The following is a 111,696-nucleotide window of genomic DNA, read 5'->3' on the forward strand; positions in this document are numbered from 1 at the left end:
ATTTTTGCGGGCTTCGGTGTTCGGCTATTGCTCTCCCAGAAGTAGGTTAGCTCGGCCGCTTCTGAAGAAGCTGCGAACGGCAGTATTCTGACCGGTCATGCTCTCCTGATTTGAATGCGAATGGCCGCTTAGTCCGCTTAGCCGACTTTGGACTTCGGGAAATTCTGCGCGAAGCTCGAGCGACCGCTTCGGTGAAGTTGCGCCGCGGCGTTGTCACTCAGTCCCAAGGTCGGCTTCGGGCCGGCCTCGACCGGCCGGCCCTTCAGCTCCAGATCTCCACTGCCTCGGCGATCGCCAGAGCATCCTCGAGCTCGACGCCAAGGTAGCGCACCGTGCTGTCCATCTTCGTGTGGCCGAGCAGGAGCTGCACCGCCCTCAGGTTGCCTGTCTTGCGGTATATCTGCGCCACCTTGGTTCGGCGCATGGAATGGGTGTCGTAGGCGCTTGGCTCGAGGCCGATCGAGGTCACCCAATCGCGGACAAGCCGAGCATATTGCCGAGTTGAGATGTGCAGCCGCTCGTGGAACCTCCCCGGCCAAAGGTGCTCCGATCCGGCCATCACCGGAGCGTCCAGCCAAGTCGCGATTGCTCATCGCGTGCCCTCGGTGATCTCGAAGGATACGGGCGTCTGTGTCTTGCTCTGGAGATCGCGGCGCGGTGTTTCACCTGTCCCGCGGCATAAACATCGGCCACCTTGAGGCGGACCAGGTCGCACCCTCGCAATTTGCTGTCGATGGCAAGGTTGAAGAGCGCCAATTCGCGAGTTCGCTGAGCGATCTCGAGCCGTACCCGGATGGCCCAGACGTGCTTCGGTTGGAGAGGTCGTTTCTGGCCGACGATGCGCCCCTTGTTCCAAGCGGGACGGCAGGCGCGGATGGCTGGCAGGTTTGTATTAGACATGACGGATCCTCCAATCCACCGTGCCCACCACGTCCTCGGCTTCCAGCCGACGGCTCATCGTAGCACGAAACAGCGAAGAAGGTCGGCTTCGAGCCCGAAGCCGACCTTGGGACTGCGTGACAACGCCGCGGCGCAGCTTCACCGAAGCGGTCGCTCGAGCTTCGCGCAGCATTTCCGGAAGTCCAATGTCGGCTAAGCGGACGGAGCAGACATTCGACACCCGTTCGAGAAGGTCTGCTTGTTTCGAGAGGCCATAGGCGAGTGGAACAGTCCGGATACACATCCGCGATGCCGTCCGGTACGGAATATCTACCTTGGGGGGTAGAGAGTGAGGAGAATAGGCGTGAAATACCTGACCGGCGAACGACTGGCGAAGCGCATTCGAAAGGTAATGGCTGGAGGCGAACCCTGGATGTGCGTCGCTTTCCTTGGACCGACGTGGGCGGAGGAACTGTTCGAAGCTGGCGTCCCGCCCGAGGATCTACGCGTCGTGTGCGACCTGCGCATGGGCGGAACCGTGCGCGGAGCGCTTAGCGTCGGCGGAGCGCCGGGCAACGACCGCCTCCGCCATCTCCCCGAGCGGGAGATGCACGCGAAGGTTTATGCGTCAGACAAGGGTGCGGTAGTCTGCTCGGCCAACGCCTCTCGCGCCGCCCTGTCATCCGGTGAGAGGATCGAAGACGGGGTTTGGCTTCCCCCCAAAAGCAAATCGTACCGAAACGCCGTATCGACCTTTGAGAAGCGATACCGCCGGGCGGTGCCCGTAGACGCCTTTGCTCTCACGGGAGCGCCAGAGCATTTGTCGGACCTCGGTGCCGCTACGGTAGGCCAAGGTTCGGCGCTCACATCCGAGGATCTTCCAGCGCTGCTGCAGCTGCTCCACCATGATCCGGAAGCGTTCCGAGGTGTCCGCTTCGTCTTCTCGGACCACGACGTCTCCGAGCCAGTGAGGAACAATGCAAAAGCGGCGATGGCCGCCGAAGAGCAAGCGGAAAGAGGAAACGGGATAGAGATAGGCGCCCGTCGATCGGGATACGATTACTTCGCCAACTGGGAAATGGGCGAAAACGAGTGGCCTGTACTGTTTATCTCCGTCTACCGCATGTCGGATGGCAACATCACTTTAGGAATGCGCCGCTTTCTGCGATTCCTCCCGGGCATTTCCAATGGAGAGGGCGGGACGGAGGACGTGTTCGTTGCAGCCAATGTTCGGTAGAACACTGGCGGAGCAGTATTCGGCGACCTGCGGACGCTTGCCACAGTTGATCAATGTGCAGCCGAGATGACAGAATGGTTCCAGAACGAATGCTCATTCGGCGATGTCGCTGGGGAAGTTCTCGACGCCAGGTGCGCCCGCAAGGCTTTGGGACTTTAAAAGTTATCCTAGAAAAGACTGAAGAAAGGCTTGATTGTTTCATTTGCCTTTTTGCGAGCTTAAAAAACACGCAGGAGGCCACGTGTAGATCCCTTCGAAACAGAATGTAGGAGCTGCGGCGTAGATCACCGAAGCCGACATTCATGAACCGCGCAGCATTGGAACTTGTGGCTCATAGCTGAAGTTCGCCGCGCCGCGCCGCGCCGCATCAGCATCCGTCGTCCGCCCCGCCCAGCCACGGCGCGGCCAGCCTCTCGATCTGCCGTTCGATGGACAGCAGCTGCGCCGTCATCTCAAGGCGGTCGAGGGCATCCGGCATTGCGTCCAGGTTCCGCGACAGATCGCCCAGCAGCCGCGACACCTCGGTGAGGCGGTCGACGCCGGTTTCCCAGTCGCTCCGGACGAGGATCTGGCTCTTCGACGCCAGCGCAATCACGTAGGCGCCGATGGTCAACTTCGCCCGGTGCGCGGCCTCGGTGATGAATGCCCGCTCCGCCGCAGTGACGTGAATTTCCCACCGCTTGCGCTTCTCGTCGTGCGCATCGGCCTCTCGGGTGCCTGTCTCGTCCATTTCGTCCCGCTCCTGTCACGCGTGACCTGGATACCCCGGGGTCCTGCGACTGCTTGAAGGAGGGAGTGTCGGGCAGGTCTGCGAAAATCCAAAACCGGCGACCTAGGAAGGATCATCCGGGCCCTCCGCTACAGCGAAGCGCCGATCACGTAGCTGTCATGTGAGGCCGGGCTCGATGCATCCGCAGATTTTCGGAGGGTCCGGCTAATCTCATGGCAGGCCATCACATTCAAGGAGATGAACCATGCAGATGCCTTCCAGGAACGACCTCATGCAGGCGGCGCTTGACCGGCAGAAAAAAAGCGCAGAGACGTCCGCAAAGTCCCGCGAGCGCGACAAGGAGCGCGGATACGTCCACGTCTCGCTGAAGGTGCCGGAGTGCCGCAGGGACCTGCTGATCGGGTTCTTCAAGGAAATGTCGTCGATTTTCGACGACGAGCGCAACGGAGGCCGGGATTCCAGGCAGGTCGTCGCGGGCGTCGTCGACCTCGTCCGCGATCTGCGTGTCCTGCTCGAGCAGCAGGTGGCAGCGCAGTCGGAGGACGTGGCGACCGGGAAGCAGGCGACCAGCACGCCGGCCCGTGTGACCGCCTCCGACGAAGCCGGCAGCGAAGTGTCGGAGTGAACTTCAATGCCGGCATTGCGTGCGGCGGACAGTCGTCCGTCGCGCGATCGCCGGGCTGAAAGCCGATCGCGATGCTGTTCGACCGGCTAGTCTCCATGCTCCGTGGCGAGCGGAAACGGGAGCAACTCGATCGCCCGCTGCAGCTCCCGGAGCGTCGCCTCGGTCCCGTAGACCCCGTCATGCACGTCGGTGGCCTCATGGCCGAGGATGTCCCGCCGGGCCTTGGGTGAGACGGACGGATGGCCGTCAAGCTGCTGCTTCACGTAGTGGCGGAAGGCGTGGAAGCAGAGCCTGCGGGGATTGCCGTCCAAGACCGTCTCAAGGGCCTTCCTGAAGTTGTAGTCGAGCTTCTCCCCGAACCTGTCGCCGGGCTTGCTCGGGCGGAGCTCGGGGAAGACATCGGTCAGCCCCCGCTTTCGCATCGACCTGACATGGTCGAGGAAGCCATGCTCGATCAGGGCGCTGTGGATCGGAACCTTCCGCCGGGACGAGTGCGTCTTCACCCTCCGGTTCGCATTGTCGTTCACGTCGAAGACCCAGATGTCGCCCTCCTGCCGAACGTCGCTCGTCGTGTGGGCCGCAATCTCCTCGCGCCGTGCCCCGGTTAGGGCGGCGATCAGCGGGACCCAATAAAGCCCGTCGCGATCACCCGATCGCCGGGAGAGTTGCGCCTCGACCGTCCGGCGCAGCCCTACCAGATCGTATGGCCGAAGAGCCGGCGGACCTCCTCGTCGGTGAAGGTGGACCGGCGGTCCCGCGCCCGGCGCTTGTCGGTCGCCTTGAGCCCAGTGAACTGGAGCCGATGGGGGAGCTCGATCCCGTGCAGCGACGCGCGGGCGATGAGACGTTCAAGATTGCCCAGATGCCTGTTCATCGTCGCGGCCGACAGGCCGATCTCCGACTTCGGCAGCCGGTTCGCTCTCTCGAGGATGTCGTCGAGCCCGAGGGCGTCGTCACCCTTCCGCTTCCCGAAAACCTTCGGGATGGCCGCCATGAGGTCCACGAATCTCGACAAGTGCAGCTGCCGGATGTCCCGGATATCGGTGACGCCGGTCAGCTGCCTGAAGAGCCGGACGGTGGCGGCGTATTGCTTCAGCGTCGCCGGCTCTAAGCCCTTGCGCCGGCCGACGCTGGTCAGACGTTCCAGCAGGTCCGCCAGGGTGGTTCCGTAGTGCGGCTCCTTGAAGCTGGTCTCCGGCTCGAGAGCGTTCTTGACCGGGAACAGAGCCGCAGGCTCCGCAGGTTCCGGCGTTTTCCAAGTCTCGTCGGGAGCACCGTCTCTCGACTCCGCGGAATCGGCCTTCCCGCACGGCGGAGGCATTTCAGCGGACCCGGAAACGGCAGCGGGATCCAGCATATCGGCGACCGCGGCATCGACCTCGCGGGCCTCCTGCGTCGCGCGCGCATCGGGCAGCATCAGGGCTGCCTGCTATGCGATCGCCCGAGCGCGGTGGACGGCCTCGAAGACCATCATCTCCGCGAGCGGCGTGCCCACGTGTTCGCCGGTTGTCCGGGTGAAGAGGGCGGTGTGCTTGTTCCGCCAGCCATAGTCGACCTCTTCGGCGGCAAAGAGGGCCAGCATCTGTTCGACAATCGCGACGAAGTCCTCGTCATGCCCGTTGCCGCCGAGGGCGGACACGTTGTCCGCTGTCGCGCGGGCGCCGCGACCGTCCCGGGCGATGAGCCGCGCGGCGATCATCGTGGCCTGTTCGCCCCGACGGTGCTCGTCCATGTCCTCGCCGAACCCCCGGGAGACGACCCGCTTGGTTTCGATCATCGCCAGCAGATCGTCCCGCTTCTTCCGCACGAAGGCCGCAGGGCGTCCGGCGAAGGGACGGAGGGGTAGGCGGTATCCAGCGTTCTGTCGAATTCCATGCTCCGTGTCCGGGCCATCTTACGGGCGAGACGGAGGTATGTCGTCCGCAAGGAGACTTGGACCGAGCAGGAACCTGTGGATTGTGGGGGCAGCCGTCGGCGCCAGGTCCAGACGGCGCCGCGCCGGAACATGTGGGTCTGGATCGTCATCTCGCGCCTCCATGAGACGCGGCCCGGACCGTGATCGACTTCGCGATGTGCGACACAGCCGAACCCACGAACGGGGTTTAGGTGTCAGATCAACGACTTAAGGGAGAAATTGGCTCCGGCGGTAGGGATCGAACCTACGACCAATTGATTAACAGTCAACTGCTCTACCGCTGAGCTACGCCGGAACACCGGCGGCGATATAGCAATGGTGGAGGAGGGTGTAAACGGCAAACCGGTCGAAAATTTCAGCGGCACTGGAAGCGGGCGTCGGATGCCAGGCGTGGCATGGTCGCGACGACTTCTTTCTCAACCAGATCAATGAGATGCGCGAAGACGTTCTGCGCGGCTGCCGCCCGGAGGGACCAGGCCATGTCGCCGTAGAGGCGGGTGGTGAGGTCGTCCACCGTCAGGGGGCCGTCCGACAGGGCGGAGAGGATCTGCGCCGCTCGCCGCTCGCGGTGGCGGATCAGCCAGCTGAGGCGCTCGGCGGGTTTCTCCACCGGCTCTCCGTGCCCTGGTAGCAGGCGGCGGGGGGAGAGGGCACAGAGGCGGCGGCAGGAGGCGAGGAACTGGCTGACGTCGCCGTCGGGCGGGGCGACGATGGAGGAGGCCCAGCCCATCGCCACGTCGCCGGTGAAGATGATGTCGTCCAGGCGGAAGCTGAGGTGGTTGCCCATGTGGCCCGGTGTCCAGAGCGTCTCCAGCGACCAGCCGGGGCCGGAGATGGCCTCACCGTCGGTGAGGCGTCGGTCCGGGCGGAATGCTTCGTCGACACCGCCCGCCGTGAGGCCCTCGGCCGCCAGCCGCGCCATCACCGGGGAGCGGCCGGCCGATGCGGGGCCATAGGCCAGGACGGGAGCGCCGGTGGCGGCTGCGAGGGAAGGGGAGAGAGCCGAGTGGTCTCGGTGCGCGTGGGTGACGAGGATGGCGTCGACCGGGCGACCGGCGATGGCCGCCAGCAGCGCCTCCAGGTGCGCGGGCAGATCGGGGCCCGGGTCGATGACCGCGAGGCGCGTGTCGCCGACGAGGTAGCTGTTGGTGCCCCGGAAGGTCATCGGCGAGGGGTTGGGCGCCAGCAGCCGCATCACGCCGGGGGCGACCGGCTCGGGGAGGGCCGGCGCGCTCATGCGCCTTCCGCTCCGCGGGGCGCGGCGCTAGCGTTCGGCATGGCGTTCACCTGGCTCAAGCCCTTTCTGCCGCGCGGCCTTTACGGGCGGGCGGCGCTCATCCTGATCCTGCCGGTCGTCCTTCTGCAACTCTTCGTCTCCGTCAGCTTTGTCCAGCGCCATTACGAGGGCGTGACGGAGCAGATGACCCGCTCCATCCTCTACGACCTGCGGCTGGCGGTGCGCGAGGTGGCGGCGGCGCCGAGCCAGACGGAGGCGCAGATCCGCGCGGCGGAGCTGGGCTACGCGCTGCAGCTCGCCGTCTCCCTGCCGGTGACGGACCGGCCGGGGGAGGATGTGCGGCGGCCGTGGGACCTCTCGGGCCGGATCGTCGCGCGGATGCTGCGCGAGGCGCTGCCGGGGCTGGAGGCGGTGAGCTTCGGGGACAAGCGGCGCGTGCGGGCCTGGGTGCGGACGGAGTGGGGGGACATGCGCCTCACCTTCCGCCGCACCCGTGTCTCCGCCTCCAACCCGCACCAGCTGCTGATCTGGACGATCTTCTTCGGCGCTGTCTTCGCGCTCATCGCCTTTGCCTTCCTGCGCAACCAGCTGCGCCCCATCAAGCGTCTGGCGGCGGCGGCGGCGGCCTACGGGAAAGGGCGGGTGCTGCCCTACCGGCCGGGCGGCGCGGTGGAGGTGCGGCAGGCGGGGCAGGCCTTCCTCGACATGCGCGAGCGGATCGAGGTGCAGAAGGACGCGCGGGTGCTCATGCTCTCCGGCATCAGCCACGATCTGCGCACGCCGCTGACGCGCCTGACGCTGGGGCTGGAGCTCCTGCCGGAGGAGGAGGCAGAGCCGCTCCGCCGCGACGTCCGCGACATGGAGCGGATGGTCGCCGCCTTCCTCGACTTCGCGCGCGGCGACAGCGCCGACGAGGAGGAGGAGGCCGACCCGGCGGAGCTGCTGCGCCGCGCGGCGGCGGATGCGGAGCGGGGCGGCGGGGACGTGAACCTGCGCTCCGTGGCGGAGACGGGGCCGGCGCGGCTGAGGGCGATGGCGGTGCGGCGGGCGCTCGACAACCTGATCGGCAACGCGCTGCGCTACGGCAGCCGGGTGGAGGTGGCGCTGGAGGCGGGGGAGGGCTGGCTGGCCTTCGTGGTGGAGGATGACGGCCCCGGTATCCCCGAGAGCCAGCGCGCCGCCGCCATGCGCCCCTTCGCCCGCCTCGACCCGGCGCGGGGGCAGGGCGGCGGCGGCGCGGGCGTGGGCCTCGGCCTCGCCATCGTGGACGATATCGCGCAGAGCCACGGCGGACGGCTGGTTCTCGGTGAGTCAATGCGTCTCGGCGGGCTCCGGGCGGAGATGCGGATCGCGCGGTGAGGAGGGAGGGCGGCCGGGCACCGTAGGGTGGGGTTCAGCCCACGGCCCGGCCCACCACCGGGCGCTCCGTCCGCAGGCGCAGGGCGAGCGCCGGCACGTGGGGTGGCGCACCGACGTTTCCGCGGGAGTGCTTTATGCCGGCCAAGGCCCTCCCTAGCTTGAGCGGAGTACCCAGCCCAGACAGAGCGCCAGCCCGCGGGACGGGCCGGCGCTCGCCCTGCGCCTTTGGCGCGTACCGGGCGGGGGAGGAAGTGGCGGCGGTGGGTTGGAAACCCACCCTACGAAGGCGCCAGAACCGGGGCAGGAAAAGAGCGGAGCCTGCGCGAAAGGTGGGTTGGAAACCCACCCTACGACTGGGCGCAACGGGCGCCGCCGTCAGCCCGCAAACCCCACCGCCCGGATCCGGACGTCTACCCTCAGGCGAACAGCTCCAGCACCGGCGCGATCTCCTTCTGCACGGAGGCGCGCTCCATCAGCCGCAGGTGCCAGGCTTCCAGCGCCGGGTGGCCGGCGAGGAGGATGCCGGCGGGGGCGAGGGTGGCGATGGTGCAGGCGAGGGAGAGGTCGGCGAGGGAGAGCTCTCCGGCGACGTAGTCCTTCCCCGTCAGGCCCTCTTCCAGCACGTCGAGGAGGTGCTCGGTATCGGCAACCTGCTTCTCGATCTTGCTCTCGTCCGGCTCGCCCATCCCGAATTTCGGCTTCAGCCGCCGCTCGAAGAACACCGCCTGCGCCGTCGGTGCGAAGTGCACGGCATGCCAGTATTGCCACTGGTCCACCTCCGCCCGGGCGCGCGGGTCGGCGGGGTAGAGGGGGCTGCCCTCAACGGCGGCCAGGTAGGCCATGATGGCGCGGCTTTCCCAGATGGTGGAGCCGTCGTCGAGCTCCAGCACCGGCACCTTGCCGTTGGGGTTCAGGGCGAGGAAGCCCGGCTCCTTCATCTCGCCGGAGCGCATGTCCTTGTCGACGATCTCGACATCGAGGCCGAGTTCGTCGATCAGCGCGCGCACGCGGATGGCGTTGGGAGACATGGGGGCGTTGTAGAGTTTCATCGGGCGGCTCCTTGGCTGTTGCCTCTCGAGGTGTGCCCGACCGCTCCAGCTTCAAGGGGCGGCGGCGCCTTACTCCGCTGCCACCTTGATCACCGGCTCCATCGAGGCGAGCTGCGCGTCGTCCAGCCAGCACAGGGACCGGTGGCCGTCGCCGAGGTCCCGGTAGGGGGGCAGCTCCGTCTCGCACTTGTTGCCGGGGACCTGGCTTTTCCAGCGGCAGCGCGTCTGGAAGGGGCAGCCGGGCGGCGGGTTCATGGCCGAGGGAATCTCGCCCTCCAGCACGATCTCCTTCTTCTGCACCCGCGTGTCCGCGATGGGCACGGCGGAGAGGAGCGCCTCGGTATAGGGGTGGTAGGGCGGGGCGAAGATCTGCTCCGTCGTACCCGTCTCGACGATATGGCCGAGGTACATGACGACGATGCGGTCGGAGAGATAGCGCACGATGGACAGATCGTGGCTGATGAAGAGCAGCGTCGTCTTCTGTTCGCGCTGGATGTCCATCAGCAGGTCCGTCACCGCGGCCTGCACCGAGACGTCCAGCGCCGAGACCGGCTCGTCCGCCACCACGATGCGGGCATCCCCGGCGAAGGCGCGGGCAATGCCGACACGCTGCTTTTGCCCGCCGGAAAGCTGGCGGGGCATCCGCTCGGCGAAGGCGCGGGGGAGCTTGACGAGATCGAGCAGCGTCAGCATCCGCTCGCGCCGCTCGCCATCGTTCTTGCCGTAGCCGAAGATCTCCAGCGCGCGGATGATCTGCCGCCCCACGCTCATCGATGGGTTGAGCGTGTCGAAAGGGTTCTGGAAGACCATCTGCACGTCGGCGATCGTGCGGGTGTCGCGCTTCTCGATCGGCGTGTCACCGATCTCGCGGTTGTCGAGGATGATGTGGCCGTCTGTCGCCACCTCCAGCCCCATCAGGACCTTGGCGAAGGTGGACTTGCCGCAGCCGCTCTCGCCGACGATGGCGAGCGTCTCGCTCTCGTGCGCCTCGAAGGAGATGTTCTCGTTGGCCTTGACCACCTTCGTCTCGCCGCCGCGCCCGAAGAGCGAGGAGGCGGCGACCTCGTAGTACTTCTTGAGGTTCTCCATGCGGAGCACCACGTCGCCGATCTGCCCCTTCTCCTTCTTCACGACGGCCTCTGGCGGCGCCGCCCAGTCGATTTCCTCGTAGCGGATGCAGCGGGTCTCGTGGCGCTCGTGCTCATCCACCTGGTACATCGGGATGTCCTGCGCGTCGCAGCGCCCCTCGACGAAGTAATCGCAGCGCGGGCCGAAGTTGCAGCCCGGCGGGCGCTCGTGGGGCAGGGGGAAGTTGCCGGGGATGGCGATGAGGGGCCGGGCGTTCTTGTCGGCCCCCGGCAGCGGGATCGAGCGGAAGAGCGCCTGCGTGTAGGGATGCTGCATCTTGTCGAAGACGTCGCCGATGTCGCCCCGCTCCACTGCCTCGCCGGAATACATCACGCAGATGCGGTCGCAGGTCTCCAGCACCAGCCCGAGGTTGTGGGAGATGAAGAGCATCGAGGTGCCGTATTTCTTGCCAAGATCCTTCACCAGCTTGACGACCGCCGCCTCGACGGTGACGTCGAGCGCCGTCGTCGGCTCGTCGAGGATCAGCAGCTTGGGCTTGCTCATCAGCGCCATGGCGATGACGATCCGCTGCTGCTGCCCGCCGGAGAGCTGGTGGGGGTAGCTCTTGAGGATGCGCTCCGGGTCCGGCAGGCGCACGTCGGTCACCACCTCCAGCGCGCGGGCATAGGCCTCCTTCTCGGAGATGCCCTCGTGGATCATCGGCACTTCCATGAGCTGCTGGGAGACGCGCATGGCCGGGTTCAGCGAGGCCATCGGCTCCTGGTAGATCATGGCGATCTCGCGGCCCCGGATGCGACGCAGCTCGTCCAGCGAGGCGGTGCAGAGATCCTCGCCGCAGAACTTGATGGAGCCGCCGACGATCCGCCCGTTGACGCCCAGATCCTGCATGACGCCGAGCGCCACGGTGGATTTGCCGCAGCCGGACTCTCCGACCAGCCCCAGTGCCTCGCCCGGCATGACCTTGGCAGAGAAGTCCATCACCGCGGGGATCTCGCGCAGGCGCGTGAAGAACGAGATGGAGAGGCGCTCGATTTCGAGCAGCGGCTCTTGCTGCGCCGCGGGCGTCTCGGGGGCGAAGGCGGTGTCCGTCATGGCGTCACTCCTTATCGTCGTCGTCGTTCTTGTTCTTGTCGCCCTGCTCCATCGCGATGGCGAAGGCCACGCCTAGCCCCGCGCCCATGGCGATGCCGCCCGCGATGTTGTCCATCGCCACCCCGCTGGCGATCCCGATCGCGATGCCGACAACGAAACCGGCGGGGTTGAACTGGTCCATCGTCAGTCCTTCAGGCTCTCTTCGCGCAGGCCGTCAGCCAGCAGGTTGAGGCCGAGCACGAGGGAGAGCAGCGCCACCGCCGGCACGATGGCCGGGTGGGGGTAGATGGAGAGGAGGCGCCGGCCGAGGTTGATCGTCGATCCCCAGTCGGGGCTTTCAGGCGGCAGGCCGAGGCCGAAGAAACCGAGCGTGCCGAGCAGGATCGTCGTGTAGCCCACGCGCAGGCAGAAATCGACGATGAGCGGCCCGCGGGCGTTCGGCAGGATCTCCCAGAGCATGATGTACCACGGGCCCTCGCCGCGGGTCTGGGCGGCGGCCACGTAGTCCCGCGTCTTGATGTCCATCGCGAGGCCGCGGACGATGCGGAAGACCGTCGGCGAGTTCACGAAGACCACGGAGACGAACACCACGAGGATGCCGCCCGGGATATTGAAGAGATCCAGCCAGCCGGGGAGGAAGTTCAGCGGCGTGCCGCGCTGCGAGATGGCGGAGAGGTAGACGATCCCCAGCACCGCCAGCACCACGATCAGGATCGGCGTGCGCACCTTCGGCTGCGTGTGCCAGCGCGAGTTGATGAAGACCGCCGCGAAGATCAGCGGGAAGATGAAGAGCGCCATGGCCATGTAGCTCGGCAGCCCGGTCTGCACCATCTCCGGCGTCACCAGCAGGTAGAACAGCAGGATCACCGGGAAGGCGAGGATCAGGTTGGCGAGGAAGCTCAGGAACATGTCCAGCCGCCCGCCGTAATAGCCCGCCGGCAGGCCGAGCGTGATGCCGACCATGAAGGCGAAGATCGTCGCGAAGGGCGCGATGACGATGACGATGACCGAGCCGTAGACCATGCGGCTGAAGACGTCCCGGGCGAGGTTGTCGCCGCCGAAGAGGTAGTGCGCGCCGGGCCCCACGACCTCCGCCTGCGGCATGGGCACGCCGGGGACCTCGTTCTTCAGGCCCGAGACGGCGGTCAGCGGCTGGTGGGTGGCCACCCAGTCGAAGAGGCCGGCGAAGGCGGCGGTGAAGACCCAGAACATCACGAGCCCGAAGCCGATCATGCCGATGGTCGAGTCGAAGAGCTTGCCGTAGAGGCCCAACCTCCGCTTGAAGGCGAGCGAGAGGCCGAAAGTCAGCGCCAGAGCGATCCAGACGGGCAGGAAGCGCTTGATGACGGCGCCGATGATGCCCGCCTGCCCGTAGGGCAGCACGATGCCGGCGATCAGCCAGACGACGACGTAGCCGAGCAGCGCCAGCCCCGTCCAGCGCACCGCCGCCTCGGAGAGGCCGAAGGCGCCGGAGGGGCGGGCGGCGAGATCGCGCCCGGTGCGCACCGCTTCCGGCGCCGCGACGACGGAGAGGACGAGCATGGCCACCACCGCGACGGCGAAGGCGATGACGAGGATCAGCCCGATGGGGCCGAGGAACGTGCCGGTCGGACCGGCCCAGGTGAGCGCTTCCATGGGGGCCTCCTCAGCTGATCCGGATGCGGGGGTTCAGGTAGACATATCCGATGTCGGATATGAGCTGGGTGACGAGCACCACGAAGACAGAGACGACGGAGACGCCGAGCAGAAGCTCGATGTCGTTGTTGCCCGCCGCCTGCACCAGCGTCCAGCCGAAGCCCTTGTAGTTGAACAGGGTCTCCACGATCACCACGCCGTTCAGCAGCCATGGGAACTGCAGCATGATCACCGTGAAGGGGGCGATCAGCGCGTTGCGCAGGGCGTGGCGGAGGACGATGTTGCGGAACTTCACGCCCTTGAGGCGGGCGGTGCGGATGTACTGCGCCGTCATCACCTCGGTCATCGAGGCGCGGGTCATCCGGGCGATGTAGCCCATCCCGTAGAGCGCGATGGTGACGACCGGCAGCGTGAAGTTGACGAAGTTGGCATCCTCCATCGCGCTGGTGGCCGAGCCGTTGAACCAGCGCAGCCCGACGGCGGAGGAGGCGAAGATGGTGATCAGCAGCACACCGGAGACGTATTCCGGCGTCGCCGTGGTGAGGATCGACACGGCGGAGAGGGAGCGGTCGGTCCGCGAGCCCTCGCGCATCCCGGCGAGCACGCCGAGGAGCAGCGCGCCGGGGACCATGACGACCATCACCCAGAACATCAGCTTGCCGGTCAGCGCCAGCGAGCGGGAGATGATCTCGCTCACCGGTTGCTTGAAGACGGTGCTCTCGCCCCAGTAGCCCTGCAACACGCCGCAGAAGTCGGGCGCGATTTCCGGGTCCGATCCGATGGGGATGCAGCGGCCTCGGACGGAGCCGTCGGCCTGCTCGATCTGCCAGCCGGGCAGCACGCCCAGCCATTCGCCGTAGCGCACCAGCGTCGGCTGGCCGTACCCGTTCCGCTCCAGCCAGCTCACCACCTCCTCGTCGGAGATACGTGACCCGGCCTCAGACTTGGCGACCTTCTCGAGGTTGGGCTCGAGGTTGGTCAGGGCGAAGACGATGAGTGTCAGGCAGAGCGCGGTGAACAGCATCGTCACCACGCGGGCTAGGAGAAATCGCAGCATGTGGCCCCCCGGCTCCCCTTGTTCTTATTGCCGCGTCTTCAAGCGCGGTGTGGGGTGTGAAACGGGGGCCGGATCTCTCCGGCCCCCGGGCAGGGCGATCAGCTTTCGATGGCCCACTTGTAGTGATGATGCTCGAACGTCGGGTGCATCTCGGCCCCCATGACGCCCGGGCGGTAGTGTCGGTAGAGCGACCGCCAGAAGGGCTGAATGGTGACGCCCTCCTCCTGCATGATCGTCTCGAGCTTGGCCATCACCTCCGAGCGGGCCTCGGCATCGGCGATGCCGTTGGCCTCGTCGAGCAGGCTGTCGAACTCCTCGTTGGAGAAGGCGGTCTCGTTCCACGAGGCGCCCGTCCGGTAGGCGAGGTTGAGGATCTGCACGCCGAGGGGGCGCATGTTCCACTCCGTCGCGGAGAAGGGGTACTTCAGCCAGTCGTTCCAGAAGGTCGAGCCCGGCAGCACGGTCCGCGCCACGTTGATGCCGGCGTCGCGCAGCTGCGCGGCGGTGGCATCGCAGGAGGCGGCCTGCCAGTCATCGTCGATCGAGATCAGCTCGAACTCGTAGTCGGCATAGCCGGCGCCCTCGAGCAGCTCCATCGCCTGCGCAGGATCGACCGGGACCGGGCCGATATCGGCGTACTCGGGGTGGATCGGGCAGACGTGGTGATCTTCCGCGACCGTGCCGAGGTTGTTGTAGCCGAGCTCGAGGATCACCGCGTTGTCCACGGCCATCATGAGGGCGCGGCGCACGTCGCGGTTGTCGTAGGGCTCGCTGTCCTGGTTGAAGCGGATCGTCACCGTCGAGGCGGTGATGGCCTCCGACTTCTCCCAGCCGAGGCTGTCGAAGATGTCGATGAAATCGCCGGAGCTCTGGTAGGTCGCGTCGATCTCTTCGGATTCCACGGCCGCCACGATGGCCGAGGGGTCGGTGCCGTAGTCGATGTACTCGATCCGGTCGAGGTAGGGGCCGCCATAGACATCGGTGCCCCACCAGGAGTGCTCCTCGTTCTTCACGAGGGTCTGGCGCACACCGACCTGGTTCTCTTCCGGCAGGTAGGCGCCGGTGCCGATCGGGTTGTCGGAGGGATCGCCGCCGTCGTAGCTCGGGTGCACGATCGAGGCCGGGTAGTCGGCCATCGAGACGATGATCGCGATGTCGGGGGCGGAGAGGTTGAGAACGACGGTGTGATCGTCGACCTTCTCGATGGCGCCCTCGCGCAGCTGCGACGTCTCCGGATCCACCAGCGTCGACATCCGGGTGGCCATCGAGTTGCCCTCGACGGTGCCGTCGCACCAGCGAGTGATGTTGAAGATCACGTCATCGGCGGTGAAGGGGTCGCCGTTGTTCCAGGTGACGCCCTGGCGGACGTTCAGCGTGAACTGGCTGGCGTCCTCGTTGGCTTCCCAGCTGTCCAGCAGCATGCCGCGCAGCGTACCGTCGATCTCGTACTCGACGAGGTATTCCAGCCAGCCGCGGGCGAAGTTGCCCATCTCCGACCAGTCGAAGAGGCGCGGGTCCTTCAGGGCCAGCGTTTCCATCTGCATGCGCAGCGTGCCGCCCATGGGCTTGTCCTGCGCCCAGGCGGGGGTCGGCGCCGTCAGGCCGAGGAGGCCGTAGGCGGCAGGCGCCGTCAGGCCGAGGGCGGTGGCGCGGGTGAGAAACTCCCGGCGGCTGAGCTTTCCGGACTTTTCTTCCTCGGCATACATCCGCGCCGCGGCGTGAATGTCTGCCTTGAGGGTCGAGTGGTGGGTCATTCGTAGCTCCCTGTAACGCTCATTTTCTTATTTGCGCGCCGCCGGAGTGCAGGGCAGCGCATACGTTCCTGAAGGACGCCCGCCCGGGCAGGGCAGGTCAAGCCGCTTGCCGCATTCGGCCCGTGTTCGGACGTGGCGGCATGCAGACTTACGTCATTCGGCGCTCTGTTTGCGACCTTTGCATGGTCACTGAGCGACATCAACTGAACTTCCCCGCCCGGCGGCTCACGTCTTGGGCAACCGAAGAACCCGCGCGCGGCGATTGGCCAGCAGTGTCGGAGGACTGACGGCGGAAGGCGGAGGGGCTGAGGCCGACGCCTCCCTGGAAGGCGCGCGAAAAATAGGCGGCGGAGGAATAGCCCAGAGACGCGGCGATCTCGCGGATCGGCGTGCGCGTCTCGGCCAGCCGGCGCCGCGCCTCGAAGAGGATGCGGTCGGTCAGGAGGTCATGCGCCGACTTCCCGCAGGTGCGCCGGCAGGAGCGGGTGAGATGCGTCGGCGTCACGCCGAGCGCCCGGGCGAAATGGGCGATGCCGAGGCCCTTGGCGTAGTCACGCTCCACCAGCCCGGTATAGGCGGCGACGAGCCGGGCGGCGGCCGTCTCGGCCCGGGCATCGGGGCTCTCGGCCTCGTGCCGCTCCAGCGCCCGCTCGAAATGCACGGCGAGCAGGCCGAGGTGGTAATGCGCGGCGCGGGCATGGCCGGCGCGGTCGCTCTTCAGCTCGCGCTCGAGGTTGTCGAAGACCTGTGTGATCTCCTTTTGCGCCAGCACGTCGCGCAGCCGCAGGTGCACCGGCACGTCCGGCCATTCGCCGGCCATGGCGGCGGGAATGGCGAGGAGGTGGCCGAAGGCGGTGGGGCCGACCTCGAAGCCGTACATGGTGCCGGAGGGCAGGAAGATGAGGTTGTTGGCGGTATAGCCGGAGGTCAGGCCGGCGATGGTGATCCGCCCCTGTCCCTTGGTGAAAAAGATCAGCCGAGGGGAGGAGTGGGCGCGCATCGCCTCCGTCCGCCAGCGGTTCGGCTGCGCGGTCTGGCCGATGGAGGCGAGGCTCAGCACCTGTCGTTCGTCGCCCATCATCCCCCCGCATCGACCCCAGCACAGACAGCGTGGCCCAGGGTGGCCCGCGCTGGCAACAGGGCAGCGCGGAGGATGTTCAGAAAGCTGGTGACAAATGGCGAGATGGTGCCTCAGAGGGCAGGGGGGGCGTGCGACGTTCTTTGAGGCGCCCCTCCCGGGCGCCCTGGCGAGCAGCCCGAGCTTGTCCCCCGCCCGGTACGCGCCAAAGGCGCAGGGCGAGCGCCGGCCCGTCCCGCGGGCTGGCGCTCCGGTGACGGGAGCGCGGGGATCGGGGCGGGGAGGTGGTTGCACCATAAATCAAGGAGCGGAGACGTGAGAGCGCCACCCCACGTGCCGGCGCTCGCCCTGCGCCTGTGGGCCGGTGGAAGAAGCTTCATGACGGCAGAAGGTCAGCGAGGGCGCTACCCTTCCGCCCCCTCGACCGGCAGCCACCGCCAGCCCCCCATGCGTGCCCGGAACCAGCTCCTCTGCCGTTTCGCGTATTGCCGGGAGAGCGTCAGCACCGCCTCGCGCAGCTCCTCCAGCGTCAGCCGGCCCTCCAGATGGGCGATAAGCTCCACTGCGCCGATGGCCTTGCTCGCCGGGTGGGCGGGGGAGAAGCCGGGGCGCATCGCCTCGCCTTCCTCCAGCAGCCCCTCCGCCAGCATCGCCTCGAAGCGGCGGGCGAGGCGCGGGGCCAGCCAATCGGGCGGGGATTCCATCACGTAGGCTGCCGCCTCCTCCAGTGGCAGGAGCGGCGGCGGCGTGCGGGCCTGCCAGGCGGAGATGCCCTCGCCGGTGCTGCGCAGCACCTCCCACGCCCGCTGCACCCTTGCCCGGTTTGCGAGGTCGAGCCCGGCGCGGCTCGCCTCGTCCAGCCCTTCGACAAGGGCAGGGAGGGTCATCCCGTCCGCCTCTGCCCGCACCTCGGCCGGCGTCGGCGGGATCTCCGCCAGACCCTCCGTCAGTGCGGTGAAGTAGAGGCCGGTCCCGCCCACCACGATCAGCCGCTCTCCGCTCCCCAGCAGGGGGCCCATGTCCCTCAGCCAGTGGCCCACGGAATAGGCCTCCTCCGGCGGCACGTGGCCGTAGAGCCGGTGTTCCGCCCGGGTCAGATCCTCTGCGCCGGGGCGGGCCGTCAGGATGCGCCAGCCGCTGAAGACCTGCAGCGCATCGGCATTCACCACCGTGCCGCCCAACTCCTCCGCAAGGGTCAGGGCGAGCGCGGATTTTCCGCTTCCCGTCGGCCCGGCGATCAAAATATGGCGCCCGGCCGGTGGCGGCTCCGCCAATATCTCTCCCGCCCGTGCCATCGCCCCTCCTGCCATTGAACCTTCCCCCTATTTCCGTATGTTCGCGGCGTTTGGCAAATCCGCATGGGGGACGGCGATGACCGAGGCGAGAACCACCTACAAGCGGGTCCTGCTCAAGATATCCGGCGAGGCGCTGATGGGCGACCAGGCCTACGGCCTGCATCCGCCGACCGTGCAGCGAATCGCCCGCGAGGTGCAGTCCGTCCACGAGCTGGGCGTGGAGATCTGCATGGTCATCGGCGGCGGCAACATCTTCCGCGGCCTCTCCGGCTCCGCCCAGGGGATGGAGCGGTCGACGGCCGACTACATGGGGATGCTTGCGACGGTGATGAACGCGCTGGCCATGCAGAGCGCGCTGGAAGGCCTCGGCATCCACACGCGGGTGCAGAGCGCCATCCCGATGGACACGGTGAGCGAGCCCTACATCCGCCGCCGCGCCGTCCGCCACCTCGAGAAGAAGCGCGTGGTGATCTTCGCCGCCGGCACGGGGAACCCCTACTTCACCACCGACACCGCCGCGACGCTGCGCGCCAGCGAGATGCATTGCGAGGCGATCTTCAAGGGCACCAAGGTCGACGGCGTCTACGACAAGGACCCGAAGAAGTTTCCCGACGCCAAGCGCTACGACAAGATCACCTATGACGACGTGCTGCAGCAGCACCTCGCCGTGATGGATGCCTCCGCCATCGCGCTGGCACGGGACAATTCGCTGCCCATCGTCGTCTTCTCGCTCGACGAGCCCGGCGGCTTCCGCGGCATCCTCGCGGGGCAGGGGACCTACACGATCGTCCGGGGCTGAGCGCCTCCTGGGCCGACGGGCGTGGCGCCGGGCGGCGCCGCCTCAGTCCGTCCGCAGCTCCTCGATGACCCGGTTGCGGATCTCCTTGCGCTCGCGCCGGCTCGAGATCTGCGTCGTCTGCGGGTAGACGGGGATGACGTTCCACGGCTCCTCGCTGCGGTCGATGCGGAAGTCGCGCTTCGCCGCGATCTCCAGATCGTCGCCGCCGAAGGCGCTGACCACCATGATCTCGAACCCCTCGATCTGCTCCGACAGCTCGTCGAGCGCACAGGCGCCGTCATCCGACTGCTCGACCGTGATGTCGAGGAGCCGCCTGTAGGGGCCGAGGCTCATGAACTCGGCGCGCCCCAGCGGGCCATGGCTCGTCACGCCCGGCGCGTCCGTCCCGTCGGCGGCCCGCGCCAGCATCTCGCGGTCGGTGATCGTGGCCGAGCACGTGGAGCCGTCCTTGCCGCGGATCGTGCAATAGATGCTCTGCAGGTAGATCGGCTCCTGGCTCATGTTGGAGACGAGGCAGAGCGCGTCGATGCTTGAGCCGCCGCCCCGCGAGATGATGATGCGGGGCCGCCGGCCGCGCAGGTAGTTCATCAGGAAGATCTGCAGGTAGGCCACCCAGATCAGGAACATGCCCACGTTTACTGCGAGGTTGAGCAGGGAGCTGTGGTCGGTGATCCAGGTCATGGGCGGGGCTCCTTGCTGTCCGACATCGGTGCGACCTTGGGGCAACCACGCCGCGGCCGGATCGTTCCTCCCTGCGCGGCAGGGAAGCGCCACCTGCACGATTCCTGCGCGCGCGGCGCTGGCCAGACGGGGCCCGCCCGGCTATACGAGGCGCCGGGACAGGGCAGTGAGACAAAGAAGGGCCCGAAGATGGCTGACGAATTCGAACTCGATACCGATGACCTTCAGCGCCGCATGGACGGCGCCATCCAGTCGCTGCGCACGGAGTTCGCCTCGCTGCGCACCGGCCGGGCCTCCGGCTCGATGCTGGAGCCGGTGATGGTGGATGCCTACGGCCAGCCGACGCCGATCAACCAGGTCGGCACGATCAACGTGCCCGAGCCGCGGATGGTCACCGTCAACGTCTGGGACAAGGGCCTCGTGCAGAAGGTCGAGAAGGCGATCCGCGAAAGCGGCCTCGGCATCAACCCGCAACTGAACGGCACGATCATCATGCTGCCGATCCCCGAGCTCAACGAGGAGCGCCGCCGCGAGCTCACCAAGGTCGCCGGCGATTACGCCGAGCGCGCCCGCGTCGCCATCCGCAACCTGCGCCGCGACGGGATGGACCAGATCAAGAAAGCCAAGGACGGCATGGCCGAGGATGACCAGAAAATCTGGGAATCCGAGGTGCAGGAGCTAACTGACAAGTACATCGCCCAGGTCGACAAGGCTTTGGAGACAAAGCAGGCGGAAATCATGCAGGTCTGAACCCTGCCGAGCATGGAGGCTATCTTGGCCCGCGACGACAAGAGCGAAGAGGCACGCCCCGGCCCCCGGCATGTGGCGATCATCATGGACGGCAACGGGCGCTGGGCGCAGCAGCGCGGGCGCCCGAGGCTCTATGGCCACCACGCCGGCGCCAAGCGGGTCCGCGACATCGTCGAGGCCTGTCCCGATCTGGGGGTGGAATACCTCACCATCTTCGCCTTCTCGACCGAGAACTGGAAACGCACCCAGACGGAAGTCGCCGGCCTCATGGGCCTCTTCCGCCGCTACATCGAGCGCGAAGCGCGCGCCCTCGTGCGCGATGGCGTCTGCGTTCGCTTCATCGGTGACCGGGTGAAGCTGGAGCCCAAGCTTGTCGACATGATGGACAATCTTGAGATGCTCACCGCCGGCAATACCAAGATGAACCTGACGGTCGCCATCAATTACGGCGGCCGCGACGAAGTCACCCGCGCCGCCCGCCGCCTCGCCTACGAGGTGCAGCAGGGCCGCATCACGCACGAGGAGGTGGATGCCGAGACGCTCGCCCGCTTCCTCGACACCCGCGTCCTGCCCGACCCGGATCTTGTGATCCGCACCTCCGGCGAGGCGCGCATCTCCAACTTCCTGCTCTGGCAGTCGGCCTATGCGGAGTACGAGTTCATCGACACGCTCTGGCCCGATTTCACGCCGACCGAATTCGCCTCCGTCCTGAAAAGCTACACCCTGCGCGACCGCCGCTTCGGGGCGGTCCGGGCCTGAGGGTGGCTGGCAGGACAAGCCGTCTGGAGGGTCGCTGGGGCGACCTGAAGGTTCGCGTGACCTCCGCCGTCGTGCTCGCCGTCGCCGCGATCGCGGCGCTGGTGGCGGGCGTGGAATGGTGGACGGCCTTCTCCGCCATTGCAGCCGGCCTCATGGTCTGGGAGCTCTGCGTGATGAGCGCGCCCAACCGGGTGCGCCCCCGGCAGGTTCTGCCCGTGGCGGCGGCCGCGGCGCTGGCGCTGCCCTGGCCCGTCTTCCTCGTCATCGGTGCCGGCGTCGGCTTCAATGCCGAGCGGCACAAGGTGGCCATGGGCGTCTATGCCGCCGCCATCCTCGTCGGCGCTGCGGCGCTGGTGGAGCTGAGGTTCGAGGGCGTCGGCTGGCTCCTCTGGATCATCCTCGTCGTCATCGCCACCGACGTCGCCGGCTACTTCGCCGGCCGCTTCTTCGGCGGGCCGAAGTTCTGGCCCTCCATCTCGCCGTCGAAGACATGGTCGGGCACCGTCGCCGGCTGGGTCGCGGCGGCGGTCGTCGGAGTGATCTTCGCGCTGATCCTCGAAGTGGGCATGGGGCTGATCCTCGTCTCCATCCTCGCCAGCCTCGCCGGGCAGATGGGGGACATCGCCGAAAGCTGGCTGAAGCGGCGCTTCGGTCTGAAGGATTCCTCCAACCTGATCCCCGGCCATGGCGGCGTGCTCGACAGGTTCGACGCGCTGACCTTCGCGGCGCTGACCGTCGCCATCCTCTCCTGGGCGGGCTGGATGCCGGGGCCCTTCTGATGCGATCGGTGACGATCCTCGGGGCCACCGGGTCCATCGGCCAGTCCACCATAGACCTCATCGCCCGCGACCCCGATGCCTACCGGGTCGAGGCGCTGACCGGCGGGCGCAACCTCGCGCAGCTCGCCGCCGATGCCCGCCGCCTCAACGCCCGCCTCGCCGTCACCGCGCATGAGGACTGCCGCGCCGAGCTGGCCGAGCGCCTCTCCGGCACCGGCATCGAGGTGGCGGCCGGCGCAGAGGCGATCTGCGAGGCCGCGTCCCGGCCCGTGGACTGGGTGATGAGCGCCATCGTCGGCTTCGCCGGCCTCGCCCCGGGGCTGGAGGTGCTGCGCCGGGGCGGCACGCTGGCGCTGGCCAACAAGGAAACGCTCGTCGCCGCCGGCCCACTCGTGATGGAGACGGCGCGCCGCCATGGTGGCACCGTCCTGCCGGTGGACAGCGAGCATTCGGCCATCTTCCAGGCGCTGCGCGGCGAAGAGATGTCCAGCGTCGAGCGGGTCATCATCACCGCCTCGGGCGGCGCCTTCCGCGACTGGCCGCTGGAGCGGCTTGCCTCCGCCACGCCGGAGGAGGCGGCGACCCATCCCAACTGGGCGATGGGCCAGCGGATCACCATCGACAGCGCCTCGATGTTCAACAAGGCGCTGGAGATGATCGAGGCGAAGGAATTCTTCGCCCTCGCGCCATCGCAGATCGAGGTGCTGATCCACCGAGAGAGCCTCGTCCACGCCCTCGTCGGACACAACGACGGCGGCCTCATCGCCCATATTGGCCCGCCCGACATGCGTCATGCCATCGGCCACGCCCTCTCCTGGCCCGCCAGGGCACCGCTGCCGGTGGAGCGGCTGGACCTTGCCGCCATCGGCCAGCTCTCCTTCGCCGCGCCCGAGGCGGCGCGCTACCCCGCGCTCGATCTCGCCTACCGGGTGATGGAAGCAGGGGGCGGCGCCGGCGCGATCTTCAATGCCGCGAAGGAGGCGGCGCTGGATTCCTTCCTCTCCCGACAGATCCGCTTCACGGACATGTCAGGGGTCGTGGGCGCCGTGCTGGACAGATTTCTGTCGACCGAGCGGCGACAAACCGCCATGGCGGACCTAGATACGATCATCGATCATGACAGGCGTGCCCGCCTGTGGACGAAGGAGGCGGCCGACCAGCTGGCCGCCCGGACCGGAGGATAAGTTGGACCTCACGCAACTGCTGCCGCAGACCGGCTCCGTCATCTTCACGCTGTTCTTCTTCCTCGTTGCCATCGTCGTCATCGTCACGATCCACGAGCTTGGCCATTACCTCGTCGGCCGCTGGTGCGGGATCAAGGCGGATGTCTTCTCCGTCGGCTTCGGGCCGAAGCTCTTCAGCCGGCGGGACAAGCGGGGCACCGTCTGGCAGCTCGCCGCCGTGCCGCTGGGCGGCTACGTCAAGTTCGCGGGCGATGCCGACGCCACCTCCATGGGCCATGCCGACGGGGCGCAGCGCGGGCGCCACACGATGCTGGGCGCCCCCCTCTGGGCGCGGGCGCTGACCATTGCCGGCGGGCCGTTCTTCAACTTCTTCCTCGCCATCGCCATCTTCGCCGCGATCTTCCACAGCGAGGGGCTGCCCGTCAGCCCGCTGACGGTGGACAGGGTGGCCCCGCTGCCGGAGAGCTTCCAGTCCGAGCTGGAGCCGGGGGACGAGGTGCTCGCCATCGGCGGCGTGCCCGTGCCGCAGACGCCGGCCGACTACTTCCAGGACCTGCCCGATGGCGACACGCTGGAGTATCGCGTCCTGAGGGGCGGCCAGCAGATGACTGTCACCGGCCCCTCCCTGTCGCCGCCCATCGTCGGCGCCGTGAACCCCAACTCCGCCGCCTTCGCCGCCGGGCTGGAGGAGGGCGACGTCATCGTCGGCGTCAACGGGGTGGAGGTGCGCCGCTTCGCCGATCTGGTTGAGACGGTCGGCGCGGGCGAGGGCGCGCCCGTGCAGCTGGAGGTCTGGCGCGAGGGGGAGGGGGTGCAGAGCCTCGAACTCACCCCGCGCCGCACCGACGTGCCGAGCGCCGGCGGCGGCTTCGAGACGCGCTGGCTGATCGGCATCATCGCCGGCGAGTACTTCCAGCCGATGACGGAGAGCCCCGGCCCCTTCCAGGCGCTCGGTCAGGCCGTCTCGCAGCTGATCTTCGTGCTGCAGACCTCGCTCTCGGGGCTCTGGAACGTCGTGACCGGCGCCATCTCCTCCTGCAACCTCTCCGGTCCGGTGACCATCGCCGAGACCTCGGGTCAGGTGGCCAGTCAGGGGGCGATGAACTTCATCTGGTTCCTCGCCATCATCTCCGCCGGGATCGGGATGCTGAACCTGCTGCCCGTGCCGGTGCTCGACGGGGGCCATCTCGTCTTCATCGGCTACGAGGCGCTGGCGGGGCGGCAACCCTCCGAAGGGGCGCTGCGCGTCTTCACCGCCATCGGGCTGACGCTGGTGATGGGGCTGATGATCTTCGCGCTCGCCAACGACATCTTCCTGTGCCCCTGACGCACCGCCGGGGCGGTCACGGCCCGGCAGCGACGCGGAAAATCCTTAAAGCGGTCACATTCCGCCCCTAGCGTCGATGGTGGACAATTGCGTGCCACGGAGAGCCCGATGCAATCGCTAGTTGCAGGAACCAAAGGCCTGACCCTGCTGGTCGAGGCCAACCGGGACCGGCTTTTCTACGCCCTCGCGATCATCGCGCTGCTCAGCGCCTCCGCCTGGATTTCCTCCTTGACGATGGTCCTGCGCACCACGGTCGGCCAGCCCGTCTGAGCCGTTTGCGCGCCCGTCGGGCAGCATCGGGGCGGCATAAGCGAGACTTCTCCGGCCCCCGCTCGCGAGGGCCCCTCGTTCTTTGACAAGAGGGGGTATCCGGGCTACTCCGAACGAAACGCGCTTATTCAACGGGCTTAATAATGACAAGAGCGGGGGGGCGCGCGGCCGGTAATCTGGTTGCGTCGATGTTCGGGCTGGTGTGCTTGGGTCTGTCGGCGGTTCCCGCCAGCGGCCAGAGCTACGCCTTCAACAACGTCCAGATCGAGGGCAATCAGCGCATCGAGCCGGGCACGATCCTGACCTATGCCGGCATCGCCCGGGGGGAGACGGTCACGGCAGGCGAGCTCAACGCCGCGGCGCAGAATCTGCGCTCGACCGGCCTCTTCGAGAGCGTGGATATCGTCCCCTCCGGCGGCACGCTGATCATCCGCGTCGCCGAGTACCCGACGATCAACCAGATCAACTTCGAGGGGAATGCCCGCATCGGCGACGAGGAGCTGGGCGCGCTCGTCCGCTCGACCTCCCGCCAGGTCTTCAACCCCAACGTCGCCGAGGCGGATGTCACCGCCATCACCGAGGCCTATGCCTCCGCGGGGCGCATCAACGCCTCCGTCACCGCCCGCCTCATCGAGCGGACGGAGAACCGCGTCGACCTCGTGTTCGAGATCGCCGAGGGCGGCGTCTCGGAGGTGGAGCGCATCTCCTTCGTCGGCAACCGCAGCTATTCCGAGCGGCGCCTGCGCAACGTGCTCGACACCAAGCAGGCCGGGCTCTTCGACTTCATCATCAGCCGCGACACCTTCATCGCCGAGCGCATCGCCGCCGACCGCGAGGCGCTGGCCGATTTCTACCGCTCGCGCGGCTATGTCGATTTCGCCGTGCAGAACGTCGACGTCACGCTGACGCGCGCCCGCGACGGCTACCTCGTCACCTTCAACGTCGAGGAGGGGCTGCAGTACCGGATCGGCAGCGTCTCCATCGCCAGCGAGATGCCCGAAGCCCCGGTGGAGGAGTTCTCCTCCGTGCCGCGCCTGCGCGAGGGCGGCGTCTACTCGCCCGTCAACATCGACGAGGATATCGCCCGGATCGAGCGCCGCGCCATCCAGCTCGGCATCCCCTTCGTCGCCGCCGAGCCGCGCATCACGCGCAACCCGCGCGACCAGACGCTCGACATCCAGTACGTGCTCTCCCGCGCGCCCCGCCAGTTCGTCGAGCGGATCGATATCGAGGGCAACAACACCACGCTCGACCGGGTGATCCGCAACCAGTTCACCAGCGTCGAGGGCGACCCCTTCAACGCCCGCGAGATCCGTGAGAGCGCCCGCCGCATCCGCGCCCTCGGCTACTTTGCCGCCGTGGACATCAACACGCGGGAGGGCTCGGCGCCCGACCAGATGATCGTCGATGTCGACGTGGCCGAGCAGCCCACGGGCCGGCTGACCTTCGGCGGCAACTACAACTCCGACAACGGCTTCGCCCTCGTCGCCTCCTACTCGGAGGACAACTTCCTCGGGCGCGGGCAGGGGATCGACTTCCAGATCTCCACCTCCACGCGCAACCGCATCTTCTCCTTCGACTTCACGGAGCCGAACTTCCTCGGCCGGGATCTGAGCTTCTCGCTCGGCACCTCCTACCGGCAGACGAACAACGATGCGGCGCTCTACGATACCGAGACGTTCCGCTTCAGCCCGTCGCTGGGTTTCCCCGTCTCCGAGAAGGGGCGGCTGAGCGTCTATGTCGCCGCCGAGTACACCGATATCTACAACGTCTCCGACGACGGCGAGGACGACCCCTCCATCGTCATCCAGAAGGAGGCGGAACAGGGCGGGCTCTGGGCCACGTCGCTGGGCTATACCTACACCTTCGACAGCCGCCGCGTCGGGCTCGACCCGAATGCCGGTGTGCTCCTGCGCTTCGGGCAGGAGTTCGGGGTGGGGGATACGCAGTTCATCCGCTCCACCGCGCTCGCCTCGGCGGAGACGAAGGTCTTCAACGAGGAGGTGACGCTGCGCGCCACCGCCGAGGGCGGCTACCTCGCCTATGGCGAAGGCAGCTCGCGCGTGACGGACCGCTACTTCCTCGGCTCACGCTACATCCGAGGCTTCGAGTACCACGGCATCGGCCCGCGCGACGCCGACACGCTGGATGCGCTCGGCGGCAACGCCTTCGCCGTCGCCCGGCTGGAGACGGAATTCCCGCTGCCGCTGCCCTCGGAGTTCGGATTTTCCGGCGGCGCCTTCATCGATTACGGCTCGGTCTGGGATCTCGGCGAGGATTACGGGGCGGAGGTGCTCTATGACGAGTTCACGCCCCGGGCGACCGTCGGCGTTTCGCTCTTCTGGGATACGCCGCTCGGACCGCTGCGCTTCAACTTCACCGAACCGCTGATGGCGGAAGAGGAAGACGAGACGCGCACCTTCGAGCTGACCATCGCCACGACCTTCTAGGCCATGCGCGCGGGCCTCTTCGCGGCCGCCTGCGCCGCCTGTCTCATGCTTCTGGCCCCGCTCGCCGGCCCCGCCGCCGCGCAGGGGCCGGAGACGGGGCAGGCGCCGGGCGCGGGGCAGGGCCTCGGCTTCAACACCGGGCAGGTGGTCAGCCCGCTTTTGACCATCGACCCCGACGTGCTCTTCTCCGGCACGCTCTACGGCCAGCGCATCCAGGAGGAGCTGCGCGACCAGACCGAGGCGCTGGCGGCAGAGAACCGCGAGATGGAGGCACAGCTGACGGAGGAGGAGCAGAGCCTCACCCGCCGCCGCCCCACGATGCAGGCCGATGCCTTCCGCGCCGAGGCGCGGGCCTTCGACGCCCGCGTGCAGCAGATCCGCAACGAGCAGGACGCCAAGGAGCGGGCGCTCCAACAGATCGTTGCGCAGGGGCGCGACGCCTTCGTCCGCGATGCCTCCCCCGTCCTCGGCCGCATGATGCTGGAGAGGGGGGCCGCCGTGATCCTCGACCGACGCAACGTCTTCCTCGCCGTCGGTGCGCTCGACATCACGCAGGAGGCCATCGCCCGCGTGGACGAGGCCCTCGGCGCGGGCGATCCGGGGGCGACGACGCTTCAGACGGGGCCCGAGGCGCCCGTCGACGTGCCACTCGAGGCTCCGGAGGAGGACAGCGGAGCAGAGGCAACGCCCCCGGCGGAGTGACGACCGCCGTCACCGCCCGTCCTTGCCGCCTCCCGGCCCTGTTGATAGGCAGATTTCGCCAGAAGGAGACGAGCACATGAGCGATCAGGCCAGCGATGCCGCCGGGGGAGAGACCCGTGCAGAGACGGCGACAGCCGACATCCAGCTGATCCAGAAGATCCTGCCGCACCGCTACCCCTTCCTCCTCGTCGACCGGGTGGTGGAGATCGAGGGCACAAAGCGGGCCGTTGGTCTGAAGAACGTCACCATGAACGAGCCCCACTTCCAGGGGCACTTCCCCGGCAACCCGATCATGCCCGGCGTCACCATCGTCGAGGCGATGGCGCAGACGGCGGCGGTGATGGTGGGCACGACGCTCGGGCTGACCGAGGGCAACTTGCTCGTCTATTTCATGGCCATCGACAGCTGCAAGTTCCGCCGCATGGTCGTCCCCGGTGACCAGCTGCGGATGGAGCTGGAGACGACGCGCGGCAAGGCCGGCGGCAAGGTCTGGCGCTTCAAGGGCCGGGCGACGGTCGACGGCGAGCTGGCGGCAGAGGCGGAGTTCACCGCGATGATGGATCTGGGCGCCGCGGGATGAGCGCCCGGGTGCATCCCACGGCCGTCATCGAGGCCGGCGCCGAGATCGGCGAGGGCTGCGCCATCGGCCCCTTCTGCCATGTCGGGCCGGAGGTGAAACTCGCCCCCGGCGTGGAGCTGAAGAGCCATGTCGTCGTCACCGGCGACACCGAGGTGGGCGAGGGGACGATCATCTTCCCCTTCGCCGTCATCGGCGAGGTCCCGCAGGATCTGAAGTTCTCCGGCGAGAAGACCCGCCTCGTCATCGGCGCCCGTAACCGCATCCGCGAGCATGTCACCATGCACACCGGCACCGCCGGCGGCGGCGGCGTGACGCGGGTGGGCGATGACGGGCTCTATATGGCCGGCGTGCACGTCGCGCACGACGCCGTGGTTGGCGACCGCGTTGTGCTCGCCAATTCCGTCGCCATCGCCGGGCACTGTGTGATCGGCGACGACGTGATCATCGGGGGCCTCTCCGGCGTGCACCAATGGGTGCGCGTCGGGCAGGGCGCGATCATCGGCGCCGTCACCATGGTCGCCAAGGACGTCGTGCCCTACGGCCTCGTTCAGGCGCCGCGCGGCACGCTGGAGGGGCTCAACCTCGTCGGCCTCAAGCGACGCGGCACGGAGCGGGAGGATATCACCGCCCTCCGCGCCGCATTCGAGGCGCTGAAGGAAGGGGAGGGCACCTTCCACGAGAGGGCCGAGCGGCTGCAGGCCGACGCCTCGCCCCTCGTGCAGGAGGTGGCGCGCTTCATCCTCGCCGAATCCGGCCGCTCCTTCCTGACCCCGCATTGATGCTGGCCCTGATCGCCGGCGAAGGGCGCCTGCCGCCGATCCTCCACGCACGCGCGGGCGGCCTCGTCTGCGCGCTGGAGGGGGTGGAGCCGGATTTGCCCGTGCAGCTGCGCTTCCGGCTCGAGCGGCTCGGCACCTTCATCGAGGAGCTGCGCGCCCGCGGCGTCACCACCCTCTGCATGGCCGGTGCCATCCGCCGCCCGGCGCTCGACCCTGCGGCGCTCGACGCGGCCACGCTGCCGCTCGTCCCCCGCCTGCAGGAGGCGCTGGCGCTCGGCGATGATGGCGCGCTGCGTCTGGTGATCGAACTATTCGAGGAGGCCGGCATCTCTGTCACCGGCGCCGCCGAGCTGGTGCCGGAGCTTCTGCCCCCCGCTGGCAGCCCCACCCGCCGCGCACCGCCCTCCGGCGCGGAGGCGGACGCGGCGGCCGGTGCGGCGGCACTGGAGGCGATGGGCAAGGCCGATCTCGGCCAGGCGGTGATCGTCCACGAGGGCCGTGTCATCGCGCAGGAGAGCGAGGCAGGCACGGCGGCGCTGATCCGCTCTGCCCCCGCCGGCGCCGTGCTCTACAAGGCGCCGAAGCCGGGGCAGGAGCTGCGCGCCGACATGCCCGCCATCGGCGCCGAGACGGCGGCCGAGGCGGCGGCGGCCGGCCTTTCCGGCCTCATCATCGCCGCCGGCGGCGTGATCCTGCTCGACGCGGAGGAGACGGTGGCCCGCCTCGACGCCGCCGGCCTCTGGCTCTGGGTGCGCCCTTGAAGATCTTCGTCATCGCCGGTGAGCCCTCGGGCGACGCGCTCGGCGCCTCCGTCATGGCCGGCCTCAGGCAGCTCGCGCCCGGCGTCACCTTCGCGGGCATCGGCGGGCCGGGGATGGAGGGGCAGGGGCTGCAGAGCCGCTTCCCCATGGACGAGCTCTCGCTCATGGGCCTCGCGGAGATCCTGCCCAACTACCTCTCCCTCCGCCGCCGCCTCTCCGAGGCGGTGGAGGCGGTGCTCGCCGACCCGCCCGACCTGCTCCTGACCATCGACGCGCCGGAGTTCTGCCTGCGCGTCGCCAAGGGCGTGAAAGCGCGGGCACCGCAGATCCGTACCTCGCATTACGTCGCTCCCTCCGTCTGGGCGTGGCGGCCGGGGCGGGCGCGGAAGATGGCGCAGTACATCGACCACGTGCTGGCGCTCCTGCCCTTCGAGCCGCCCTACATGCGCGAGGCCGGGATGGCTTGCGACTTCGTCGGCCACCCCGTCGTGACGATGCCCGTGGCGACGGAGCAGGAGGCGACGGCCTACCGCGAGCGGGCGGAGATCGGCGCTGCGCCGCTCATCCTCGCCCTGCCGGGCTCCCGGCGGACGGAGGTGACGCGCCTGATGGATCGCTTCGGCGAGACGCTGCACCGGGTGCGGGGCATAAGGCCGGAAGCGAAGGTCGTCGTCCCCATGGCGGCGCCGGTGGTGCCGCTGGTCCGCGAGGCGGCGGCGCGCTGGCCCTTCGAGCCGATCTTCATCGACCCGACCTTCGACAGGGGTGGGCGCGACAAGTCCGCCGCCTTCCGCGCCGCCGACATCGCGCTGGCCGCCTCCGGCACCGTCAGCCTTGAGCTGGCGGCGAATGCCACCCCCATGGTGATCGGCTACGACATGGCCTGGGCCAGCCGGCAGATCGTCTCCCGGCTGCTGGTGACGGACAGCGTCAACCTCGTGAACCTCGTCAGCGACAGCCGCGCCATCCCCGAATTCATCGGCGCCAACTGCCACCCGGACCTGATGGCAGACGCCCTGATGACGGCGCTGGAAGAGCCGGCCCGCCAGCGCGCCGCCATGGAGACCTGCATGGACCGGCTGGGGCGGGGCGGGCCGCCGCCCGGCCTCAGGGCGGCGGAGGCGCTGCTGGCGCGCCTCACTCCACCGGCGGGACAGCCTTGAGATAGGCGGCGATGGCGAGGCGGTCCTCGTCCGTCAGGCGGGAGGTCGACTGGATGACCTCCACCATCGCGCCGCCGGCCGTGTCGAACTCTGGCGTGAAGCCGGAGCTCAAGTACTCCGCGATCTGCGCCTCGCTCCAGCCCAGCGCCGCCGGCGTGATGTTGGGGAAGTTGCCCTCGCCCCCCGGCACCGGCCCGCCGGCCAGCCAGCGGGAGGTGTCGGGGGCGCCCAGCGCGTTGCGGGGCGTGTGGCATTCGCCGCAATGGGACATGGCCTCGACGAGGTAGCGCCCACGTTCAACCTGTGGATCAAGGTCGCCCTGCAACACCCAGTCATCGCTCAGGAAAAGCCGCTTCCACAGGCCAACGCCGCGGCGGTTGTTGAAGGGGAAGGTGAGCTCGTGCGCCAGGCTCGGCTCGGCCGACGGCGGCAGGGTGAGCAGGTAGGCGGCGATGTCATGCGCCCCCTGCACGTCGCCGCGGATGTAGGAGCCATAGGGGAAGGCGGGGTAGAGATGCGCGCCCTCGGGCGTCACGCCGCGCAGTATCGCCTGCGCGATCTCCCGTTCCGTCCAACCGCCGATGCCGGCCACCGGGTCGGGGGAGATGTTGGGGGCGTGGAAGGTGCCGAAGGGTGAGGCGAAGGCCTGCCCGCCGGAGAGGACGGGGGCGTCGCCCGGAACCGTATCCGGCGCCACATGGCAATTGGCGCAGCCAGCAGCGGTGAAGGCATAGGCCCCCGCCTCGGCATCGCCGGTTACCCCCTCCCGCTCCGCCGCCGGCAGGCGGTTGGGCAGCGTGAGGAGCCAGAAGGCGCCCGCCCCGACAAGGACGAGCGCCCAGAGGATCTGCGCCGTGCGCTGGACCGCCTTGCGAGCCACGTGAGCCCGTCAGTCCGACTGCCGGTAGCTGCGGTGGCAGCTGCCACAGGCCATGCCCACCGGCCCGAAGGCGCCCTGCAGCGCCGACAGCCCGTCACCGGCCACGGCGGAGAGGTCGCTGGCCGCGGTGTCCATCGCCTCCCACGCCTCGGCGAAGGCCTCCGGATCCTCCCAGATGGCGGGGAGGGCGCGGGTGCCCTCCATCTCCGCCGTCGAGGTGCCCTCGGGGAAGTAGAGGAACGGATCGACGGAGGAGACGGCGGCGAGATTGGCGGCGGCGGCGGCGGCCGTGTCGGCGTCGTACTCGGCGTTGCCCTGCACCATGGCGCCGATCTGCATCAGGAAGACCTGCTGCAGGAACATGTGGCTTTGCCGGGCGCGCACGGCGGCCTCCATCGGGTCCATTCCCTGCGCGAAGGCGGGGGCGGAGAGGCCGCTCGTGGCGATGAGAAAGGCAGCGATTGTCTTGCGGGCGGACATGGGAGCCTCCGTAAAAGGAATCGTGAATTGAAATGGATGCTACCCGGCTGGTTCTCTGTGACCACTGGCGATTTCTGCGGAACGTCTCTCATTCGATGCACAGGGGGAGGCGAGGCCGGGGCGTAGGTGAGCGGGGCACGGGCGATGAGCGGCGGCACAAGGCGGCAGGGCAACTGGGACGATCTGCGCTATGTCGTGGCCGTGGCCGAGACAGGCTCCGTCACAGCGGCGGCGAAGCGGCTGGACGTGAACCACGCCACCGTCCTGCGCCGGATCACCGCCTTCGAGGAGGCGCATGGCACGCTTGTCTTCCGCCGCGAGGCGACGGGTTACGTCGTCCTGCCCGAGCAGATCCACCTGATCGAGCGCGCGCGGGAGGCGGCCCGGGCGATGGAGGCGGTCTCGCTCGCCGCGCGGGGGGCCGGGGGCGGCCCGGCGCCGCTGCGGCTGACCTCGACGGACAGCCTCTGCCAGTCGGTGCTGCCCGAGATCCTGGCGGAACTGGGCGCCGAGGGCCTGCCCATCGACCTGCACGCCGCCAACCACCATGTCGATCTCGGCCGCCTGGCCGCCGACCTGACCATCCGCCCGGCGCGGGCGCTGCCCGACAGCTTGCGCGGCACGAAGGCGACGAGCCTCGGCTTCGCCGTCTACGCGGCGCCGGGCGGGGCGGAGAGCTGGCTGGCCCTCAGGGGGCTCCTCGGGAAGGCGGTGCCGCCGGAGTGGATGGGCGAGGTGGTGGGCGAGAGGCCGGTGCGCGGCGGGGCCGACAGCTTCCCCGTGCTGGCACGAATGGCGGCGACCGGCATGGGGCGGGCGATGCTGCCCTGCATCCTCGGCGATGCCGAGCCGGGCCTGCGGCGCCTGCCCTTCGATCTGTCGCACATCGCGCTGCCCATCTGGGTCGCGACCCATGCCGAGCTCGTGGAGGCGCCGCGGCTGGTGGCGGTGAAGGCTCGCCTCGTGCAGGGCTTGCGCGCCCGCTCCGAGGCGCTCCTCGGCTGGCCTCTCCTGCGGGCGACAGGGGCGGGGGAGAGCCTGCTCGGAGCGGGCCTCCCCAAACCCCGGGCGCAGGGGCCACAGCCCGTCAGACCCGGGCAATGATCCTGTCGTCGCAGAGCTGAAGGTCGAGCGAGAGCTCGTAGCACGCCATCACGCTCGGCAGCAGGACGAACTGCACCATCGCCGGCGTCTGCGCGTCGCGCGGCGGCTGGCCCTCCGGCAGCCCCTGCCAGAGGTCGGGATCGATGCGCATGTGGCGCCCCTCCGCCTGCAGCCGCCAGCGGCCGGTCTCGCAGCGGTCCACGCTGACCTCGCCGCCGAAGGGCATCGCCGTTTCCAGGCATTGCAGCAGCAGGAAGATCACCTTCGCCTCGCGCCGCCGCACCTCTCCCTCGGCAGCCCAGCTGTAACTCAGACGGCTGCCCTCGGAGACGGCGGCGAGAGTCGAGGTGATCTCTCCGGGGCCGATCATCGCATCCGCAGCCGCGTCGCCGAAGGCGATGCGGAAGAAGCGCAGCCGGGCATTCGCGGCGCCGACGCTCTCTCCGATCAGCTGCATCTCCGGCCCGTCGAGCCGGGAGGACATGGAGATCAGCTCCACCCCGTTGCTGATCGCGCCGAGGGGGGAGATAAGGTCATGGCAGAGGCGGGAGCCGACGAGCGCGGCGAGATCCACCGCCCCTGTCATGCCGCCACCCCGAGACTGAAGAGGGCCGCAGCGCCCGCAAGGAGATGCCCATGATCGGCGTGAACGACATCCTGTCCCCCGGCATGATCGTGGCCCATCCGGATCGGCCGGACTGGGGCGACGGGCAGGTGCAGTCGAGCATCGGCAGCCGAATCACGGTGAATTTCCGCGAGGCGGGCAAGCAGGTGATCGACGGGGATCGCGTCGCCCTGCAGCTGCTCTCGGCCGATTGAGGCCCTGCCTGCCGCCACTTGTCCGGGGGCGCGCGCCCCTCTCCAAAACCACATCACCATCGCGCTTCCTCGTAACACCGTCACCGTTATGCTGCGCGCTTCCCCGCGCATGCCGGCGACCTTCCTCGCCAGGTCTTTCCATTTGGTTAACCATACGGAAAGCAGCCGGTCCACTCCCCGGCGGCCGCGACGTTGCGGCCGGTCTTTCCCTGCCGCGGTGCGGCGACTAGAACGCCGCTGCCACCCGGGACGCGCCGGCCAGAAGGGGACCTGCCGCGAGATGGACACCGCCAAGCGCCTCGACCTGCGCCTCGCCACCTGCGAGAGCGACCGTCGCGCCGCGGCACGCCTGCGCTACGAGGTCTTCGTGGAGGAGCTGGGCGGCGACGGCCCGCTCGTCGATCACTGCGCCGGCGAGGAGCGGGACGCCTTCGATCCCCATTGCGACCACATGGTCGTCGTCGATCCCGCCCGCCCCGAGGGGCGCCACGTGATCGGTCTCTACCGTCTCCTCGGCGAGGAGGGCGCACGCGCCGCCGGCGGCTTCTATTCCGAGGGCGAGTTCGATCTCGCCCCCCTGCGCCGCTCCGGCCGGCGGCTGCTGGAGCTTGGCCGCTCCTGCCTGCACCGCGATTACCGCGGCGGCGCCGCCATGTTCCGCCTCTGGCAGGGGCTCGGCGCCTATGTGGCGGAGCGGAAGGTGGACCTGCTCTTCGGCACCGCCTCCTTCCATGGGACGGACCCGGACAGGATCGCGGGGCCGCTGACGCTGCTCCACAACGCCTATCTCGCCCCCGAGGAGATCCGCGTGCGCTCCCGCGCCTTCGTGGAGATGGACCGGCAGATGGAGGTGGATCGCCGCGCCGCGATGATCGCCATGCCGGCGCTCATCAAGGGCTACCTGCGGCTCGGCGGCCACGTGGGGGAGGGCGCCTTTATCGACAAGAAGTTCAACACCACCGACATCTGCCTCCTCCTCGACACCGGCCGCCTGAGCGAGCGGGCGCTGACGCTCTACGGTGGCGGCGGCGCGCGGCGATGACCTGGGTCCCCGACGCCCCGCCGCCACCGCCGACGATGCGCTGGTGGCACTGGCTGATCGCCCTGCCGCGCCTGGTGCTGCTCGCGGCGCTCATCCTCCTCGGTCTGGCGCTCTACCTCGCCGTCCGGCTGATCGAGCGCCCGCTGGCCGGCGGGCGGCGGCCGGTGACGGCACGAATCCAGCAAGAGGTCTGCCGGGCGACGCTGGCGGTGATCGGGCTGCGGGTGGAGCGGAAGGGGGCGCCGATGCACGAGGGCGGGGCGCTGGTGGCCAACCATGCCTCGTGGCTCGACATCTTCGTGCTGGTCGCCGGCCAGCGGCTCACCTTCGTCGCCAAGGCCGAGGTCGCCGGCTGGGCGGTGATCGGCTGGCTGGCGCGGGCGACGGGCACGCTCTTCATCCGGCGAGACCGCAAGGAGGCCGGCGCGCAGGTGGCGCAGATCGCCGAGCGGGTCGGGCGGGACGAGCTGCTGCTCTTCTTTCCAGAGGGCACCTCGACGGACGGCCGCCGAGTCCTGCCCTTCAAGGCGACGCTCTTTGCCGCCTTCCTCGGCCCCGGGCTGGCGGAGGACCTGCGCGTGCAGCCCATCGCCCTGCGCTACACCGCGCCGCCGGGGGAGGACCCGCGCGCCTATGGCTGGTTTGGCGCCATGGGCTTCGCGCCGCATTTCCTCTGGGTGCTGGGGCGCCCGCGGCAGGGGCGGGTGGAGGTGCGCTACGGCGCCCCCATCGCGGTGCGCGAGGTGCCGAGCCGCAAGGCCCTCGCCGCCGCGGCCGAGGCGGCCGTGCGCGGGATGTTCGAGGGCTAGCTGCGCGCCGCGGCGAGGCGCATCAGCGCCTCGGCCGCATCCTCCTCGCGCCAGATCTCCTCGCCGATAGCGAAGAAATCTACCTGCGGCGTCAGCGCCCGCACGAGATCCTCCGTCAGCGCGCCTTCGGCGACGACGGGCACCTCGATCATCTCCGACCACCAGGCGTAGACGTCCGGGTCCACCGTCTCGCCGCGGCCCAGCGCCGAGGCGCCGGTCGGCCCGAAGGAGACGTAATCGGCCCCGATCTCGCCGGCATTGAGCCCCTCGTGGCGCGAGGTCGAGCAGAAGGCGCCGACGATGCCGTCCTCGCCGAACTCCTTGCGCCAGAGCCGCACCTGCCGGGCGCCGTCCATCAGATGCACCCCGTCGAGTCCGTGAGCCTTGGCGATCAGCCCGTGCGTCTCGATGACGATCGGGATGTCGCGGGCATGGGCGACCTCGCGCAGCCCGTCCGCCGCCTTGCCGATCCGCCCCTCGTCGGCCCCGCCGAGCGCGAGACGCAGGCAGGCGACCTCCACCGCGTCGAGGCAAGCCTCCAGCCGGGGCAGGAAGGCCGAGAGCTCGAACTCGGCGGGCGTGACGAGATAGATCTGCGGCAGGTCTTCGGCCATCGGGAGCATCCTTGGTTGCGGGGCGCGTCTTAGCGGGGTTTGCCGGCGGTGGCGAGAGGGGAGAGGGCGGACGGGGCACTGCCCCCGCCTTCACGAGAGACGGCGGGCGGGCCATGGTGCCCCGCTGGAACGCGGGGCGCCCGGCACCCAGCCCTCACGCCTTCGGCGGCAGGGCGCGGATGCAGGCGAGGGAGAGAGCGAGGAGCCGGTCCAGCGTCGCATCGTCGCCCAGCGCCTCGGGCGAGGCCGCCACGAAGCCGCCCATGGTGCGGGCGCCCATCGTCATGGGGGTGACGCCGGGCAGGGCCAGCGCCTCCTCCATCCGGTCCCTGCCGGGGCGGAAGAGGGCGCTCTCGCCGAGCACGCCGGCGACCATGTGGCCCTCCACCATCAGGGCGAGGCCGCCGAACATGCGCTGCTCGCGGAACCGTTCCCCCTCCAGCCGCTCGCGGAGCAGCTCCGCCACGCCTTCGTCATGCGCCATGAGCCGCCTCCCGCTTGTCTGACCGCTGCGGCAAGCGTATCAGGCCCGCGCATGACAGACGACACTCCCACCTTCCTTCCCCCGGCCATCGTGCTCGTCCGCCCGCAGATGGGCGAGAACATCGGCGCGGCGGCACGCGGCATGCTCAATTTCGGGCTTGATCACCTGCGCCTCGTCGCCCCGCGCGACGGCTGGCCGAACCCGGCCGCGGGGGCCATGGCCTCCGGCGCCGGGAGGGTGCTGGATAGGGCGGGGGTCTTCGAGGATACCGCCGGGGCGCTGGCCGACTGCACCCGCGTCTACGCCACCACGGCGCGGGCGCGCGGGCTGACGAAGCGCGTCGTGACGCCCGAGCAGGCGATGCGGGAGGCCCATGCCGCCGCCCTCAAGGGGGAGCGCGCCGCGATCCTCTTCGGGCCGGAGCGGACGGGGCTGGAGAATGACGATATCGCCCGGGCGGAGGCCATCGTCTCCATCCCGGTGAACCCGGATTTCGCCTCGCTCAACCTCTCCCAGGCCGTGAACCTGCTCGCCTACGAGTGGCGCCGTGCCGCCGATGCGCCCGTCGCCGAACGGCTGGAGCTGGCCGGCGCCGAGCCGGCGAGCGGCATCGAGCTGGAAAAGCTGGCCGACCACTGGGAAGAGCGGCTGGAGACGGCGAACTTCTTCTTCCCGCCCGACAAGGCGGCGGGGATGAAACTGGTCCTGCGCAACTTCCTGTCGCGGGCCGGGATGACACGCAGCGACGTCCAGATGCTGCACGGGGTGATGCGCGCCATGGTGCGCTGGAAGGAGCGGGGCTGATGGCCGAGAAACGCCGCACGATCTTCGAAGAGGTTGGGACCAGCGAGAAGGCGGTCGCCGCGCCGGGAGGCATCGACCGGGGGCGCCGCGACAGCCGCGGCGCCATCCGCATCTGGCTGGTGATGCTCTTCGTCCTCGTCGCCGCCATGGTGCTCATCGGCGGGCTGACACGGCTGACCGATTCCGGCCTCTCCATCACCGAGTGGAACCCCGTCTCCGGCGCCATGCCGCCGACGACGCAGGCCGACTGGCAGGCGGAGTTCGATCTTTACCGCGCCAGCCCGCAATACGAGATCCTCAACCAGGGCATGGAGCTCGGCGAGTTCAAGAGCATCTACTGGTGGGAATGGGGGCACCGGCAGCTCGGCCGGCTCGTCGGCCTCGTCTGGGCCGTGGGCTTCTTCTTCTTCCTCTTCACCAAGCGCATCCCGGCCGGCTGGACGGGGCGCCTGCTTATCCTCGGCGTGCTCGGCGGGCTGCAGGGCGCCATCGGCTGGTGGATGGTGGCGAGCGGGCTGGAGGCGGGGATGCATTCCGTCGCCTCCTACCGGCTGGCCACGCATCTCGGCCTCGCCTTCGCGATCCTGGGGACGATCTACTGGTACTGGCTGCGCCTGCGCCGGCGGGAAACGGACCTGCTGCAGGCCCGCCGCCTCGGTGAGCGGCCGCTCTTCGGCATGATGACGGGCCTTTTGCACCTCACCTTCGTGCAGATCCTCATCGGCGCGCTGGTCGCCGGCATCGACGCCGGCCGCGCCTTCCCGCACTGGCCGACGATGGACGGGCGGAGCTTCTTCCCGCCGGATCCGTTCGGCATCACGCCTCTCTGGCGCAACTTCTTCGAGGATGCCGGGCTGGTGCAGTTCATCCACCGGATCGTCGCCTACCTGATCCTCGCCTTCGCCATCGGCATCTTCATGCGGGGCCGCAAGAGCGCCCATCCGCATACGCGGAGGGCCATCTACGCCGCGCTCGCCATGGTGCTGGTGCAGGCGGTGATCGGGATCGTCACGGCAATCTACTCCGCCCCCTTGCCGCTGGCCTCGCTGCACCAGATCGGCGCCGTGGCCGCCTTCTGCCTGATCCTGCGGGGGCGCTTCTACGCGCGCTACCCTGCTGTCACCTCCATCCGGGGAACCCGCGCATGAGTGCCTATGACGAGCTGATGACCTTCCAGCGCGAAACGGAGGCCCTCTCCCAGGTCGCTGGCCGCCTCGGCTGGGACATGGAGACGGTGATGCCCCCCGGCGCCATCCAGCAGCGGGCGGAGGAGCATGCGGCGATGGCCAGCCTTCTCCACGCCCGCCGCACGGCGCCGCAGATCGGCGAGTGGCTGGCGAAGGCGGAGCCGGCGGATGACGTGGCGCGGGCCAACCTCCGCCTGATCCGGCGCGATTTCGAGCGAACGATGAAGGTCCCCTCGCGCCTCGCCGCCGACCTCGCCCGCTCCACCTCGCGCGCCCACAAGATCTGGGCGAAGGCGCGGGAGGCGGAGGACGTCGCCGCCTTCCTGCCGGCCCTGAGCGAGGTGCTGGAGCTGCGCCGGGAGGAGGCCGCCTGCCTCGCGGGCAACGAGACCTCGCTCTACGACGCGCTGCTGGAGGAATACGAGCCGGGGGCGAAGGCCTCCGAGCTCTCCGCCATGTTCGACGCGCTGCGCCCCGGGCTCGTCAGCCTGCGAGAGGCGATCCGCGGGCAGGGACGGGCGCCGCAGGTCTCCGGCATCTTCGAGGAGGGGGCGCAGATGGCGCTCTCCACCGAGCTGGCCGCCGCCTTCGGCTACGATTTCGAGTGCGGGCGCATCGACAAGGCGGTGCACCCCTTCTCCTCCGGCTCGGGGCTGGATGTGCGCATCACCACGCGCACGGCGCCGACCGATCCGTTCAACTGCTTCTACTCGACGATTCACGAGGTCGGCCACGCCACCTATGAGCAGAATATCGACGATGCCTACCTGCTGACCCCGCTGGGGCAGGGCGTCTCGATGGGCGTGCACGAGAGCCAGAGCCGCATCTACGAGAACCAGCTGGGGCGCTCCCGCGCCTTCACGGGCTGGCTCTACGGGAAGATGCGCGACGCCTTCGGCGATTTCGGCATCGCGGGCGAGGAGGATTTCTTCGCCGCCGTGAACGCCGTCCACGACGGCTACATCCGCACGGAGGCCGACGAGGTGCAGTACAACCTGCACGTCATGCTGCGCTTCGACCTCGAGCGCGCGCTGATCGCCGGGGACCTGCAGGTGGGTGACCTCGAGGGCGCCTGGAACGAGCGCTTCGCGGCCGACTTCGGCTATTCCGTCGACCGGCCGTCGCACGGGCTGCTGCAGGACGTGCACTGGTCGGAGGGGCTCTTCGGCTACTTCCCCACCTATTCGCTCGGCAACGTCTATGCCGGCTGCCTGCACGAGGCGCTGCGGCGCGACGTGCCGGGCCTCGATGACGATCTGGCGAAGGGAGACACCTCGAAGGCGACGGCCTGGCTGCGCGAGAACGTGCAGCAACACGGCGGGCTCTATGAGGCGAAGGACCTGATCGCGCGGGCGATCGGCGGGGCGCCGTCGGAGCAACCGCTGCTGAGCTATCTCGAGCGCAAGTTCGGCGGGATCTACGGGCTTTGAGGCCGGGGAGGGGGGCTGTCTGCCCCCCGCTGGCTGCGCCAGCCCCCCCGAGGATTTTCGGGACCAAAGACCAGGGCGCGCGGGACCGGGCGGGCATGAAAAAAGGGGGCCGGTTCAGGGCCGGCCCCCAGGTCAGGAAGCACCGGGGATCAGGGCCTCCAGAACGGGATCTCGCTTTCGGTCCGCGCGGCATCGTCCGTCAGGCCGATATCCTTGAGCAGCGCCGGGTCGAGCCGGGCGAGCTTGCGCCGGGAGCTGTAGCGGTGGCGCCAGAGCGACAGCAGGCGGACCAGCTGGACGCGCCCGCGCTGCCCGGCGACGGTGAGCGTCTGCGGCGGGGAGGGAGCGAGGCGAGTCATGGTCAAAATCCTTTGTATGGGTACAATGTTGAAGTCTGGTTGGTACATAGGTACAATGATCACAGCTCACCTGTCCATGGATAAGTTGTAATGGATACAATCTGGTTTCCTGATCTATCGGGTGCCGGCGCGCGGCCGAAGCATCAGGCGCTCGGCCTGTCTGTCCGCGAGGCCATAGCGACCGGCCGGCTGGCGCCGGGGGATCGGCTGCCGCCGGTGCGCGAGGTGGCGTGGAAGGTGGGCGTGACGCCCGGCACCGTGGCGCGCGCCTACAAGGATCTCGTCGATCAGGGCGTGCTGCGCTCCGGCGTCGGCAAGGGCACCTTCGTGGCCGAGGGGCTGGCGGCGGCGCCGGGGCCCGAGCGGGCGGACGACGTGCCCTACATGATGGCGCAGGTGCCGCAGGGGCGCTTCAACCTGCGCAGCGCGCAGGTGGCGCAGGTCGGGCAGGGGGCCGCTTTGGCGGAGCTGATGCAGCGGCTGCCGGCGCCGGGGCCCGAGGATTACCGCTTCTATCCGCAGGCCGGCTCCGACCTCGCGCTGCGGCAGGCGATGGCCCGGCGCTCCGAGGGGCCCGACCACGGGGAGATCGCGGCGGAGGATGTCGTCCTCACCCTCGGCGCGCAGCATGCGCTGGTGACGGCGATGATGGCTCTCCTGCACGGGCCGCGGCCCGTCGTCCTGACGGAGGAGCTGGCCTATCCCGGCATCCGCCACGCCGCGGCGCTGCTGCGGGCGGAGGTGCAAGGGGTGCGCTTCGACGAGGAGGGCCCGCTGCCCGAAGCGCTGGACAGGGCCGCCGCCGAGACGGGGGCGCAGATCTTCGTCACCTCTGCCAATACGCACAATCCGACGACCACCTGCACCAGCCTCTCGCGCCGGCGGGAGCTGGCGGAGGTGGCGCGGGCGCGGGGGCTGCAGATCGTTGAGGATGATTGCTTCGGCTATGCCGAGGTGGACCTGCCCGGCTACCGCCTGCTGGCGCCGGAGCGGACGTGGCTTGTCACCTCGCTCTCCAAGTCCATCTCCCCCGACCTGCGGCTCGGCGCGCTCGTCGGGCCGGAGGGACGGGCGGAGCCGGCGCGGGTGGCGACCCATCACCAGTTCTTCGGCCTGCCCCGGCCGCTGCGCGACCTGATGACGCTGGCGATGGAGAGCGGCGTGGCGGCACAGATCGAGGCAAAGGTGAAGGCCGCCAGCCAGGCCCGGGTGGAGATGGTGCGCGGGGCGCTCGGCCGGTTCGGTATCGTCACGCGCGATCATGTGCCCTTCGCCTGGCTGCCGATGCCGCGCGGCTGGCGCGCCTCCTCCTTCTCGCGGGCGGCGGAAGGGGAGGCGGTGCTGCTCAAGGCGGCCGACGAATTCGCCCTGATCGACGGGCGCGCGCCCAATGCCGTGCGGCTGGCGCTGACGGCGGTGGGGGAGGACGCGGACTTCGCCGAGGCGCTGCGCCGGCTCTCCGCGCTGCTCAGCAACCCGCCCAGCGCCATGGAAGCGTGAGGTATCTAGATACCTATATTTCAAGCCGTTGTTTTATAATGGTTTTTCAGAGCGTTATGCTCTTGACCGTGTTTGCGCGATCTCTATAAGCCAGCCATCGACTAGTTTCCGGGCGCGGCTGCCGCGCCCCCGATCCGAAGGCAGAGCAATGAAAACCTATTCCGCGACCCCGGCGGAGATCGAGAAGAAGTGGGTGGTGATCGATGCCGAAGGCGTCGTTCTCGGCCGCCTCGCCTCGATCATCGCCATGCGCCTGCGCGGCAAGCACAAGCCGAGCTTCACCCCGCACATGGACATGGGCGACAACGTCATTGTCGTGAATGCCGACAAGGTGCAGCTCACCGGCCGCAAGCGCGACAAGCCGAACTACTGGCACACGGGCTTCCCGGGGGGCATCAAGTCCCGCACCACCGGGCAGATCCTCGAAGGCGAGCACCCTGAGCGCGTCGTCATGCAGGCCGTCAAGCGCATGCTGCCGGGCGGCAAGCTGAGCCGCCAGCAGATGACGCACCTGCGCGTCTTCGCCGGCCCCGAGCACACCCTCCAGGCCCAGAAGCCCGAGACGCTCGATGTCAAAGCCATGAACAAGAAAAACACGAGGAGCGCGTAATGGCCGATCAAGTCAACTCGCTCGAAGAGCTGGGCGACGTCGCCTCCGGCACCGAGACGGTTACCGAGACGATGACGCCGCGCGAGCCCAAGCGCGACGAGTTCGGCCGCTCCTACGCGACCGGCAAGCGGAAGGACGCGGTTGCCCGCGTCTGGATCAAGCCGGGCTCCGGCAAGGTCACCGTCAACGGCAAGGAGATGGACAAGTACTTTGCCCGCCCCGTGCTGCAGATGATCCTGCGCCAGCCCTTCCAGGTCGCCGGCGTCACCGGTGAGTTCGATGTCTACGCCACCGTCACCGGCGGCGGCCTCTCCGGCCAGGCCGGTGCGGTGAAGCACGGCATCTCCAAGGCCCTGCAGCTTTACGACCCGGCCCTGCGCCCGTCGCTGAAGGCCGCCGGTTTCCTCACCCGCGACAGCCGCGTGGTGGAGCGCAAGAAGTACGGCAAGGCGAAGGCCCGCCGGAGCTTCCAGTTCTCCAAGCGCTGATCGCGCTCCGATACGGAAACGAAGAAAGGGCGGCCCTCGGGGCCGCCCTTTTGCTATCCGGGGTGTGGCTTCGCTCGCGCCTCCCGGTCAGACCACCCGCTGCAGGCCCTGCAGCGCCGCGAGCGCGGAGTTGAGCGCGAAGTACTCCGTGGCCGTCGTGTTCAGCGCGTTGGTGAAGGCCGTCAGCCGGGGAGAGACCGGGATGGCGTAGTCGCCGTCGCCGCCGATGCGGTCGATCAGGTTGCCGGCATCGGGCAGGCGGGCGTTGCTCGTCGCGCAGGAGGCGGCCGTGGTGCGGTAGAGCAGGGCGAAGGGGCCGAAGGTCTCCCCCGTCGCCGTGCCGATTGGCGGGGTGACCACGCGGGCGTCGGAGAGCATCGCCGCCTCGCTCTGCTGGATGCCGGAGGAGATGAGCCGCCGGCGGATGACGAAGCCGTCGTAGCCCGCCGCCACCCCGTAGCCCACCGCGAGGTACTTGTGCTCGCCGCCCGACACGGGCTCCGGCGCGCGCAGGATGGCGGCGATGCCGTCCATGTCCTCCACCCGCGGAGCGAAGGCGTTGCCGTAGAAGCGCACGCAGCCGGCGAGGACGAAGGGGCTCCCCCCGCTCTGCAGCACGCTGGTGGCGCCGGGGCGCAGCGGGGTGAGTGAGGGGTTGCCGAGCACGTCGCGCGCCGCGGCCATGGCGATCTCGTAGCCATGGGCGGCCGTGAGCGCGGCGCGGAAGTCGGCCATCGTCGCCGCCTCCGGCAGGGGCGTGCCGGGGGAGAGGAGGAAGTCGCGGCTCAGTCGCTCCTCCGCCCGGGCGAAATCCTCCACCCAGTCGGCATAGGTGCGGCTGGCGAACCAGTTTCTCACCAGCGTGCGCACGGCGGCGGGGCCGCGCAGCTGCTGGTCCCCCGCCTGCAGCATCAGCGCGGCGGAGGTGGTGGCGGCGAGGCTCGCCAGCGCCATCGTGTCTGCGGCCGGCGGATAGGCGGAGATCTCGCCCGTCACCTCGGTGAGCGTCGTGTCGAGGCCGGCGATCAGCTCCGGCGGACAGTCCGGCCGGCAGAGATCGATCTGGAAGGAGAGGCCGATGAGCCGGCGCTGGTAGGCGCGGATATCGGCGCCGTCGAGCTGGGCGCGCAGCGTCTGGGAGATGGTCTGGCCCGGCGCCAGCTCCAGATACTCCGTCAGCCGCGTGTCGAGATCGGCGATGGCGGCGGAGAGCTCCTCCTGCCGCCGGGTGCTGTCATCGCCATAGACGAGCCGGTCGAGCGTCTCGATGGAATCGAGCGTGAACTTCAGCGCCCCGAGGGCGGCGCCTTGGGCGGAGGCGCCGAGAGGAGCGAGCGCGAGGGCGGCGGTGAGGAGGAATCGGCGGAGCATCGGGAAGTCCCCCAGGGCGGCTGCGGATGGGGCAGGCAAAGCCGAAGGGGCAGGGCGGGTCAAGCCGCGCTGCGACGCTTGTGATCGACGGCGGGGTTGGGTGGTGGGATGCCGGCGCCCGTTCCGGGCGCAGAGGGCGGCACGATCCGGCTGCCCTGACTTCCTCACGCCGCCGGCAGCACCACCAGTGCCTGCTCGTCCCACGTCACCCGGCAGGGGGTGCCCACGTCGAGCACGGGGCGGCCGATGAGGTTCTTCATCGAGATGCGAACAGGCTCGGGCACACCGTCGAGGCGGACGTCGTAATAGGTCATGTCGCCGTAATAGACGACCTCGTCGACCATGCCCGGCGCCACGCGGCCCCTGTCCGGCTCACCGTCGAAGAGGAGGGAGAGCGTCTCGGGCCGGATGCCGATGCGGGCCGGGCCGGTGAAGGAGCCGGAGGTGAGCTGCTCGGCCGCCACCTCGGCGCGGCCAAGGCCGGGCATCTCCACCGTGGTGCCGGAGACGGAGCCGGGCAGGAAGTTCATCATGCCGATGAACTCCGCCACGCGGGCGGAGTTGGGGCGGCGGTAGAGCGATTCCGGATCGCCCAGCTGGCCTATCTCGCCTTCGAACATCACCGCGATGCGGTCGGACATGACCAGCGCCTCCTCCTGGTCATGCGTGACGAGGATGAAGGTGATGCCGACCTCGCGCTGGAGCTTCATCAGCTCCACCTGCATCTGCTCGCGCATCTTCTTGTCGAGCGCCGAGAGCGGCTCGTCCAGCAGCAGCACCTTGGGCTTGAGGATCAGCGCCCGGGCCAGCGCCACCCGCTGCCGCTGCCCGCCGGAGAGCGCGTGCGAGGGCCGGGCGCCGTAGCCGGCCAGCCCCACCATCTCAAGCGCCTCGCCGACGGCACGCGCCTTCTCCTCCTTGGACCGCTTGTCTCGGCGGAGGCCAAAGCCCACGTTCTCCGCCACGCTGAGATGCGGGAAGATGGCGTAGCTCTGGAAGACCATGTTGGTCGGCCGGTGGTTGGGCGCGACGCCGGCCACGTTGCGCCCGTCGAGATACATCACCCCGTCCGAGATCGGCTCGAAGCCGGCGATGGTGCGCAGCAGCGTGGTCTTGCCGCAGCCCGACGGCCCAAGCAGCGAGAAGAACTCGCCGGAGCGGATCTTCAGGTCGATCCCGCGCAGCGCGTGGTAATCGCCGTACCACTTGTGCACGGCGCGCAGCTCGATCAGCGCGGAGCGGTCGTCGGCGGTCAAATGAAGCCTCCCGGGTCTTCGACACCGGCGCGGCGCAGGCCCCGGCGACGGAAATATTCGGCCATCGACAGAAGGACGATGGAGAGCGTGACGAGGATGGTGCCGAGCGCCATCACCACCGGCAGCTTGGCCGGAAAGCGCAGCAGGCCCCAGATATAGACCGGCATCGTCGGGTTCGCGCCGGTGAGGAAGAAGGCGATGATGAACTCGTCGAGGCTGATGGTGAAGGCGATGAGCATCGACGAGATGATGCCCGGCATCACCAGCGGCAGGATCACCAGGCGGAAGGCGCTCCACCGGTTCTCGCCCAGATCCATCGCCGCCTCTTCCATCGCCGGATCGAGGCTCTGGAAGGCGCCGTTGAGAATGGCGACGGAGAAGGGCGTGCTCATCAGCGTATGCGCGGCGATCACCGTCCAGTTGCTGAGGTCCATGTCGAGCACCTGGCGCAGCATGACGAGCAGCGACACGGCAACGATGATCTCCGGCAGCACCAGCGGCAGCATGATGAAGCCGATGATGCCGCCCTTGCCGGGGAAGTTTGCCATGGCGCCGGCGCGGGCGGTCAGCATGCCGAGCAGGGTGGAGAAGATCGCCGTCAGCACCGCGATGAAGATCGAGTTGCCGACGGCATCATGCAGCGCGGTCGTCGTCCACAGCTCTTCGAACCATTGCGTGGTGAAGCCCTGCAAAGGGAAGGCGATGATCGTGCCGTCGTTGAAGGCGAAGATCGGCAGAAGCACGATCGGCGCGTAGAGGAAGATCAGGTAGAGGATGGCATAGGTGCGCAGCGCCATGGATCAGACCCTCAGCCAGCGACGATTGAGGAAGATCAGCAGCAGCGAGATCAGCGTGACGCAAAGCATCGCGATGATCGCCAGTGCCGCCCCGAGCGGCGCGTTGTTGAGCTGCAGAAACTGCGTCTGGATCATGTTGGCGATGAGCTTGCCGCCCGATCCGCCCATGAGTTCCGGCGTCACGTAATCGCCGATGGTGGGGATGAAGACAATCAGGATCGCCGCCATCAGCCCCGGCATGGAGAGCGGCAGCGTCACCCTCAGGAAGGTCGTCACCCGGTTCTCGCCGAGGTCCTGCGCGGCTTCGAGCAGCGAGCGGTCGATCTTCTCCAGCGCCACGAAGATGGGCAGGATCGCGAAGGGCGCGAAGGCATGGGCCAGCGTGATGATGACGGAATTGACCGAGTAGAGGATGAAGGTCAGCGGCTCGTCGATCAGGCCGATCTGCAGGAGGCCGGAGTTGATGACGCCGTTGTAGCCAAGGATCACCTTCCACAGGAAGACGCGCACGAGGTAGCTCGTCCAGAACGGGATGGTGATGAGGAAGAGCCAGAGCGACTTGCGGTTGTTCGGCACCCGGAAGGAGATGAAATAGGCAATCGGGTAGGCGAGGATCACGGTGATCACCGTGACGATGGCCGAGACCTTCAGCGACCGCCCGAGGAGGACCTGGTAGACCTCGCCGTCGAGGAAGGCGCGGTAATTCTCCAGCGTGAAGGTCGGCACGACATCGTAGCCGTCCTTCTGCCAGAAGGAGAACAGGATGATCGCCCCCAGCGGCAGCGCGAGGAGGAGCAGCGCATAGATGAACGGGGGCGTGACGAGGGCGACGGTGCGCCCGCGCTCGGTGGAGAAGAGTCCGCCGGCCATGTCTCTGGAGGGCCCCCTTGATTTGCCGCGACCCCAACGGTTTGCGATGCCGCCGGAAAGATCAATGGGGAATGTTGCGCAAGCTGCCGGGGAAAGGGGCAGGTGCCGCGAAACCGGGCAGAGCGGCGCGAGGCGGGGTGCCGGGGAGACGGAAATCGCGCGATTTCCGTTCCGAATTCCGCGCGGAATTCGGGGGCCCCGGGGCCGACGCTCCGCCCCCCGGGCGCGGAAACCATATGGTTTCCGCCGTCGATTTCCATATGGAAATCGACGCCTTACTTGTCCGGCGGGATCAGCCCCAGGCCGCGCAGGTAGACGCCGATGCCGCTCTCCAGCAGGTCCTCCGGCGGGAAGGGGGACTTGGTGCCGGGCGAGCCCCGCGCGAAGAGTTCCACCACGCCGTGGGACATCGCCCAGATATGGGCGGAGAACATCTGCGGCGGCGGGCGGCGCCCCTCCGGGATGTGCTCGGAGAGCTTGACCGCCGCCTTCTGCAACACGCCCAGCGCCTTGTCGGCGGCGGCGGCGAGGTCCGGGTTGCGCTGGATCGAGACGCCGCTCTCGAACATCGCCACGTAATGGCCGGGGTAGCGGCGGGCGAAGGCGAGGTAGGCGCGGCCCACCTTCTCGAAGGCGGCGAGGGCAGAGGGTTTGCCGCCGTCATAGGCGTAATCCATCAGGTCGCCGAAGATCTCGTAGCCCTGCCGGGCTGCCTCGGCGATCAGGTCCTCCCGTCCCTCGAAATGGCGGTAGACGGCCGCCGGCGTCACGCCGGCCTCGCGCGCCGCCTCGGAGAGGGTGAAGCCCGTCGGCCCCTTCTCCTCGATCAGCTTCAGCACCGCTTCGACCAGCGCCTCGCGCAGGTTGCCGTGATGGTAGCCGCGTTTCGCCATTCAGGCGCGCGTCCATAATTCCGGGCCGCCGGCGATGCATTCGTCCACGGCGCCGATCTCATCTTCGTCCTTGCCGTCATAATCGATCCCGTGCAGCACGGTGCGGATCAGGTTGATCCGGGCGCGGCGTTTGTCGTCCGCGCGCACGATCGTCCAGGGGGCATAGGTGGTGTGGGTGACGAAGAGTGTCTCCTCGATCGCCTCGGAGTAGCCATCCCAGCGCTTGAGGCCCTCCACGTCGATCCAGGAGAGCTTCCATTGCTTCAGCGCCTCCGTCTCCCTGTCGAGGAAACGGTCGAGCTGGGTGGCGCGGCCGACGTTCAGCCAGAACTTGTAGAGCGTGATGCCCTCGTCGACGAGCAGCTTCTCGAAGGGGCCGACCTGCTCGAACCAGCGGGCGCGCTCGTCCTCGGTGCAGAAGTCGAAGACCTTCTCCACCACGCCGCGATTGTACCAAGAGCGGTCGAAGAGCACGATCTCCCCCGCCGCCGGCAGATGCGCGACGTAGCGCTGGAAGTACCATTGCGTCGCCTCCTGCTCCGTCGGCTTGGGCAGGGCGACGACGCGGGCGCCGCGGGGGTTGAGGTTCTCGGTGAAGGCCTTGATGGAGCCGCCCTTGCCGGCGGCGTCCCGCCCTTCGAAGACGATGGCCACCCGGTCGCCCCGTGCCTTGACGGAGGCCTGCAGGCGGACGAGCTGGCGCTGCAGCCGCTTCATCTTCTTCTTGTACTTCTTCTTGGAGAGACGTTCGTCGTAGGGCCAGTCGGGATTGGTGACGTCGTCCTTGTCCGCGTCTTTCAGCGTGTCGCGCACCTGCTGAGGCGCATCCGTCTTCAGGTAGTCGCTGATGGCGCCGTCGAAGGGGAGGGGCATGGTCCGTCGTTCCAATCGTTTGCGCCCCTTCGGGGGTAGGGGGGAATATGGGCCGCGCGCCCCTTCAGATCAATCCGGCCCGCGCCGCGGCCCGGTCGATGGCGGCGACCGTGGCCTCCGGGTCGGCATGGTGGGGCATGTGGCCGACGCCCTCAAGCACGGTGAGATTTGCATCGGGGAGGAGGCGCAGCATCCCCCGGGCGTGGATGTCGAGATCGACCGTCCGATCGGCGGTGCCGTGGATGATCTCCACCGGCATCCGCATCTGCCCGTAGCGCGCCGACTGCTCCGCGAGATCCTCCCGCAGCGCCAGCACCTGCCGGCCATTGGCGGCGAGGGAGGCGCGGCGGAGGGTGAGGGCGGCGCCGACGTGATCGACATAGCCCGGCGGGGCGGGCTGGGGCGCGAAGATGCCCTCCAGCGAGGCGGCGATCTGCCGCTTGCCGGCGAAGGCGCTGATCAGGGGCGCGGTCGTCCAGCGCGCCCACCAGCTGCCGGTGGCGTGGTAGAAGGCGGCGTAGGGGCCCTCCCACGGCATCGTCGCCCCGGCGAGGGTGACGATGGCCGCCGCCCGCTCCGGCGCCACCTGGCCCCAGGCCATGGCGACGGCGCCGCCGTAGGAATGGCCGACGATCACCGCCGGGCCCAGACCCATCGCCTCGGCCGCCGCCTCCAGCTGGCGGGCCTGCTCGGTGGGGCTGGGGGTGCCGGGCAGCGCCTCGGAATGGCCGAGGCCCGGCCGGTCGAAGGCGACGACGTGGTAGCGGCCCTCCAGCCGGCCCGCGAGATCGAAGGTGAAATCGCGCAGGTTCCCGCCCGCGCCGTGGACAAGGATGACCGTCGGCCCGCTCCCCGCCTCCACCGCGTGGACCTGCCGGCCGGCGACCTCGATCAGCCGCCCCTCGGGCGGAAAGGCCGCCTCCGCCCGCGCCCGCTGCTGGCGGACGGCCAGCGTGAGGGCGAGAGCCACGATCAGAACAACGAGCAACCCCATGGACAGCCTCCGAAAACCTCGGCTCACCGGCCGATCTCGGCCATGTCGTAGGGGGTGGTCTGATATATTTCGTTGATCCAGTTGCCGTAGAGCAGGTGCGCGTGGCTGCGCCAGCGGTTGATCGGCGTCTTCGACGGATCGTCGTTCGGATAGTAGTTCCGCGGCACCTCGATGGGCACGCCCGCCTCGACGTCGCGGTCGTACTCCTCCTTCAGCGTGTGGCTGTCGTATTCGAGGTGGTTGATGATGTAGAGCGCCCGGTGCCCCGGATCGTGGACGAGGCAGGGCCCCGTCTCCTCGGCCATCATCAGCGTCTGCAGCCCCTCGGCCTTGTCGATGTCCTCCTGCCGCATCTCCGTCCACCGGCTGACGGGCATGGTGCAATCGTCGGAGAAGCCGCGCAGGAAGGGCGAGGCGGGGGCGAGGTTGCGATGGCGGAAGCAACCGAAGGCCTTCTGCGGCAGGATGTGCTTGGGCACCCGGTGGAAGTGCCAGGCCATTGCCATGCCGCCCCAGCAGATGCCGAAGGTGGAGTGCACGTGCGTCTGCGTCCAGTCCATCACCCGGGTCAGCTCGTCCCAATAGGTGACCTCGTCGAAAGGCAGGTGCTCGATAGGCGCGCCGGTGATGAGGAAGCCGTCGAACTTCTCTCCCGAGGCCTCGACCTCCGCGAATGGCCGGTAGAAGGCCTCCATGTGCTCGGCGGCGGTGTTCTTGGTCTGGTGCTCGCTCATGCGGATGAGGCTGAGCTCGATCTGCAGGGGCGTGGCGCCGATCAGCCGGGCGAGTTGCGTCTCCGTCTGGATCTTCTTCGGCATGAGGTTGAGCAGGCCGAAGCGCAGAGGGCGAATATCCTGCCGGGCGGCGCGCAAGTCACCCATGACCATGACGCCTTCCGTCTCGAGGACGTTGTAGGCGGGCAGGGTCTCGGGCAGCTTGATCGGCATCTGGCCTCTCCTTTCGAGGAAGGGCGCTTATCTAGCCCCGGCATCTCCGGCGCTCAAGGCCCGCCGCTCGAGGGCGGCGGCGATGACCTGGGTGAAGCCCGCCTCGTCCTCCACGCCGCCCGCCTCCGCGGCGGAGATGGTGACGCCCCATTTCGCCATCGCGGCGTAGCGGGGCTGGCGATGGGCGAGGGCGCGGGCATAGGCGAAGCGAATGAAGCTGTCGGGGTCCACCTCCGCCTCGGCGCTGCCCGTCTCCTCCAGGTAGGCGGTCCAGGCCTCGGTCAGGAACTCCGGCTGGTAGGCCATGGGCTTGGGCGCGGCATCGAAGCGGCGGATGAGCTCCTGCTCGTGCGCGCGGGAGCCCTCGATCCAGACGAGCAGGCATTCCTGCGCCAGCTCGGTCAGCAGCGGGTCCTCCGGGTCCTCCGGGTCGACCCATTCGCAGATCGAGCCGCCGGAATCGCAGACGAAGTTGGGATAGCCGTAAAGCTCCTCCGACCGCCGGGCGAAGTGGCCGGTATCGCGCAGCGCCGCGATCTCGGCGGCGCGGAAGCGGGCCTGCCGGGCGCGGTACTCCGCGATGGGCAGGCCGCCCTTGGCCGGGTCCCCCGGCTTGCCGAGCCAGGAGGAGACGGCAGCGAGGTTGGAGAAGGTGAGGTTCGCCGTGACGTGGATCGAATCCGTCATCAGAAGGTCGCGCAGGAAGGGCACCTTCATCGCCTCGCGCTTGGCGTTGTCGGCGATGGCCTCGTCGAGGTAGCGCGAGCCGATGCGGTAATCGATGGAGTAGTGAAACCACCGCCCCGTCGCCCTGAGGCGCTGGCTGATATGAGTCTTGCCAAGGCCGGACATGCCGAGAAGCAGCACCCGCTTCCTCGGCGCGGCGAGCCAGTTTTCCGCGGTCTCATAGAGCATGGATGGTTGGTTAACGGCTGGGCCGCGCCCGCGCCAGACGGATTCTGCCGTTGAGCGTCAGCAGCCCCAGCACGATCAGCGCGAAGCCGCCCCAGGCCTGCGGCGACAGGCTCTCCCCCAAGACAACGGCGCCGAGCGCCACGCCGACGGGCGCGACGAGCAGGGTGGCGAGCATTGTGTAGCCGGTGCCGGCGGTGGCCATGAGCCGGTAGTAGAAGATGAACGCCAGCGCTGTCGCCAGAAGCGCGAGGTAGAGGAGGGCGATGGCGCTCGGCAGCGTCACGCCGCCCGGCGGCCCCTCCATCGACCAGGCCAGCGGCAGGGCGAGAAGGGCGGCGCCGGTGAGCATCCCCGCCGCCGAGGTGAGCGGCGGCAGGCCGGAGAGCATCTTGCGCGCCCAGATGCCGGCGACGGCATAGCTGAGCGTGGCGCCGATGACGGAGAGCTGCCCGAGGGCCCGCAGGTCGAGCCCGCCGAGGGCGGAGGGGCCGATGACCAGCACGACGCCGCTGAAGCCCAAGGCCAGCCCGACGGCCTTGGCCCGCGTCATCCGCTCGTCGGCGAAGACGAGCGCGGCGAGTCCCATCCCCCAGAGCGCGGTGGAGGAGTTGAGGATCGCGGCGAGGCTGGAGGGCACATGCGCCTGCCCCCAGGCGATCAGCGTGAAGGGCAGCACGTTGTTGAGCGCCCCCATGACGAGCAGCGCCCCCCATGTCCGCCAGCCCTTCGGCATCGGCTGGCGCGTCAGCAGCGCCGCGGCCCAGAGGACGGGCACGGCCAGCGTGACGCGCGTGGCGGTGATCCACGCCGGCGGCGTGGTGAGGAGCGCGAAGCGGTTGGCGAGGAAGGTGCCGCCCCAGATGAAGGCCAGCGCCAGCAGCAGCGTCCACGCGAGCGGCGACAGGGTCTTCTGGGCGGGGCGGCTGGCGGGAGCGGTCGTCATGGCCCGCATCTGGCTCAGGCGGGCGGGCGGGGGCAATCCGTTTCTTGCGGTTGCCGCGGCGCCTTTTGAGGGAGGCGCCGTTCCCCGAAAGGATCGGCCCGCCGGATCGCTCCGGCGGGCCGCCCTCGTCAGAAGCGGTAGGCGACCGAGAGGCCGTAGCCGAGGGAGTGGTTGTTGTCGAACTCGGCGCCCGTCAGCTCCGCCGTGGCGTCGCCGAGGAAGGTGTAGTTGATGCCGCCGGAGATCTCCGCCGCGCCCATCGTGTAGGTGGCGCCGAGGGAGATGCCCGTCCGCCCGTCCGTCGGGGCGAGGTTGGAGGCGAGCTCATCGTCGGCCGACTCGTAGCTGATCGTCGCCGAGGCCGCGAGGACATCGCTGAAGCGGCGGCCGATGCCGAGGCGGTAGGTGAAGACATCGTGGCTGTAGTCGATCAGGTCGCTGCCCGTCTGGCCGATGTTGATGTCCGTCGCCGTCCATTCGGCCCAGCGCACGCCGGCCAGCAGCAGCGTGTCGGGCGCGATGCCCGTCTGGAAATCGATGTTCACCGATTGCGGCCATTCGTACTGCGTCTGGCCAAGGAGAACGGTGCCGTCGAGCGCGGAGGTGTCGTGATCCATCTCGATGGCGGAGCTGTAGGTCAGCGCCGCGCGGAGCGCGAGCTCGGGCATCTCGTAGGCGCCGCCGACGACGTAGCCGGTGCCGGTGTCGCTGGCGAATTCCGTTGTCACGCCGCCGGAGGTGAGCGTGCCGTCCGCCTGCACGAGGCGCGCGCCGCCATGGACGGAGAAGCTCTCGTTGATCCGGTAGCGGGCGAGGGCGGTGAGGCCGAGGCTGTCGATGGTGCCGACGGCATCGACCGGGTAGCCCGGGTCGGCGTTCGAGTAGTCGATATTGGCGCCGAAGGGCGTATCGACCGTCACGCCGAAGGAGAGGGCCTCGGTGAAGTCCGTCTTCACCGACAGGGCGAACTGGCTGTAGTCGCCGCCCATGTCTCCCGAGCTGAGGGCGCCGCCCCCGACGGTGCCGCTGACGTCGGGCGTGACGTAGCCGTAGCTGAGTTCGGCATAGCCGCCGGGCTCGAAGATGAAGTCGACGGACTGGCCGGAGCGGTCGAGACCGCCGGCCTGCGCGGCTCCGGCACAGAGGGCTGCCGATGCGGCGGCGAAGATGAAGTCCTTCATGTCTCTCCTCCCAAAGAAAGATCGCAAGTCACACAAGTCATTGAGGTAAGCGTGGCGCTTTGTCGCGGGTCAAGATGCGACCCCGCGTCAGTGATCGCGTGGCGCAGCGGCGTTGCCGGAGGGCCGCGCCGGCTGGCCACGGGTGATGTTGATGTAGTTGCCCGCGAAGATCAGCGCCGCGCCGAGGAAGACGAAGATATCCAGCGGCTCGGCGTAGAAGATGGCGCCGACGACGGCGATCAGCGGCAGGCGGGCGAAGTCGATCGGCATGACGATGGGCGCGGGCGCGAGGCTCAGCGCCGTCGTCAGGCAGAAATGCGCCACGACGCCGCCGCAGCCGATGAGGATCAGCCACGGCACGGAGGCGGCGGAGGGCCGGGCGATCTCGCCGTCGATCCCGGCGCAGATCAGCCCGAAGGCCGCCTGCATCGTCACCAGCCAGAAGAGGATCGAGGTGATCCGCTCCGCGCGCGTCAGCCGCCGCGTGAAGATGGCGGTCAGGGCGAAGCCGATGGCCGCCAGCGCGGCGGAGATCAGCCCGGGCGAGATTGCCTCCGGCGTCGGCCGCGTGACGACGAGGATGCCGACGAAGCCGAGCAGCGCCGCGAAGAGGCCGATCTTCGTGATCCGCTCCCCCAGCAGCAGCGGCGAGAGCAGGATGACCCAGATCGGTGAGGTGAATTCCAGCGCGAAGACCTGCGCGAGCGGGATCAGCGGGATGGCGAAGAACCACAGGTTCTGCCCGGTGAAATGGGCGAGGTTGCGCACGAGGTGCAGCGGCAGCCGGGTGGCACGGACGTCGCGCAGGTGCCCGGTGGCGGCGGCGGTGCCGACGACGAGCACGATCCCCACCAGCGAGCGGTAGAACATGATCTCGAACGTGTCGAACTGCCCCGAGAGGGTGCGCGCCGCGACGGCCATGGTGGAGAAGGCGACGACGGCACCGATCATCCAGAGCGCGGCCTTTCCGGCCCCGCCCTGTCCGGTGGCTGCTGTGATGGTCGGTGTCATGAGCGGCGACGCTAGGGCCGCTCCGGGGGAATGAAAAGGGGCCGGCGGGCGGGTCCCGCCGGCACCCCTCACGCGATGGCGAAAAGCGCCAGTACGCTGACGGTCGTGGTACCGAGAACAAGGACGCTGGGCCAGCCGTAGATCGGCTTGTCCGCGCCGCAATAGCCACAATGACGACCCCTGAAGCGCATATGGTGTCCGCAATCGCGGCAGTGGAGAAATCTCAAACTCATGGTCTCCGTCCCCTTTGTCGGAATACGTGGTCTTGAAAATTTTTTGAGACATGCGGCAGCTGCCGCTCACCTTGAAACAGGTCACGCCGGAGGTGCGGAAAAACCCCTGATTCCGCGCCGTCGGTGGTCGACGCTATAGGCGCGGGTTATGCCACTTCCAATCAAAATATAATTGAAATTGTGGTTGTTTAGGGGACGATTGCCTCTGCTTCGCCCGCACTTGTGACGGGGACGAAGGCGGCAAGACCCTTAGATATTTGGGGATCGAAGAAAAGGGCGGAGGGGAGCGCGGGGGAGCGTGTGACATGTCTCAGCACATGCTGAAACTTTGGCCCTCGCGGCAGTCTGCCGCCTTATTCGGCTCCGCCGACCTGCCCGAGCAGGAAAGCGCCGCTTTCGCGGGCTATTCCCACTCGATGGTGCCGGGCGGCTTCGATGTGATGTCGTAGGTCACCCGGTTGATCCCCCGCACCTCGTTGATGATCCGCGTCGCCGTCTCGCCGAGGAAGTCGTGGCTGAACGGGTAATAGTCGGCCGTCATGCCATCGACGCTCGTCACGGCGCGGAGCGCGCAGGCGAAATCGTAGGTCCGCCCGTCGCCCATGACGCCGACCGTGCGCACCGGCAGGATCGCCACGAAGGCCTGCCAGATCTCGTCGTAGAGCCCGTGCTTGCGGATCTGGTCGATGTAGACGGCATCGGCCTTGCGCAGGATGTCGAGCTTTTCGCGGGTGATCTCGCCGGGGCAGCGGATGGCGAGGCCCGGCCCGGGGAAGGGGTGGCGACCGATGAAATGCGGCGGCAGGCCAAGCTCGCGGCCGAGCTCGCGCACCTCGTCCTTGAAGAGCTCGCGAAGCGGCTCGACGAGCTTCAGGCCCATCTTTTCGGGCAGGCCGCCGACATTGTGGTGGCTCTTGATCGTCACCGAAGGCCCGCCGGAGAAGGACACGCTCTCGATCACGTCGGGATAGAGCGTCCCTTGCGCGAGGAATTCCGCGCCCTCGATCTCCCCGGCATAGCGTTGGAAGACATCGATGAAGAGCTTGCCGATGGTCTTGCGCTTCACCTCTGGGTCGGAGACGCCCTCGAGCGCGCCGAGGAAGAGATCCTGCTCCTGCGCGTGGATCACCCGCAGGTTCATGTGGTCGCGGAACATGGCCACGACCTCCTCGGCCTCGTTCAGCCGCAGCAGCCCGTGGTCGACGAAGACGCAGGTGAGGTTCTCGCCGATGGCCTCGTGCAGCAGCACGGCGGCGACGGAGCTGTCGACGCCGCCGGAGAGCGCGCAGATCACCTTGCGGTCGCCCACCTGTTCCCGGATCTTCTTCACCGCCTCGGCGCGATAGGCCTCCATCGTCCAGTCGCCCTTGAAGCCGGCGAGCTGGGTGAAGGCCTTGTAGAGTGTGCGGCCGTTCGGCGTGTGGTGCACCTCTGGGTGGAACTGCACGGCGTAGAAGTGGCGGGCCGCATCGGCGATCACCGCGAAGGGCGCGCCGGGGGAGGTGGCGTAGACCTCGAAGCCGGGGGCGATCTTGGCAACGTGGTCGCCATGGCTCATCCACACCTGCTCGCGGCCGGTGTCGAACCAGCCGTTCAGCAGGTCGAGCGGCTGGGAGGGCGTCACGTAGGCGCGGCCGAACTCCGCCGTGCCGTCGCCGCGCTCGACCTTGCCGCCGAGCATCTCCATCATCACCTGCTGGCCGTAGCAGATGCCGAGGATCGGCACGCCCAGTTCGAAGACCTCCGCCGGCGGGCGGGGCGAGCCCTCGTCGATCACCGACGCGGGGCCGCCGGAGAGGATCACCGCCTTCGGCGCGAACTCGGCGAGGAACTCCGCCGTCACCATGTTGAACGGGTGGATCTCGCAATAGACGTTCAGCTCGCGCAGGCGCCGCGCGATGAGCTGCGTCACCTGAGAGCCGAAATCGATGATGAGCAGGCGGTCATGCGCCTTGGCGATCGGGCTGGTCATGCCTCCCGATAGGCAGGCGGCGCTCGGGGCGCAAGAGCCGCCGCACTCTCCCGGCCGCCGCAGCCTCGGCGGCCCTCCGCCTGTAGCGGCGCGACTAACATTTGATGGCAGCGCCTCACGGAACGACGACCTGCGGCCGGCGTTATCGCGGTCAAAGGGCGGGCATGTCCCGCCGCAGCGATAAGGAGTTCCCCATGAAGGACCTGCAAGGACTGTTCGTGCACTTTCTCCGCGACATCTATTACGCCGAGAAGAAGATCGCCAAGACGCTGCCGAAGATGGCCCGCAAGGCCGATTCGCCGGATCTGAAGGAAGCCTTCGAGGCTCACCTCGAAGAGACCGAGGGCCACATCGCCAACCTCGAGCAGGTGTTCGACTACCTGGGCCTGAAGGCCCGCGGTGTCACCTGTGAAGCCATCAACGGCATCCTCGAGGAAGGCAGCGAGATCATGTCCGAAGCCGAGGACAAGGACACCCGCGACGCCGGCATGATCGCCGCGGCTCAGGCGGTCGAGCATTACGAGATCACGCGCTACGGCACGCTGATCGCCTGGGCCAAGACGCTTGGCCACAACGGCGCCATCGAGCTGCTGCAGGCGAACCTCGATCAGGAATACGCGGCGGACAAGAAGCTGTCGAATTTCGCCGAGAAGGGCCTGAACAAACAGGCCGCCTGATCTGCGAGCGACATCTGGCGCGGCCGCCCCTCGCGGGCAGCCGCCGGCATTGAGGCCCGGGTGGAAACGCCCGGGCCGTTTGTCGTTCTCCTGCGCCCTCGGTCTCGCGATGTCGTTTTCGCCACGCAAGCGGCGCAAAATCGGGTTCTGTCTTAACCCTCGCCGCGTATGAGGCGGCAAATGGGCCGGATCGCGGAGGGTTTTGGCATGAGTGACCTGGCAGAGCAGCGGCGTGGCAGGGCCGGGCGCGGCGGTGGAGCGGCGCGGCGCGCCGAGCGCACGGCCGTCAGCTTCGAGACGGCCCGCTTCATCGAGCGCAACGTGCCCAACCTCGAGATCCTCAACGCCGAGGCGCTGGAGATCATCGAGGGCAATGCCGAGACCATCCTGCAGGAGATCGGCGTCGCCTTCCCCGACAATCCCGCCGCGCTGGATCGCTGGAAGGCCGCCGGCGCCGATATCCAGGGTGACCGGGTGCGTCTGCCGAAGGGCCTCGCAAGGGAGCTGGTGAAGACGGCCCCCGGCAGCTTCACCCAGCACGCCCGCAACCCGGCCCGCAATGTCGAGATCGGCGGGCGCAACCTCGTCCTCGCCCCCGTCTACGGCCCGCCCTTCGTACGCGACGTGAACGGCGGCCGCCGCTACGCGACGATGGCCGACTTCGAGAAGTTCGTGAAGCTGACCTACATGTCGAAGTGGCTGCACCACTCCGGCGGCACCGTCTGCGAGCCGACGGACATCCCGGTGAACAAGCGCCACCTCGACATGCTGCTGGCGCACATGACGCTCTCCGACAAGCCGTTCATGGGCTCGGTCACCGAGCCCTCCCGCGCGCAGGACAGCGTGGACATGGCGAAGATCCTCTTCGGCGCCGATTTCGTCGACCAGAACACGGTGATGACCTCGCTGGTCAACATCAACTCGCCGCTGACCTTCGACGCCACCATGATGGGCGCGCTGGAGGTCTATGCCGCCAACAACCAGGCGGCCATCATCTCCCCCTTCATCGTCGGCGGCGCCATGGCGCCCGTCTCGGTGGCGGGCACGCTGACGCAGGTGCTGGCGGAGATCCTCGCCGGCGTGTCCTACTCGCAGCTCGTGCGCCCCGGCGCCCCGGCCATCGCGGGGGCCTTCGTCACCTCCATCGACATGAACTCCGGCGCCCCCACCTTCGGCACGCCGGAAGCCTCGATGATCACCTACGGCACCGGCCAGCTCGTCCGCCGGCTGGGGCTGCCCTACCGCTCCGCCGGGGGCTTCTGCGGCTCCAAGCTGCCCGATGCGCAGGCGGGCTACGAGAGCGCCAATTCGCTGAACATGGGCCTCCTCGCCGGCGTCAACTTCATGCTGCACGCGGCGGGCTGGCTGGAAGGCGGCCTCGTCGCCTCCTTCGAGAAGTTCGTGATGGATGCCGACCAGCTCGGCGCCCTGCACAAGATCGCCGCCGGCGTCGACGTCTCCGCCGATGCGCAGGCGATGGATGCCATCCGCGAGGTGGGCCCGGGCGGGCATTACCTCGGCTGCGCCCACACGCAGGCCAACTTCAAGAGCGCGTTCTGGCGCTCCGAAGTGCTGGACTACAAGCCCTTCGAGACATGGGACGAGGAGGGCGCCCGCACGACGGAGGCGCTCGCCGCCGTGCGCGTGGAGAAGCTCCTCGGCCAGTACCAGCCCCCGCCGATGGACCCCGGGATGTCGGAAGCGCTGCATGGCTTCGTGGCGGAGAAGAAGGCCTCGATGCCCGACGCCTTCTCCTGAGGCCCCGCTCAGGCCCGCACTGCTCAGGTCCGCCCCACTCAGGCTGGCGCGGCGGGCAGGCGGGTCACCGTCGCCCCGCCGGCCGGCTCGTCCCGCCCGGCGAGGCGCAGGAGCCGCGCCTCGCCCATGATGGCGATCAGCAGATTGACATGGGCGGGGATGGAGTATTCCGCCGCCCCCGCGCGGCGGCGACCGTCCTCCTCGGCCTCCATCTGCATCAGCTGCATCACCGCCTCGCCGGAGCGCGGCGCCTCCATCGTGGAGAGGAGGCGGGGCAGGTGGCGCTCGCGCCGGTACTCCTCCACCCCCGCCCGGGCGGCGCGGACCAGAAGCCGCGGCCGCTGTAGCTGTCCGATCATCCCCAGAAGATCCTGCATGCCTGTTCCCCTTCGCTTGGCTGAGGGGCACAGACTGGCACAGGGGGAGGGGGCGTTGCCTGCCCGAGGGGGAGCGGGTCGACCACCGTCCACACCCGTTCACCTGTTGGAAACCTCCGTTAAACCGGCACTTACCGTTTACGCTTCGGTAACAATGCCAAACTCAGGTTTGCCCTCTGATCGGCGTGACGAGCCGGTCTCACGGAACGGTTGAATGGGGGTGCCGAGGATGACGTTTTCTCAAGTGACAGCAGTGGATCACCGGGTGGCAGGGCTGCCGGAATGGGTGCCGGAGGCGGTGCATCACTACCTCAAACACACCGAGGGCGGCCGCCCGATCCGGGCGCTGGCGCGAGCGGCGGATGTCCATGCCTCCACGATCCTGCGGCAGGTGCGGCGCATGGAGGCGCGGCGGGACGACCCGCTGGTCGACGGGGCGTTGCGCCGGCTCGCGCAGATTTCTGCGAAGCGGGTCTCCGGCAAGGGCGCCGGGGAGGCGCTGCCGGGCGGCGCCAGCTTCGAGCGGGAGGCGCGGCGCCTGCTCACCCGCCTTGCCCGCCGGGGGACGGTGCTGGCTGTGGCGCGAGACATGGACATGGGCGTCATCGTTTCCGAAGACGAAACAGGCGAGGTGCGCCGGGAGGCGACAGTGGAGCGCGGCTTCGCCGAGACGCTGGCGCTGCGCGACTGGATCGAGCCGCAGGACCCGGCGGCCCGCATCCTCCGCTACGTCCTCACCGCCGCCGGCCGCGCCGCCCTGCGCGATTTCGGGCCGGAGCCGGGCTTCTCCGAGGCGCAGGCCGGCTTCCGCCGCCTCGGCGAGTCGGAGGAGAGCGATGCGCGGCTGCGGCACATGCGCTCCGCCCTCGCCGAGAGCCCGCTCTCCGGCCTCGCCCGCCGGCGCGACCGCAAGGGCAAGCCCTTCCTGCCGCGCCCGCTGGTGGCGGCAGGGGAGCGGATGCGCGAGGATTACGAGCTCTCCCGCCTCGGCCCGCCGCTTCAGGCCGCGTGGGAGGCGCATGTGGAGGCCGGAGCGCCGACCGCCTTCGATCCCCCCGCTCCGCCCGCCGGCGATGCGGGGGCGGAGGCGGCGCGCGAGCGGCTGCTCACGGCGCTGGAGGAGCTGGGCCCCGGCCTCGCCGATGTCGCCCTGCGCTGCTGCTGCTTCCTCGAAGGGATGGAGGCGCTGGAGCGCCGCATGGGCTGGTCGGCCCGCTCCGGCAAGGTCGTCCTGCGGATCGCGCTGCAGCGGCTGGAGCGGCATTACGAGACGACGGGGGGGCGCTACGCGCCGATGATCGGCTAGTAGGGCAGCGTCATCCGGATGATCCAGGCCACCGTTCCGACGGTGGCCACCCCGACCAGCCAGAGCCCGACGAACCACGCGACCCGCTTCGGCCAGCCACGCTTCACGGGCGGCCCCCCGGAAGGGCGGGGCTCAATGGTAGCCCGCCTCGGGATCGACCTTGCCGCGGAAGACCCAGTAGGCATAGGCGGTGTAGGCGAGGATGATCGGGATCAGCACCGAGGCGCCGATCAGCATGAAGACCTGGCTGTTGCGCGGCGCCGCCGCCTCCCAGATCGTCACCTCCGTCGGCACGATGTAGGGATACATCGACACGCCCAGCCCCCCGAAGCCGAGGATGAAGAGCCCCAGCGCGAGCAGGAAGGGGATCACGTCGCGCCCTTTTCCGCGGAGGGACGCCCCCAGCGCAGCGCCGAGCGCGAGGACGGCGACAGCCACCGCGACGGCGAGGCCGGTGCCCCAGCCGCCGAACCAGCGCAGGTAGTAGCCCTCCTGCAGGAACGGCGTCCAGATGCTGACGATGCCGATGAAGATCACCGTGCCGACCATCAGCACCAGCGCCTTGCGGCGCATTCGCGCCTGCAGGTCGCCGGTCGTCTTCGCGACCAGCCAGCAGGCGCCGAGCAGCATGTAGCCGACCATCACCGCCACCCCGACGAGCAGCGAGAAGGGGGTCAGCCAGTCCCACCAGCCGCCGGCATATTGGCGGGCGGCCTCGTCGATGTTGATGCCCTGCAGCAGGCCCCCCAGCGTCACGCCCTGCGCCAGCGCGGCGAGGGCGGAGCCGAGGATGAAGGCCCAGTCCCACAGCCAGCGGCGGCGGCCGGAGCGCCAGCGAAACTCGAACGCCACGCCGCGAAAGACGAGCGCCAGCAGCATGGCGATGATCGGTGCATAGAGTGCCGGCAGGATCAGCGCGTAGGCCAGCGGAAAGGCCGCCAGCAGCCCGCCGCCGCCGAGCACGAGCCACGTCTCGTTGCCGTCCCAGATGGGGGCGACGGAGTTCATCATCACGTCGCGGTCCCGCCGGTTCCGCTCGGTGGCGAAGAGCATGCCGAGGCCGAGGTCGAACCCGTCGAGGATGACGTAGACGAGCACCGCGAAGGCGATGACGAAGGCCCAGATGATCGTCAGATCGAAGGAGATCCCCTCAACGAGCGGCATTGGGTGCCCCTTTCTTGATCCGCTCCGCCTCGCCCGGCGCGGGCGTGATGCCGGCAGCCCGGTAGGGCCCTTCCACCGCATCCTTGAGGCGGGATTCGCCCAGATCCGGTGTGTGGTGCATGAGGCGGAGGATATAGACCGTCCCCGCCCCGAAGACGGCGAAGTAGATCACCACGAAGGCGACGAGGGAGGTGCCGACCGCCGGCGCATCCAGAGGCGCGGCGCTCTCGGCCGTGCGAAGCATGCCGTAGACGGTGTAGGGCTGGCGCCCGACCTCTGTGGTGATCCACCCCGCGAGCACGGCGATGAGGCCGGAGGGGCCCATCAGCGTCGCCGCCCGGTGCAGCCAGGGCGAGTCGTAGAGCCGGCCGCGGAAGCGCGCGATCAGCGACCACAGCCCCAACCCCAGCATGGCGAAGCCGATGGCCACCATGATGCGGAAGGACCAGAAGACGATGCCGACCGGCGGCTGCTCGTCATCGGGCACCGTGTCGAGCCCGTCGAGCGGCGCATCGAGGCTGTGCTTGAGGATCAGCGAGGAAAGCTTGGGGATGCCGATGGCGTAGTCGAGCGTCTGCGTCTCGTCATTGGGGATGCCGAAGAGGTAGAGCGGCGCGCCGTCGGGGTGGCTCTCGTAATGCCCCTCCATCGCCATCACCTTGGCGGGCTGATGCTCCAGCGTGTTCAGCCCGTGCTGGTCGCCGAGGAAGATCTGCACGGGCGCCACGATCGTCGCCATCCACATGGCCATGGAGAACATCGTTCGCGTTGCCGCCGTCGCCGGCCGGTTTTTGCGGCGGTGGCCGAGGAGGTGCGCCGCCGCAACGCCGCCGACGATGAAGGCGGTGGTCAGGTAGGCGGCGGTGACGGTGTGGGCGAGCCGGTAGGGGAAGGAGGGGTTGAAGATCACCTCCCAGAAGTTGGTCGGCAGGAACTGCCCCGTCTCCGCGTCGATCTCGAACCCCGCCGGCGTGTGCATCCACGAGTTGACGGAGATGATCCAGAAGGCGCTCATCACCGTGCCCACCGCGACAGCCAGGCAGGCGGCCATGTGCAGGCCGGGGCCCACCCTGTCACGCCCGAAGAGCATGATGCCGAGGAAGCCGGCCTCGAGGAAGAAGGCGCTGAGCACCTCGTAGGCCATCGGCGCGCCGATCACCGGGCCGGCCTTGTCGGAGAAGACGGACCAGTTGGTGCCGAACTGATAGGACATCACGATGCCCGAGACGACGCCCATGGCGAAGGCCAGCGCGAAGATCTTCACCCAGTAGCGGAAGAGCGCGAGGTACTTTTCTTCCTTCGTCCACAGCCAGAGGCCGTTGAGGACGGCGAGGTAGCTCGCGAGGCCGATGGTGAAGGCGGGGAAGAGGAAGTGGAAGCTCACCGTGAAGGCGAACTGGATCCGCGCGAGGAGAACAGCGTCGAATGACCCGAGCATTGGTCGCTCCCGGAATTCGCCCGGCCAGCAAGGCCCGCAGGCGTTGTAAAAGTCGCTAGCATGTCCGCCGGGGGAAGAAAACCGCTCCTCCCGCAGCACCCGGTCACGCCCGGTCACAGGGGTGCGCACGGGGGGCGCTCACGGGGGCGGGTTCGGCGCGCCCGGCGGGCGCCGCCGCCCGCTTATGCGGCCCGTCGCCGGGCCGGCCGCGTTAAACCGTCGCGATTGGCTCAAGTGCGCTTGACTTCACCCTGTGCAGGCGCGAGGCCATCCGCGATGGCCGGAGCTCCCGGCCTTTTCTGATTTTCCGGAGCGCAGTCATGACATCCGCAGCTACCAATCCCCCGTCCGCCGCCCCGGTGGAGGACCTGAGCGGCCGCAACCGGTTGGTCATCACCCTGCTGCTCGTCTCCACCTTCACGGTGATCCTCAACGAGACGATCATGTCCGTGGCGCTGCCGCGAATGATGGACTCGCTCAATGTCACCGCCAGCGCGGCGCAGTGGCTGACGACGGCGTTCCTGCTGACGATGGCGGTCGTGATCCCGATCACCGGCTTCCTGCTGCAGCGCTTCCACACGCGGCAGGTTTTCCTCTCGGCGATGAGCTTCTTCAGCCTCGGCACGCTGGTCTGCGCGCTGGCCGGCGGCCTGCCGATGCTGATCGTCGGGCGTGTCGTGCAGGCGGTGGGGACGGCGATGATGCTGCCGCTGCTGATGACCACGGTGATGAACCTCGTCCCGCCGGAGAGCCGCGGCAAGACGATGGGCAACATCTCCATCGTCATCTCCGTCGCGCCGGCCATCGGGCCGACGATTTCCGGCCTCATCCTCAACTACCTGCACTGGCGCTGGATGTTCTGGCTGGTGCTGCCCATTGGCCTCTTCGCGCTGGTGCTGGGCTACATGCGCCTGCTCAACGTGACGGAGCCGCGCAAGGCGCCGCTCGACATCCTCTCCGTGATCCTCTCCGCCATCGGCTTCGGCGGGCTGGTCTATGGCCTCTCCACCATCGGGGAGGGCGCCGGCGCCCGCGAGGCGGCGATGCCCGTGTGGCTGCCGCTGGCCGTCGGCGCGGTGGTGCTGGCGGTGTTCATCTGGCGGCAGCTGACGCTGGGGCCGAAGGGGCGGGCGCTCCTCGACCTGCGCACCTTCAAGGTGCGGGTCTTCACCGTCTCCGTCATCATGATGGCGCTGGCGATGATGTCGCTCTTCGGGATGATCATCCTCTTGCCGATCTACATGCAGAACGTCCTCGGCCTCGCGCCGCTGACCTCGGGCCTGCTGCTCCTGCCCGGCGGCCTGATCATGGGCCTGCTGGCGCCCATCGTCGGGCGGCTCTTCGACCGGATCGGGGCGCGCAAGCTGGTGGTGCCGGGGGCGATCATCGTCTCCTGCGCGCTGTGGCTCATGTCCACCTTCGGGATCGAGACGCCGATCGCCGTTGTCCTCGGCGGCCACGTCATCCTCTCCGTGGGGCTGGCGCTGCTCTTCACGCCGCTCTTCACCTCGTCGCTCGGCTCGCTACCGGCGGAGTTCTACTCGCACGGCTCGGCGGTGATCGGCACGGCGCAGCAGGTCTCGGGCGCGGCAGGCATCGCGCTCTTCGTCTCCGTCATGGCGGTGCGGGCGCAGGGCGAGATGCTGGCGGGGACGGATCAGCTGGCGGCCACGGCGACGGGCCTCTCCGCCGGCTTCACCACCGCGGCGCTCATCTCCCTCGGCCTGATCGCGGCGAGCTTCTTCGTGCGCCGCCCGCCGGACATGGGCGGCCCGCCGGCCCACGCGCCCCACTGACGGTGGCCTGAGGCTGCTGAAAACAACGCCCCCGCAGGGACCTGCGGGGGCGTTTTCATGTCTGGCGCATGGGGGAGGCCTCAGCGCGGCACGAGGAGCGTTGCGATCTCCTCGCCGGAGCAGCGCTGCGCCAGCGATCCCTCGATGGCGCGGCGGGAGAGGATCTCCGGGCGGTAGGCCTCGCCATAGAGCCGCTCGACCTCGCCGGGAGGGACAGCGAAGGGCGGGCCGTCCATCGTCTCCTGGTCATAGTCGAAGGTGATGAGGAGCTGCCTTGCGCGCCCGGTCACCTCGGCGAGATGGGGCGCATATCGCTGCCGCATCGGAGGGGGGAGGGCGACGAGGGCGGCGCGGTCATAGACGGCGGCCACCGGGCCGAGCATCTCGCGCGTCACCGCGAAGACGTCGCCGACGAAGATCGTCAGGCGGTCCGCCGCGTAACGGGTGAGGGGGCCGGCGGCCTCCACCTCGGGCGTCAGGCCGAGCCGGTCGAAGACGGCCCCCGCGGCGCTCTCGTTCAGCTCGATGCCGGTGACGAGAACGCCGCGGTCGCAGAGCCAGTCCAGATCGACGGCCTTGCCGCAGAGGGGCACGACCACCCGGTCGCCCGCCGCGAGGCCGAGGCTGCCCACATGCTCCTCGAGCAGCGCGTTCGGCCGCCCCTCGTGAAAGCCGATCTTGTTCTCGCGCCAGCGCGATTGCCAGAAGTCCTGTTCCACCCGACCACTCCTTCGCCTGATGCCCCTCAGCCTAGCGGGGAACGGCAGCGACGTCCAAGACAGCCGGCTCGGGCGGGGCAGGGCGCAAAGGAAAGGGCCGCCCCCCGCGAGAGGGACGGCCCGATCATTGTCGCAACCCGGGAAAGGCCTCAGTTGGCGCCGCGGTCGAGGTCGAAGCGGTCGTTCTCCATGAGCTGCACCCAGACATCCACGAAGTCGTGGACGAACTTCTCGAGGCTGTCGGAGCAGGCATAGACCTCCGCCAGCGCCCGAAGGTGCGAGTGGGAGCCGAAGATCAGGTCGACCTTCGTCGCCGTCCACTTCGGCTCGTTCGTGCGCCGGTCGCGGCCCTCGTAATCGCCCTCGGCCATCGGCTGCCAGACGGTATCCATCGTCAAGAGGTTGACGAAGAAGTCGTTGGTCAGCACGCCCGGCCGATTTGTCAGCACGCCGCGGGGCGAGCCGTGGGCGTTGTTGCCCAGCACCCGCAGGCCGCCGAGCAGCACCGTCATCTGCGGGCCGGTCAGGCCGAGCAGGTGCGCCTTGTCGACCATCGCCTCCTCGGGCTGCATGAACTGCGCGCCGGAGAGGTAGTTGCGGAAGGCATCGGCCCGCGGCTTGAGCGCCTGGAAGCTCTGCACATCCGTCTGCTCGGCGCTGGCATCCATCCGGCCCGGGGTGAAGGGCACGGCGACATCGACGCCGGCGTCACGGGCGGCCTTCTCCACGGCGGCGGTGCCGGCGAGGACGATCAGGTCGGCGAGCGAGACGCGTTTGCCGCCGGCCTGGAAGTCGGCCTGGATGCCTTCCAGAACGCCCAGCACCTTCTGCAGCTGCTCGGGGTCGTTCACCTCCCAGTCCTTCTGCGGGGCGAGGCGGATGCGGGCACCGTTGGCGCCGCCCCGCTTGTCCGACCGGCGGAAGGTGGAGGCGGCGGCCCATGCGGTGGAGACCAGCTCGGCGGTGGTCAGGCCAGAGGAGAGGAGCTTCTCCTTCAGCTCGGCGATCTCCGCCTCGCCGACCACCTCATGGTCGAGCGCGGGGATCGGGTCCTGCCACATCAGGTCTTCCTGCGGGACGTACTTGCCGATGTAGCGGATCTTCGGCCCCATGTCGCGGTGCGTCAGCTTGAACCACGCGCGGGCGAAGGCATCGGCGAACTCGTCGGGGTTCTCGTAGAACCGGCGGGAGATGCGCTCGTATTCCGGATCCATCCGCAGGGAGAGGTCCGTCGTCAGCATCGTCGGCCGGCGCTTCGGCGAATCCGGGTGCGGGCCGGGGATGTCGGCCTCGTGGTCCTTGGCGACCCACTGGAAGGCCCCGGCGGGGGACTTGTCGAGCTCCCACTCGTTCTCGAAGAGGTTCTTGAAGAAGAGGTTGCCCCATTGCGTGGGCGTCTGCGTCCAGATCACCTCCGGCCCGCCGGTGATGGCATCGGGCCCGTGGCCGGCGCCATGGCCGCTCTTCCAGCCGAGGCCCTGGTCCTCGACCTCGGCGCCTTCCGGGTCCGCCCCGACGAGCGAGGGATCGCCCGCGCCGTGGGTCTTGCCGAAGGTGTGGCCGCCGGCGATGAGGGCGACGGTCTCCTCGTCGTTCATCGCCATGCGGAAGAAGGTCTCGCGGATGTCATGCGCGGCCTTCACCGGGTCGGGCTCGCCATCGGGGCCCTCGGGGTTCACGTAGATGAGGCCCATCTGCACGGCGGCCAGCGGCTCCTCCAGCTGGCGCTCGCCGGAATAGCGCTCGGAGCCGAGCCAGGTGCCCTCGGGGCCCCAGTAGAGCTCCTCGGGCTCCCACACGTCCTCGCGGCCGCCGGCGAAGCCGAAGGTCTTGAAGCCCATGCTCTCCAGCGCGACGTTCCCGGTCAGCACCATCAGGTCCGCCCAGGAGAGCTTGCGCCCGTATTTCTGCTTGATCGGCCAGATGATGCGGCGGGCCTTGTCGAGGTTGGCATTGTCGGGCCAGGAGTTGAGCGGCGCGAAGCGCTGCTGGCCGGCGCCGGCGCCACCGCGCCCGTCGGTGATCCGGTAGGTGCCGGCGGAGTGCCACGCCATGCGGATGAAGAGACCGCCGTAATGGCCGAAGTCGGCGGGCCACCAGTCCTTGCTGTCGGTCATCACCTCGCGCAGGTCGGCCATGACGGCATCGATGTCGAGGCTCTTGAACTCCTCGGCGTAGTCGAAGCCTTCGCCCATCGGGTCGGAGAGCTTGGAGTTGGCGTGCAGCTTGGAGATGTCGAGCTGCTCGGGCCACCAGTCACTGTTGCGGTGGCCGCGCTTGCCGCCGCCGCTCATGGGGCAGCCGCCTTTTTCGTCGCGAGTCGTGTCCATGGGGGGCTCCTCGGGTCGTTTTGCATGAATGATTGTGCCGGGTTCGGTCACCCGGCGTCGGCCCCAGATAACGGGCCGGGGGCGGGAGAGGCAAGATAGGCTGTTTTTGTGTTTTCTTATGCCATCCCAAAGTTCCTCTTATGGCTCCACCCCTAGACCCGCGCGCCCTCCCCCCCCCTCTTATGCCGCCCGCCACCCCTCCCTGTCTTTGATCCCAAAAATCCCGGGGGCTCCGGGGGGCTGGCCCCCCGGTCCCGCACTCTCAACTCGCGCCTCCCCCTCAATGAAAGTCCCGGCTCTTGGGAAACATCCGCGCCTCCCGCGGATGCCCCGCCCGCGGTGCATCGAGGCTGGAGCGGCGTGAGCCCTGCACCGGCTTGGTCACCGCGTCGGCATGGGCCAGCGGCGGGGCGAGGCCTTCGGGCCCGAGGCGCAGGAGGGCGTCCGTCCGGTCCTCCACCCGCTCCACGACGAGGTGGATGATCTCCACGTCCCGCTGCACCCGGCCATGGACGACCATCAGGCGCGACTGCATCACCTCCTTGCGGTAGGTGGCGAAGACCTTCTCCCAGATGACAAGGTTCGCCGTGCCGTGCTCGTCCTCCAGCGTCACGAAGCACACGCCCTTCGCCGTCCCCGGCCGTTGCCGCAGCAGCACCAGCCCCGCCAGCTTCAGCCGCTGGCCGGGGCGGGCGCGGGAGAGATCCTCCGACGACAGGTAGCCCTGGGCGGCGAGGCTCTTGCGCAGGAAGCTCATCGGGTGGGCCTTCAGGGAGAGGCGCAGCGTCTGGTAATCGGCCACCACCGCCTCGCAGAGCGGCATCTGCGGCAGGGCGACGGGGCGCTCGGGCCCCTCATCCATCCCCGGCTGGAAGAGGGGGAGGTCGGGCGCCTCCTTGAGGCCTCGTGCCTCCCAGAGCGCCTGCCGCCGGTCGATGAAGAGCGAGCGCATCGCATCCGCCTCCGCCAGCCGGCGGATCAGGGCCGGCTTGCAGCGCCCGCGCGTCTGCAGTTCGGCCACGCTCTCGAAGGGGCGGTCGCGTCCCTCCAGCATGCGAAGCGCCGCCTCGCGGTTCAGCCCGCCGATCTGCCGGAGGCCAAGGCGGACGGCGAAGCCGGTGCCCGCCGGCTCCAGCGTGGTGTCCCATTCGGAGAAGTTCACATCCGCCGGCCGCACCTCTACCCCGTGGTCGCGCATGTCGCGCACGATCTGCGCGGGGGCGTAGAAGCCCATGGGCTGGGAGTTGAGGAGCGCCGCGCCGAAGATGCCCGGGTAATGGCATTTCAGCCAGGCGGAGACATAGACGAGCAGCGCGAAGCTCGCCGCGTGGCTCTCCGGGAAGCCGTATTCCCCGAAGCCCTTGATCTGGTCGAAGCAGCGGCGCGCGAATTCCTCCTCGTAGCCGCGCCTCACCATGCGCGTGACCATCTTGTCCTCCAGCAGGCCGATGGTGCCGGCGGAGCGGAAGGTGGCCATGGCCTTGCGCAATTCGTTGGCCTCGGCGGGGGAGAATTCCGCCGCCTCGATGGCGATCTTCATCGCCTGCTCCTGGAAGATCGGCACGCCGAGCGTGCGGGCGAGGATGCTCTTCAGCTCCGCCGGGTCATGCGGGGCGCCGGGGGCGGGATAGATCACCTCCTCCTCGCCGGAGCGGCGGCGAAGGTAGGGGTGCACCATGTCGCCCTGGATCGGGCCGGGGCGGACGATGGCGACCTCGATGACGAGATCGTAGAAGGTGCGGGGCCTGAGGCGCGGCAGCATGTTCATCTGGGCCCGGCTCTCCACCTGGAAGACGCCGATGGAATCCCCCTTCGTCAGCATGTTGTAGACGCGCGCATCCTCCTGCGGGACGTTTGCCAGCGTCCAGTGCTCGCCGTGATGGGCGGCGATCAGGTCGAAGGCCTTGCGGATGCAGGTGAGCATGCCGAGTGCGAGGATATCCACCTTCAGGATGCCGAGCGCGTCGATATCGTCCTTGTCCCACTCGATGAAGCTGCGGTCGGCCATGGCGCCGTTGCCGATGGGCACCGTCTCGGTCAGCGCCCGCTCCGTCAGGATGAAGCCACCCACGTGCTGGGAGAGGTGCCGCGGCATGCCGATGAGCTGCTCGGCGAGGATCAGCGTCTTGCGCAGCAGCGGGTCGGCCACGTCGACCCCCGCCTCCTCCGCCTTCGCCTCGCCGACGGAGCGCCCGTAGGAGCCCCAGACGGTCTTGGCGAGCGCGCCGGTGATGTCCTCGGAGAGGCCCATGACCTTGCCCACCTCGCGGATGGCGGAGCGGGGGCGGTAATGGATGACGGTCGCGCAGAGCCCGGCCCGCTCGCGCCCGTACTTGGCATAGATGTGCTGGATCACCTCCTCCCGGCGCTCATGCTCGAAATCGACGTCGATGTCGGGCGGCTCCTTGCGCTCCTCCGAGATGAAGCGCTCGAAGAGCAGCTGGTGCTGCGCGGGGTCGACCGAGGTGATGCCGAGCACGTAGCAGACGGCGGAGTTCGCCGCCGAGCCGCGCCCCTGGCAGAGGATCGGCGGCGTCGCCTCATGCCTCGCGAAGCGGATGATGTCGTGGATGGTCAGGAAATAGCGGGCGATGTCGAGCTTCTCGATCATCGCCAGTTCCTTGGCGAGGGTGGCGCGTGTGCTCTCCGGCACGCCCTCGGGGTAGCGGGTCGCGGCGCCCTGCCAGGTGAGCTGTTCGAGATACGCCTGCGGCGACATCTCCTGAGGGATCACCTCGCGCGGGTATTCGTAGGCCAGCTCCTCCAGCGAGAAGGTGATCTGGTCGAGGATATCCCGCGCCGCCCGGATCGCCTCGGGATACTCGCCGAAGAGGCGGATCATCTCCCTGGGGGACTTCAGGTGCCGCTCGCCATTGGGCTCGAGGAGGTAGCCGGCGCGGGCGATGGTGGTCTTCTCTCGAATGCAGGTCATCACGTCCTGCAGGGGCCGCCGGGCGGGCGTGTGGTAGAGCACATCGTTGGTGGCGACGAGGCGCAGGCCGTGCTGCTTTGCCAGCCCGTCCAGCGTGATCAGCCGCGCCCGGTCATCCCCCCGGTAGCGGCAGGCGGCGGCGACGTGGCTGAGCGCGGTCAGGTGGCGCCTCGCCTCCGCCAGCCGCTCGGCGAAGCGGGCGAGGTCATCGCCCGGCAGCGCGATGAGAATCAGCCCCTCCTGGTGGCGGGAGAGGTCCTTCAGGGTGATGTCGCACTCGCCCTTCTGCTGCCACTTGCCCTCGACGTCATGCATCTTGCCCTTGGAGAGCAGGCGCGACAGGCGGCCATAGGCCTCCCTGTCCCTCGGGTAGGCGAGGAACTCGTCGCCGGAGACGAGCTTCAGCCGGCAGCCGATGACGGGCCGCAGGCCGGCGGCTTTTGCGGCGCTGTGGATGCGCACGACGCCGGCCAGCGTGTTGAGATCGGCGATGCCGATGGCGTCGTAGCCGAAGGCATGGGCGGTCGCGACGAGCTCCGTCGCCTCCGACGCGCCGCGCAGGAAGGAGAAGGCGCTCGCCAGCCCCAGCTCGACGAAGGGCGCCGGCGGGTTCGGCGCATAGCCGGTCGGGTCGAGCCGCTTGGGCGGGATCTTGTCGCTCTCAGGCATGGGGGGCTCCTTGAGCACGCTCGCCCGAGTGGGCGGCCTCCTTGCCGCGTCGTGCCGTCGTGGATGTCCCCGTCAAAGGGCCGCGCCCGACCCGTGGGTGGGCGTGCGGGGCGCTCGTGCCGAGCGGTTTATCCCCGAAGCATCGGACGACGGGTGTGCTGCGGACGACATCTCCATGCGCCCGCCCGGGGGGCGGGTCGGGCGCGGCCCGCGCCTGGTCGGCGCGCGCCAGCCGGGTGGCAAGGGTCATGCGCTGGGGCAGGGGGAGCCGCCACTGGCTGCCCCCCGCAGGCCCGGCTTCAGCCCGGCACTCCCTGTATCCCGGGCACCCCCACACCCCCCTCATGCGAAGGCCCCGTGCATGAACCACCGCGGCACGCCGCCGCGGCCATCGCCGTCGAGCCCTTCGCGGTAGAGCCAGAAGCGCCGGCCCTCGTGATCCTCGATCCGCCAGTAATCGCGCAGGCGCGTGCCGGGGCTGTCCTGCCACCATTCGGGGGCGATCCGCTCGGGCCCTGCGAAGCGGGTGACGCGGTGGGTGACGCGCCGCCAGATGAACTGCGCCGGCGGCCCCTCCGGCACGGCGTAGATCACCCGCACCTCCTCCGGCGGCTCGAAGAGGCGGATGGGGCGCGGCGGGGCGCCGGGCGGGCGGGGGGCGGCGGCCACCTCCGGCCGGCCCGCGAGGGCGGGGGGCGCGTGCTCGGCCCGCTCCGGCAGGTGGCTTTCGGCCGGCACGGGGCGCACGAGGTTGTGCGCCCCGAAACGGGCGGAGAGGCGGTCGACCAGCGCCGCCAGCTCCTCCCCCTCCGCCCGGCGCGCGTCGAGCCGGCTCTGGCGCTGCCCCAGCGGCTCGGCACGGGGCGCCGAGAGGGTGACGCAGTCGAAGCCGAAGCCGGGGTCGAGCCGGTCCAGCTTGCCCTCGAAGAGGCGGGCGAAATGGGCGGCGTCGCGGCTGGCGCGGGCAGTGGTGGCGCTGGCCGAGGCCGTCTCCCCGTCCGTCCGGTAGACGCTCAGCACCAGCCGCCGGGCGCCGTGGCCGGCCCGCGTCAGCTCCGCCACCAGCGCCTCGGCGAGGGCGGGGATGAGCGGCACCGGGTCGAGCACCGGCTCCGCCAGCCGCTGCCGGGCGAGGAAGCGCGGCGGCTCCTCCGGTGCATCGAGCGGCTCGTCGCTCTGCCCCGTGGCCTGGTCGAGCCGCAGGAGCGGGTTGCGGGGCAGGGGCTCGCGCGCGAAGCGGCGGGCGAGGGAGAGGCGGGGCAGGGCGGCGAGATCGCCGATGGTCTTCAGGCCGAGGCGGTTGAGAAGCGTGATCGCCTCCTCCTCCAGCCGCAGCGCGCGGACGGGCAGGGGGGCCAGCCGCTCCGCCAGCTCCGCCTCCGGGCAGAGGGCGCGGACGGGGCCGAAGCGGGCCAGCGCCCAGGCGGCGCCGTGGCTCGGCGCGATGGCCAGCCGGGCGGAGAGGCCGAGGCCCGAGAGCTCCGCCTCGATGAGGCGCAGCATCTCGGCCTCGCCGCCGAAGAGATGCGCGCAGCCGGTGACGTCGAGCACCAGCGCCTCGCTGCCCGCCGGCGCCGTCTCTCCGGCGCTGCCATCCACGGCTGTCCACGGGCTCCACCGCCGCGCCCAGCGCATGAGCCGGGTCAGCGCCGCCCCGTCGCCGCCGGGATCGGCATAGGCCACGTGCAGCTGGGGCAGCAGCGCCCGCGCGTCGACGACACGCATGCCCACCTGCACGCCCTCCGCCCGCGCGGTGCGGCTGGCCGCCTGCACGACCGGCCCGTGACGCCCCTCGAGCGTCAGGACCAGCGGCAGTTCCTCCACCACCGCCTCGCCCTGCCGCGCCGCCTCCTGCAGGTGCCGCTCGATCGCGAAGAGCGGCAGGTCGATGGAGAGGACGCGGCGGGCCGGTTGCCCCGCCGCCCCTGCCATCAGAGCGGGCAGGCGCTTGGGGCGGCCAAAGGACGAGGGGGGAGCGGCGCGCGCGTGGAGAGCACAGGACCGGGGGGCTGTCTGCCCCCCGGACCCCCCGAGGATTTTTGGGGACCAAAGTCAGGGGGACAGGGGAGGCGGAACGCTTCGTTCCCCACCCTTCCGCCAGGCGGACAGGGCCGCGGCCCCGGGGAGGCGGCCTGTGGCAGATGCTCTGACCGAAGACGGGGCCCCGTCTGGCAGCTTGCCTCCTCCTGCGGTGAAGCCGCTTGCCCGTCTTTGGTCCGGAAAAATCCTCGGGGGGTGAATTGGCCGCAGGCCAAGAGGGGGGCAGACAGCCCCCCTTCCCAAGGATCGTGTGCGCCGCAGGCGCGCCGCTCAATGGCGGGCGACCGCCAGCTGGACGACGTTGGCGCCGGGCTCCGGCCGGGCCTCCGGGGGAGAGGCCTCTTTCTCCGGGCCGCGCAGGCCCGGCCAGGCCGCCTCGTTGAAGGGGGCCTCGTGGGTGAAGCGCAGGCCCGCGTCATGGATGACCACCCAGTCCGCAGGCGGGCGGAAGCGGGCGCGGAAGAGGCCCGTGTGCCAGGTGGGGGCGGTGGGCGCCTGCGCATCCGGAGGGCCGGTGTAGGAGGGCAGCGAGGCGATCCGCCAGCGGCTGCGCGCCGCCGAGAGATCCGCCCGCGCGGCGCGGCGGATGAGCCAGGCGGGGACCTTCTCCCCCTCGGCCCGCATCACCAGCCGCTTCGTCGCCGTGAAGGAGAGCGCCGGGCTCTCGCCCCAGATCTCGCCCACCACGGCGGAGAGGGCGGGGCAGGCCAGCCCCTCCTCCATCGCGCGCAGCACGTCCGCCGGGCGCGAGACCGTCAGCTGGAAGAGCTCCACCCCCGGAGACAGGCCGGAGAGCAGCATCCGACCGCTCTCGCGCCGGGAGAGCCGGTCCTGCACCCAGAGCACCGGGCCGGGGGAGAGATGTGCCAGCACAAAGCCGGGCGCCGCGGCATCCGCCGGATGCGCCGCGAAGACCTCCGCGAGGCTCGGCGGCCGGCCCGCCAGAGGCGAGGGCGAGGCCGCCGCCCGGGGCGGGGAGGCAGGGTCGGCCGGGGCCGCGGTGGAGGGCGAGAGGGCGGACTCCCCCGGCGACACCGCGGCAGGCGCCGGTGGCGGGGGAGGGGCATCGGCATGTCGCCGCTCTTCGCCCGGGGGGGCGGAGGCGGGGCTCTGCGATGCATTGGCGATCGTGGCAGCGGGCCAAGGCAAGACAGTCTCCGTTTGTTCTCTTTTTGTTCTACACCCCGGCCAGCTGAGTCGTCAAACCCTCCGGCGCCCCCGCACCCCCTTTTCGCCGCCGCCGCCGCGAGGCATGGTGGCGGGCGTCAGGAGGAGGGGGAGCCCATGCAACGCGTCACCACGGCCGCGGCCCTTGCCGCGATCGCCTTCGCCGCCGGTCTCGCCTGGGCGGAGAGCGGCCCGGCGGAAAGGCCTGCCCCGCTCACCGATGCCGACTTCCCACCGGTCGATCCCGCCGAGGCCGCCCTCGGCCAGCTCCTCTTCTACGATCCCGTCCTCTCCGGTGGCCGCGAGGTCGCCTGCGCCACCTGCCACCACCCGGCCTTCGGCACCTCCGACGGGCTGTCGCTCGGCCTCGGCGACGGGGGGATCGGCCTCGGCCCCGCCCGTCTCGCCGACCCGGACAACCCGCCGGAGGAGCGGGTGCCGCGCAACGCCCAGGGGCTCTGGAACGTCTCCGCCCTGCAGTACCGCACCATGTTCATGGACGGGCGGGTGGAGATCGACGAAGGCCACGCCCACGGCATGCGCACGCCGCTGGAGGACGAGATGCTGGAGGGGCTGACCTCCATGCTCTCCACCCAGGCGATGTTCCCGGTCGTCTCCCCCGACGAGATGGCGGGGCACTACCAGGAGAGCGAGGTGAGCCAGGCCGTGCGCATGGGCATCCTCACCGGAGAGGGCGGCGCCTGGGACCTGCTCGCCCGACGGGTCGCCGCGATCCCCGCCTACGCGGAGCGCTTCAGGGAGGTCTACCCGCAGGTGAGTGCGCCGGAGGACATCACCTTTCAGGACATCTCCAACGCCATCGCCGCCTTCATGGCCCTCGAGTTCCGCTCCGACAGCGCCCCCTTCGACGCCTGGCTGCGCGGCGAGGCGGAGCTGACAGCTGAGGCCGCGGCGGGGGCGGAGATCTTCTACGGGCGCGGCGGCTGCGGCAGCTGCCATTCCGGCCCCTTCCTGACCGACCACGGCTTCCACGCCATGGGCGAGGTGCAGATCGGCCCCGGCAAGGGCGCCCGCTTCGAGAGCCATGACCGCGACGAGGGCCGGGCGGAGGTGACGGGGCGGGTGGAGGATCTCTACGCCTTCCGCACACCCTCGCTGCGCAACGTCGCCCACACCGCGCCCTACGGCCATGCCGGGGCGCATGCGACGCTGGAGGGCTTCCTCGCCGCCCATGCCGATCCGGTGTCGGCGCTGGAAAGCTATGACCGCGCCCAGGCGGTCCTGCCGGAGATGCCGGTGGAGGATTGGGCGATCATGGACAGCGCCGACGAGCGCGCCGCCATCGCCGCCGCGGTCACCGTGCCGCGGGTGGACCTCTCCGGGGAGGACATCGAGGCGCTCGTCGCCTTCCTCGGCAGCCTGACGGACCCGCTGGCGGAAACCGGGCGCCTCGGCATCCCCGAGGAGGTGCCGAGCGGGCTGCCGGTGCCCACGCCAGCGGGGCAGGGCGAGCTGCCCGGTTGATGCCCCCCGCGCCGGCAGGATAGAGCGGGGACCTGACCCGAGGGAGGCCCCATGACAGACCGGTCTGTCCCATGACCCCCGGCGCCCGCATCGCCGCCGCCATCGACATCCTGGATGCCATCCTCGCCGGCGCTCCCGCGGAGCGTGAGCTGACGCGCTGGGCGCGCGGCGCCCGCTATGCCGGCTCGGGAGACCGCGCCGCCGTGCGCGACCACGTCTACGACGCGCTCCGCTGCCGCCGCTCCGCCGCCCATCTGGGCGGGGCGGAGACCGGGCGCGGGCTGATGCTGGGCGTGCTGCGGCTCGCAGGGACGGATCCCGCCGGCCTCTTCACGGGCGAGGGCCATGCCCCCGCGCCGCCGGATGCCGAAGAGAGCGGGTCCCCGCTCGATGAGGCGCCGCCCGACCTGCGCGCCGACTGCCCCGCATGGCTCTGGCCCCGCCTCGGCCCTCAGGCGGAGGCGATCATGGCAGCCCAGCGCAGCCGCGCCCCCGTCTTCCTGCGCGTCAATAGCGCCAGGACCACCCGGGCCGCGGCAGTCGCCGCGCTGGCGGAGGCCGGCGTCACCGCCGAGCCCCTGGAAGAGGTGGAGACGGCCCTGCGCGTGACCCACGGAGAGCGGCGCATCGCCGCCTCCGCGCCTTATCAGGGCGGGCTGGTGGACCTGCAGGACGCCGCCTCCCAGGCCGCCGTCCTCCGCCTGCCGCTGGCGGAGGGGATGCGGGTGCTCGACTACTGCGCCGGCGGCGGCGGCAAGGCGCTGGCCATGGGCGCCTGCGCCCGGCTGGAGCTGACGGCCCATGACGCCGACCCGGCCCGCATGGCCGACCTTTCCCCCCGCGCCGCGCGCGCCGGCCTCACCGTCCGTACCCTGCCGACGGAGGCGCTGGCCGCCGCCGCGCCCTTCGACCTCGTCCTCGTCGATGCCCCCTGTTCCGGCTCCGGCACCTGGCGGCGGACGCCGGAGGCGAAGTGGCGGCTGACGGAGGCGCGGCTGGCGGAGCTGACGGCGCTGCAGACGGAGATCCTCGGCGAGGCATCCCGGCTCGTCGCGCCTGGCGGCACGCTCGCCTACGCCACCTGCTCGGTGCTGGAGGTGGAGAACGACGCGCAGATCGCAAGCTTCCTCTCCACCGCGCCCGGCTGGAGCGCCGCGCCCCCATGGCACCACCTGCCGGGCGAGAACGGTGACGGCTTCTTCCTCGCCTGCCTCACCGCGCCCTGACCGGCACTCGGGGCCGCTCCGGACCCGCAAGAGCGGCGCAATGACGCCACAACCGGGCCATCTTGGCTATATGTAAAGACGCCATTAACCATTTTGCTGTGGGTATGGACGGCAAGACGAGTGAAGGACAGGTTCGTGCGGCTGGCTGACGACAAGGCAGAGGCCCGCGCCGGGGCGCGGGCGAAGGCTCCCTCGGGCAGGGGGCGAGAGACATACGGGCTCCTTCTGCTGATTCTCGCCGCAGCTGCCCTCGCGGCGGCCTGGGCGCTGTTGCCCCAGCCGATGGCCACATGGGCAACCTTCGGCGCCGGCGCGCTCTTCGCCGCGGCGCTCCTCATCTCCATCGACGCGCTCGTCCGCCTCCGGGCGGAGGGGCGGATGGTCGAGGTGCTGGGCGAGGCCTTCGAGGGTGACGACAGCGCCATGCTCGTCGCCGACGCCTCGGGCCGCATCCTCTCCGCCAACCTGCGTGCCCGCGCCCGCCACCGCGGCAGCGAGGGCTTCGTGGCTCTGGGCGAGCTCTTCGACGAGCTCCTCGCCTCCTCCACCGAGCTCCTCGCGCAGATGCAGGAGCGGGCGGAGGCGCTGGGCGGCGCCCGGGAGGAGATCGTCACCCGCCGCGATCACCTCAAGGTCACCGTCAGCCGGCTCGGCGGTAACGTCTTCCTCTGGCGGCTGGAGGATGTCTCCGCCGCCAGCACCCGTGCGCCCGAGGCGGTGAGCCTGCCGATGGTCACCGCCACCGCCACCGGCACGATCCTCTTCATGAACGAGCCGGCCCGCAAGCTGGCCGGCGGACGCCTGCGTAACCTCGAGCGCCTGTTCGAGGATCTGCCCCTGCGCCCCGGCCGCCCCAACGTGGTGCGCGGCGCCGCCGGCCCCGTCTCCTGCCTCGTGGCGGAGGTGCCGGGCGCCGCCGGCCGGCGAGAGATCTATCTCCTCCCCGCCACCACGGAGGAGCCGCGCCCCCGCGGCGTCGACTGGGAGGCGGTCGAGGATCTGCCCGTGCCGCTCCTCAAGGTCTCCAGCGAGGGCCTCGTGCTCGCCTCCACCCGCGAGGCGCGCGAGCTTCTGCCCACGTCCATCGGCGCGCAGACGCGCCTGAGCGAGCTGGTCGAGGGGCTCGGCCGACCGGTGATCGACTGGGTGGGCGAGGTCTTCGACGGGCGGGGCCCGCAGGGCCCGCAATTCCTAAAGAGCGTCGGCGGCGGGGGGGAGACCTTCCTGCAGGTCTCTCTCAACCTCTCCGGCGACGACGGGGAACCCTACATCGTCGCCGTCCTCAGCGACGTGACGGAGCTGGAAACGCTCAAGGGCCAGTTCAACCAGAGCCAGAAAATGCATGCCGTCGGCCAGCTTGCGGGGGGCGTGGCGCATGATTTCAACAACCTGCTCACCGCCATCTCCGGCCATTGCGACCTGCTGCTGCTCAAGCATGACCAGGGCGATGCGGACTACGCCGATCTCATCCAGATCCACCAGAACGCCAATCGCGCCGCGGCGCTGGTCAGCCAGCTCCTCGCCTTCAGCCGCAAGCAGAACCTGCAGCCCGAGGTCATCGACCTGCGCGACACGCTGTCCGACCTCGCGCACCTCCTCGGCCGTCTGGTCGGCGAGAAGGTGACGCTCAGCCTGAATCACGAGGCCAAGCTCGATGCCGTCCGCGCCGACAAGCGGCAGCTCGAGCAGGTCATCATGAACCTCGTCGTCAACGCGCGTGACGCCATGCCCGATGGCGGCGAGATCGTGGTGGAGACGCAGAACCGTCACCTCGACACTCCGCTGGAGCGGGACCGCGCCACGGTGACGCGCGGCGACTGGGTGGTGATCCGCGTCAGCGACGAGGGCGAGGGGATCGCGCCCGACAAGCGCACCAAGATCTTCGAGCCGTTCTTCACCACCAAACGCCCCGGCGAGGGCACGGGCCTCGGCCTCTCCACCGCCTACGGCATCGTCAAGCAGACCGGCGGCTTCATCTTCGTCGATTCGGCGCCGGGGGAGGGGACGACCTTCACCATCTGGCTGCCGGCCCATCGCAGCCCCGCCCGCCCCGCCGATGCCCGCCCGCCCCGGCCGCAGGACATGCCGGAGCAGCGGGGCAGCGGCGTCGTGCTGCTGGTGGAGGACGAGGCCCCCGTGCGCGCTTTCGCGGGCCGCGCGCTGCGCATGCGCGGCTACACGGTGCTGGAGGCGGACAGCGCCGAGGCGGCGCTACAGCTGCTGGACGATCCCGACCTCGCCGTCGACATCTTCGTCAGCGACGTGATCATGCCCGGCAAGGACGGCCCGACCTGGGTGCGCGAGGCGCTGAAGGACCGCCCCGAGACCCGCGTCGTCTTCGTCTCCGGCTATGCGGAGGACAGCTTCGCCGAGCACAAGGCGCTGATCCCCGGCTCCGTCTTCCTGCCCAAGCCCTTCTCCCTGGCCGACCTCACCAACAAGGTGCAGCAGCAGCTCCAGTGAGGGGACCGAGTCCAGTGAGGGGCCCGAGCCGGCCCGACAGGGCCGGAGAGGCGGTCACTGCTCGCTCAGGTGCACCAGGTGCGCGGCGCAGCCGGTGAGGGCAGCGTAATCGTCCTCCACCACGGCGACGCCGAAATTGCTCATGAAGCCGGCGAAGCGCCCCTTGTCGCGGAAGGCTTCGCCGAAGTCGAAGCGGGCAAGGTGGGGGGCCACGGCCCGCGCCATGCCGCCGACGAAGTAGACGCCCCCGAAGGGCAGCTGTGTCAGCGCCAGGTTGCCGGCGACGATACCCATCATCCGCACGAAGACGGCCGTCGCCTCGGCGGCGCGCTCGTCCGTGCCGGCCTCCAGCGCCTCGATGATCTGCCGGCCGCGCCATTCGCGGGGATCGCCCGCCTCCTCGCCGAGCCAGGCATACACCCGCTCGATGCCGCGGCCCGAGAGCACATCCTCCACCGCCGGGAAGCCGTGCGCCGTGCCGACGTAGCGGGCGAGGGCCATGTCGGCCTCCGTCTGCACCGGCAGGTTGACGTGCCCGCTCTCCGAGGGCGGCACCACGCGGCCGCGCGCCGTCTCCAGCACCAGCGCGGCGTTGAAGCCGGTGCCGACGCCGATGACCAGCTTGGCGGCCAGCGGGCTCGCCTCGGGGAAGGGGAGGATCTGGCGCAGGTTCTCCTGCGGGACATGGCCGATCGCGTGGCCCTGCGCCTGCAGGTCGTTGAGGATCGCCGTCACCTCGGCGCGCGTCGCCCGCGCCAGCACCTGCTTGTCGATCGACCAGTCGAGGTTGGTCATCGTCGCCCGCCCGTCACGGACGGGGCCGGCGACGGCGACGCAGGCCGCGCGGGTATCTACCCCGCCCTCATCCTCGATGTACTGGCTCAGCACGCTCTCCAGCCCCGGAAAGCGGGTGTTGTCGTAGCGGCGCACCGTGTCGTCCAGCACCCGGCGCCCGTCGGCCAGCGCGACGCGCGTGTTGGTGCCGCCAATATCGGCGACGAGGGAATATCGGTTGGGGGGATGCTTGGGCATGCTCTTCCTTCAGCGGGCCATCGCGGCCTTGAGGGCGTGATAACTTGCTTTCGGCGTGCGGACCATGCTGTCGAAATCGACATGCACCATGCCGAAGCGCTTCTCGTAGCCGAAGGCCCACTCGTAATTGTCGAGGAGCGACCAGTAGAAGAACCCCTTCACGTTGGCCCCCGCCTTGATCGCGCGCAGCGCCGCCTGGTAGTGCCCGTCGATGAAGCCGATGCGCTCGGGGTCGAAGACGGTGCCGTTCTCCACCCGGTCATCCCAGGCCATGCCGTTCTCGGTGACGTAGAGCGGCGTGTCGCCGACCTGCTCGTCCTTCAGCCAGGTGAGGAAGTACTCCAGCCCCTCGGGATAGATCTCCCAGCCCATCTGCGTCGTCGGCAGCTCGGCGTCGAGGTTGATGGGGCTCATGGGATCGTCCGCGTTCGCCTTGACGACGTGGCGCGTGTAGTAATTCACCCCAAGCCAGTCGAGCGGCTTGTTGATCGTCGCCATGTCCGCCTCCCACCCGGCCGGCATGTGCGGGCCGAGGAAGGCGAGGGCCTCCTCGGGGTAGGCGCCCTTGGTGATCGCCTCGATGAACCAGCGGTTGAAGACGGCATCCTGCGTCGCCGTCGCCGCCCGATCCTCGGCACTGCCCGAGGCGGGGATGGCGCGGTCGAAGTTGAGGACGATGCCGAGGTTCTCGTGGCCGAGCCCGCGCATCCGCTCCGTCGCCAGCCCGTGGGCAAGCATGACGTGGTGCATGGCGCGCGCGGTGGCGCGGATGTCGCGCAGACCCGGCGCGTGATGGCCGAGGAAGTGCGAGAGGAAGGCGACGCACCAGGGTTCGTTCAGCGTCGCCGTCGCCGACACGCGGTCGCCGATGCGGCCCATGACCAGCTCGGAGAAATCGGCGAAGCGCTCCGGGATCTCCCGGTTCGCCCAGCCGCCGATATCGGCGAGCGCCGAGGGCAGCTCCCAGTGATAGAGGGTCAGGAACGGCTTGAGGTCGCGGGCGAGCATCGCGTCCACCAGCCGGTCGTAGAAGTCGAGCCCCTCGGGGTTCGCCGGGCCCTTGCCCTCCGGCTGCACCCGCGCCCAGGAGGTGGAGAAGCGGTAGGCGTCGAAGCCGCCGGCCTTGAGGATGTCGAAATCCTCCTCGTAGCGGTGGTAATGGTCGCAGGCCTGCGCGCCATCCTCCCGCCGGATGACATTGCCCGGCGTGGCGGCGAAGGTGTCCCAGTGGCTGTGCCCGGCGCCGCCGTATTGCGCGCCCTCGATCTGGTAGGCCGCGGTGGCCGCCCCGAAGAGGAAACCCTCGGGGAAGTCGCTGCGGGAAAAGCTCAGGTCTTTCATGTTCGCCCTCCATGCGGTGCCGGCCCGGTCGAGCCGCCCACCATCAATTCCGAATCCAGCAGGACCTGCCGTGGCGCGGTCCGGGGATGTTCTATGTGCTCCAGCAGCAGCTCCGACAGCCGGCGCCCGGCCTGGCGGACGGAGGAGCGGGTGGCCGTGAAGATCGGCCGCCCCCGCCCGCCGCGGCTGCCGTTCGGCAGGTAGGAGAGGGCGTCGTCATGCGTGATGACGGAGACGTCCCGCCCCATCTTGAGCCCCGCGTCCTCGATCGCCCGGCGCACGCCGAGCGCGCAGATGATGGAGGAGACGAGGAAGGCCGTCGGCGGCTCCGCCAGCTCCATCATGTCGCTGGCGGCATCGTAGCCGAAATCCTCGGTCATCTCGTCGGAGCGCATGAGCCGCGTGTCGAAGGGCACGCCGCGCGCGCGGAGCGCCTCCTCGAAGCCGGCGCGGCGGCGGAGGGCGAAATCCATGAATTCCAACCCGTTGATCAGCGCGATGCGGCGGTGGCCGAGATCGAGCAGGAAGTCGGTGGCGCGGCGGAAAGCCGTCTCGTTGTCGATGTCCAGCCAGCAATAGGGGCGCTCGTAGCTCGTCGAGCGGCCGTGGACGGCATAGACGAGGCCGATCTCGTCGAGGAGGGCGAGGCGCGGGTCGTTGGCGCGCGGCCCATGGAGGACGACGCCGTCGACGGTGCCGCGGGACTTCAGCGAGCGGTAGATGCGCGCCTCGTCGCCATCCTCGACCACCGAGAGGATCATGTCGTAGCCGGCGCGCGCATAGGTCTCCCCCGCGCCGGCGATGAAATCGGCGAAGACGGGGTTCACCATCTCATGCTTGGTGGAGAGGGGAATGACGTGGCCGATGGCCATGGAGCGACCCGTGGCCAGCCCCTTGGCACGGGTGTTGGGCCGGTAGTTATGCTGCCGTGCAGCATCGACCACCCGCCGGCGCGTCGTCTCCGACACTTCGGGGTAGCCGTTCAGCGCCCGACTCACGGTCGTCTGCGACAGGCCGAGATTCTGTGCCAGTTCCTTCAGATTCACGGGTCGCGGGCTTTCCAAAGCGCTTGCAGGAGCGCGCAGACCCTAGCCGGCGGATTGCGGGCCGTCAAAGCCGTTGGCTGCGATCCGCCGTAGGCCGGAAAATTCTGCAATTGCAAAGAGTCGACGCGGCTCTTCGCCAGGCGCAAGCTTGATTGACAGCGTGGCAGAATCTCGGCAGGGTTGCGCCGTCCAAAGCGCTTTGACGTAAGCGGAGTGCTTTTTCGACGTCAACCAAATGCGCAAGGGGACCAATCCCCGGCGCGATGGGAGGTTTATCATGAACAAGATGCTGTGCGCCTCTGTGGCGACACTGGCGCTGACGGCTGGCGCCGTCTCCGCGCAGGACCTGATGTTCGAGCCCGGCTCGGGCGAGTTCAACTGGGACTCCTACGACGAGTTCGCCGCGAATTACGATTTCGAGGGTGAGCAGGTCACCATTTTCGGCCCCTGGCTGGCCGGTGAGCAGCAGGCCTTCGAGGGCCTGGTCGCCTACTTCAACGAAGCAACGGGCGCCAACGCGACCTATGTCGGCTCCGACTCGCTGGAGCAGCAGATCGTCATCGACGCCGAGGCGGGCTCGCCGCCGAACATCACCTTCTTCCCGCAGCCGGGTCTCGCCTCCAACATGGCCGAGCGCGGCTTCCTGACGCCGCTGCCCGACGGCACGGCCGAATGGGTGACCGAGAACTACGCTGCCGGCCAGTCCTGGGTCGACCTCGGCACCTACGCCGGCCCCGACGGCGAAGAGGACCTCTACACGTTCTTCTTCAACGTCAACGTGAAGTCGCTCGTCTGGTACGTCCCCGAGAACTTCGAGGATCTCGGCTATGAGGTTCCCGAGACGATGGAGGACCTCAAGGCCCTCACCCAGCAGATGGTCGAGGACGGCGTGACGCCGTGGTGCATCGGCCTCGGCTCAGGCTCCGCCACCGGTTGGCCGGCGACCGACTGGGTGGAAGACCTGATGCTGCGCACGCAGACCCCCGAGGTCTACGACCAGTGGGTCACCAACGAGATCCCGTTCGACGACGAGCGCGTCGTGGGTGCCATCGAGGAGTTCGGCTGGTTCCTGCAGGATGACTACGTCGCCGGCGGCTCCGGTGCCGTGGCCGCGACCGACTTCCGCGACAGCCCGGCCGGCCTGTTCGACGCGCCGCCGCAGTGCATGATGCACCGTCAGGCGAGCTTCATCCCCTCCTACTTCCCCGAAGGGACGGAGCTGGGCGTCGATGCCGACTTCTTCTACTTCCCGGCCTATGCCGAGAAGGATCTGGGCGCGCCCGTGCTCGGCGCCGGCACGCTCGCCGGCATCACCGAGGACAGCGAGGCCGCGCAGGGCTTCATCGAGTTCCTGAAAACGCCGCTCGCCCACGAGGTGATGATGGCGCAGCCGGGCTTCCTGACGCCGCTGACCTCGGCCAACCCCGAGACCTACATCGACGACACGCAGCGGGCGCTCGGTGAGATCCTCACCAACGCGACGACCTTCCGCTTCGACGGGTCCGACCTGATGCCGGGCGCCATCGGCGCCGGTGCCTTCTGGACGGCGATGGTCGACTACGCGGGCGGCGCCGATGCGCAGTCCGTGGCGGAAGACGTCCAGTCCGCCTGGGACTCGCTCAACTAAGAGCGTGAGCTACAAGGGGCGGCCCATCCCGGGCCGCCCCACCCAGCAAGCGGGAGGGGACCCATGAATCCGGCCTTTCAGGGCCTTCTGACCATCCTCATCGGGGTCGGTGGCTGTCTGGGATACTTCTACTTCTCCAACCTTCTGCTGGACCGGGTCATCTTTCCCGGACGCGGCGCGAACGCCGGGCGGAACATCAACCGCGCGAACATGGTCCGGCCGTGGCTGTTCCTTTTCCCCGCGATCTTCGCCCTCGGCCTCTACCTTGCCTATCCCGTCCTCGAGACGCTGCGCCTGTCGCTGACGGAGCGCATCCCGGGGGGCGGCCTGCGCTGGGTGGGTTTCGACAATTACATACAGATGGCCTCGGAATCGAAATTCTGGGAGGCCATGCGCAACAACATGATGTGGCTGGTCGTCGTGCCCGCTGCTTCCACGGCCTTCGGCCTTCTCGCCGCGCAGCTGACCGACAGGATCAGCTGGGGCAGCGTCGCCAAGAGCCTCGTCTTCATGCCGATGGCGATCTCCTTCGTCGGCGCCTCCGTCATCTTCAAGCTGGTCTACGACACCCGCCCCGCGGGGCAGGAGCAGATCGGTGTGCTCAACGCGCTCTGGCTGCAGTTCGACGGCGGCCTCGGCTCCATCCTGCTGCTCAAGATCGTCCCGGCGCTGCTCGTCCTCGCCTTCGCCGCCGCCACGCTGCTGGTCGGCTGGCGCCTGCTGGAGCCGATGATCCGCAGCCAGCCCGGGCGCAAGCTGACCGCGGGGCCCGTGGTGCTGCGCATCCTTGGCCTGCTGGTCGCGGCCTTCCTGCTCTGGCACTGCGTGACCGGGCTGATCGCGCTGGCCACCTACCGCTACAATTACGGCGCCCCGCAGACCTGGCTGACCATTCCCTTCTGGAACAACTTCTTCCTGATGATCGTGCTCGTCTGGATCCAGACCGGCTTCGCCATGGTCATCCTCTCCGCCGCCCTGCGCGGCATCCCGGAGGAGACGGTGGAGGCGGCGATCGTCGACGGCGCCAACCCGTTCCAGATCTTCTTCTCGATCAAGGTGCCGCAGATCATGGGCACCATCGTGGTGGTCTGGACGACGATCACCCTCGTCGTCCTCAAGGTCTTCGACATCGTCTTCGCGATGACCAACGGCCAGTGGGAGACGCAGGTGCTGGCCAACTACATGTACGACAAGCTGTTCCGCTCCAACGACTGGGGCGTCGGCTCGGCCTCGGCGATGGTCATCATGCTTCTGGTGACGCCGATCCTTGTCTGGAACGTCTATAACGCGCGCAAAGAAATGCGCTGAGGGAGGGCGAGACATGGCAACGGAAACACTGGACCCGACAGCCGACCCGGCCGCCGAGGATGTGCTCAAGCCCAAGGCTGTCAGCAATGACGACGGCATGGCCGGCGAGAAGGCCGGGCTGACATGGGCGGTTCACCTCTCGGTGCTGCTCCTCGTGCTGCTGTGGATCTTCCCCACAGTCGGGCTGCTCATTTCCTCCTTCCGCACGGCGGACCAGATCGCCACCACCGGCTGGTGGAAGGCGCTCTTCCCCTCTGAGCAGAGCCTCGTCATCCGCACCGACGACCCCGACGATGTGCGCATCGATCAGGGCAATGGCGTCTACACCGTGGAGGGCAACGTCTTCGCCGCCGGCTCCGAGAGCACGATCAGGGCCTGGGGCGTCTCCACCCTCGATGTCTCCGCCTACGAACTGGGTGAGACGGCGGACCTCGGCGACGGCGAGACGCTGACGCTCGTCGAGGGCGGCGATTACGTCTGGCAGGGCAATGACGAGCAGATCTCCGGCAATGGCCAGCGCATCTTCGTCACCGCGACAGTGCCGCCCGAATTCACCTTGCGAAACTACGACACGGTGCTGGGGCGGAACGTCCTGCTCAACCTGATCATCTACGCGGCCGGCGGCGCGGCGGTGGGCTTCGCGGCCTTCTACGGCGCCCGCTCGGTCATGCCGGGGCGGGAGAAGCTGGCGGGCTGGGGGCTCGGCCTCGTCGTCTTCTTCGGCTGCGTCTGGATCTTCGGCCTCTCCTCGGGGACGGTCGCCGGCGCGCAGACCACCGACTCGATGGCCGGGGCCTTCTTCAACACCATGACGGTGACGATCCCAGCCACGGTCATCCCCATCGTCATCGCCGCCTTCGCCGCCTATGCACTGGCGTGGATGGACTTTCCGGGCCGGGCGCTGCTGATCGCCTTCATCGTCGGCCTGCTCGTCGTGCCGCTGCAACTGGCGCTGATTCCGCTGCTGCGCCTTCACCTCGAGATCGGCATCGGCAAGGGCTACCTCGGCGTCTGGCTGGCCCACACGGGCTTCGGTTTGCCGCTCGCCGTGTATCTCCTGCGCAACTACATGGTCGGCCTGCCGCGCGACATCATCGAGAATGCTAAGGTCGATGGCGCGACGGACTTCCAGATTTTCGTGCGGATCATCCTTCCGCTCTCCTTCCCGGCGCTGGCCTCCTTCGCGATCTTCCAGTTCCTGTGGACATGGAACGACCTGCTGGTGGCGAAGGTCTTCCTGATCGACGCGACGGGCTCGACGACGGTGATGACCAACCAGATCGTGGAGCTGCTCGGCACGCGGGGCGGCAACTGGGAAATCCTTGCAACTGCGGCATTTGTTTCAATCGCCGTGCCGCTCGTTGTGTTCTTCGCCATGCAGAAATATCTCGTCCGCGGGCTGCTTGCCGGCTCTGTGAAGTAAACGGACGGACGAGGTCGGGATTTGGACACGGATTGGTGGCGTGGTGCGGTGATCTATCAGATCTACCCGCGGTCCTATCAGGACGACAACGGCGACGGGGTCGGGGACCTGCGCGGTATCGCGCGGCGCATCCCCTACATCGCCTCGCTGGGGGTGGATGCCATATGGATCTCGCCGTTCTTCACCTCGCCGATGAAGGATTTCGGCTATGACGTCTCCGATTACTGCGGCGTCGACCCGATGTTCGGCACCATCGAGGATTTCGATCTCGTCGTCGCCACGGCCCACCACCACGGGCTGAAGGTGATGATCGATCTCGTGCTCTCCCACACCTCGGACCAGCACCCCTGGTTCAAGGAGAGCAAGCGGGACAAGACTAACGACAAGGCCGACTGGTATGTCTGGGCCGATGCCAAGCCGGACGGGACACCGCCGAACAACTGGCTCTCCATCTTCGGGGGATCGGCGTGGGAATGGCACGGCGGGCGGATGCAGTACTTCCTGCACAACTTCCTGACGAGCCAGCCAGACCTCAACCTGCACAACCCCAAGGTGCAGGAGGCGCTTCTGGACGTGGAGCGGTTCTGGCTGCGCCGGGGTGTCAACGGCTTCCGCCTCGACACGATCAACTTCTACTTCGCCGACAAGCTGCTGCGCGACAACCCGCCCCTGCCGCCGCACGAACGCAACGATTCCATCGCGCCGGGAGTGAACCCCTACAACTGGCAGCGGCACATCCATTCGAAGAACCAGCCGGAGAACCTCGACTTCCTCAGGAAGTTCCGCCGCGAGATGGAGCCTTACGGCGCCGCCGCCGTGGGCGAGGTGGGCGATGCCCAGCGCGGGCTGGAGATCATGGCCGAGTATACGGCTGGCGGCGACAAGGTGCAGATGTGCTACCCGTTCGAGCTGCTCCAGCCGCAGCGGCTGACGGCGCACGGGGCGGAGGAGATCTTCGCCCGGCTCTATGCGGCCGCGCCCGACGCCTGGCCCTGCTGGGCCTATTCCAACCACGACGTGGTGCGCTGGAAGACCCGCTGGAACCTCACCGACGAGGCGATGCGCGCCTATGTCGTGCTGCTGATGTGCCTGCGCGGCTCCGTCTGCCTCTACCAGGGCGAAGAGCTGGGGCTGGCCGAGGCGAACCTCGATTACAATGACCTCCGCGACCCCTACGGCATCCAGTTCTGGCCCGAGTTCAAGGGCCGCGACGGCTGCCGCACGCCGATGGTCTGGGACAGCCACGGCCATGCCGGCGGCTTCAGCCACGGCCGGCCCTGGCTGCCCGTCAGCCCGGCGCATCTGGTCCGGGCGGTGGACGTGCAGGAGGAGGCGTCGGACTCGGTGCTGCATCACTACCGCCGCGCGGTGGAGCTGCGCCGCGCCAGCGCGGCGCTGCAGAAGGGCACGATGACGCTTCCCAAGGCGATGGGCAACGTGCTCACCTTCGAACGGCACGTCGGCGAGGAACGACTGTTCTGCGCCTTCAATCTTGGCGGCGGTGCCTCGGCATTGCAGATGCCGTCCGGGCACTGGGAGAACGCCGCCAGATCGCTCGGCGGTATCGACCCCGATGAGGTGGCGACCCTCGGGGGGTGGGGCCTGTGCGTGGCACGGGCCGTCTAACAGGGAGGGAATCAATGGCCGATCTTAAACTGACCGATGTGGCGAAGACCTACGGCGGGGCCATCGAGGTCCTCAAGAACATCAACCTCGATATCGAGACGGGCGAGCTGATCGTCTTCGTCGGGCCTTCCGGCTGCGGCAAGTCGACCCTGCTGCGCATGATCGCGGGGCTGGAGAAGATTTCCGACGGCACGCTGGAGATCGACGGCACGGTCGTCAACGACGTGCCCCCGGCGCAGCGCGGCATCGCCATGGTCTTCCAGAGCTACGCGCTCTATCCGCACATGACCGTGCGCGACAACATGAGCTTCGCGCTGAAGCTGGCGAAGAAGAGCCCCGACGAGATCGAGGCGGCGGTCAGCAAGGCCGCGAAGATCCTGCAGCTGGAGCCCTATCTCGACCGGCTGCCCAAGGCACTCTCGGGCGGGCAGCGCCAGCGCGTCGCCATCGGGCGGAGCATTGTGCGCGACCCGAAGGTCTACCTCTTCGACGAGCCGCTCTCGAACCTCGACGCGGCGCTGCGCGTCGCAACCCGGATCGAGATCGCGCAGCTCAAGGAGAGCATGCCCGACAGCACGATGATCTACGTCACCCACGACCAGGTGGAGGCGATGACGCTGGCCACCCGCATCGTGGTGCTGGCGAACAAGGGCATCGCGCAGGTCGGCACGCCGCTGGAGCTCTACGAGCGGCCGGAGAACGAGTTCGTCGCCCAGTTCATCGGCTCGCCGGCCATGAACCTGCTGCGCGGCGAGGTCGTGGAGACGGGCGCGCAGACGGTGGTCAAGCTGGCCAGCGGCGGTACCGCCATCTCCGCCGTGCCGACGCAGGCCGCCGACAAGGGGCTGAAGGTGAATGTGGGCGTGCGTCCCGAAGACCTCGTCGCCGCCGAGGGCGAGCCGCTCTACGCGGGCCGCGTCAACATCACCGAGGCGCTGGGCGAGGTGACAATCCTCTACTTCGAGGAGCAGCCGGGGGCGGAAGAAGCGGTGATCGCCAAGCTGCCGGGCATCCACAAGGGGCTGCGCGGCACCGAGGTGCAGCTGACGGCGCCGCCGGAGAAGGTGCAGATCTTCGCGAACGGGCAGTCGCTCTATTATCGGTGAGGCTCGTCCGGCCCTTGCAGGCCGGCCTCGCTGGGCGGGCGGCCCGACAGGCGTGAGGGTTGAGAGCGGGGAGGGGGGCTGTCTGCCCCCCGCCGGCTACGCCGGCCCCCCGAGGATTTTTGGGACCAAAGACAGGGGGCGGTGGGCCGGGGTGGGCGCCTAGCTGCCCGGGCCGGTGAAGTCGGCCTTGTGGTCGGCGAAGTCGACCGGGGCGGAGCCGTGTTCGTGGGTGATTGTCCAGCCGGAGGGGCCCTGGCGGAGGGACCAGGTGAGACGGGAGGTTATGCTGCGCAGCTCGCGGTCGTCCGGCGAAATGGCGGTGAAGGTGAGCGCGCCTGCGAGCAGGGCCATGTCGCCGGAGATGTCGATGCGCTCGGGCACGATCACGGCGCGCACCCGTTCCTTCTGCAGCGAGCCGAACCACTCACTGGCCATGTCGCCCCAGCGGCGGCGGCCCTCGATCGACCACGAATCCCAGGTGTCATAGGCGAGCAGCTTGTCGTCGTATATGGACAGGAAGAGCTCCTGGTCCTTCTCCCAGACGGCACGCGCATAGGTTTCGGCCAGCGCCAGGATGGCGGAGGGATCGGTCATGTCAGGTCCTTCGGGAGGGGATCAGTAGGGGGCGTCCTCGAGCACGCCGTCGGCGCTCATCTGGGCATAGAGCAGGCCCTCGCGCAGGCCCCGGTCGGCCACCGAGAGGCGGTCGGTCGGCCAGAGGCGCATGAGCGCCTGCAGGATCGCCGAGCCGGACATGATGAGCGCCTGCCGGTCGCGGCCGATGCGCGGGTCCTTCCGCCGGCCCTCGGGTCCGAGGGAGAGGTAGTCGCGGATCACGGCGTCGATCTGGTCGGAGGTCATGCGCAGGCCGTCGACCTTGGTGCGGTCGTAACGGCGGAGGCCGAGGTGGCTGGCGGCGACGGTGGTGACGGTGCCGGAGGTGCCGACGATCTGGAAGCCCTCGCGCGCCTGCTCCTCCGCCGAGGGGGCGAAGCCGGCGAGGTTCTCCTCGAAGAACCACGACATCAGGGCGAAGCGGGCAGCGTCGTCATCGACATCGCGGAACTGGTCGCGGAGGGTGGCGACGCCGAGGGGAACGGAGATCCAGTCGACAACCTTGGCGACGGGGAAGGGAGAGGGCGCCTGCCGGAAGCCGGCATGGAGGCGCATGATGGCCCGCGGGCGCTCGCGTCCCGGCACGTTGGAGAGGTCGATCCACACCAGCTCCGTCGAGCCGCCGCCGATGTCGACGACGAGCAGCTGCTCGGTGCGGGTGGAGACGAGCGGCGCGCAGGAGATGACGGCGAGGCGCGCCTCCTCCTCCGGCTCGATGATCTCGAGATTCAGGCCGGTCTCGCGGCGGACCTGCTTGAGGAAGGCGCGGCCGTTCTTGGCGCGGCGGCAGGCCTCCGTCGCGACGAGGCGCATGTGGGAGACCTTGTGGCGCTGCAGCTTCTGCCGGCACACCTTCAGCGCCGCGATGGTGCGGGCCATGGACGAGCGGGACAGACGGCCGGTATTCTCCAGCCCGTGGCCGAGCTGGACCGTCTTCGAGAAGCTGTCCACCACATGAAACTGGCTGCCCTTCGGCTGGGCAATCAGCATGCGGCATGAATTCGTGCCGAGGTCCAGCGCCGCGTAGAGCGACGCCGGATCCGGTGGTGCTGGCGCGGGGCTCTCGACCGCCTGCGGGAAAACACGCGCGCCATCTGGGCGCTTGGGCGCCATGGGAACGCCCTCCGATGTTAAGTTGCCTTTGACTCTAAGGTGCCGGACGCTTCGGAGCAAGGGCGGTGCCGCCCGTCGCCACGTTCTTCTCCGTGGATACCTTCTCCGCGCGAAGGATCGGCGCGGAAAGCGGCTGCGGCCATGGACTGTCGCGTCGCTCTGTTCGATAGTCGGAAACAAGCAGGGCCGGCCCGAATGGCCCGGTTAGATGCGCCAGAAGCGGACAGGGGAGGCAGGATATGCCGGACATCACCATCATCTACTGGCGGGACATCCCAGCGCAGGTGATCGTGGGCTCCGGTCGCCGCGCCTCGAAGGTGGCGCTGCCCGAGCGCTTCGAGCAGGCCATCGACCGAGCCGCCATGCGCACCGGCGCCGCGGGGAGCGACGCCTACCTCGCCGATTTCCACAAGGTGCCCTCGGGCAGCGAGGAGGGGGAGGCGCCCGACGTCGCCGCCGCCGCCGCCGCCCGGATCGACACGGAATATGACCAAGCGCGCCTGAAGGCGCTGATCGACAATGACGGACGCGCCTGATCGCCGGCGCCGGCCCAGCCTCAAGGAGAAGCTCATGTCCCTTCTGCCCTTCCGCCGCCGCGCCGAGAGCCGGGCCGCCGAGGCCGACACCGAGGCCGGGAATGCCGCGATGGAGGCCCTGCTGGAGGGCTTCTCCGTCGAGGTGATGCCGCGCACCGCCGAGAAGGTGGACGATTTCCGCGCCCTGCTGCCGCAGCACACCCGCGTCTACATCGCCCATATCGAGGGCACGCCGATCGAGGACATGGTGGCGACGGCCAAGCGCCTCGCCAGCGAGGGCTTCGCGGTGATGCCGCACTTCCCGGCGCGCATCATCAAGGACCGGGCCACCCTGCAGGACTGGATTGCCCGCTATCAGGGCGAGGCGGGCGTCGAGCAGGCGCTGCTGCTCGCCGGCGGCGTCGCCGAGCCGCACGGCGAGTTCGAGCACTCGATGCAGCTGCTGGAGACCGGCCTCTTCGACGAGCATGGCTTCAAGCGCCTGCATGTCGCCGGCCACCCCGAGGGCAACAAGGACATCGACCCCGACGGGAGCGATGCCAACGTCTCCGACGCGCTGCGCTGGAAGCAGGCCTTCTCCGAGCGCACCGATGCCGAGATGGCGATCGCCACGCAGTTCTGCTTCGAGGCCAAACCCGTCATCCGCTGGGCCGACCGGCTGCGTGAGGAGGGGATCACGCTGCCGATCCATATCGGCGTCGCCGGCCCCGCCAAACTGCAGACGATGATCAAGTTCGCGCTCGCCTGCGGCGTCGGCCCCAGCCTGCAGGTGCTGCAGAAGCGCGCCAAGGACGTCACCAAACTGGTGATGCCCTTCGAGCCCGATGACTTCCTGCAGGAGCTGGCCGACCACAAGGCGGCGCATCCGGAGTTCAACATCGAGCGGGTGCACTTCTTCCCGCTCGGCGGCATCAAGACCTGTGCGACCTGGGCGCGCGATCACGGCGGTGCCTCCGCAGTGCCCGCCGTCCCGGTCGAGGCATAAGGCGCGACCATGCCTGTCAAAGCGCTGCTCTTCGATCTGGACGGGACGATGCTGAACACCGACCCGATCCACCAGAAGGTCTTTGCCGACGTGCTGGCCCCCCACGGGATCGACGCCGACGAGGACTTCTACACCAGCAATATCCACGGCCGGCTCAATGCCGACATCTTCGCCGAGTTCCTGCCCGACCACCCGGATCACTTCTCCCTCTCCGAGCTGAAGGAGGCGGAGTTCCGCCGCCGCCTGCCGCGCCCCTACCCGGAGACGCCGGGCCTCTCGGCGCTGATCAACCGTGCGGAGGTGGCCGGCTGGGCCATCGGTGTCGTCACCAACGCGCCGCGGCTCAACGCCGAGGCGATGCTGGAGGCTATCGAGAAGGAGGGTCGCCCCGGCGCCATCATCATCGGCGAGGAATGCGAGCGCGGCAAACCGCACCCGGAGCCTTACCTCGCCGCGATGGAGGCGCTCGGCGCCACACCGCAGACCTCGCTCGTCTTCGAGGACAGCCCCTCGGGCGTGCGCGCCGCCAAGGCCGCCGGCGCCCGCTGCATCGGCATCCGCTCGACCCTGGATGACGCCGCCCTGCGCGCCGCCGGGGCGGACCTGACCATCGACACGTTCAACGACCCCGCGCTCGAGCCGATTCTCGACGCATTCCAAGGAGAGACCGCATGACCCGCACCATCGTCGAAAGCGCCAGCAAGACGGCGATCATCGGGTTCGACCAGCCCTTCTGCGTGATCGGCGAGCGCATCAACCCGACCGGCCGCAAGAAGCTGGCGGCCGAGCTGGAGGCGGGGGATTTCTCCACCGTGGAATCCGACGCGGTGGCGCAGGTCGCCTGCGGGGCGACGGTGCTCGATGTGAATGCCGGGGTCGTCTACAACTCCAACCCCAACCCCAATGAGACCGAGCCGCCGCTCATGACGAAGATGATCGAGCTGGTGCAGGGGCTCGTCGACGTGCCGCTGTGCATCGACAGTTCCGTCCCCGCGGCGCTGGAGGCGGGGCTGAACGCCGCCCACGGCCGCCCGCTCGTCAACTCCGTGACGGGGGAGGAGGAGCGGCTGGAATTCGTGCTGCCGCTGATCAAGAAGTTCAACGTGCCGGTCGTGGCGATCTCCAACGACGACACCGGCATCTCCGAGGACCCGGACGTGCGCTTCGCCGTGGCGAAGAAGATCGTCGAGCGGGCTGCCGATTTCGGCATCCCGGCGCATGACATCGTGGTGGACCCGCTCGTCATGCCCATCGGCGCCATGGCGACGGCGGGCCAGCAGGTCTTCACGCTGGTGCGGCGCCTGCGCGACGAGCTGGGGGTGAACACCACCTGCGGCGCTTCCAACATCTCCTTCGGCCTGCCCAACCGGCACGGCATCAACAACGCCTTCCTGCCGATGGCGGCCTCTGCGGGCATGACCTCCGCCATCATGAACCCCTGCGCGCTGCCCGTCGGCCCCAAGGCCATCGCCGAGAAGCGCGCCGCGGTCGAGGCGGCGGGGATCACGCTGCCCGAGGGCCTCGATGACGAGACGTTCCTGACGCTCTTCAACCTCGGCTCCACCCAGGCGCGCCCGGGCAAGGAGATGGAGGCGATCCGCGCCGCCAACTTCCTCCTGAACAACGATCCCTCGGGCGCCGACTGGATCCGCTTCAACCGCCCCGTCGGCGCCGCAGGCGCCGATGCGCCGGCCCGCCGCTCGTCCGGCGGCCGCCGCCGCCGCGCCTGACCGGGGCAGGGGGCCGGGACACCGGCCCCCGCAGAGCGCCAGGTGGCCGGCCCCTACAGCTTCCGCCGGGTGAGGGAGGAGGACCGCGCCTTGCTCCGCCGCTGGCTGGCGGAGCCGCATGTGCGGAAGTGGTGGGGCAGCGACGAGCCGGCGGAGAGGCTCGAGCTGGAGGGCCACGTCGCCCGCTGGATCGTCTGGCTGGAGGGGACGCCCTTCGCCTACATGCAGGATTACTCGGTGCACGGCGAGGAGGGCCATCACTTCGCCGGCCTCCCCGCCGGGTCTCGCGGTATCGACCAGTACATCGGCGTGCCCGGCCTGATCGGGCAGGGCCACGGGACCGGCTTCATCGGGGCTCGGATGCAGGCGCTCTACGACGAGGGCGCGCCGGCGATTGCCGTCGACCCTGACCCGACCAACGCCCGGGCCATCGCCGTCTATCGCAAGCTCGGGTTCGAGGTCTCCGGCCCCGCGCATGACAGCCGCTGGGGCCGGGTCCTGCCGATGGTCGCGTGGCGCTAGGCGGCCTCCGGCGCCCGCACCGGCTCAACCCGGTCCATTTGCCGGAAACTGGGCACGAGGAGCGGTGCCATGGTGGCGACGAAATAGGCGGAGCCGAGAGCGATGAAGGCGATGGTCAGGCTCCAGCCCTCCACCAGCGCCCCGGCGATCAACCCGCCGAAGGGCATTCCCGCCCAGGCGATGGCGGTGAAGAGCGAGGTGACGCGCCCCGTCAGCGCCTTCGGCACCCTCTCGAAGATCAGCGCGCCGATGATCGGGTTGAGAAAGCCCGCCATGAAGCCGCCGAAGGCGACGCCGGCGAGCAGCGCCCAGAAGGGCAGCGGCAGCACGAAGAGCGCGTAGCGCGGCAGGCCGACGATGATGTAGGCGATGGCGTAGGTCGGCAGGCGCGGCAGCTTCTCCGCCCAGGCCGAGGCGACGAGCGAGCCGGTGACGGCGCCCGCCCCAAGTGCCATCTGCACGGCGCCCAGATGGGCGACGCTGCCCGTCTGTTCCGCCCAGACGGGCAGGAGGAGGGCACCCATCCCCTGATCGAGCAGGTTCGTCGCGGCCACCATCAGCGTGATGGCCAGAAGCGTGCCGTCCTGCCGCAGGTAGCGCCAGCCGGCGGCGAGGCGGGTGAGATAGGGCTCGCCCTCGCCCTCCGCCTCCGGTGGCGCGACGCCGCGGAGGCCAAAGAGCACCGTCAGCGCCGCGAGGCCGACGAGCCCCGCATTCACCAGCAGCGCATTGGCCGGCCCGACGACGGCCACCAGCCCGGCGGCGAGGCCGGCGCCGAGGAGGCCCGCCAGCCGCTCGACGCTGGAGAGCAGCCCCGTCACCCGCGTCATCGGCAGGCCAGAGGTTTCGGCCACCGCCGGGATCATCGCATACTTCGCCGCGTCCGCCGGGCCGCGGAGGAGGCCGATGACGGCCATCAGCGGCACCAGAGTCGCCGGCACCAGCAGGCCGGCGGCGAAGAGCAGGGGTAGGGCGGCCAGTGCGGCGACCGAAAACGCATCGGTCACGATGGAGACGCGCCGCGCCCCCAGCCGGTCGATGAGCGGGCCGCCGGCGGCCTTGGCGAGCACGTAGGGCGCCATCTCGGCGAAGGCGACGATGCCGGCGAGCAGCGGATCTCCCAGCTCCGTCAGCACCAGCCACGGCACGGCGATCATGGAGAGGCGCGTGCCGAGAAGCGCGAAGCCCTCGGCGAAGAGGAGGGTCAGGAAGGGGCGGGAGGTCATGGCGTCTCCTTGGCGCCGGGCAGGCCGGGATGCGGAAAGGCGTGGATTTGCACGGTGAAGCGGCGCGTTCCCTCCGGGCCCGGCTCTGTCACCGGCGGCGTCTCGGCCTGCATGCGCACGAGCTCGGCCGTGAGGCGCTCGCTCAGCTCGTAGGCCTGCTCCGCCGTCAGCCAGAAGGTGCCGTCGCTGGCGTTGGAGGCGCGGCGCCACTCCGCCGGAAGGCCGGCATGGGCGGGCAGGCTGGCGAAGAGCATTTCCACCTGCCGCTCGATCACGGTGGCGAGATAGCCGCCCATCGACTCGGCCTCCGGCGTGCCGGGGGCGGCGGTGTCCTCCGTCCATGTCGTCTCGTGGGCCGAGCGCCACCAGCGCTCCCGCGCGTTGCCGAGCTCCGGCGCCTCCTCGATGAAGCCGTGCTTCGCCAGCTGGCGCAGGTGATAGGACGCGGCCCCGGAGTTGAGGCCGAGCTGCTCGGCAAGGCCGGTGGCCGTCTGCGGCCCATGCAGGCGCAGGATGCCCAGCATCTTCAGCCTGTCGCCATGGGACAGGGCTTTCAGCGCCTCGGGGCCGGGGGAATAGCGGCGAACGTCTCTGGTCATGCCGGAGAGATACATTGCAAAGAAAGCTTTGCAAATGATTCTTTGCGATCTGACGGCGCTTGCATCGGGCCCCGGGCTCGCCTAGCTCGGATGGCATGGCAAAGAAGGCGAATTCCGGCAGGGGGCAGCGCGATCTCACCGTGAAGGTGAAGACCGCGCGCGGGCGCAAGCTGTCGTCCAAGCTGTGGCTGGAGCGGCAGCTGAACGATCCCTACGTGAGCCGCGCGCGGGCGGAGGGGTTCCGCGGCCGCGCCGCCTTCAAGATCATGGAGCTGGACGACAAGTACCGCTTCCTCGTCCCCGGCGCCCGCGTCGTCGATCTCGGCTGTGCCCCCGGCGGCTGGCTGCAGGTCGCCGTGCCGCGCATCAATGCGCTGGGGGAGAAGGCGGGCAAGCCGCAGGGCCGCATCATCGGGGTGGACCTGCAGGAGGTCGAGGCTGTCGCGGGGGCGGAGATCCACCAGCTCGATTTCATGGAGGACGGCGCGGACGACAAGGTGAAGGACTGGCTCGGCGGGCGCGCCGATGTGGTCATGTCCGACATGGCCGCAAGCGCCTCCGGCCACAAGCAGACCGACCACAACCGCATCATCGCCCTCTGCGAAGCGGCGGCGGAGCTGGCCTTCGACGTGCTGGAGGAGGGCGGCACCTTTGTCGCCAAGGTCCTCGCCGGCGGGGCCGAGGGCGGGCTGCAGGTGCTCCTCAAGCAGCGCTTCGACAAGGTGGTGAACGTCAAGCCGCCGGCCTCGCGCTCCGACTCCTCCGAGAAGTTCGTCGTGGCGACGGGCTTCCGCGGGGTGGAGGAGAGGTGAGCCGGCCCTTCGATCTCTTCGTGATCGGCGGCGGCGTCAACGGCACCGGCATCGCCCGCGATGCCGCCGGGCGCGGCCTCAAGGTGGGGCTGGCAGAAAAGGGGGATATCGCCTCCGGCACCTCCTCGGCGTCCACGAAGCTCTTCCACGGCGGGCTGCGCTACCTCGAATACGGAGAGATCGCGCTCGTCCGCCACGCGCTGGAGGAGCGGGAGCGGCTCTGGGCGCTGATGCCGCATATCGCCCGGCCGATGCGCTTCATCCTGCCGCTCGACGCCTCGATGCGGTTCGACACGGCGACGCCCATCTCCCGCCTCATGCCCTGGCTGCGCGGCAAGCGCCCGGCCTGGATGATCCGGGCGGGGCTCTTCATGTACGACCATCTCGGCGGGCGGGAGCGCCTGCCGGCGACGCAGCGGCTGGACTTGAGGAGTGGTCCGGAAGGCGCTGTTCTGAAAGACACTTACCGAACCGCCTTCGAGTATTCCGACGTCTGGGTCGATGACGCCCGCCTCGTAGTCCTCAACGCCCGCGACGCCGCCCACCGCGGCGCGGAGATCATGCCCCGCACCGCCGTCACCGGCGCGCGGCAGTCGGACGGGCTGTGGCATATCACCCTTGAGGGCGGCCGGGAGGTCACGGCGCGGGCGCTCGTCAATGCCGGCGGGCCCTTCGTGACGGAGCTGCTGCGGGGGCCGATCGGCAAGAACGCCGCGCCCGCCATCCGGCTCGTGAGGGGCAGCCACATCGTGGTGCCGAAGCTCTTCACCCACGACAAGAGCTACTTCTTCCAAGGCCCTGACGGACGGATCATTTTTGCCATTCCCTACGAAGGCGACTTCACCCTCCTCGGCACCACCGAGGCGGAGCATCCCTCGCCCGACGTGCGCCCCGAGGCGGACGCGGAGGAGATCGCCTATCTCTGCCGCTTCGCCTCCCGCTATTTCCGCGAGCCGGTGACACCCGACGAGGTGGTGTGGACCTATTCTGGCGTCCGCCCCCTGCAGGACGACGGGCAGGAGGCCAGCGCCGCCACGCGCGACTACCGGCTGGAGCGGGAGGGGACGCTGCTCTCCGTCTATGGCGGCAAGATCACCACCTACCGCCGTCTGGCGGAGGACGCGATGGCTCAGCTCACGCCGCTCATCGGTGGCACCGGCCCGTGGACGGGAAGCGCGCCGTTGCCCGGCGGTGATTTCCCCGTCGATGGCGGGCCGGAGCTGGCCGGAGAGCTGCGAGCAGAATATCCCTTCCTGACAGAGGCTTGGGCGGCGCGGCTCATCCGCAGCTACGGCACCGATGCGCGGAGCCTGCTCGGCGGCGCCACCACCGAGGCCGACCTCGGCCGCCCGTTCGGCGCGACGCTGACGGAGCGGGAGGTGGACTACCTGCGCAACCGCGAATGGGCGGCGACGGCGGAGGATGTGCTCTGGCGCCGCTCCAAGCTCGGGCTACACATGTCCGTGGAGGAGCGGGCCGCGCTGGCCGACCACATGGGAGGATGACATGAGCATTCTGGCACTCGATCAGGGCACCACGTCCAGCCGGGCGATCCTCTTCGGCGACGACATGGCCCCCGGCCGCAGCCACCAGCTCGAATTTCCCCAGCACTTCCCCCGCTCCGGCTGGGTCGAGCATGACCCGGCCGACATCTGGCGCACCACGCTGGAGAGCGCCGGCGCCGCCCTCGCCGGCGAGAGCGCCGCCGCCATCGGCATCACCAACCAGCGCGAGACGGTGGTGGTGTGGGACGAGGACGGCCGCCCCATCCACAACGCCATCGTCTGGCAGGATCGCCGCACGGCCGGCCTCTGCCGCACCCTGCGCGCCGAGGGGCTGGAGGAGGAGATCACCGCCCGCACCGGGCTGATCATCGATCCCTACTTCTCCGCCACCAAGCTCGCCTGGCTGCTGGAGCATGTCGACGGCGCCCGCGAGCAGGCGGAGGCCGGCAAGCTGCGCTTCGGCACCGTCGACTCCTGGCTGATCTGGAACCTCACCGAGGGCCGCGTGCACGCCACCGACGCCACCAATGCCTGCCGCACGATGCTCTACGACATCCACAAGGGCGCGTGGGACGAGGATATCTGCGCCCGCCTAGGCATCCCCCTCTCCATGCTGCCCGACGTGCGCGACAGCGACGGCGATTTCGGGGAGACGACGCTCCTCGGCGGCACCATCCCTCTCCGCGGCGTCGCGGGGGACCAGCAGGCCGCCACGCTCGGCCAGGCCTGCTTCGCCCCCGGCATGCTGAAGAGCACCTATGGCACGGGATGCTTCGCGCTCCTCAACACCGGGGGCGAGGCCGTGACCTCCGAGCACCGGCTGCTGACGACCATCGCCTACCGCCTCGCCGGCCAGACGACCTACGCGCTCGAGGGCTCCATCTTCATCGCCGGCGCCGTCGTGCAGTGGCTCCGCGACGGGCTGAAGATCATCGACGCCGCTCCCGACGCCCAGCCCCTCGCCGAGACGGCGGACGAGGGGCACCGGTTGACGCTCGTGCCTGCCTTCACCGGCCTCGGCGCGCCGCACTGGGCGCCGGAGGCGCGGGGCGCCATCTTCGGCCTCACCCGCAATTCCGGCCCGGCGGAGTTCGCCCGCGCGGCGCTGGAGAGTGTCGGCTTCCAGACGGCGGACCTGATGTCCGCCATGAAGGCCGACTGGCCGCAGATGGGGGAGACGGTGCTGCGCGTCGATGGCGGCATGACGGCCAGCGACTGGACGATGCAGTTCCTCTCCGACATCCTCGGCGCCCCCGTCGACCGCCCGCAGGTGCAGGAGACGACGGCCCTCGGCGCCGCCTGGCTCGCCGGGCAGGCCATCGGCGCCTGGCCGGGGCCGGAGGGCTTCTCCGACGCCTGGCAGCTCGACCGGCGCTTCGAGCCGCAGATGGAGGAGGGCGCGCGCAGCAAGCGCCTCACCGAGTGGCGCGATGCCGTGGCGCGCACCATCGGTGGCTGAGTCGCTGCCCGCCTCTCGCGGGGGGCATCTGGCCCGCCGCGCTGCGGCAGCGTAAGATCAGGCAAGCCATTCGAGGTGCCCCATGCAGATGCCCGCCCTTAACGAGACCTCCGTCATCGGCCCCGTGCTGGCGCTGCTGCGGGCCGACAGCCCCGGCACGCTGGCGCTGATCACCGGCACGGAAGGCCCGTCCTACCGGCCCGTCGGCGCCATGATGGCGGTGCTGGAGGGGCGGCAGCGCGCCGGCTCCCTCTCCTCGGGCTGTGTCGAGGCCGATATCGCCCTTCATGCCGAGGCGGCGCTGGCGGAGGGGACGCCCGCCCATGTCCGCTATGGGCGCGGCTCGAAGTTCAAGGACATCCAGCTGCCCTGCGGCGGCGGGCTCGACGTGCTGATGGTGCCGGCGCCGGACCGCGACGTGCTTGGCGCGCTGGCGGAGGCCTACGAGGCCCGGCGGCCGGTGACCTTGTGCATCGACACGGCAGGCGGCGGGCTCTCCCTCTCCGAGGACGGGCAGACGGGCTGGCAGGGCGAGACCTTCTGCATCCGCATCGAGCCGGAGATCTTCTTCTACGTCTTCGGCAAGGGGCCGGAGACCTCCACCTTCGCGGCACTCGTGCAATCCGCAGGCTACCCCAACCTTATCCTCTCCTCCGACGACGAGACCCTGGCGGCCGCCGAGGCGGCGGGCTGCCCGACGCGCCATCTCACCGGCGCCAGCGTGCCGGAGGACGTGGCGCCCGACGACCGCTCCGCCATCGTGCTGTTCTTCCACGATCACGACTGGGAGCCGCCGATCCTCAAGGCGGCGCTGAATACGCCGGCCTTCTACATCGGCGCGCAGGGCAGCCAGCGGGCGCGGCACCTGCGCGATTACGACCTGCAGGCGCTCGGCGTGGGGGAGGATGCGCTGGCCCGCCTCAAGGGACCCATCGGGCTCGTCCGCTCCGCCCGCGACGCGCGCACGCTCGCCGTCTCCGTCCTCGCCGAGGTTCTCGCCGAGGCATGACGCTGGGGGAGGCTGGGCGGCTCCTCTCGAATGGCCCTTATGGCTCTGCCTATCTCTTCGATAGCCAAAACCAATATCTAATGTTATCAATAGTTTGGGCCCACTCACGCCGCAATCGTGATCGGCGGACGCTGTTGTGGCTGGCCGCGCAGGCCTAGGCTCAACCGCAAAGGGCGAACGCCCGCCCGTTCCAGCAGGAGGAGGAACCCCCATGGTTCAGCTCACCGTCAATGGCCAAACCCACGATGTGGATGTCGAGGCCGACACGCCACTTCTGTGGGTCATCCGAGAACAGCTCGGTCTCACCGGCACCAAGTATGGCTGCGGCGTCGGCGCCTGCGGCGCCTGCACGGTGAACATCGACGGGTTCCCGACCCGCTCCTGCACGCTCGCCGTGGGCGACCTGCGCGAGGGCGAGGAGATCACCACCATCGAGGGCCTGTCCGAGGATCTCACCCACCCGGTGCAGATCGCCTGGGCCGAGCTGGACGTGCCGCAATGCGGCTACTGCCAGTCGGGCCAGATCATGGCGGCTGCGGCGCTCCTCAAGGATTACCCGAACCCGACCGACGACGACATCGACGCGTTGATGATGAACATCTGCCGCTGCGGGACCTACAACCGCATTCGCGCAGGCATCAAGCGCGCCTCGGAACTTCTGTAAGGGGCTGACGCGATGACTGAACATTTCAAACTCTCCCGCCGCAGCTTCCTGGCCAGCTCCGCTGCCACCGGCAGCGGCTTCGCCCTCGGCTTCGGCCTGTCTCCCGCCGCTGCGCAGGATCTCTCCAGCGACCTCAGCACGCCGGAGATCAACGCCTGGGTCGTGATCAACCCCGATGACACGGTGATCGTCCGCGTCGCCAAGCAGGAGATGGGGCAGGGCACGCTGACCGGCCTCACCCAGCTCGTCGCCGAGGAACTCGACGCCAACTGGGACAACGTGACCTACGAGCTCGTCTCCGCCTCCGACAATGTGGTGCGCGAGCGCGTGTGGGGTGCCATGGGCACCTTCGGCTCCAACGGCATCCGCTCCAGCCAGGAGATGGTGCGCACCGGCGGCGCCGCCGCCCGCGCCATGCTGGTGCAGGCCGCGGCCAACCGCTGGGGCCTCGATGTCGGTGAGCTGACTGTCGAGAAGGGCGTCATCACGGCCCCCTCCGGCGAGACGCTCACCTACGGCGCCGTCGCAGAAGAGGCCGCCGGCCTCGAGGTGCCGACGGACGTGACGCTGAAGGACCCGTCGGAGTGGACGATCGCCGGCCAGCCGCTGCAGCGTCTCGACACGCTCGGCAAGCTCGACGGCAGCCGCATCTACGCCATCGACTACACGATGGAGGGCATGCTCAACGCCGCCGTCATCATGACGCCGGTTCTCGGCGGCACCGTCACCAGCTTCGACCAGTCGGCGGTGATGGACATGCCGGGCGTCCAGCAGGTCATCCAGCTCGACGACAGCACCGTCGCCGTGGTGGCCGACACCTGGTGGCGCGCCAAGTCGGCGGCCGATGCGCTGCCGATCGAGTGGGATCTCGGCGAGAACGCCTCCTTCGGGATGGAGCAGCTCGACGCGATGCTCAACGAGGGGCTGGAGGCGGAGGAAGCCTTCGTCGGCAACGAGAACGGCGATATCGATGCTGCTCTCGGCGAGGCGGCGCAGGTCGTCAGCGCCGATTACCACTTCCCCTGGCAGCACCACGCCACGATGGAGCCGATGAACGCCACCGCGCTGGTGACGGACGAGGGCTGCGAGGTCTGGACCGCGACGCAGGATGCCGAAAGCGCCCTCGCCGCCGCCTCCAACGCCTCGGGCTTCGACATCGCCCAGTGCCGTGTCCACCGGTTGAACCCGGGCGGCGGTTTCGGCCGGCGCGCCTCCAGCCAGGATTACGTGACCCAGGCGGTGCAGATCGCCCAGGCCATGCCCGGCACGCCGGTCAAGCTGATCTGGTCGCGCGAGCAGGACATGATGCACGGCACCTACCACCCGACCACGAAGGCGCGCTTCCGTGCCGGGCTGGACGAGGAGGGGAACCTGACGGGCATGCACATGCGCATCTCCGGCCAGTCCATCCTTGCCGGGCTGATGCCCTTCGCGCTGCAGGACGGCATGGACCAGACGATGTTCCAGGGCCTGAACGCGGAGAGCGAGGAGGGTGAGTTCGGCTATACCGTGCCGAACCTCAAGATCGACCACGCCATGCGCAACCCGCCGCTCCGGCCGGGCTTCTGGCGCGGGGTGTGCAACAACCAGAACGCCTTCTACCTCGAGAGCTTCATGGACGAGCTGGCCGAAGCGGCCGGCAAGGACCCGCTGGAGTTCCGCCGCGGCCTCATGCAGGACCATCCGCGCCACCTCGCCGTGCTCGACAAGGTGGCCGAGGGGATCGGCTGGGATACCGAGCCGGCCGAAGGTGTCTACCGCGGCATCGCCCAGCACATGGGCTATGGCTCCTACGTGGCGGCGGCGGCGGAAGTCTCCGTCGACGAGCGCGGAAACCTGACGATCCACCGGATCGTCGCGGCGACCGACCCGGGCCACGTCGCCAACCCGCAGCAGATCGAGGCGCAGATCGACGGGTCTTTCGCCATGGGCCTCTCCGCCGGGCTGATCAGCCAGATCACGATGGAAGAGGGCCGGGTGCAGGAGCAGAACTACGACACCTACCCGGTGGTCATGATGGCGGACATGCCGGCGGTGGAATCGCACCTGATCCCCTCCGGCGGGTTCTGGGGCGGCGTCGGCGAGCCGACGATCTTCGTCGCCACCCCGGCGGTGCTCAACGCCGTCTACCAGGCGACCGGCCAGCGCATCCGCGAGCTGCCGCTCTGGAAGCACGACCTGACGCCGAAGGAGTAAGGGCGCCGGGGGCCTGAAGCCCCCCGCCCGATCCTTCCGAGAGCTTCTGACGGGCAGCCCCAGCGCTGCCCGTCTTCCCCATCCCTCACGAGGAGGCGCCGAATGCGGACCCTGCTCACCTGTCTTGCCCTCGCGGGCCTTCCGGCCGCGGCCGGGGCGGACACCCTATCCGACATGATGCCAAGCGCCCCGCCCGGCGCGCTCTCCTGCACCGGCTGTCACGGCGTGGGCGAGGCGGCGCCGCTGCCTCTCGGCCAGTTTACGGCGGAGGAGATCGAGGCCGCCATGGCCGCCTTCGCCTCCGGCGAGCGGGAGGGCACCATCATGCCCCGCATCGCCCCCGGCTTCACGCCCGAAGAGGTGGCTGCCATCGCCGCCTGGATCACGGGAGACACCCAATGAGCTTCACAAGGCGCCACATGCTCGCCGCCACCGGCATGGCCGTGGCCACCGCGCCCTTCGCGCTCCGCCCCGTGGCGGCGCAGGAGGCGGGGCGCATCGTCGTCGTCGGCGGCGGCTTCGGCGGCGGCACCGTCGCCCGGCTCCTCGCCGGCGCCGGCCATGACGTGACGCTGGTGGAGAAGAATGCGCGCTTCTCGACCTGCCCCTTCTCCAACACCGTCCTCGGCGGCCTCAACCCGATGGAGGCGATCACCTTCTCGCTGGACGGCATCGCCGCCACCGGCGCCCGCATCGTGCAGGGCGAGGCGGTAGGGGTGGACGGGCAATCGCTCATGCTCGCATCCGGAGAGGCCTTGCCCTTCGACCGGCTGGTGCTGTCGCCCGGCATCGATCTGCGCTTCGACGCCATCTCCGGCTACGACGAGGCAGCGGCGGAGATCATGCCCCACGCCTGGAAGGCAGGCCCGCAGACGGAACTGCTGCGCAGCCAGCTGGAGGCGATGCCCGACGGCGGCACCGTCGCCATCTGCCCGCCGGCCAACCCCTTCCGCTGCCCGCCGGGCCCCTACGAGCGGGCCAGCCTGATCGCGCATTACCTCAAGGCCGAGAAGCCGAACTCGAAGATCCTCATCCTCGACGCCAAGGACGGCTTCTCGAAGCGCGACCTCTTCGAGGAGGCCTGGGCGACGCTCTATCCCGGCATGATCGAGTGGGTGCCATTCTCGCTCGGCGGAAACGTCACCTCCGTCGATCCGGCGGCGATGACGATCACCACCGATTTCGACAGCTACGAGGTCGACGTCGCCAACATCATCCCGCCGCAGCGCGCGGCGGCCATCGCGCAGGCGGTGGGCGTGGCTGACGAGACGGGCTGGTGCCCGGTGGACGGGGTGACCTTCGAATCGACGCTGATGCCCGGCATCCACGTCCTCGGCGACGCCTCGCTGGCCGGCGCCATGCCGAAGAGCGGCTTCTCAGCCAACGCGCAGGGCAAGGTCGTGGCCGCGGCCATCGACGCGATGCTGCGGGGGGAGGATCCGCAGAGCCCGAAGTACATCAACACCTGCTACTCGCTCGCCGGGCCGGATTACGGCTTCACCGTCGCCGGCACCTACGAGGTGACCGGGGGCGAGATCGTCTCCATCGACGGCACCGGGGGCACCAGCCCGCTGGGCGCGGGGGAGGATGTCCATGCCGCCGAGGCGGATTACGCACGCGCCTGGTATGAGACGGTCACGCGCCAGATCTGGGGCTAGCGCCTTGCCCGGCGCCATGCTGGCCGCCGCCCTCGCGGCGGCCCCGGCGCTCGGGCAGGGGCTGGAGGAGCCGCTGACGGCTGTCCCCGGTGACCCGGTGGCGGGCGCGGCCATCGTCGGAGAGCCGACGCGGGGGCTATGCCTCCTCTGCCACGCCGGCCCCTTCCCGGACGTGCCCTTCCAGGGCACGCTGGCGCCGCCGCTGGACGGCGTCGGGGCGCGGCTCTCCGTGCCCGAGCTGCGGCTGCGCATCGTCGACAGCCGGCAGGTGAACTCGGCCTCGATCATGCCGCCCTATCACAGCCTTGTGGGGCTGACGCGGGTTGGCGAACGCTGGCAGGGAGATACCATTCTGAGTGCACAGGAGGTCGAGGACGTCGTCGCCTTCCTCGCCACCCTCACCGATCCGCCAATCCCGGAGGAGACCGAATGACCACCCGCCGCGCCTTTCTCGCCGGCTCGCTCGCCACCCCGCTGATCCTGCGGATGGAGCCTGCCTTCGCCACGCCGGAGGAGATGCAGAACGCCATCGACGCCTTCACCGGCGGCGCCGAGGTGACGGAGGGGCGCGTCGAGCTCGACATCCCGATGCTGGTGGAGAACGGCAACACCGTGCCGCTGCGCGTCGCCGTGGACAGCCCCATGACGGATGACGATTACGTCGAGGCGGTGGCGATCTTCAACGAGATCAACCCCTTGCCCGATACTGTCCGCTTCTTCTTCACGCCGCTGTCGGGCCGGGCGGAGGCGCAGACGCGCATCCGCCTCAACGGCACGCAGCATGTCCACGCCGTGGCGCGGCTATCCGACGGCTCGTTCTGGTCCGCCCAGACGAATGTCGTCGTCACCGCGCCCGCCTGCCGGGAGGTTTGAGCCATGGCTGTCATGATCAACGTGCCCGAGACGGCGGCGCCCGGAGAGGTCGTGGAGGTGAAGATCATCATCTCCCACCCGATGGAGACGGGCTTCCGCACCGGCAGCGACGGCAAGCTGGTGCCGCGCAACATCATCCACGAGCTGACCTGCCGCTATATGGGGCAGGAGGTGTTCCGCGCCGAGCTGCACCCGGCGGTGGCGGCCAACCCGTTCTTCTCCTTCTTCGTGACGGCGCAGGAGAGCGGCGAGGTGGAGCTGAGCTGGGTCGACGAGGCGGGCGAGACGGTCACGGAGACGCGGCCCATCGAGGTGGGCTGATGGCGGGCCAGGTGGAGAGGGCGGAGGGGGGCGCTGCCCCCCGCCTTCGGCCCCCCCGGGATATTTGTAGAAAAGCGAGATGGAGCGGGGCGGTTGTGGCTGCCGTGCTCGCCGGGGCGGCGGGGGCGCAGGACGGGCGTGTGTCGACCTATGAGCAGATGGCGCCGGAGCTGCGGGCAATGCAGGACGACGACTTCTCCAATCCCGGCCTCCTCTGGGCGCAGACGGGAGAGGAGCTCTGGGCCGAGCCGTCGGGGGCGGATGAGGTGGCGTGCGCCGAGTGCCACGGCGCCGCCGAGGAGATGGCGGGCGTCGCGGCGCATTACCCCGACTGGGACGAGGAGAGCGGGCAGGCGGTGGATCTCGCCGCGCGCATCAACCTCTGCCGGCAGCGCCACCAGGGTGCCGAGCCGCTCGAGCGGGGCAGCGAGGCGCTGCTGGCACTGACGACGCTGGTGGCGCTGCAGTCCCGCGGCCAGCCCATCGCGCCGTCAGAGGCGCCGCAGATGGAGGCGGTGCGCGGGCAGGGTGAGGCGCTCTACTCCACGCGCATGGGGCAGCTGAACCTCGCCTGCGCCACCTGCCATGACGATCTCGCCGGCGGGCGCCTGCTGGCGGCCGAGATCCCGCAGGCCCATCCGACGGGCTACCCGCAGTACCGGCTGGAATGGCAGGAGATGGGGGATCTGGACCGGCGGCTGCGAAACTGCATGGTCGGCGTCCGGGCGGAGCCCTTCGCGGCGGGCTCGCAAGAGTTCGTGGCGCTGGAGGCCTACCTGAAGGCCCGCGCCGTGGGGATGGAGATGGAGGCGCCGGCCATCCGCCCCTGAGGAAAAGGACCGGCCGGCGCGAGGAGGCACGCCGGCCGGCAGCGTCCCGGGTGTCAGCCGAACATCCAGTTGGGAAGGAACAGGACGAGCCCCGGGAAAAACAGCAGCACCGCGACCACCGCGAAGATCGCCAGGAAGAATGGCAGCGATTCCCGCATGTACTCCTCCACCCGCACGTTGAGGATGGAGCAGACGGTGTACATCGCCACGCCCTCCGGCGGCGTCATCGAGCCGAGGGTGACGATAGTCATCATCAGGATGCCGAAGTGCACCGGGTCCACCCCCGCCGCCTTCACCACGGGGACGAGGATGGGCGTGAGGAGCAGCACGAGGATGGTGCTCTCGATGAAGTGGCCCGCGACGAAGAGCGCGGCCAGCACCACGGCAACGATGACGCTGGGGTCGTGCAGGCCCGAGAGCAGCACGTCGGCCACCTCCTGCGGGACGCGCAGGAAGATTATGGCGAAGCCCAGCATGCCGGACATCAGGAAGATCAGCATGACCGTGCCGGTGTTGGAGAGCGCGTCGCCGAGCGCCGCCCGGAAGCGCTCCCGCGTCATCAGCCGTTGCGCCAGCGCGCCGACGAGGATGGCGTAGACGACCGCGAAGGCGCCGACCTCGGAGGGGGTGAAGATGCCGCCGCTGATGGAGACGATGAGCAGCACCGGGACGAGGCGGCTGCAGGATAGCTGCGACTCTGCCGCGAAGCGACTTGCGCCATTCTACCATACTAGTCAACAATGCGCTGGACACTGACATCCCGGCCCGGCAAGAGGGGCCGCCGACGACGGGGAGAGACGATGCGCGAGAGCTGGCGGTGGTTTGGGCCGAATGACGCGATCACCATAGAGGATGTGCGCCAGACCGGCGTGCCTGCCATCGTCTCGGCGATGCACCATCTGCGCCCCGGAGAGCTGTGGACGCCGGAGGAGATCGCCCGCCGTCAGGCGGAGATCCGCGCCGCCGGGATGGAGTGGGAGGTGGTCGAGTCGCTGCCCGTCTCGGAAGCCATCAAGCGGCAGACGGGCCCGTGGCGCGAGCACATCGCGACCTATTGCGAGAGCCTGCACAACCTCGCCGCCGCCGGCATCGAGGTGATCTGCTAC

Annotated in this window: 106 protein-coding genes, 1 tRNA gene and 2 pseudogenes (1 of these 109 only partly in view); 56 read left to right on the forward strand and 53 right to left on the reverse strand. The window is 69.2% G+C overall.

What is annotated here, in order from left to right; genetic code table 11:
• Nucleotides 1-262: 262 nt before the first annotated feature.
• A pseudogene (locus GY170_RS06355) lies at nt 263-900 on the reverse strand (tyrosine-type recombinase/integrase).
• 343 nt (nt 901-1,243) lie between these two features.
• Between GY170_RS06355 and GY170_RS06360 the strand changes: the two are divergent.
• Nucleotides 1,244-2,116: a hypothetical protein gene (locus GY170_RS06360; RefSeq protein WP_163891228.1), complete on the forward strand. Its 873-nt coding sequence runs from the start codon at nt 1,244-1,246 to the stop codon at nt 2,114-2,116.
• Nucleotides 2,117-2,483: 367 nt separating this feature from the next.
• Here the strand turns inward: GY170_RS06360 and GY170_RS06365 are convergent, their stop codons facing one another.
• Nucleotides 2,484-2,846 carry a plasmid mobilization protein gene (locus GY170_RS06365; RefSeq protein ID WP_163891229.1) on the reverse strand — a complete coding sequence of 121 codons (363 nt, stop codon included), beginning with the start codon at nt 2,844-2,846 and terminating at the stop codon, nt 2,484-2,486.
• A 244-nt stretch (nt 2,847-3,090) separates the two neighbouring features.
• On the opposite strand from GY170_RS06365, the gene GY170_RS06370 reads away from it, so the two are divergent.
• Nucleotides 3,091-3,471, forward strand: coding sequence for a hypothetical protein (locus GY170_RS06370; protein ID WP_163891231.1), 381 nt, complete (start codon nt 3,091-3,093; stop codon nt 3,469-3,471).
• A gap of 86 nt (nt 3,472-3,557) precedes the next feature.
• Here GY170_RS06370 and GY170_RS06375 read toward each other — a convergent pair whose 3' ends face one another.
• The 6 genes from GY170_RS06375 to GY170_RS06395 all read right to left on the reverse strand — a co-directional run bounded on the left by GY170_RS06375 (nt 3,558) and on the right by GY170_RS06395 (nt 6,623).
• On the reverse strand, nt 3,558-3,974 hold the full coding sequence (locus GY170_RS06375) for a site-specific integrase (RefSeq protein WP_167803299.1): 417 nt from the start codon (nt 3,972-3,974) through the stop codon (nt 3,558-3,560).
• A gap of 188 nt (nt 3,975-4,162) precedes the next feature.
• Nucleotides 4,163-4,888 carry a hypothetical protein gene (locus tag GY170_RS06380; protein WP_163891235.1) on the reverse strand — a complete coding sequence of 242 codons (726 nt, stop codon included), beginning with the start codon at nt 4,886-4,888 and terminating at the stop codon, nt 4,163-4,165.
• A 12-nt stretch (nt 4,889-4,900) separates the two neighbouring features.
• Nucleotides 4,901-5,248: a hypothetical protein gene (locus GY170_RS06385; protein ID WP_163891237.1), complete on the reverse strand. Its 348-nt coding sequence runs from the start codon at nt 5,246-5,248 to the stop codon at nt 4,901-4,903.
• Nucleotides 5,245-5,496, reverse strand: coding sequence for a DUF6538 domain-containing protein (locus tag GY170_RS18700; protein ID WP_394351482.1), 252 nt, complete (start codon nt 5,494-5,496; stop codon nt 5,245-5,247). The genes GY170_RS06385 and GY170_RS18700 overlap by 4 nt, the downstream gene beginning before the upstream one ends.
• 110 nt (nt 5,497-5,606) lie before the next feature.
• Nucleotides 5,607-5,681 (reverse strand) — tRNA-Asn (locus tag GY170_RS06390).
• 60 nt (nt 5,682-5,741) lie between these two features.
• Entirely contained in the window at nt 5,742-6,623 is an 882-nt protein-coding gene (locus GY170_RS06395; protein ID WP_163891239.1) for an MBL fold metallo-hydrolase, read from the reverse strand.
• 39 nt (nt 6,624-6,662) lie between these two features.
• Here GY170_RS06395 and GY170_RS06400 point away from each other — a divergent pair, with 39 nt between their 5' ends.
• Entirely contained in the window at nt 6,663-7,982 is a 1,320-nt protein-coding gene (locus GY170_RS06400; RefSeq protein WP_163891240.1) for an ATP-binding protein, read from the forward strand.
• A gap of 416 nt (nt 7,983-8,398) precedes the next feature.
• Here the strand turns inward: GY170_RS06400 and GY170_RS06405 are convergent, their stop codons facing one another.
• From GY170_RS06405 to miaA, 8 genes are all read right to left on the reverse strand, one after another.
• Nucleotides 8,399-9,031: a glutathione S-transferase family protein gene (locus tag GY170_RS06405; RefSeq protein ID WP_163891242.1), complete on the reverse strand. Its 633-nt coding sequence runs from the start codon at nt 9,029-9,031 to the stop codon at nt 8,399-8,401.
• Between the two features lie 69 nt (nt 9,032-9,100).
• The gene (locus GY170_RS06410; RefSeq protein ID WP_163891244.1) at nt 9,101-11,212 is read right to left on the reverse strand and encodes a dipeptide ABC transporter ATP-binding protein; all 2,112 of its coding nucleotides are present in this window, start codon (nt 11,210-11,212) and stop codon (nt 9,101-9,103) included.
• Between the two features lie 4 nt (nt 11,213-11,216).
• The gene (locus GY170_RS06415) at nt 11,217-11,393 is read right to left on the reverse strand and encodes a hypothetical protein (RefSeq protein WP_167803300.1); all 177 of its coding nucleotides are present in this window, start codon (nt 11,391-11,393) and stop codon (nt 11,217-11,219) included.
• Between the two features lie 2 nt (nt 11,394-11,395).
• Nucleotides 11,396-12,847 carry an ABC transporter permease gene (locus tag GY170_RS06420; RefSeq protein WP_163891246.1) on the reverse strand — a complete coding sequence of 484 codons (1,452 nt, stop codon included), beginning with the start codon at nt 12,845-12,847 and terminating at the stop codon, nt 11,396-11,398.
• 10 nt (nt 12,848-12,857) lie between these two features.
• Complete coding sequence (locus GY170_RS06425) at nt 12,858-13,904, reverse strand: ABC transporter permease (protein WP_163891248.1); 1,047 nt, start codon at nt 13,902-13,904, stop codon at nt 12,858-12,860.
• A 98-nt stretch (nt 13,905-14,002) separates the two neighbouring features.
• Complete coding sequence (locus GY170_RS06430; RefSeq protein ID WP_163891250.1) at nt 14,003-15,658, reverse strand: ABC transporter substrate-binding protein; 1,656 nt, start codon at nt 15,656-15,658, stop codon at nt 14,003-14,005.
• 199 nt (nt 15,659-15,857) lie between these two features.
• The gene (locus tag GY170_RS06435; protein WP_235924070.1) at nt 15,858-16,736 is read right to left on the reverse strand and encodes a helix-turn-helix domain-containing protein; all 879 of its coding nucleotides are present in this window, start codon (nt 16,734-16,736) and stop codon (nt 15,858-15,860) included.
• A 404-nt stretch (nt 16,737-17,140) separates the two neighbouring features.
• A complete protein-coding gene (gene miaA / locus GY170_RS06440; protein ID WP_235924071.1) occupies nt 17,141-18,031 on the reverse strand; it encodes a tRNA (adenosine(37)-N6)-dimethylallyltransferase MiaA in 891 nt (296 codons plus the stop codon).
• A gap of 76 nt (nt 18,032-18,107) precedes the next feature.
• On the opposite strand from miaA, the gene pyrH reads away from it, so the two are divergent.
• The gene (gene pyrH, locus GY170_RS06445) at nt 18,108-18,830 is read left to right on the forward strand and encodes a UMP kinase (protein WP_163891257.1); all 723 of its coding nucleotides are present in this window, start codon (nt 18,108-18,110) and stop codon (nt 18,828-18,830) included.
• A gap of 42 nt (nt 18,831-18,872) precedes the next feature.
• On the opposite strand, the gene GY170_RS06450 is transcribed toward pyrH, so the two are convergent.
• Nucleotides 18,873-19,511 (reverse strand): hypothetical protein, encoded by a 639-nt coding sequence (locus tag GY170_RS06450; RefSeq protein ID WP_163891259.1) that lies wholly within the window; start codon nt 19,509-19,511, stop codon nt 18,873-18,875.
• Between the two features lie 189 nt (nt 19,512-19,700).
• Between GY170_RS06450 and frr the strand changes: the two genes are divergently transcribed.
• The 12 genes from frr to lpxB all read left to right on the forward strand — a co-directional run bounded on the left by frr (nt 19,701) and on the right by lpxB (nt 31,015).
• Nucleotides 19,701-20,261, forward strand: a complete 561-nt coding sequence (gene frr, locus GY170_RS06455; RefSeq protein ID WP_163891261.1) for a ribosome recycling factor — start codon at nt 19,701-19,703, stop codon at nt 20,259-20,261.
• A gap of 12 nt (nt 20,262-20,273) precedes the next feature.
• The gene (gene uppS / locus GY170_RS06460; protein ID WP_203531226.1) at nt 20,274-21,020 is read left to right on the forward strand and encodes a polyprenyl diphosphate synthase; all 747 of its coding nucleotides are present in this window, start codon (nt 20,274-20,276) and stop codon (nt 21,018-21,020) included.
• 56 nt (nt 21,021-21,076) lie between these two features.
• A complete protein-coding gene (locus tag GY170_RS06465; RefSeq protein ID WP_235937805.1) occupies nt 21,077-21,799 on the forward strand; it encodes a phosphatidate cytidylyltransferase in 723 nt (240 codons plus the stop codon).
• Nucleotides 21,799-22,983, forward strand: a complete 1,185-nt coding sequence (gene dxr, locus GY170_RS06470; RefSeq protein WP_163891267.1) for a 1-deoxy-D-xylulose-5-phosphate reductoisomerase — start codon at nt 21,799-21,801, stop codon at nt 22,981-22,983. Before GY170_RS06465 ends, dxr begins: the two co-directional genes overlap by 1 nt.
• A 1-nt stretch (nt 22,984) precedes the next feature.
• Nucleotides 22,985-24,310 (forward strand): RIP metalloprotease RseP, encoded by a 1,326-nt coding sequence (gene rseP / locus GY170_RS06475; protein WP_163891269.1) that lies wholly within the window; start codon nt 22,985-22,987, stop codon nt 24,308-24,310.
• A 108-nt stretch (nt 24,311-24,418) separates the two neighbouring features.
• Nucleotides 24,419-24,580 (forward strand): hypothetical protein, encoded by a 162-nt coding sequence (locus GY170_RS06480; RefSeq protein WP_167803301.1) that lies wholly within the window; start codon nt 24,419-24,421, stop codon nt 24,578-24,580.
• A 188-nt stretch (nt 24,581-24,768) separates the two neighbouring features.
• A complete protein-coding gene (gene bamA / locus GY170_RS06485) occupies nt 24,769-27,030 on the forward strand; it encodes an outer membrane protein assembly factor BamA (protein ID WP_235924072.1) in 2,262 nt (753 codons plus the stop codon).
• Between the two features lie 3 nt (nt 27,031-27,033).
• Complete coding sequence (locus GY170_RS06490; protein WP_235924073.1) at nt 27,034-27,732, forward strand: OmpH/Skp family outer membrane protein; 699 nt, start codon at nt 27,034-27,036, stop codon at nt 27,730-27,732.
• Between the two features lie 76 nt (nt 27,733-27,808).
• Nucleotides 27,809-28,312 carry a 3-hydroxyacyl-ACP dehydratase FabZ gene (gene fabZ / locus GY170_RS06495; RefSeq protein ID WP_163891273.1) on the forward strand — a complete coding sequence of 168 codons (504 nt, stop codon included), beginning with the start codon at nt 27,809-27,811 and terminating at the stop codon, nt 28,310-28,312.
• Nucleotides 28,309-29,091: an acyl-ACP--UDP-N-acetylglucosamine O-acyltransferase gene (lpxA, locus tag GY170_RS06500; protein ID WP_163891275.1), complete on the forward strand. Its 783-nt coding sequence runs from the start codon at nt 28,309-28,311 to the stop codon at nt 29,089-29,091. Before fabZ ends, lpxA begins: the two co-directional genes overlap by 4 nt.
• Nucleotides 29,091-29,852 (forward strand): UDP-2,3-diacylglucosamine diphosphatase LpxI domain-containing protein, encoded by a 762-nt coding sequence (gene lpxI, locus GY170_RS06505; protein WP_163891277.1) that lies wholly within the window; start codon nt 29,091-29,093, stop codon nt 29,850-29,852. Before lpxA ends, lpxI begins: the two co-directional genes overlap by 1 nt.
• Entirely contained in the window at nt 29,849-31,015 is a 1,167-nt protein-coding gene (gene lpxB, locus GY170_RS06510; RefSeq protein ID WP_163891279.1) for a lipid-A-disaccharide synthase, read from the forward strand. Before lpxI ends, lpxB begins: the two co-directional genes overlap by 4 nt.
• On the opposite strand, the gene GY170_RS06515 is transcribed toward lpxB, so the two are convergent.
• Together GY170_RS06515 and GY170_RS06520 are read right to left on the reverse strand one after the other, a co-directional pair.
• Nucleotides 30,990-31,895, reverse strand: a complete 906-nt coding sequence (locus GY170_RS06515; RefSeq protein ID WP_235937806.1) for a c-type cytochrome — start codon at nt 31,893-31,895, stop codon at nt 30,990-30,992. The genes lpxB and GY170_RS06515 overlap by 26 nt on opposite strands.
• 9 nt (nt 31,896-31,904) lie before the next feature.
• Entirely contained in the window at nt 31,905-32,375 is a 471-nt protein-coding gene (locus GY170_RS06520; protein ID WP_163891281.1) for a c-type cytochrome, read from the reverse strand.
• 144 nt (nt 32,376-32,519) lie between these two features.
• Here GY170_RS06520 and GY170_RS06525 point away from each other — a divergent pair, with 144 nt between their 5' ends.
• Nucleotides 32,520-33,479, forward strand: a complete 960-nt coding sequence (locus GY170_RS06525; protein WP_163891283.1) for a LysR family transcriptional regulator — start codon at nt 32,520-32,522, stop codon at nt 33,477-33,479.
• On the opposite strand, the gene GY170_RS06530 is transcribed toward GY170_RS06525, so the two are convergent.
• Entirely contained in the window at nt 33,463-34,065 is a 603-nt protein-coding gene (locus tag GY170_RS06530; protein ID WP_163891285.1) for a histidine phosphotransferase family protein, read from the reverse strand. The two genes, GY170_RS06525 and GY170_RS06530, sit on opposite strands and share 17 nt — an antisense overlap.
• A gap of 50 nt (nt 34,066-34,115) precedes the next feature.
• Between GY170_RS06530 and GY170_RS06535 the strand changes: the two genes are divergently transcribed.
• The 3 genes from GY170_RS06535 (at nt 34,116) to olsA (ending at nt 36,149) form a co-directional block, all read left to right on the forward strand.
• Nucleotides 34,116-34,298 carry a DUF3553 domain-containing protein gene (locus GY170_RS06535; protein WP_163891287.1) on the forward strand — a complete coding sequence of 61 codons (183 nt, stop codon included), beginning with the start codon at nt 34,116-34,118 and terminating at the stop codon, nt 34,296-34,298.
• Nucleotides 34,299-34,578: 280 nt separating this feature from the next.
• The gene (olsB, locus tag GY170_RS06540; RefSeq protein WP_163891289.1) at nt 34,579-35,340 is read left to right on the forward strand and encodes an L-ornithine N(alpha)-acyltransferase; all 762 of its coding nucleotides are present in this window, start codon (nt 34,579-34,581) and stop codon (nt 35,338-35,340) included.
• Complete coding sequence (gene olsA / locus GY170_RS06545; protein WP_163891291.1) at nt 35,337-36,149, forward strand: lyso-ornithine lipid O-acyltransferase; 813 nt, start codon at nt 35,337-35,339, stop codon at nt 36,147-36,149. Before olsB ends, olsA begins: the two co-directional genes overlap by 4 nt.
• Here the strand turns inward: olsA and GY170_RS06550 are convergent.
• Nucleotides 36,146-36,763 (reverse strand): thiamine phosphate synthase, encoded by a 618-nt coding sequence (locus GY170_RS06550; protein WP_163891293.1) that lies wholly within the window; start codon nt 36,761-36,763, stop codon nt 36,146-36,148. The genes olsA and GY170_RS06550 overlap by 4 nt on opposite strands.
• A gap of 154 nt (nt 36,764-36,917) precedes the next feature.
• On the reverse strand, nt 36,918-37,247 hold the full coding sequence (locus GY170_RS06555) for a TfoX/Sxy family protein (protein ID WP_163891295.1): 330 nt from the start codon (nt 37,245-37,247) through the stop codon (nt 36,918-36,920).
• Nucleotides 37,248-37,298: 51 nt separating this feature from the next.
• On the opposite strand from GY170_RS06555, the gene GY170_RS06560 reads away from it, so the two are divergent.
• Genes GY170_RS06560 through GY170_RS06570 form a run of 3 tightly spaced genes read left to right on the forward strand, consistent with a single transcriptional unit; the run spans nt 37,299 to nt 40,668 of the window.
• Nucleotides 37,299-38,051 (forward strand): RNA methyltransferase, encoded by a 753-nt coding sequence (locus GY170_RS06560; protein ID WP_163891297.1) that lies wholly within the window; start codon nt 37,299-37,301, stop codon nt 38,049-38,051.
• Nucleotides 38,051-39,199 (forward strand): heme A synthase, encoded by a 1,149-nt coding sequence (gene ctaA / locus GY170_RS06565; protein ID WP_163891299.1) that lies wholly within the window; start codon nt 38,051-38,053, stop codon nt 39,197-39,199. Before GY170_RS06560 ends, ctaA begins: the two co-directional genes overlap by 1 nt.
• Complete coding sequence (locus GY170_RS06570) at nt 39,196-40,668, forward strand: carboxypeptidase M32 (RefSeq protein ID WP_163891301.1); 1,473 nt, start codon at nt 39,196-39,198, stop codon at nt 40,666-40,668. Before ctaA ends, GY170_RS06570 begins: the two co-directional genes overlap by 4 nt.
• A 149-nt stretch (nt 40,669-40,817) precedes the next feature.
• Here GY170_RS06570 and GY170_RS06575 read toward each other — a convergent pair whose 3' ends face one another.
• Nucleotides 40,818-41,027 (reverse strand): DUF1127 domain-containing protein, encoded by a 210-nt coding sequence (locus tag GY170_RS06575; protein WP_163891303.1) that lies wholly within the window; start codon nt 41,025-41,027, stop codon nt 40,818-40,820.
• A 90-nt stretch (nt 41,028-41,117) separates the two neighbouring features.
• Between GY170_RS06575 and GY170_RS06580 the strand changes: the two genes are divergently transcribed.
• The 3 genes from GY170_RS06580 (at nt 41,118) to rpsI (ending at nt 43,625) form a co-directional block, all read left to right on the forward strand.
• Nucleotides 41,118-42,527 (forward strand): aminotransferase-like domain-containing protein, encoded by a 1,410-nt coding sequence (locus tag GY170_RS06580; protein ID WP_163891305.1) that lies wholly within the window; start codon nt 41,118-41,120, stop codon nt 42,525-42,527.
• Between the two features lie 148 nt (nt 42,528-42,675).
• On the forward strand, nt 42,676-43,137 hold the full coding sequence (gene rplM, locus GY170_RS06585; RefSeq protein WP_163891307.1) for a 50S ribosomal protein L13: 462 nt from the start codon (nt 42,676-42,678) through the stop codon (nt 43,135-43,137).
• On the forward strand, nt 43,137-43,625 hold the full coding sequence (gene rpsI / locus GY170_RS06590; RefSeq protein WP_163891308.1) for a 30S ribosomal protein S9: 489 nt from the start codon (nt 43,137-43,139) through the stop codon (nt 43,623-43,625). The genes rplM and rpsI overlap by 1 nt, the downstream gene beginning before the upstream one ends.
• Before the next feature lie 87 nt (nt 43,626-43,712).
• Here the strand turns inward: rpsI and GY170_RS06595 are convergent, their stop codons facing one another.
• The 13 genes from GY170_RS06595 to guaA all read right to left on the reverse strand — a co-directional run bounded on the left by GY170_RS06595 (nt 43,713) and on the right by guaA (nt 57,881).
• A complete protein-coding gene (locus GY170_RS06595; RefSeq protein ID WP_163891310.1) occupies nt 43,713-44,996 on the reverse strand; it encodes a hypothetical protein in 1,284 nt (427 codons plus the stop codon).
• 164 nt (nt 44,997-45,160) lie between these two features.
• Nucleotides 45,161-46,252 (reverse strand): ABC transporter ATP-binding protein, encoded by a 1,092-nt coding sequence (locus GY170_RS06600; RefSeq protein WP_163891312.1) that lies wholly within the window; start codon nt 46,250-46,252, stop codon nt 45,161-45,163.
• On the reverse strand, nt 46,249-47,049 hold the full coding sequence (locus GY170_RS06605; RefSeq protein ID WP_163891314.1) for an ABC transporter permease: 801 nt from the start codon (nt 47,047-47,049) through the stop codon (nt 46,249-46,251). The genes GY170_RS06600 and GY170_RS06605 overlap by 4 nt, the downstream gene beginning before the upstream one ends.
• A gap of 3 nt (nt 47,050-47,052) precedes the next feature.
• A complete protein-coding gene (locus GY170_RS06610) occupies nt 47,053-47,919 on the reverse strand; it encodes an ABC transporter permease (protein ID WP_163891316.1) in 867 nt (288 codons plus the stop codon).
• Nucleotides 47,920-48,194: 275 nt separating this feature from the next.
• Nucleotides 48,195-48,812 (reverse strand): TetR/AcrR family transcriptional regulator, encoded by a 618-nt coding sequence (locus tag GY170_RS06615; protein ID WP_163891318.1) that lies wholly within the window; start codon nt 48,810-48,812, stop codon nt 48,195-48,197.
• Complete coding sequence (ppk2, locus tag GY170_RS06620) at nt 48,813-49,685, reverse strand: polyphosphate kinase 2 (RefSeq protein ID WP_163891320.1); 873 nt, start codon at nt 49,683-49,685, stop codon at nt 48,813-48,815. It lies immediately after the preceding gene.
• A gap of 64 nt (nt 49,686-49,749) precedes the next feature.
• Nucleotides 49,750-50,679 carry an alpha/beta fold hydrolase gene (locus GY170_RS06625; RefSeq protein ID WP_163891322.1) on the reverse strand — a complete coding sequence of 310 codons (930 nt, stop codon included), beginning with the start codon at nt 50,677-50,679 and terminating at the stop codon, nt 49,750-49,752.
• 23 nt (nt 50,680-50,702) lie between these two features.
• Nucleotides 50,703-51,626, reverse strand: coding sequence for a homoserine O-acetyltransferase MetA (gene metA / locus GY170_RS06630; protein ID WP_163891324.1), 924 nt, complete (start codon nt 51,624-51,626; stop codon nt 50,703-50,705).
• Nucleotides 51,627-51,653: 27 nt separating this feature from the next.
• Nucleotides 51,654-52,541 carry an ATPase gene (locus tag GY170_RS06635; RefSeq protein ID WP_163891326.1) on the reverse strand — a complete coding sequence of 296 codons (888 nt, stop codon included), beginning with the start codon at nt 52,539-52,541 and terminating at the stop codon, nt 51,654-51,656.
• A 10-nt stretch (nt 52,542-52,551) separates the two neighbouring features.
• Nucleotides 52,552-53,484 carry a DMT family transporter gene (locus tag GY170_RS06640; RefSeq protein ID WP_203531227.1) on the reverse strand — a complete coding sequence of 311 codons (933 nt, stop codon included), beginning with the start codon at nt 53,482-53,484 and terminating at the stop codon, nt 52,552-52,554.
• A gap of 128 nt (nt 53,485-53,612) precedes the next feature.
• Nucleotides 53,613-54,665, reverse strand: coding sequence for an OmpP1/FadL family transporter (locus GY170_RS06645; RefSeq protein WP_163891330.1), 1,053 nt, complete (start codon nt 54,663-54,665; stop codon nt 53,613-53,615).
• Nucleotides 54,666-54,752: 87 nt separating this feature from the next.
• Nucleotides 54,753-55,676, reverse strand: coding sequence for a DMT family transporter (locus GY170_RS06650; protein ID WP_163891332.1), 924 nt, complete (start codon nt 55,674-55,676; stop codon nt 54,753-54,755).
• A gap of 636 nt (nt 55,677-56,312) precedes the next feature.
• A complete protein-coding gene (gene guaA, locus GY170_RS06655; protein ID WP_163891333.1) occupies nt 56,313-57,881 on the reverse strand; it encodes a glutamine-hydrolyzing GMP synthase in 1,569 nt (522 codons plus the stop codon).
• 194 nt (nt 57,882-58,075) lie between these two features.
• Here guaA and GY170_RS06660 point away from each other — a divergent pair, with 194 nt between their 5' ends.
• Together GY170_RS06660 and GY170_RS06665 are read left to right on the forward strand one after the other, a co-directional pair.
• The gene (locus GY170_RS06660; RefSeq protein ID WP_163891335.1) at nt 58,076-58,558 is read left to right on the forward strand and encodes a YciE/YciF ferroxidase family protein; all 483 of its coding nucleotides are present in this window, start codon (nt 58,076-58,078) and stop codon (nt 58,556-58,558) included.
• Nucleotides 58,559-58,765: 207 nt separating this feature from the next.
• Nucleotides 58,766-60,316: a trimethylamine methyltransferase family protein gene (locus GY170_RS06665; protein WP_163891337.1), complete on the forward strand. Its 1,551-nt coding sequence runs from the start codon at nt 58,766-58,768 to the stop codon at nt 60,314-60,316.
• 38 nt (nt 60,317-60,354) lie between these two features.
• On the opposite strand, the gene GY170_RS06670 is transcribed toward GY170_RS06665, so the two are convergent.
• Nucleotides 60,355-60,693 carry a DUF6477 family protein gene (locus tag GY170_RS06670; protein ID WP_163891339.1) on the reverse strand — a complete coding sequence of 113 codons (339 nt, stop codon included), beginning with the start codon at nt 60,691-60,693 and terminating at the stop codon, nt 60,355-60,357.
• A 229-nt stretch (nt 60,694-60,922) separates the two neighbouring features.
• Here GY170_RS06670 and GY170_RS06675 point away from each other — a divergent pair, with 229 nt between their 5' ends.
• Nucleotides 60,923-61,999 carry a DUF6456 domain-containing protein gene (locus GY170_RS06675; protein WP_163891341.1) on the forward strand — a complete coding sequence of 359 codons (1,077 nt, stop codon included), beginning with the start codon at nt 60,923-60,925 and terminating at the stop codon, nt 61,997-61,999.
• Here the strand turns inward: GY170_RS06675 and GY170_RS06680 are convergent.
• The 3 genes from GY170_RS06680 to GY170_RS06690 are packed head-to-tail and all read right to left on the reverse strand — an operon-like array spanning nt 61,996 to nt 64,601.
• The gene (locus GY170_RS06680; RefSeq protein WP_163891343.1) at nt 61,996-62,106 is read right to left on the reverse strand and encodes a DUF2474 family protein; all 111 of its coding nucleotides are present in this window, start codon (nt 62,104-62,106) and stop codon (nt 61,996-61,998) included. The two genes, GY170_RS06675 and GY170_RS06680, sit on opposite strands and share 4 nt — an antisense overlap.
• A 25-nt stretch (nt 62,107-62,131) precedes the next feature.
• The gene (gene cydB, locus GY170_RS06685; protein WP_203531229.1) at nt 62,132-63,163 is read right to left on the reverse strand and encodes a cytochrome d ubiquinol oxidase subunit II; all 1,032 of its coding nucleotides are present in this window, start codon (nt 63,161-63,163) and stop codon (nt 62,132-62,134) included.
• Nucleotides 63,150-64,601, reverse strand: coding sequence for a cytochrome ubiquinol oxidase subunit I (locus GY170_RS06690; RefSeq protein WP_163891345.1), 1,452 nt, complete (start codon nt 64,599-64,601; stop codon nt 63,150-63,152). Before GY170_RS06690 ends, cydB begins: the two co-directional genes overlap by 14 nt.
• A 320-nt stretch (nt 64,602-64,921) precedes the next feature.
• Between GY170_RS06690 and GY170_RS06695 the strand changes: the two genes are divergently transcribed.
• On the forward strand, nt 64,922-66,397 hold the full coding sequence (locus GY170_RS06695; protein WP_163891347.1) for an MDR family MFS transporter: 1,476 nt from the start codon (nt 64,922-64,924) through the stop codon (nt 66,395-66,397).
• 80 nt (nt 66,398-66,477) lie between these two features.
• Here GY170_RS06695 and tmpT read toward each other — a convergent pair whose 3' ends face one another.
• From tmpT to GY170_RS06720, 5 genes are all read right to left on the reverse strand, one after another.
• Nucleotides 66,478-67,116, reverse strand: a complete 639-nt coding sequence (gene tmpT / locus GY170_RS06700; protein ID WP_163891349.1) for a thiopurine S-methyltransferase — start codon at nt 67,114-67,116, stop codon at nt 66,478-66,480.
• Between the two features lie 149 nt (nt 67,117-67,265).
• Nucleotides 67,266-69,446 (reverse strand): catalase/peroxidase HPI, encoded by a 2,181-nt coding sequence (gene katG / locus GY170_RS06705; protein ID WP_163891351.1) that lies wholly within the window; start codon nt 69,444-69,446, stop codon nt 67,266-67,268.
• A gap of 280 nt (nt 69,447-69,726) precedes the next feature.
• The gene (locus tag GY170_RS06710; RefSeq protein ID WP_163891353.1) at nt 69,727-73,047 is read right to left on the reverse strand and encodes an error-prone DNA polymerase; all 3,321 of its coding nucleotides are present in this window, start codon (nt 73,045-73,047) and stop codon (nt 69,727-69,729) included.
• Nucleotides 73,048-73,389: 342 nt separating this feature from the next.
• Nucleotides 73,390-74,979, reverse strand: a complete 1,590-nt coding sequence (locus GY170_RS06715; protein WP_163891354.1) for a Y-family DNA polymerase — start codon at nt 74,977-74,979, stop codon at nt 73,390-73,392.
• Nucleotides 74,980-75,357: 378 nt separating this feature from the next.
• Entirely contained in the window at nt 75,358-76,122 is a 765-nt protein-coding gene (locus GY170_RS06720) for a hypothetical protein (RefSeq protein WP_167803302.1), read from the reverse strand.
• A gap of 249 nt (nt 76,123-76,371) precedes the next feature.
• Here GY170_RS06720 and GY170_RS06725 point away from each other — a divergent pair, with 249 nt between their 5' ends.
• The 3 genes from GY170_RS06725 (at nt 76,372) to GY170_RS06735 (ending at nt 81,428) form a co-directional block, all read left to right on the forward strand.
• Nucleotides 76,372-77,739, forward strand: coding sequence for a cytochrome-c peroxidase (locus GY170_RS06725; RefSeq protein ID WP_163891357.1), 1,368 nt, complete (start codon nt 76,372-76,374; stop codon nt 77,737-77,739).
• A gap of 71 nt (nt 77,740-77,810) precedes the next feature.
• On the forward strand, nt 77,811-78,965 hold the full coding sequence (locus tag GY170_RS06730) for an RsmB/NOP family class I SAM-dependent RNA methyltransferase (protein WP_163891359.1): 1,155 nt from the start codon (nt 77,811-77,813) through the stop codon (nt 78,963-78,965).
• Between the two features lie 120 nt (nt 78,966-79,085).
• Nucleotides 79,086-81,428, forward strand: a complete 2,343-nt coding sequence (locus tag GY170_RS06735) for a hybrid sensor histidine kinase/response regulator (RefSeq protein ID WP_235937807.1) — start codon at nt 79,086-79,088, stop codon at nt 81,426-81,428.
• A 54-nt stretch (nt 81,429-81,482) separates the two neighbouring features.
• Here GY170_RS06735 and GY170_RS06740 read toward each other — a convergent pair whose 3' ends face one another.
• From GY170_RS06740 to GY170_RS06750, 3 genes are read right to left on the reverse strand one after another with little or no spacing between them, the layout of a single operon-like run.
• The gene (locus GY170_RS06740; RefSeq protein WP_163891361.1) at nt 81,483-82,460 is read right to left on the reverse strand and encodes a glucokinase; all 978 of its coding nucleotides are present in this window, start codon (nt 82,458-82,460) and stop codon (nt 81,483-81,485) included.
• A 9-nt stretch (nt 82,461-82,469) separates the two neighbouring features.
• Nucleotides 82,470-83,792: a GH1 family beta-glucosidase gene (locus GY170_RS06745; protein WP_203531263.1), complete on the reverse strand. Its 1,323-nt coding sequence runs from the start codon at nt 83,790-83,792 to the stop codon at nt 82,470-82,472.
• A 5-nt stretch (nt 83,793-83,797) separates the two neighbouring features.
• Nucleotides 83,798-84,847: a LacI family DNA-binding transcriptional regulator gene (locus tag GY170_RS06750; RefSeq protein WP_163891365.1), complete on the reverse strand. Its 1,050-nt coding sequence runs from the start codon at nt 84,845-84,847 to the stop codon at nt 83,798-83,800.
• Nucleotides 84,848-85,124: 277 nt separating this feature from the next.
• On the opposite strand from GY170_RS06750, the gene GY170_RS06755 reads away from it, so the two are divergent.
• The 5 genes from GY170_RS06755 (at nt 85,125) to GY170_RS06775 (ending at nt 91,937) form a co-directional block, all read left to right on the forward strand.
• Nucleotides 85,125-86,474, forward strand: coding sequence for an ABC transporter substrate-binding protein (locus GY170_RS06755; protein ID WP_163891367.1), 1,350 nt, complete (start codon nt 85,125-85,127; stop codon nt 86,472-86,474).
• A gap of 63 nt (nt 86,475-86,537) precedes the next feature.
• Nucleotides 86,538-87,782, forward strand: coding sequence for a carbohydrate ABC transporter permease (locus GY170_RS06760; protein WP_163891369.1), 1,245 nt, complete (start codon nt 86,538-86,540; stop codon nt 87,780-87,782).
• Nucleotides 87,783-87,795: 13 nt separating this feature from the next.
• Nucleotides 87,796-89,205 (forward strand): carbohydrate ABC transporter permease, encoded by a 1,410-nt coding sequence (locus GY170_RS18455; RefSeq protein WP_235924075.1) that lies wholly within the window; start codon nt 87,796-87,798, stop codon nt 89,203-89,205.
• A 48-nt stretch (nt 89,206-89,253) separates the two neighbouring features.
• Entirely contained in the window at nt 89,254-90,831 is a 1,578-nt protein-coding gene (locus tag GY170_RS06770) for an alpha-amylase family glycosyl hydrolase (protein ID WP_235937808.1), read from the forward strand.
• A 14-nt stretch (nt 90,832-90,845) separates the two neighbouring features.
• Entirely contained in the window at nt 90,846-91,937 is a 1,092-nt protein-coding gene (locus tag GY170_RS06775) for an ABC transporter ATP-binding protein (protein WP_163891373.1), read from the forward strand.
• A gap of 159 nt (nt 91,938-92,096) precedes the next feature.
• Here GY170_RS06775 and GY170_RS06780 read toward each other — a convergent pair whose 3' ends face one another.
• Nucleotides 92,097-92,531 carry a YybH family protein gene (locus tag GY170_RS06780; protein WP_163891375.1) on the reverse strand — a complete coding sequence of 145 codons (435 nt, stop codon included), beginning with the start codon at nt 92,529-92,531 and terminating at the stop codon, nt 92,097-92,099.
• A gap of 21 nt (nt 92,532-92,552) precedes the next feature.
• The gene (locus GY170_RS06785; RefSeq protein WP_163891378.1) at nt 92,553-93,665 is read right to left on the reverse strand and encodes a Ppx/GppA phosphatase family protein; all 1,113 of its coding nucleotides are present in this window, start codon (nt 93,663-93,665) and stop codon (nt 92,553-92,555) included.
• A 239-nt stretch (nt 93,666-93,904) separates the two neighbouring features.
• Between GY170_RS06785 and GY170_RS06790 the strand changes: the two genes are divergently transcribed.
• From GY170_RS06790 to GY170_RS06810, 5 genes are read left to right on the forward strand one after another with little or no spacing between them, the layout of a single operon-like run.
• Nucleotides 93,905-94,201, forward strand: coding sequence for a virulence factor (locus GY170_RS06790; RefSeq protein ID WP_163891379.1), 297 nt, complete (start codon nt 93,905-93,907; stop codon nt 94,199-94,201).
• Between the two features lie 34 nt (nt 94,202-94,235).
• The gene (locus GY170_RS06795; protein WP_203531230.1) at nt 94,236-95,186 is read left to right on the forward strand and encodes a methylenetetrahydrofolate reductase; all 951 of its coding nucleotides are present in this window, start codon (nt 94,236-94,238) and stop codon (nt 95,184-95,186) included.
• 9 nt (nt 95,187-95,195) lie between these two features.
• Nucleotides 95,196-95,861 (forward strand): HAD family hydrolase, encoded by a 666-nt coding sequence (locus tag GY170_RS06800; RefSeq protein ID WP_163891381.1) that lies wholly within the window; start codon nt 95,196-95,198, stop codon nt 95,859-95,861.
• Nucleotides 95,858-96,916, forward strand: a complete 1,059-nt coding sequence (locus GY170_RS06805) for a methyltetrahydrofolate cobalamin methyltransferase (RefSeq protein WP_163891383.1) — start codon at nt 95,858-95,860, stop codon at nt 96,914-96,916. The genes GY170_RS06800 and GY170_RS06805 overlap by 4 nt, the downstream gene beginning before the upstream one ends.
• A 42-nt stretch (nt 96,917-96,958) precedes the next feature.
• Entirely contained in the window at nt 96,959-97,438 is a 480-nt protein-coding gene (locus tag GY170_RS06810; RefSeq protein WP_163891385.1) for a GNAT family N-acetyltransferase, read from the forward strand.
• Here GY170_RS06810 and GY170_RS06815 read toward each other — a convergent pair.
• Nucleotides 97,435-98,664: an MFS transporter gene (locus GY170_RS06815; RefSeq protein WP_163891387.1), complete on the reverse strand. Its 1,230-nt coding sequence runs from the start codon at nt 98,662-98,664 to the stop codon at nt 97,435-97,437. The two genes, GY170_RS06810 and GY170_RS06815, sit on opposite strands and share 4 nt — an antisense overlap.
• Nucleotides 98,661-99,263, reverse strand: a complete 603-nt coding sequence (locus tag GY170_RS06820) for a winged helix-turn-helix domain-containing protein (protein ID WP_203531231.1) — start codon at nt 99,261-99,263, stop codon at nt 98,661-98,663. Before GY170_RS06820 ends, GY170_RS06815 begins: the two co-directional genes overlap by 4 nt.
• Before the next feature lie 95 nt (nt 99,264-99,358).
• Between GY170_RS06820 and GY170_RS06825 the strand changes: the two genes are divergently transcribed.
• The 12 genes from GY170_RS06825 (at nt 99,359) to soxA (ending at nt 110,590) form a co-directional block, all read left to right on the forward strand.
• On the forward strand, nt 99,359-100,075 hold the full coding sequence (locus GY170_RS06825; protein ID WP_163891391.1) for an RlmE family RNA methyltransferase: 717 nt from the start codon (nt 99,359-99,361) through the stop codon (nt 100,073-100,075).
• On the forward strand, nt 100,072-101,580 hold the full coding sequence (gene glpD, locus GY170_RS06830) for a glycerol-3-phosphate dehydrogenase (protein WP_163891393.1): 1,509 nt from the start codon (nt 100,072-100,074) through the stop codon (nt 101,578-101,580). Before GY170_RS06825 ends, glpD begins: the two co-directional genes overlap by 4 nt.
• A 1-nt stretch (nt 101,581) precedes the next feature.
• Complete coding sequence (gene glpK, locus GY170_RS06835) at nt 101,582-103,039, forward strand: glycerol kinase GlpK (RefSeq protein ID WP_163891395.1); 1,458 nt, start codon at nt 101,582-101,584, stop codon at nt 103,037-103,039.
• Between the two features lie 82 nt (nt 103,040-103,121).
• The gene (locus GY170_RS06840; RefSeq protein ID WP_163891397.1) at nt 103,122-104,048 is read left to right on the forward strand and encodes an XdhC family protein; all 927 of its coding nucleotides are present in this window, start codon (nt 103,122-103,124) and stop codon (nt 104,046-104,048) included.
• A 211-nt stretch (nt 104,049-104,259) separates the two neighbouring features.
• Nucleotides 104,260-104,712 (forward strand): (2Fe-2S)-binding protein, encoded by a 453-nt coding sequence (locus GY170_RS06845; RefSeq protein ID WP_163891399.1) that lies wholly within the window; start codon nt 104,260-104,262, stop codon nt 104,710-104,712.
• 12 nt (nt 104,713-104,724) lie between these two features.
• On the forward strand, nt 104,725-106,908 hold the full coding sequence (locus GY170_RS06850; RefSeq protein WP_163891401.1) for a xanthine dehydrogenase family protein molybdopterin-binding subunit: 2,184 nt from the start codon (nt 104,725-104,727) through the stop codon (nt 106,906-106,908).
• 102 nt (nt 106,909-107,010) lie between these two features.
• Nucleotides 107,011-107,310 carry a c-type cytochrome gene (locus tag GY170_RS06855; protein ID WP_163891403.1) on the forward strand — a complete coding sequence of 100 codons (300 nt, stop codon included), beginning with the start codon at nt 107,011-107,013 and terminating at the stop codon, nt 107,308-107,310.
• A complete protein-coding gene (locus GY170_RS06860) occupies nt 107,307-108,566 on the forward strand; it encodes an NAD(P)/FAD-dependent oxidoreductase (RefSeq protein ID WP_203531232.1) in 1,260 nt (419 codons plus the stop codon). Before GY170_RS06855 ends, GY170_RS06860 begins: the two co-directional genes overlap by 4 nt.
• A gap of 16 nt (nt 108,567-108,582) precedes the next feature.
• Complete coding sequence (gene soxX, locus GY170_RS06865; RefSeq protein WP_235937809.1) at nt 108,583-108,999, forward strand: sulfur oxidation c-type cytochrome SoxX; 417 nt, start codon at nt 108,583-108,585, stop codon at nt 108,997-108,999.
• The gene (locus GY170_RS06870) at nt 108,996-109,439 is read left to right on the forward strand and encodes a SoxY-related AACIE arm protein (RefSeq protein ID WP_163891408.1); all 444 of its coding nucleotides are present in this window, start codon (nt 108,996-108,998) and stop codon (nt 109,437-109,439) included. Before soxX ends, GY170_RS06870 begins: the two co-directional genes overlap by 4 nt.
• A 3-nt stretch (nt 109,440-109,442) precedes the next feature.
• Nucleotides 109,443-109,760 carry a thiosulfate oxidation carrier complex protein SoxZ gene (gene soxZ, locus GY170_RS06875; protein ID WP_163891410.1) on the forward strand — a complete coding sequence of 106 codons (318 nt, stop codon included), beginning with the start codon at nt 109,443-109,445 and terminating at the stop codon, nt 109,758-109,760.
• Between the two features lie 95 nt (nt 109,761-109,855).
• Nucleotides 109,856-110,590: a sulfur oxidation c-type cytochrome SoxA gene (soxA, locus tag GY170_RS06880; RefSeq protein ID WP_235937810.1), complete on the forward strand. Its 735-nt coding sequence runs from the start codon at nt 109,856-109,858 to the stop codon at nt 110,588-110,590.
• Between the two features lie 53 nt (nt 110,591-110,643).
• Here soxA and GY170_RS06885 read toward each other — a convergent pair.
• Nucleotides 110,644-111,258 (reverse strand): annotated as a pseudogene (locus GY170_RS06885) (TRAP transporter large permease subunit); the annotation flags it as partial.
• Between the two features lie 132 nt (nt 111,259-111,390).
• Between GY170_RS06885 and uxuA the strand changes: the two are divergent.
• Nucleotides 111,391-111,696 carry the beginning of a mannonate dehydratase gene (uxuA, locus tag GY170_RS06890; RefSeq protein WP_163891416.1) on the forward strand. Its footprint extends 867 nt past the window's final position, so 306 of the gene's 1,173 nt are visible here — the first part of the coding sequence; the start codon lies at nt 111,391-111,393; its stop codon lies beyond the right edge, outside the window.

Source organism: Pseudoroseicyclus tamaricis, assembly GCF_012070395.1.
Classification (GTDB): Bacteria; Pseudomonadota; Alphaproteobacteria; order Rhodobacterales; family Rhodobacteraceae; genus Pseudoroseicyclus_A; species Pseudoroseicyclus_A tamaricis.

Coding starts and splice junctions, on each gene's coding strand:
- GY170_RS06365 (WP_163891229.1), bottom strand. CDS start 2,846: ATGGACGAGACAGGCACCCGAGAGGCCGATGCGCACGACGAGAAGCGC.
- GY170_RS06370 (WP_163891231.1), top strand. CDS start 3,091: ATGCAGATGCCTTCCAGGAACGACCTCATGCAGGCGGCGCTTGACCGG.
- GY170_RS06380 (WP_163891235.1), bottom strand. CDS start 4,888: ATGCTGCCCGATGCGCGCGCGACGCAGGAGGCCCGCGAGGTCGATGCC.
- GY170_RS06385 (WP_163891237.1), bottom strand. CDS start 5,248: ATGATCGAAACCAAGCGGGTCGTCTCCCGGGGGTTCGGCGAGGACATG.
- GY170_RS18700 (WP_394351482.1), bottom strand. CDS start 5,496: ATGACGATCCAGACCCACATGTTCCGGCGCGGCGCCGTCTGGACCTGG.
- GY170_RS06395 (WP_163891239.1), bottom strand. CDS start 6,623: ATGAGCGCGCCGGCCCTCCCCGAGCCGGTCGCCCCCGGCGTGATGCGG.
- GY170_RS06400 (WP_163891240.1), top strand. CDS start 6,663: ATGGCGTTCACCTGGCTCAAGCCCTTTCTGCCGCGCGGCCTTTACGGG.
- GY170_RS06405 (WP_163891242.1), bottom strand. CDS start 9,031: ATGAAACTCTACAACGCCCCCATGTCTCCCAACGCCATCCGCGTGCGC.
- GY170_RS06410 (WP_163891244.1), bottom strand. CDS start 11,212: ATGACGGACACCGCCTTCGCCCCCGAGACGCCCGCGGCGCAGCAAGAG.
- GY170_RS06415 (WP_167803300.1), bottom strand. CDS start 11,393: ATGGACCAGTTCAACCCCGCCGGTTTCGTTGTCGGCATCGCGATCGGG.
- GY170_RS06420 (WP_163891246.1), bottom strand. CDS start 12,847: ATGGAAGCGCTCACCTGGGCCGGTCCGACCGGCACGTTCCTCGGCCCC.
- GY170_RS06425 (WP_163891248.1), bottom strand. CDS start 13,904: ATGCTGCGATTTCTCCTAGCCCGCGTGGTGACGATGCTGTTCACCGCG.
- GY170_RS06430 (WP_163891250.1), bottom strand. CDS start 15,658: ATGACCCACCACTCGACCCTCAAGGCAGACATTCACGCCGCGGCGCGG.
- GY170_RS06435 (WP_235924070.1), bottom strand. CDS start 16,736: ATGGGCGACGAACGACAGGTGCTGAGCCTCGCCTCCATCGGCCAGACC.
- miaA (WP_235924071.1), bottom strand. CDS start 18,031: ATGGCACGGGCGGGAGAGATATTGGCGGAGCCGCCACCGGCCGGGCGC.
- pyrH (WP_163891257.1), top strand. CDS start 18,108: ATGACCGAGGCGAGAACCACCTACAAGCGGGTCCTGCTCAAGATATCC.
- GY170_RS06450 (WP_163891259.1), bottom strand. CDS start 19,511: ATGACCTGGATCACCGACCACAGCTCCCTGCTCAACCTCGCAGTAAAC.
- frr (WP_163891261.1), top strand. CDS start 19,701: ATGGCTGACGAATTCGAACTCGATACCGATGACCTTCAGCGCCGCATG.
- uppS (WP_203531226.1), top strand. CDS start 20,274: ATGGAGGCTATCTTGGCCCGCGACGACAAGAGCGAAGAGGCACGCCCC.
- dxr (WP_163891267.1), top strand. CDS start 21,799: ATGCGATCGGTGACGATCCTCGGGGCCACCGGGTCCATCGGCCAGTCC.
- GY170_RS06480 (WP_167803301.1), top strand. CDS start 24,419: ATGCAATCGCTAGTTGCAGGAACCAAAGGCCTGACCCTGCTGGTCGAG.
- bamA (WP_235924072.1), top strand. CDS start 24,769: ATGTTCGGGCTGGTGTGCTTGGGTCTGTCGGCGGTTCCCGCCAGCGGC.
- GY170_RS06490 (WP_235924073.1), top strand. CDS start 27,034: ATGCGCGCGGGCCTCTTCGCGGCCGCCTGCGCCGCCTGTCTCATGCTT.
- fabZ (WP_163891273.1), top strand. CDS start 27,809: ATGAGCGATCAGGCCAGCGATGCCGCCGGGGGAGAGACCCGTGCAGAG.
- lpxA (WP_163891275.1), top strand. CDS start 28,309: ATGAGCGCCCGGGTGCATCCCACGGCCGTCATCGAGGCCGGCGCCGAG.
- lpxI (WP_163891277.1), top strand. CDS start 29,091: ATGCTGGCCCTGATCGCCGGCGAAGGGCGCCTGCCGCCGATCCTCCAC.
- GY170_RS06520 (WP_163891281.1), bottom strand. CDS start 32,375: ATGTCCGCCCGCAAGACAATCGCTGCCTTTCTCATCGCCACGAGCGGC.
- GY170_RS06525 (WP_163891283.1), top strand. CDS start 32,520: ATGAGCGGCGGCACAAGGCGGCAGGGCAACTGGGACGATCTGCGCTAT.
- GY170_RS06530 (WP_163891285.1), bottom strand. CDS start 34,065: ATGACAGGGGCGGTGGATCTCGCCGCGCTCGTCGGCTCCCGCCTCTGC.
- GY170_RS06535 (WP_163891287.1), top strand. CDS start 34,116: ATGATCGGCGTGAACGACATCCTGTCCCCCGGCATGATCGTGGCCCAT.
- olsB (WP_163891289.1), top strand. CDS start 34,579: ATGGACACCGCCAAGCGCCTCGACCTGCGCCTCGCCACCTGCGAGAGC.
- olsA (WP_163891291.1), top strand. CDS start 35,337: ATGACCTGGGTCCCCGACGCCCCGCCGCCACCGCCGACGATGCGCTGG.
- GY170_RS06550 (WP_163891293.1), bottom strand. CDS start 36,763: ATGGCCGAAGACCTGCCGCAGATCTATCTCGTCACGCCCGCCGAGTTC.
- GY170_RS06555 (WP_163891295.1), bottom strand. CDS start 37,247: ATGGCGCATGACGAAGGCGTGGCGGAGCTGCTCCGCGAGCGGCTGGAG.
- GY170_RS06560 (WP_163891297.1), top strand. CDS start 37,299: ATGACAGACGACACTCCCACCTTCCTTCCCCCGGCCATCGTGCTCGTC.
- ctaA (WP_163891299.1), top strand. CDS start 38,051: ATGGCCGAGAAACGCCGCACGATCTTCGAAGAGGTTGGGACCAGCGAG.
- GY170_RS06570 (WP_163891301.1), top strand. CDS start 39,196: ATGAGTGCCTATGACGAGCTGATGACCTTCCAGCGCGAAACGGAGGCC.
- GY170_RS06575 (WP_163891303.1), bottom strand. CDS start 41,027: ATGACTCGCCTCGCTCCCTCCCCGCCGCAGACGCTCACCGTCGCCGGG.
- GY170_RS06580 (WP_163891305.1), top strand. CDS start 41,118: ATGGATACAATCTGGTTTCCTGATCTATCGGGTGCCGGCGCGCGGCCG.
- rplM (WP_163891307.1), top strand. CDS start 42,676: ATGAAAACCTATTCCGCGACCCCGGCGGAGATCGAGAAGAAGTGGGTG.
- rpsI (WP_163891308.1), top strand. CDS start 43,137: ATGGCCGATCAAGTCAACTCGCTCGAAGAGCTGGGCGACGTCGCCTCC.
- GY170_RS06595 (WP_163891310.1), bottom strand. CDS start 44,996: ATGCTCCGCCGATTCCTCCTCACCGCCGCCCTCGCGCTCGCTCCTCTC.
- GY170_RS06605 (WP_163891314.1), bottom strand. CDS start 47,049: ATGGCGCTGCGCACCTATGCCATCCTCTACCTGATCTTCCTCTACGCG.
- GY170_RS06610 (WP_163891316.1), bottom strand. CDS start 47,919: ATGGCCGGCGGACTCTTCTCCACCGAGCGCGGGCGCACCGTCGCCCTC.
- GY170_RS06615 (WP_163891318.1), bottom strand. CDS start 48,812: ATGGCGAAACGCGGCTACCATCACGGCAACCTGCGCGAGGCGCTGGTC.
- ppk2 (WP_163891320.1), bottom strand. CDS start 49,685: ATGCCCCTCCCCTTCGACGGCGCCATCAGCGACTACCTGAAGACGGAT.
- GY170_RS06625 (WP_163891322.1), bottom strand. CDS start 50,679: ATGGGGTTGCTCGTTGTTCTGATCGTGGCTCTCGCCCTCACGCTGGCC.
- metA (WP_163891324.1), bottom strand. CDS start 51,626: ATGCCGATCAAGCTGCCCGAGACCCTGCCCGCCTACAACGTCCTCGAG.
- GY170_RS06635 (WP_163891326.1), bottom strand. CDS start 52,541: ATGCTCTATGAGACCGCGGAAAACTGGCTCGCCGCGCCGAGGAAGCGG.
- GY170_RS06640 (WP_203531227.1), bottom strand. CDS start 53,484: ATGACGACCGCTCCCGCCAGCCGCCCCGCCCAGAAGACCCTGTCGCCG.
- GY170_RS06645 (WP_163891330.1), bottom strand. CDS start 54,665: ATGAAGGACTTCATCTTCGCCGCCGCATCGGCAGCCCTCTGTGCCGGA.
- GY170_RS06650 (WP_163891332.1), bottom strand. CDS start 55,676: ATGACACCGACCATCACAGCAGCCACCGGACAGGGCGGGGCCGGAAAG.
- guaA (WP_163891333.1), bottom strand. CDS start 57,881: ATGACCAGCCCGATCGCCAAGGCGCATGACCGCCTGCTCATCATCGAT.
- GY170_RS06660 (WP_163891335.1), top strand. CDS start 58,076: ATGAAGGACCTGCAAGGACTGTTCGTGCACTTTCTCCGCGACATCTAT.
- GY170_RS06665 (WP_163891337.1), top strand. CDS start 58,766: ATGAGTGACCTGGCAGAGCAGCGGCGTGGCAGGGCCGGGCGCGGCGGT.
- GY170_RS06670 (WP_163891339.1), bottom strand. CDS start 60,693: ATGCAGGATCTTCTGGGGATGATCGGACAGCTACAGCGGCCGCGGCTT.
- GY170_RS06675 (WP_163891341.1), top strand. CDS start 60,923: ATGACGTTTTCTCAAGTGACAGCAGTGGATCACCGGGTGGCAGGGCTG.
- cydB (WP_203531229.1), bottom strand. CDS start 63,163: ATGCCGCTCGTTGAGGGGATCTCCTTCGATCTGACGATCATCTGGGCC.
- GY170_RS06690 (WP_163891345.1), bottom strand. CDS start 64,601: ATGCTCGGGTCATTCGACGCTGTTCTCCTCGCGCGGATCCAGTTCGCC.
- GY170_RS06695 (WP_163891347.1), top strand. CDS start 64,922: ATGACATCCGCAGCTACCAATCCCCCGTCCGCCGCCCCGGTGGAGGAC.
- katG (WP_163891351.1), bottom strand. CDS start 69,446: ATGGACACGACTCGCGACGAAAAAGGCGGCTGCCCCATGAGCGGCGGC.
- GY170_RS06710 (WP_163891353.1), bottom strand. CDS start 73,047: ATGCCTGAGAGCGACAAGATCCCGCCCAAGCGGCTCGACCCGACCGGC.
- GY170_RS06715 (WP_163891354.1), bottom strand. CDS start 74,979: ATGGCAGGGGCGGCGGGGCAACCGGCCCGCCGCGTCCTCTCCATCGAC.
- GY170_RS06725 (WP_163891357.1), top strand. CDS start 76,372: ATGCAACGCGTCACCACGGCCGCGGCCCTTGCCGCGATCGCCTTCGCC.
- GY170_RS06730 (WP_163891359.1), top strand. CDS start 77,811: ATGACCCCCGGCGCCCGCATCGCCGCCGCCATCGACATCCTGGATGCC.
- GY170_RS06740 (WP_163891361.1), bottom strand. CDS start 82,460: ATGCCCAAGCATCCCCCCAACCGATATTCCCTCGTCGCCGATATTGGC.
- GY170_RS06755 (WP_163891367.1), top strand. CDS start 85,125: ATGAACAAGATGCTGTGCGCCTCTGTGGCGACACTGGCGCTGACGGCT.
- GY170_RS06760 (WP_163891369.1), top strand. CDS start 86,538: ATGAATCCGGCCTTTCAGGGCCTTCTGACCATCCTCATCGGGGTCGGT.
- GY170_RS18455 (WP_235924075.1), top strand. CDS start 87,796: ATGGCAACGGAAACACTGGACCCGACAGCCGACCCGGCCGCCGAGGAT.
- GY170_RS06775 (WP_163891373.1), top strand. CDS start 90,846: ATGGCCGATCTTAAACTGACCGATGTGGCGAAGACCTACGGCGGGGCC.
- GY170_RS06780 (WP_163891375.1), bottom strand. CDS start 92,531: ATGACCGATCCCTCCGCCATCCTGGCGCTGGCCGAAACCTATGCGCGT.
- GY170_RS06785 (WP_163891378.1), bottom strand. CDS start 93,665: ATGGCGCCCAAGCGCCCAGATGGCGCGCGTGTTTTCCCGCAGGCGGTC.
- GY170_RS06790 (WP_163891379.1), top strand. CDS start 93,905: ATGCCGGACATCACCATCATCTACTGGCGGGACATCCCAGCGCAGGTG.
- GY170_RS06795 (WP_203531230.1), top strand. CDS start 94,236: ATGTCCCTTCTGCCCTTCCGCCGCCGCGCCGAGAGCCGGGCCGCCGAG.
- GY170_RS06800 (WP_163891381.1), top strand. CDS start 95,196: ATGCCTGTCAAAGCGCTGCTCTTCGATCTGGACGGGACGATGCTGAAC.
- GY170_RS06805 (WP_163891383.1), top strand. CDS start 95,858: ATGACCCGCACCATCGTCGAAAGCGCCAGCAAGACGGCGATCATCGGG.
- GY170_RS06815 (WP_163891387.1), bottom strand. CDS start 98,664: ATGACCTCCCGCCCCTTCCTGACCCTCCTCTTCGCCGAGGGCTTCGCG.
- GY170_RS06820 (WP_203531231.1), bottom strand. CDS start 99,263: ATGACCAGAGACGTTCGCCGCTATTCCCCCGGCCCCGAGGCGCTGAAA.
- GY170_RS06825 (WP_163891391.1), top strand. CDS start 99,359: ATGGCAAAGAAGGCGAATTCCGGCAGGGGGCAGCGCGATCTCACCGTG.
- glpK (WP_163891395.1), top strand. CDS start 101,582: ATGAGCATTCTGGCACTCGATCAGGGCACCACGTCCAGCCGGGCGATC.
- GY170_RS06840 (WP_163891397.1), top strand. CDS start 103,122: ATGCAGATGCCCGCCCTTAACGAGACCTCCGTCATCGGCCCCGTGCTG.
- GY170_RS06845 (WP_163891399.1), top strand. CDS start 104,260: ATGGTTCAGCTCACCGTCAATGGCCAAACCCACGATGTGGATGTCGAG.
- GY170_RS06850 (WP_163891401.1), top strand. CDS start 104,725: ATGACTGAACATTTCAAACTCTCCCGCCGCAGCTTCCTGGCCAGCTCC.
- GY170_RS06855 (WP_163891403.1), top strand. CDS start 107,011: ATGCGGACCCTGCTCACCTGTCTTGCCCTCGCGGGCCTTCCGGCCGCG.
- GY170_RS06860 (WP_203531232.1), top strand. CDS start 107,307: ATGAGCTTCACAAGGCGCCACATGCTCGCCGCCACCGGCATGGCCGTG.
- soxX (WP_235937809.1), top strand. CDS start 108,583: ATGCTGGCCGCCGCCCTCGCGGCGGCCCCGGCGCTCGGGCAGGGGCTG.
- GY170_RS06870 (WP_163891408.1), top strand. CDS start 108,996: ATGACCACCCGCCGCGCCTTTCTCGCCGGCTCGCTCGCCACCCCGCTG.
- soxZ (WP_163891410.1), top strand. CDS start 109,443: ATGGCTGTCATGATCAACGTGCCCGAGACGGCGGCGCCCGGAGAGGTC.